The sequence below is a fragment of the Sulfitobacter sp. PS-8MA genome (assembly GCF_040933935.1).
Taxonomy (GTDB): domain Bacteria; phylum Pseudomonadota; class Alphaproteobacteria; order Rhodobacterales; family Rhodobacteraceae; genus Sulfitobacter.
This window is the reverse complement of the sequence record NZ_JBFQYJ010000006.1, coordinates 587501-698806: the sequence shown is the minus strand read 5'-3', so window position 1 is coordinate 698806 and position 111306 is coordinate 587501. Positions and strand designations below refer to the sequence as shown.

105 protein-coding genes, 3 tRNA genes, 2 rRNA genes and 1 other RNA gene (2 of these 111 only partly in view) are annotated in these 111306 nt (G+C 62.6%); 53 read left to right on the top strand and 58 right to left on the bottom strand.

What is annotated here, in order from left to right; translation table 11 throughout:
- Together AB4M76_RS07340 and AB4M76_RS07335 are read right to left on the bottom strand one after the other, a co-directional pair.
- On the bottom strand, positions 1-2779 hold the 5' portion of the coding sequence (locus tag AB4M76_RS07340; protein WP_368441140.1) for a helicase-related protein. 203 nt of this gene lie to the left of the window's left edge; 2779 of the gene's 2982 nt are visible here — the first part of the coding sequence; the start codon lies at positions 2777-2779; the stop codon falls past the left edge of the window.
- A gap of 15 nt (positions 2780-2794) precedes the next feature.
- Positions 2795-3352, bottom strand: coding sequence for a hypothetical protein (locus tag AB4M76_RS07335; RefSeq protein WP_368441139.1), 558 nt, complete (start codon positions 3350-3352; stop codon positions 2795-2797).
- Positions 3353-3426: 74 nt separating this feature from the next.
- Here AB4M76_RS07335 and AB4M76_RS07330 point away from each other — a divergent pair, with 74 nt between their 5' ends.
- The 7 genes from AB4M76_RS07330 to AB4M76_RS07300 are packed head-to-tail and all read left to right on the top strand — an operon-like array spanning position 3427 to position 11429.
- Positions 3427-3717 carry an SCP2 sterol-binding domain-containing protein gene (locus AB4M76_RS07330; RefSeq protein WP_368441137.1) on the top strand — a complete coding sequence of 97 codons (291 nt, stop codon included), beginning with the start codon at positions 3427-3429 and terminating at the stop codon, positions 3715-3717.
- The gene (locus AB4M76_RS07325) at positions 3717-4664 is read left to right on the top strand and encodes an alpha/beta fold hydrolase (protein WP_368441136.1); all 948 of its coding nucleotides are present in this window, start codon (positions 3717-3719) and stop codon (positions 4662-4664) included. Before AB4M76_RS07330 ends, AB4M76_RS07325 begins: the two co-directional genes overlap by 1 nt.
- A 48-nt stretch (positions 4665-4712) precedes the next feature.
- Positions 4713-5717 carry a ligase-associated DNA damage response exonuclease gene (locus AB4M76_RS07320; RefSeq protein ID WP_368441135.1) on the top strand — a complete coding sequence of 335 codons (1005 nt, stop codon included), beginning with the start codon at positions 4713-4715 and terminating at the stop codon, positions 5715-5717.
- On the top strand, positions 5714-7312 hold the full coding sequence (locus AB4M76_RS07315; protein WP_368441133.1) for an ATP-dependent DNA ligase: 1599 nt from the start codon (positions 5714-5716) through the stop codon (positions 7310-7312). The genes AB4M76_RS07320 and AB4M76_RS07315 overlap by 4 nt, the downstream gene beginning before the upstream one ends.
- 56 nt (positions 7313-7368) lie before the next feature.
- Positions 7369-9186, top strand: coding sequence for a M3 family oligoendopeptidase (locus AB4M76_RS07310; protein ID WP_368441132.1), 1818 nt, complete (start codon positions 7369-7371; stop codon positions 9184-9186).
- A gap of 47 nt (positions 9187-9233) precedes the next feature.
- On the top strand, positions 9234-10034 hold the full coding sequence (locus tag AB4M76_RS07305) for an alpha/beta fold hydrolase (RefSeq protein WP_368441131.1): 801 nt from the start codon (positions 9234-9236) through the stop codon (positions 10032-10034).
- Between the two features lie 3 nt (positions 10035-10037).
- Entirely contained in the window at positions 10038-11429 is a 1392-nt protein-coding gene (locus tag AB4M76_RS07300) for a PAS domain-containing protein (RefSeq protein WP_368441130.1), read from the top strand.
- Between the two features lie 27 nt (positions 11430-11456).
- Here AB4M76_RS07300 and AB4M76_RS07295 read toward each other — a convergent pair whose 3' ends face one another.
- The 3 genes from AB4M76_RS07295 to AB4M76_RS07285 form a co-directional block, all read right to left on the bottom strand.
- Positions 11457-11726: a DksA/TraR family C4-type zinc finger protein gene (locus AB4M76_RS07295; protein WP_368441129.1), complete on the bottom strand. Its 270-nt coding sequence runs from the start codon at positions 11724-11726 to the stop codon at positions 11457-11459.
- Between the two features lie 215 nt (positions 11727-11941).
- Positions 11942-12316, bottom strand: a complete 375-nt coding sequence (locus tag AB4M76_RS07290) for a hypothetical protein (protein ID WP_368441128.1) — start codon at positions 12314-12316, stop codon at positions 11942-11944.
- Positions 12317-12517: 201 nt separating this feature from the next.
- A complete protein-coding gene (locus tag AB4M76_RS07285; protein WP_368441127.1) occupies positions 12518-12991 on the bottom strand; it encodes a hypothetical protein in 474 nt (157 codons plus the stop codon).
- Positions 12992-13176: 185 nt separating this feature from the next.
- Between AB4M76_RS07285 and AB4M76_RS07280 the strand changes: the two genes are divergently transcribed.
- The gene (locus tag AB4M76_RS07280; protein ID WP_368441126.1) at positions 13177-13803 is read left to right on the top strand and encodes a GntR family transcriptional regulator; all 627 of its coding nucleotides are present in this window, start codon (positions 13177-13179) and stop codon (positions 13801-13803) included.
- A gap of 53 nt (positions 13804-13856) precedes the next feature.
- Here AB4M76_RS07280 and rpoH read toward each other — a convergent pair whose 3' ends face one another.
- Together rpoH and AB4M76_RS07270 are read right to left on the bottom strand one after the other, a co-directional pair.
- Entirely contained in the window at positions 13857-14753 is an 897-nt protein-coding gene (gene rpoH / locus AB4M76_RS07275) for an RNA polymerase sigma factor RpoH (RefSeq protein WP_368441125.1), read from the bottom strand.
- Between the two features lie 173 nt (positions 14754-14926).
- Positions 14927-15970: an RluA family pseudouridine synthase gene (locus AB4M76_RS07270; protein ID WP_368441124.1), complete on the bottom strand. Its 1044-nt coding sequence runs from the start codon at positions 15968-15970 to the stop codon at positions 14927-14929.
- Between AB4M76_RS07270 and AB4M76_RS07265 the strand changes: the two genes are divergently transcribed.
- On the top strand, positions 15969-16259 hold the full coding sequence (locus tag AB4M76_RS07265; RefSeq protein WP_368441123.1) for a DUF6476 family protein: 291 nt from the start codon (positions 15969-15971) through the stop codon (positions 16257-16259). The genes AB4M76_RS07270 and AB4M76_RS07265 overlap by 2 nt on opposite strands.
- Here AB4M76_RS07265 and AB4M76_RS07260 read toward each other — a convergent pair whose 3' ends face one another.
- Positions 16260-17045, bottom strand: coding sequence for an inositol monophosphatase family protein (locus AB4M76_RS07260; RefSeq protein ID WP_368441122.1), 786 nt, complete (start codon positions 17043-17045; stop codon positions 16260-16262).
- Between the two features lie 164 nt (positions 17046-17209).
- Between AB4M76_RS07260 and AB4M76_RS07255 the strand changes: the two genes are divergently transcribed.
- A complete protein-coding gene (locus AB4M76_RS07255; RefSeq protein WP_368441121.1) occupies positions 17210-18250 on the top strand; it encodes an NADP-dependent oxidoreductase in 1041 nt (346 codons plus the stop codon).
- A gap of 96 nt (positions 18251-18346) precedes the next feature.
- Here the strand turns inward: AB4M76_RS07255 and AB4M76_RS07250 are convergent, their stop codons facing one another.
- Positions 18347-19252, bottom strand: a complete 906-nt coding sequence (locus AB4M76_RS07250) for a LysR family transcriptional regulator (RefSeq protein WP_368441120.1) — start codon at positions 19250-19252, stop codon at positions 18347-18349.
- A 94-nt stretch (positions 19253-19346) separates the two neighbouring features.
- On the opposite strand from AB4M76_RS07250, the gene AB4M76_RS07245 reads away from it, so the two are divergent.
- The gene (locus AB4M76_RS07245; protein ID WP_368441119.1) at positions 19347-20213 is read left to right on the top strand and encodes a methylenetetrahydrofolate reductase; all 867 of its coding nucleotides are present in this window, start codon (positions 19347-19349) and stop codon (positions 20211-20213) included.
- A gap of 81 nt (positions 20214-20294) precedes the next feature.
- The gene (locus AB4M76_RS07240; RefSeq protein WP_368441118.1) at positions 20295-20777 is read left to right on the top strand and encodes a PaaI family thioesterase; all 483 of its coding nucleotides are present in this window, start codon (positions 20295-20297) and stop codon (positions 20775-20777) included.
- Between the two features lie 23 nt (positions 20778-20800).
- On the opposite strand, the gene AB4M76_RS07235 is transcribed toward AB4M76_RS07240, so the two are convergent.
- Positions 20801-20877 (bottom strand) — tRNA-His (locus tag AB4M76_RS07235).
- A 65-nt stretch (positions 20878-20942) separates the two neighbouring features.
- Complete coding sequence (locus tag AB4M76_RS07230; RefSeq protein ID WP_368442397.1) at positions 20943-21425, bottom strand: GNAT family N-acetyltransferase; 483 nt, start codon at positions 21423-21425, stop codon at positions 20943-20945.
- Between the two features lie 79 nt (positions 21426-21504).
- Between AB4M76_RS07230 and AB4M76_RS07225 the strand changes: the two genes are divergently transcribed.
- A complete protein-coding gene (locus tag AB4M76_RS07225) occupies positions 21505-21693 on the top strand; it encodes a DUF6324 family protein (protein ID WP_368441117.1) in 189 nt (62 codons plus the stop codon).
- A gap of 6 nt (positions 21694-21699) precedes the next feature.
- On the opposite strand, the gene AB4M76_RS07220 is transcribed toward AB4M76_RS07225, so the two are convergent.
- The gene (locus AB4M76_RS07220; RefSeq protein ID WP_368442396.1) at positions 21700-22158 is read right to left on the bottom strand and encodes an MmcB family DNA repair protein; all 459 of its coding nucleotides are present in this window, start codon (positions 22156-22158) and stop codon (positions 21700-21702) included.
- A gap of 108 nt (positions 22159-22266) precedes the next feature.
- Here AB4M76_RS07220 and AB4M76_RS07215 point away from each other — a divergent pair, with 108 nt between their 5' ends.
- The 3 genes from AB4M76_RS07215 to ssrS all read left to right on the top strand — a co-directional run bounded on the left by AB4M76_RS07215 (position 22267) and on the right by ssrS (position 24584).
- The gene (locus AB4M76_RS07215) at positions 22267-23580 is read left to right on the top strand and encodes a hypothetical protein (protein WP_368441116.1); all 1314 of its coding nucleotides are present in this window, start codon (positions 22267-22269) and stop codon (positions 23578-23580) included.
- Positions 23577-24353: an ATP-dependent Clp protease proteolytic subunit gene (locus tag AB4M76_RS07210; RefSeq protein WP_368441115.1), complete on the top strand. Its 777-nt coding sequence runs from the start codon at positions 23577-23579 to the stop codon at positions 24351-24353. Before AB4M76_RS07215 ends, AB4M76_RS07210 begins: the two co-directional genes overlap by 4 nt.
- Before the next feature lie 77 nt (positions 24354-24430).
- Positions 24431-24584, top strand: a non-coding RNA gene (gene ssrS / locus AB4M76_RS07205) — 6S RNA.
- A gap of 58 nt (positions 24585-24642) precedes the next feature.
- Here the strand turns inward: ssrS and nusB are convergent.
- The 4 genes from nusB to AB4M76_RS07185 all read right to left on the bottom strand — a co-directional run bounded on the left by nusB (position 24643) and on the right by AB4M76_RS07185 (position 27466).
- Complete coding sequence (nusB, locus tag AB4M76_RS07200; protein ID WP_368441114.1) at positions 24643-25119, bottom strand: transcription antitermination factor NusB; 477 nt, start codon at positions 25117-25119, stop codon at positions 24643-24645.
- Positions 25116-25667: a 6,7-dimethyl-8-ribityllumazine synthase gene (locus AB4M76_RS07195; RefSeq protein ID WP_368441113.1), complete on the bottom strand. Its 552-nt coding sequence runs from the start codon at positions 25665-25667 to the stop codon at positions 25116-25118. Before AB4M76_RS07195 ends, nusB begins: the two co-directional genes overlap by 4 nt.
- 5 nt (positions 25668-25672) lie before the next feature.
- A complete protein-coding gene (gene ribB / locus AB4M76_RS07190) occupies positions 25673-26797 on the bottom strand; it encodes a 3,4-dihydroxy-2-butanone-4-phosphate synthase (RefSeq protein WP_368441112.1) in 1125 nt (374 codons plus the stop codon).
- Between the two features lie 81 nt (positions 26798-26878).
- Positions 26879-27466 (bottom strand): riboflavin synthase, encoded by a 588-nt coding sequence (locus AB4M76_RS07185; protein ID WP_368441111.1) that lies wholly within the window; start codon positions 27464-27466, stop codon positions 26879-26881.
- A 130-nt stretch (positions 27467-27596) separates the two neighbouring features.
- Here AB4M76_RS07185 and AB4M76_RS07180 point away from each other — a divergent pair, with 130 nt between their 5' ends.
- From AB4M76_RS07180 to AB4M76_RS07170, 3 genes are all read left to right on the top strand, one after another.
- Positions 27597-28889 carry a capsule biosynthesis protein gene (locus AB4M76_RS07180; RefSeq protein ID WP_368441110.1) on the top strand — a complete coding sequence of 431 codons (1293 nt, stop codon included), beginning with the start codon at positions 27597-27599 and terminating at the stop codon, positions 28887-28889.
- Positions 28890-29003: 114 nt separating this feature from the next.
- Complete coding sequence (locus tag AB4M76_RS07175; RefSeq protein ID WP_368441109.1) at positions 29004-30134, top strand: polysaccharide biosynthesis/export family protein; 1131 nt, start codon at positions 29004-29006, stop codon at positions 30132-30134.
- A gap of 9 nt (positions 30135-30143) precedes the next feature.
- Positions 30144-32174: a capsular polysaccharide biosynthesis protein gene (locus AB4M76_RS07170; protein ID WP_368441108.1), complete on the top strand. Its 2031-nt coding sequence runs from the start codon at positions 30144-30146 to the stop codon at positions 32172-32174.
- Here the strand turns inward: AB4M76_RS07170 and ribD are convergent.
- Positions 32171-33250 carry a bifunctional diaminohydroxyphosphoribosylaminopyrimidine deaminase/5-amino-6-(5-phosphoribosylamino)uracil reductase RibD gene (gene ribD, locus AB4M76_RS07165; RefSeq protein ID WP_368442395.1) on the bottom strand — a complete coding sequence of 360 codons (1080 nt, stop codon included), beginning with the start codon at positions 33248-33250 and terminating at the stop codon, positions 32171-32173. The two genes, AB4M76_RS07170 and ribD, sit on opposite strands and share 4 nt — an antisense overlap.
- Positions 33251-33279: 29 nt before the next feature.
- Complete coding sequence (nrdR, locus tag AB4M76_RS07160; RefSeq protein WP_368441107.1) at positions 33280-33747, bottom strand: transcriptional regulator NrdR; 468 nt, start codon at positions 33745-33747, stop codon at positions 33280-33282.
- Between the two features lie 185 nt (positions 33748-33932).
- Between nrdR and AB4M76_RS07155 the strand changes: the two genes are divergently transcribed.
- The gene (locus tag AB4M76_RS07155) at positions 33933-34604 is read left to right on the top strand and encodes an SDR family oxidoreductase (RefSeq protein WP_368441106.1); all 672 of its coding nucleotides are present in this window, start codon (positions 33933-33935) and stop codon (positions 34602-34604) included.
- An 18-nt stretch (positions 34605-34622) separates the two neighbouring features.
- Here the strand turns inward: AB4M76_RS07155 and AB4M76_RS07150 are convergent, their stop codons facing one another.
- From AB4M76_RS07150 to AB4M76_RS07120, 7 genes are all read right to left on the bottom strand, one after another.
- Positions 34623-35039, bottom strand: a complete 417-nt coding sequence (locus AB4M76_RS07150) for a secondary thiamine-phosphate synthase enzyme YjbQ (protein ID WP_368441105.1) — start codon at positions 35037-35039, stop codon at positions 34623-34625.
- Positions 35040-35426, bottom strand: coding sequence for a hypothetical protein (locus tag AB4M76_RS07145; protein ID WP_368441104.1), 387 nt, complete (start codon positions 35424-35426; stop codon positions 35040-35042).
- Between the two features lies 1 nt (position 35427).
- Positions 35428-35838: a hypothetical protein gene (locus AB4M76_RS07140; RefSeq protein ID WP_368441103.1), complete on the bottom strand. Its 411-nt coding sequence runs from the start codon at positions 35836-35838 to the stop codon at positions 35428-35430.
- 107 nt (positions 35839-35945) lie between these two features.
- Complete coding sequence (rpoD, locus tag AB4M76_RS07135; RefSeq protein WP_368441102.1) at positions 35946-37928, bottom strand: RNA polymerase sigma factor RpoD; 1983 nt, start codon at positions 37926-37928, stop codon at positions 35946-35948.
- 135 nt (positions 37929-38063) lie between these two features.
- Positions 38064-40055: a DNA primase gene (gene dnaG, locus AB4M76_RS07130; RefSeq protein ID WP_368441101.1), complete on the bottom strand. Its 1992-nt coding sequence runs from the start codon at positions 40053-40055 to the stop codon at positions 38064-38066.
- Positions 40056-40167: 112 nt separating this feature from the next.
- Complete coding sequence (locus AB4M76_RS07125; RefSeq protein WP_368441100.1) at positions 40168-40476, bottom strand: hypothetical protein; 309 nt, start codon at positions 40474-40476, stop codon at positions 40168-40170.
- A 193-nt stretch (positions 40477-40669) separates the two neighbouring features.
- Complete coding sequence (locus AB4M76_RS07120) at positions 40670-42100, bottom strand: Glu/Leu/Phe/Val dehydrogenase (RefSeq protein ID WP_368441099.1); 1431 nt, start codon at positions 42098-42100, stop codon at positions 40670-40672.
- Positions 42101-42456: 356 nt separating this feature from the next.
- On the opposite strand from AB4M76_RS07120, the gene AB4M76_RS07115 reads away from it, so the two are divergent.
- From AB4M76_RS07115 to AB4M76_RS07105, 3 genes are read left to right on the top strand one after another with little or no spacing between them, the layout of a single operon-like run.
- On the top strand, positions 42457-43887 hold the full coding sequence (locus AB4M76_RS07115; protein WP_368441098.1) for a TadE/TadG family type IV pilus assembly protein: 1431 nt from the start codon (positions 42457-42459) through the stop codon (positions 43885-43887).
- Entirely contained in the window at positions 43884-44423 is a 540-nt protein-coding gene (locus tag AB4M76_RS07110; protein WP_368441097.1) for a TadE/TadG family type IV pilus assembly protein, read from the top strand. The genes AB4M76_RS07115 and AB4M76_RS07110 overlap by 4 nt, the downstream gene beginning before the upstream one ends.
- On the top strand, positions 44423-44971 hold the full coding sequence (locus AB4M76_RS07105) for a TadE/TadG family type IV pilus assembly protein (RefSeq protein WP_368441096.1): 549 nt from the start codon (positions 44423-44425) through the stop codon (positions 44969-44971). Before AB4M76_RS07110 ends, AB4M76_RS07105 begins: the two co-directional genes overlap by 1 nt.
- A gap of 12 nt (positions 44972-44983) precedes the next feature.
- Here the strand turns inward: AB4M76_RS07105 and AB4M76_RS07100 are convergent, their stop codons facing one another.
- From AB4M76_RS07100 to AB4M76_RS07080, 5 genes are all read right to left on the bottom strand, one after another.
- On the bottom strand, positions 44984-45478 hold the full coding sequence (locus tag AB4M76_RS07100) for a hypothetical protein (RefSeq protein ID WP_368441095.1): 495 nt from the start codon (positions 45476-45478) through the stop codon (positions 44984-44986).
- 100 nt (positions 45479-45578) lie between these two features.
- Positions 45579-46088: a periplasmic heavy metal sensor gene (locus AB4M76_RS07095; protein ID WP_368441094.1), complete on the bottom strand. Its 510-nt coding sequence runs from the start codon at positions 46086-46088 to the stop codon at positions 45579-45581.
- A gap of 1 nt (position 46089) precedes the next feature.
- Positions 46090-46443: a hypothetical protein gene (locus tag AB4M76_RS07090; protein ID WP_368441092.1), complete on the bottom strand. Its 354-nt coding sequence runs from the start codon at positions 46441-46443 to the stop codon at positions 46090-46092.
- On the bottom strand, positions 46430-47029 hold the full coding sequence (locus AB4M76_RS07085) for an RNA polymerase sigma factor (RefSeq protein WP_368441091.1): 600 nt from the start codon (positions 47027-47029) through the stop codon (positions 46430-46432). Before AB4M76_RS07085 ends, AB4M76_RS07090 begins: the two co-directional genes overlap by 14 nt.
- 68 nt (positions 47030-47097) lie before the next feature.
- Entirely contained in the window at positions 47098-47673 is a 576-nt protein-coding gene (locus AB4M76_RS07080; RefSeq protein WP_368441090.1) for an EF-hand domain-containing protein, read from the bottom strand.
- A 213-nt stretch (positions 47674-47886) separates the two neighbouring features.
- On the opposite strand from AB4M76_RS07080, the gene AB4M76_RS07075 reads away from it, so the two are divergent.
- Both AB4M76_RS07075 and AB4M76_RS07070 read left to right on the top strand, forming a co-directional pair.
- The gene (locus tag AB4M76_RS07075; protein WP_368441089.1) at positions 47887-48303 is read left to right on the top strand and encodes a DUF983 domain-containing protein; all 417 of its coding nucleotides are present in this window, start codon (positions 47887-47889) and stop codon (positions 48301-48303) included.
- A 41-nt stretch (positions 48304-48344) separates the two neighbouring features.
- A complete protein-coding gene (locus tag AB4M76_RS07070) occupies positions 48345-49040 on the top strand; it encodes a DNA mismatch repair protein MutT (protein WP_368441088.1) in 696 nt (231 codons plus the stop codon).
- Here AB4M76_RS07070 and AB4M76_RS07065 read toward each other — a convergent pair.
- The 3 genes from AB4M76_RS07065 to AB4M76_RS07055 are packed head-to-tail and all read right to left on the bottom strand — an operon-like array spanning position 49037 to position 51588.
- Positions 49037-49957 carry an EamA family transporter gene (locus AB4M76_RS07065; RefSeq protein ID WP_368441087.1) on the bottom strand — a complete coding sequence of 307 codons (921 nt, stop codon included), beginning with the start codon at positions 49955-49957 and terminating at the stop codon, positions 49037-49039. The two genes, AB4M76_RS07070 and AB4M76_RS07065, sit on opposite strands and share 4 nt — an antisense overlap.
- Positions 49958-50005: 48 nt before the next feature.
- Positions 50006-50545, bottom strand: a complete 540-nt coding sequence (locus AB4M76_RS07060; protein ID WP_368441086.1) for a lipocalin family protein — start codon at positions 50543-50545, stop codon at positions 50006-50008.
- On the bottom strand, positions 50545-51588 hold the full coding sequence (locus tag AB4M76_RS07055) for an aldo/keto reductase (RefSeq protein ID WP_368441085.1): 1044 nt from the start codon (positions 51586-51588) through the stop codon (positions 50545-50547). Before AB4M76_RS07055 ends, AB4M76_RS07060 begins: the two co-directional genes overlap by 1 nt.
- Before the next feature lie 156 nt (positions 51589-51744).
- Here AB4M76_RS07055 and AB4M76_RS07050 point away from each other — a divergent pair, with 156 nt between their 5' ends.
- Both AB4M76_RS07050 and metG read left to right on the top strand, forming a co-directional pair.
- Positions 51745-52968 carry an MFS transporter gene (locus tag AB4M76_RS07050; protein ID WP_368441084.1) on the top strand — a complete coding sequence of 408 codons (1224 nt, stop codon included), beginning with the start codon at positions 51745-51747 and terminating at the stop codon, positions 52966-52968.
- A gap of 72 nt (positions 52969-53040) precedes the next feature.
- Positions 53041-54753, top strand: a complete 1713-nt coding sequence (gene metG / locus AB4M76_RS07045; RefSeq protein ID WP_368441083.1) for a methionine--tRNA ligase — start codon at positions 53041-53043, stop codon at positions 54751-54753.
- A 117-nt stretch (positions 54754-54870) separates the two neighbouring features.
- Here the strand turns inward: metG and AB4M76_RS07040 are convergent, their stop codons facing one another.
- Entirely contained in the window at positions 54871-55455 is a 585-nt protein-coding gene (locus AB4M76_RS07040; RefSeq protein ID WP_368441082.1) for a PAS domain-containing protein, read from the bottom strand.
- A 354-nt stretch (positions 55456-55809) separates the two neighbouring features.
- Here AB4M76_RS07040 and AB4M76_RS07035 point away from each other — a divergent pair, with 354 nt between their 5' ends.
- From AB4M76_RS07035 to AB4M76_RS07010, 6 genes are all read left to right on the top strand, one after another.
- Positions 55810-57351 carry an MHYT domain-containing protein gene (locus tag AB4M76_RS07035; RefSeq protein WP_368441080.1) on the top strand — a complete coding sequence of 514 codons (1542 nt, stop codon included), beginning with the start codon at positions 55810-55812 and terminating at the stop codon, positions 57349-57351.
- A 311-nt stretch (positions 57352-57662) separates the two neighbouring features.
- Positions 57663-58460: a DUF1837 domain-containing protein gene (locus AB4M76_RS07030; protein WP_368441079.1), complete on the top strand. Its 798-nt coding sequence runs from the start codon at positions 57663-57665 to the stop codon at positions 58458-58460.
- A gap of 163 nt (positions 58461-58623) precedes the next feature.
- Positions 58624-60582, top strand: a complete 1959-nt coding sequence (locus AB4M76_RS07025) for a DEAD/DEAH box helicase (protein WP_368441078.1) — start codon at positions 58624-58626, stop codon at positions 60580-60582.
- A 452-nt stretch (positions 60583-61034) separates the two neighbouring features.
- Positions 61035-61319 (top strand): hypothetical protein, encoded by a 285-nt coding sequence (locus tag AB4M76_RS07020; protein ID WP_368441077.1) that lies wholly within the window; start codon positions 61035-61037, stop codon positions 61317-61319.
- Between the two features lie 73 nt (positions 61320-61392).
- Positions 61393-62058: a recombinase family protein gene (locus AB4M76_RS07015; RefSeq protein ID WP_368441076.1), complete on the top strand. Its 666-nt coding sequence runs from the start codon at positions 61393-61395 to the stop codon at positions 62056-62058.
- Positions 61946-62554 carry a zinc ribbon domain-containing protein gene (locus AB4M76_RS07010; RefSeq protein WP_368441075.1) on the top strand — a complete coding sequence of 203 codons (609 nt, stop codon included), beginning with the start codon at positions 61946-61948 and terminating at the stop codon, positions 62552-62554. The genes AB4M76_RS07015 and AB4M76_RS07010 overlap by 113 nt, the downstream gene beginning before the upstream one ends.
- Positions 62555-62664: 110 nt before the next feature.
- On the opposite strand, the gene istB is transcribed toward AB4M76_RS07010, so the two are convergent.
- The 4 genes from istB to AB4M76_RS06990 form a co-directional block, all read right to left on the bottom strand.
- Positions 62665-63396: an IS21-like element helper ATPase IstB gene (gene istB / locus AB4M76_RS07005; RefSeq protein WP_108485421.1), complete on the bottom strand. Its 732-nt coding sequence runs from the start codon at positions 63394-63396 to the stop codon at positions 62665-62667.
- The gene (gene istA, locus AB4M76_RS07000) at positions 63393-64892 is read right to left on the bottom strand and encodes an IS21 family transposase (RefSeq protein WP_368440290.1); all 1500 of its coding nucleotides are present in this window, start codon (positions 64890-64892) and stop codon (positions 63393-63395) included. The genes istB and istA overlap by 4 nt, the downstream gene beginning before the upstream one ends.
- A 522-nt stretch (positions 64893-65414) precedes the next feature.
- Positions 65415-65501 (bottom strand) — tRNA-Leu (locus AB4M76_RS06995).
- A 73-nt stretch (positions 65502-65574) separates the two neighbouring features.
- Positions 65575-66051: an Lrp/AsnC family transcriptional regulator gene (locus AB4M76_RS06990; RefSeq protein ID WP_368441074.1), complete on the bottom strand. Its 477-nt coding sequence runs from the start codon at positions 66049-66051 to the stop codon at positions 65575-65577.
- A 106-nt stretch (positions 66052-66157) separates the two neighbouring features.
- On the opposite strand from AB4M76_RS06990, the gene putA reads away from it, so the two are divergent.
- From putA to AB4M76_RS06970, 4 genes are all read left to right on the top strand, one after another.
- Entirely contained in the window at positions 66158-69574 is a 3417-nt protein-coding gene (gene putA / locus AB4M76_RS06985; RefSeq protein WP_368441073.1) for a bifunctional proline dehydrogenase/L-glutamate gamma-semialdehyde dehydrogenase PutA, read from the top strand.
- Positions 69575-69602: 28 nt separating this feature from the next.
- On the top strand, positions 69603-70754 hold the full coding sequence (locus AB4M76_RS06980) for an amidohydrolase (RefSeq protein ID WP_368441072.1): 1152 nt from the start codon (positions 69603-69605) through the stop codon (positions 70752-70754).
- 81 nt (positions 70755-70835) lie between these two features.
- Positions 70836-71579, top strand: a complete 744-nt coding sequence (locus AB4M76_RS06975; RefSeq protein WP_368441071.1) for a rhomboid family intramembrane serine protease — start codon at positions 70836-70838, stop codon at positions 71577-71579.
- Positions 71576-71956, top strand: coding sequence for a GFA family protein (locus AB4M76_RS06970; RefSeq protein ID WP_368441069.1), 381 nt, complete (start codon positions 71576-71578; stop codon positions 71954-71956). Before AB4M76_RS06975 ends, AB4M76_RS06970 begins: the two co-directional genes overlap by 4 nt.
- A 3-nt stretch (positions 71957-71959) precedes the next feature.
- On the opposite strand, the gene AB4M76_RS06965 is transcribed toward AB4M76_RS06970, so the two are convergent.
- The 3 genes from AB4M76_RS06965 to AB4M76_RS06955 form a co-directional block, all read right to left on the bottom strand.
- A complete protein-coding gene (locus tag AB4M76_RS06965) occupies positions 71960-73009 on the bottom strand; it encodes a DUF2235 domain-containing protein (RefSeq protein WP_368442393.1) in 1050 nt (349 codons plus the stop codon).
- A gap of 16 nt (positions 73010-73025) precedes the next feature.
- Positions 73026-75323, bottom strand: coding sequence for a xanthine dehydrogenase family protein molybdopterin-binding subunit (locus AB4M76_RS06960; RefSeq protein WP_368441067.1), 2298 nt, complete (start codon positions 75321-75323; stop codon positions 73026-73028).
- A gap of 99 nt (positions 75324-75422) precedes the next feature.
- Complete coding sequence (locus tag AB4M76_RS06955; RefSeq protein WP_368441066.1) at positions 75423-76556, bottom strand: type III PLP-dependent enzyme; 1134 nt, start codon at positions 76554-76556, stop codon at positions 75423-75425.
- Positions 76557-76658: 102 nt separating this feature from the next.
- Here AB4M76_RS06955 and AB4M76_RS06950 point away from each other — a divergent pair, with 102 nt between their 5' ends.
- Together AB4M76_RS06950 and AB4M76_RS06945 are read left to right on the top strand one after the other, a co-directional pair.
- Positions 76659-77099, top strand: coding sequence for an Lrp/AsnC family transcriptional regulator (locus AB4M76_RS06950; protein ID WP_368442392.1), 441 nt, complete (start codon positions 76659-76661; stop codon positions 77097-77099).
- A gap of 79 nt (positions 77100-77178) precedes the next feature.
- Complete coding sequence (locus AB4M76_RS06945) at positions 77179-80112, top strand: valine--tRNA ligase (protein ID WP_368441065.1); 2934 nt, start codon at positions 77179-77181, stop codon at positions 80110-80112.
- 214 nt (positions 80113-80326) lie between these two features.
- Here AB4M76_RS06945 and AB4M76_RS06940 read toward each other — a convergent pair whose 3' ends face one another.
- A complete protein-coding gene (locus AB4M76_RS06940) occupies positions 80327-81118 on the bottom strand; it encodes a crotonase/enoyl-CoA hydratase family protein (protein WP_368441064.1) in 792 nt (263 codons plus the stop codon).
- A gap of 117 nt (positions 81119-81235) precedes the next feature.
- On the opposite strand from AB4M76_RS06940, the gene AB4M76_RS06935 reads away from it, so the two are divergent.
- Positions 81236-82339: a pyridoxal phosphate-dependent aminotransferase gene (locus AB4M76_RS06935; RefSeq protein WP_368441063.1), complete on the top strand. Its 1104-nt coding sequence runs from the start codon at positions 81236-81238 to the stop codon at positions 82337-82339.
- Here the strand turns inward: AB4M76_RS06935 and AB4M76_RS06930 are convergent.
- The gene (locus tag AB4M76_RS06930; protein ID WP_368441062.1) at positions 82336-83544 is read right to left on the bottom strand and encodes an alanine--glyoxylate aminotransferase family protein; all 1209 of its coding nucleotides are present in this window, start codon (positions 83542-83544) and stop codon (positions 82336-82338) included. The two genes, AB4M76_RS06935 and AB4M76_RS06930, sit on opposite strands and share 4 nt — an antisense overlap.
- A 228-nt stretch (positions 83545-83772) precedes the next feature.
- Between AB4M76_RS06930 and AB4M76_RS06925 the strand changes: the two genes are divergently transcribed.
- A complete protein-coding gene (locus AB4M76_RS06925) occupies positions 83773-85629 on the top strand; it encodes an ABC transporter ATP-binding protein (protein WP_368441061.1) in 1857 nt (618 codons plus the stop codon).
- A gap of 62 nt (positions 85630-85691) precedes the next feature.
- Here the strand turns inward: AB4M76_RS06925 and AB4M76_RS06920 are convergent, their stop codons facing one another.
- Positions 85692-86375, bottom strand: coding sequence for a TIGR04283 family arsenosugar biosynthesis glycosyltransferase (locus AB4M76_RS06920; RefSeq protein WP_368441060.1), 684 nt, complete (start codon positions 86373-86375; stop codon positions 85692-85694).
- A gap of 64 nt (positions 86376-86439) precedes the next feature.
- Between AB4M76_RS06920 and AB4M76_RS06915 the strand changes: the two genes are divergently transcribed.
- Complete coding sequence (locus tag AB4M76_RS06915; RefSeq protein WP_368441058.1) at positions 86440-87186, top strand: folate-binding protein YgfZ; 747 nt, start codon at positions 86440-86442, stop codon at positions 87184-87186.
- A 67-nt stretch (positions 87187-87253) separates the two neighbouring features.
- Here the strand turns inward: AB4M76_RS06915 and efp are convergent, their stop codons facing one another.
- A complete protein-coding gene (gene efp / locus AB4M76_RS06910) occupies positions 87254-87817 on the bottom strand; it encodes an elongation factor P (RefSeq protein WP_368441057.1) in 564 nt (187 codons plus the stop codon).
- A 222-nt stretch (positions 87818-88039) separates the two neighbouring features.
- Between efp and AB4M76_RS06905 the strand changes: the two genes are divergently transcribed.
- Positions 88040-88360, top strand: a complete 321-nt coding sequence (locus AB4M76_RS06905) for a DUF6280 family protein (RefSeq protein ID WP_007120494.1) — start codon at positions 88040-88042, stop codon at positions 88358-88360.
- A 129-nt stretch (positions 88361-88489) separates the two neighbouring features.
- Positions 88490-89983, top strand: coding sequence for a cobyric acid synthase (locus AB4M76_RS06900; protein WP_368441056.1), 1494 nt, complete (start codon positions 88490-88492; stop codon positions 89981-89983).
- Here the strand turns inward: AB4M76_RS06900 and AB4M76_RS06895 are convergent.
- Both AB4M76_RS06895 and AB4M76_RS06890 read right to left on the bottom strand, forming a co-directional pair.
- Positions 89980-91092, bottom strand: coding sequence for an S-(hydroxymethyl)glutathione dehydrogenase/class III alcohol dehydrogenase (locus AB4M76_RS06895; RefSeq protein WP_368442390.1), 1113 nt, complete (start codon positions 91090-91092; stop codon positions 89980-89982). The two genes, AB4M76_RS06900 and AB4M76_RS06895, sit on opposite strands and share 4 nt — an antisense overlap.
- A 103-nt stretch (positions 91093-91195) precedes the next feature.
- Positions 91196-91657: an Lrp/AsnC family transcriptional regulator gene (locus tag AB4M76_RS06890; protein WP_368441055.1), complete on the bottom strand. Its 462-nt coding sequence runs from the start codon at positions 91655-91657 to the stop codon at positions 91196-91198.
- A 125-nt stretch (positions 91658-91782) separates the two neighbouring features.
- On the opposite strand from AB4M76_RS06890, the gene AB4M76_RS06885 reads away from it, so the two are divergent.
- Together AB4M76_RS06885 and AB4M76_RS06880 are read left to right on the top strand one after the other, a co-directional pair.
- Positions 91783-95184: an indolepyruvate ferredoxin oxidoreductase family protein gene (locus AB4M76_RS06885; RefSeq protein WP_368441054.1), complete on the top strand. Its 3402-nt coding sequence runs from the start codon at positions 91783-91785 to the stop codon at positions 95182-95184.
- Positions 95185-95605: 421 nt separating this feature from the next.
- The gene (locus AB4M76_RS06880) at positions 95606-96583 is read left to right on the top strand and encodes a PleD family two-component system response regulator (RefSeq protein WP_368441053.1); all 978 of its coding nucleotides are present in this window, start codon (positions 95606-95608) and stop codon (positions 96581-96583) included.
- Positions 96584-96614: 31 nt separating this feature from the next.
- Here the strand turns inward: AB4M76_RS06880 and AB4M76_RS06875 are convergent, their stop codons facing one another.
- Positions 96615-96959, bottom strand: coding sequence for a hypothetical protein (locus tag AB4M76_RS06875; protein ID WP_368441052.1), 345 nt, complete (start codon positions 96957-96959; stop codon positions 96615-96617).
- Position 96960: 1 nt separating this feature from the next.
- Positions 96961-97200: an Lrp/AsnC ligand binding domain-containing protein gene (locus AB4M76_RS06870; protein ID WP_368441051.1), complete on the bottom strand. Its 240-nt coding sequence runs from the start codon at positions 97198-97200 to the stop codon at positions 96961-96963.
- Positions 97201-97358: 158 nt separating this feature from the next.
- Here AB4M76_RS06870 and hisB point away from each other — a divergent pair, with 158 nt between their 5' ends.
- Together hisB and hisH are read left to right on the top strand one after the other, a co-directional pair.
- The gene (gene hisB / locus AB4M76_RS06865; protein ID WP_368441050.1) at positions 97359-97946 is read left to right on the top strand and encodes an imidazoleglycerol-phosphate dehydratase HisB; all 588 of its coding nucleotides are present in this window, start codon (positions 97359-97361) and stop codon (positions 97944-97946) included.
- Positions 97947-97950: 4 nt separating this feature from the next.
- Entirely contained in the window at positions 97951-98589 is a 639-nt protein-coding gene (gene hisH, locus AB4M76_RS06860; RefSeq protein ID WP_368441048.1) for an imidazole glycerol phosphate synthase subunit HisH, read from the top strand.
- Between the two features lie 157 nt (positions 98590-98746).
- On the opposite strand, the gene AB4M76_RS06855 is transcribed toward hisH, so the two are convergent.
- Positions 98747-99136 (bottom strand): DUF2147 domain-containing protein, encoded by a 390-nt coding sequence (locus tag AB4M76_RS06855; protein ID WP_368441047.1) that lies wholly within the window; start codon positions 99134-99136, stop codon positions 98747-98749.
- 129 nt (positions 99137-99265) lie between these two features.
- Here AB4M76_RS06855 and hisA point away from each other — a divergent pair, with 129 nt between their 5' ends.
- From hisA to AB4M76_RS06840, 3 genes are read left to right on the top strand one after another with little or no spacing between them, the layout of a single operon-like run.
- Positions 99266-99985, top strand: coding sequence for a 1-(5-phosphoribosyl)-5-[(5-phosphoribosylamino)methylideneamino]imidazole-4-carboxamide isomerase (gene hisA / locus AB4M76_RS06850; RefSeq protein WP_368441046.1), 720 nt, complete (start codon positions 99266-99268; stop codon positions 99983-99985).
- Positions 99986-99987: 2 nt separating this feature from the next.
- A complete protein-coding gene (gene hisF / locus AB4M76_RS06845; protein WP_368441045.1) occupies positions 99988-100749 on the top strand; it encodes an imidazole glycerol phosphate synthase subunit HisF in 762 nt (253 codons plus the stop codon).
- Positions 100746-101054 (top strand): phosphoribosyl-ATP diphosphatase, encoded by a 309-nt coding sequence (locus AB4M76_RS06840; RefSeq protein WP_368441044.1) that lies wholly within the window; start codon positions 100746-100748, stop codon positions 101052-101054. Before hisF ends, AB4M76_RS06840 begins: the two co-directional genes overlap by 4 nt.
- On the opposite strand, the gene AB4M76_RS06835 is transcribed toward AB4M76_RS06840, so the two are convergent.
- Entirely contained in the window at positions 101055-101468 is a 414-nt protein-coding gene (locus AB4M76_RS06835; protein WP_368441043.1) for a CoA-binding protein, read from the bottom strand.
- Between the two features lie 188 nt (positions 101469-101656).
- On the opposite strand from AB4M76_RS06835, the gene AB4M76_RS06830 reads away from it, so the two are divergent.
- Positions 101657-102910, top strand: coding sequence for an acyl-CoA dehydrogenase family protein (locus AB4M76_RS06830; protein ID WP_368442389.1), 1254 nt, complete (start codon positions 101657-101659; stop codon positions 102908-102910).
- A gap of 1 nt (position 102911) precedes the next feature.
- Positions 102912-103688, top strand: coding sequence for an SDR family oxidoreductase (locus AB4M76_RS06825; RefSeq protein ID WP_368441042.1), 777 nt, complete (start codon positions 102912-102914; stop codon positions 103686-103688).
- Positions 103689-103694: 6 nt separating this feature from the next.
- On the opposite strand, the gene AB4M76_RS06820 is transcribed toward AB4M76_RS06825, so the two are convergent.
- From AB4M76_RS06820 to AB4M76_RS06790, 7 genes are all read right to left on the bottom strand, one after another.
- On the bottom strand, positions 103695-104570 hold the full coding sequence (locus AB4M76_RS06820; RefSeq protein ID WP_368441041.1) for an acyl-CoA thioesterase: 876 nt from the start codon (positions 104568-104570) through the stop codon (positions 103695-103697).
- Positions 104571-104651: 81 nt separating this feature from the next.
- A complete protein-coding gene (locus AB4M76_RS06815) occupies positions 104652-105686 on the bottom strand; it encodes a phosphotransferase family protein (RefSeq protein WP_368441040.1) in 1035 nt (344 codons plus the stop codon).
- Complete coding sequence (locus tag AB4M76_RS06810) at positions 105683-106675, bottom strand: NAD(P)H-dependent flavin oxidoreductase (RefSeq protein ID WP_368441039.1); 993 nt, start codon at positions 106673-106675, stop codon at positions 105683-105685. The genes AB4M76_RS06815 and AB4M76_RS06810 overlap by 4 nt, the downstream gene beginning before the upstream one ends.
- Positions 106676-106705: 30 nt before the next feature.
- On the bottom strand, positions 106706-107527 hold the full coding sequence (locus AB4M76_RS06805) for an SDR family oxidoreductase (protein WP_368441038.1): 822 nt from the start codon (positions 107525-107527) through the stop codon (positions 106706-106708).
- 205 nt (positions 107528-107732) lie between these two features.
- Positions 107733-107847, bottom strand: a 5S ribosomal RNA gene (gene rrf, locus AB4M76_RS06800).
- Positions 107848-107933: 86 nt separating this feature from the next.
- Positions 107934-110860, bottom strand: a 23S ribosomal RNA gene (locus tag AB4M76_RS06795).
- A 431-nt stretch (positions 110861-111291) separates the two neighbouring features.
- Positions 111292-111306, bottom strand: a tRNA-Ile gene (locus AB4M76_RS06790) (it continues 62 nt past the right edge of the window).

The window sequence follows — 111306 nt, the reverse complement described above, 5'->3', positions numbered from 1 at the left end:
CATTGCCGCGCGGGCTGCGCGCCCATGTGAACGTATAGAAGACCTCGGTTTCCGGCCCGGCAATATCAGCGTCGGGCGCGGTGCCTTGGGGAATCTCCTCGGCCGGCACCTCGGGAATGGCGGCGTCCACCTCGGGATCTTCGGGGGCGACATCGGCAATGGGGGCAATGCCGTCATCTGGCATCTGCGCCACCTCGGCGGGGCGGTCATCGGGATCGGTCTCTGGCGAGGGGGTCTCGACAATGCCACCTGCCGGCTCTTCTGCCGCGACATCCATGATCGGCTTGTCGGCCGCATCATCAGTCACTGCATCCGGGGTCACCTTTTCGGGCGTTTCGGTATCGGCGGCGGGGTCCATCGCATCATGGCTGCCGTCTTTCGGCATCACCACATCGACGGGTTTGACCTTGGTGCGCTCGTTCTTCTCGGCCTTATAGCCCAGCCCTTCCATCAGATCGGCGAATTGCTCCAGCGTCATGCCGGTGATCGACAGCATGTCGGGCTTGGCCTCAAAGCCGCCCCGGGAATCCTCGGCGCGCAGCATGTCGGCCAGACGCTCCAGCATATCGATGCGGATCGCGCGTTTGCCGGCGTTGCGGTAGCCCGACATCGTATCGGCCCCTTCTGGCGCGCCGGGCTCTACCGGGATGGTGACCAGACCGGGAGGCGGAGATTCGGGGAATTCGTTCAGCCCCTTGCTAAGCGACCAGAGCACCAGACGCAGGCGGGTCGGCGCGGGTTTCAGCATCAAGGGCATGAAGATGGTGAATTGACCAAAGCGAATACCGTGTTTGCGCAGCGCGCCACGGGCCTCCTGATCGAGCGATTTCACGTCATTGGCCACCTGCGCCCGGGGCAGAATGCCGAAATTCTCAACCAGTTGGAATGCAAAGCCACGCGCCAGCCCGGTCAGCGTGTCGTCTTTGCCAAGGCCCAGAAGCGGCTCGAACAGGGCCGCGATCTTGCGGTCGATGAAATGCTGCAACCGGCGCTTCACCTTTTCGGCCACCTCGGGCCCGGCGATATCGTCGACGAAGACCTCGACCTGCGGCTTCAGCGCGTCGGCGCCGGCGGTGAGCTTGCCCACGGCCGCGCTGCCCCACATGAGGCCGCCCTGTTCGGTAAAATCAATCTCGGTATCCGGCGCGTTATAGAACCGGTCCGCGCGCAGATGGAACTGCGGCGCCAGGGCCTGCAAAGCGGCGGTCTTGACCGTCTTGTCCTCGGCCGCGCCCGCGCCCTTGTCTACCCGAAAGCGGAACCCGTCCAGCTTGCCTACAAATTCACCTTCAACGGTGACTTCACCGGTCTCGTTTACATCGGCCACCATGGCTTCCTTCTGTCCAAGCCGGCGCAGCAATACGCTTGTGCGCCGATCTACAAATCTTTGCGTCAAACGCTCGTGCAGAGCGTCCGACAAGCGGTCTTCTACGACACGCGTCGTGTCGCGCCAATGGCTTTCGTCCTTTGTCCAGCCTTTGCGCTGAGCAACGTAAGTCCATGTGCGAATAAACGCGAGTCGTTTGGATAACGCATCAATGTCGCCATCGGTTCGATCAATTCGTTTGATTTGCCGCGCCAGCCAATCGTCGGGGATAGTGCCGCGCTGGTGCAGGTCGTTGAAAATGGTCTCTAAAAGCCCGGCATGTTCGGCATGGCTGATGCCGCGAAAATCCGGAATCCGGCAAACATCCCAGAGCAGGCGGACCGAGGCACCATCGCTGGCGCGGGCGAAAACCTCATCGACCTGCGCCAAGGATTTCAACGCCCGCAGATCGTCGGATTCGCGTGCGCGGACCAGACGTTGATTTTCGGGCGGCATCTCAAGCGATTGAATGAGCCGGTCGATGCTGCCGAATTGCAGTGCGTGGTTGCGCCAGTTGATCTTGTTCTGCGGGGTAAAGCTGTGGTCCATGATGGCGCGGGCCACCCCATCGTCCAGCGCGGGCGCATCCCCGGTGGTGCCAAAGGTGCCGGATTTGAACCCGCGCCCGGCGCGGCCCGCGATCTGCGCCAATTCATTCGGCGCCAAGGGCCGCATCCGCCGCCCGTCAAACTTGCTGAGCGCCGAGAAAGCCACGTGATCGACATCGAGGTTCAGCCCCATGCCAATCGCATCGGTGGCGACAAGATAATCGACCTCGCCATTCTGATACATTGCCACCTGCGCGTTGCGGGTGCGTGGCGACAGCGCGCCCATGACCACCGCCGCACCGCCCTTCTGGCGGCGAATGAGCTCGGCAATGGCATAGACATTCTCGACCGAGAAACCGACGATGGCGCTGCGCGGCTTCATCCGGCTGATCTTTTTCTGACCGGAATAGATCAATTCGCTCATCCGGTCGCGGCGCATGAAATCGACCTCAGGCACCAGCGCCGCGATGGTGCCGCGCATGGTGTCGGCCCCCATGAAGAGCGTTTCATGCAACCCCCGCGCGCGCAGCAGACGGTCGGTAAAGACATGGCCGCGCTCGGGATCGGCGCAGAGCTGGATCTCGTCGATGGCCACGAAATCCGCGCCAATCTCCTGCGGCATCGCCTCGACCGTGCAAACCCAATACTGCGTGCGCGGCGGCACGATCCGCTCCTCGCCCGTGACCAGCGCCACCACCGAGGGGCCGCGCGCCTTGACGATGCGGTCATAGACCTCGCGCGCCAAGAGCCGCAGCGGCAGGCCGATCACGCCGGTGCGATGCGCCAGCATCCGCTCGATTGCATAGGTCGTCTTGCCGGTATTTGTCGGGCCGAGTACGGCCACGACGCGCTTGTTGCCTGCCACCTGTCTATCCTTGAATTAAAGCTCGCGCCCGATGCCGTCGCGGCGCAGCGCGTCAAGCGCGGTGCGGGCGTCTTGGTGATGTGGGTTGAGCGCCAGCGCCTTGCGATAAAGCACCGCCGCGCGGCCCAGATCGCCAAACTCCTGCACCATGACGGCAAGGCCGAAGATCGCGTTGTAATTGTCGGGGTTCAGCGCCAGCGTCCGTTCCAGATCATCCAGCGCAGGACCATAGAGATTGGCGCGAAAATAGGCCTGTGCCCGGGTGTGGAACCCTTCGGCAAATTGCGGCGCATGATCGGTGAGCGCGGTGAGATGCTCGATCGCAAGCTGCGTATCCCCGGCCACCAGCGCCTCCCGCCCCCGGGCAAACAGCAGATCCATCGCAGGCGAGCCTGAACGGGCCCAATGTGCCTCAATCTCACGCGTGATGCGCCCCGCCTCAGCCGCTGGCGCGTCCCGCAGCCTGTCGAAAAGCTCCGCCGGGGCCGGTTCGGCCCCCGCAAGACCCGCAAGCCACAGAAAGCCGCCAACTGCCGCAACGGTATGTTTGAGGTTGACGGGTAGGATGCGCATAACAAGAGTGAATGTAACAGGCTGCCGCCGCAATTCCAGATGTGTCGGGGCCAAATGCCAAAAAAGGGCGAGCGATGAGCGATATTGTGAACGAAGCGGTTGTGGTGCTGAACGAAAAGCTGGCCGGAAGTGATTTTGACGGCACGGCGAAATTCGACATCGAAGGCGAAGGCAGCGTGATGATGGACGAAAACGGCGCCCGCGCCGGCGACGAAGAGGCAGATGTGACGCTGAGCGCGGAGGCGGATACCTTTCAGTCGATCCTTGAGGGTGACACCAACCCCACATCCGCCTTCATGAGCGGCAAGCTCAAGATCGACGGCGATATGGGCATGGCGATGAAACTCGCCGCCGTCCTCGGCTGATGCAGCTCGACCCGGCCCCGCTGTTCACCGATATCGCGCCCGGACCGGAGGGCGGCAGGGCCTATTGGGCCGAAACATCGGATGGCAAGCGGATCAGGCTGGGTCATTGGCCGCTTGAGAATGCCCGTGGCACGGTGCTGCTGTTCCCCGGCCGCACCGAGTATATCGAAAAATACGGGCTCTGCGCCGCCGACCTCGCGCAGCGCGGGCTCGGCACCCTGGCGATCGACTGGCGCGGTCAGGGGCTGGCGGACCGGATGCTGCCCGACCGGCGCATCGGCCATGTGGATGCCTTTGGCGATTATCAAAAAGACGTGGCCGCCATGCTGCGCGCGGCGCGCAGCCTGAACCTGCCGCGCCCCTATTTCCTGCTGGCCCATTCCATGGGCGGCTGCATCGGGCTGCGCGCCGTGATGGAAGGGCTGCCGGTGCAGGCCGCCGCTTTCACCGGGCCGATGTGGGGCATCTATGTCGCACCGCAGCTGCGCGCCGTGGCCTGGTCCATGGCGCAGCTGATGCCGCAGATCGGCCAAGGCCACCGCCTGCCCCCCGGCACCCGGATCGAGCCCTACCCGATCATCACCCCCTTTGAGGACAACCTGCTGACCACGGACCAGCAGATGTATGACATGATGCGCGATCAACTGGCGGCGCATCCTGAGTTGAGCCTCGGCGGCCCCAGTTTCGTCTGGCTGCGCGAGGCTTTGGCGGAGACCAAACATCTGGCGGGCCGCGCGGCGCCCAATATGCCTTGCGTCACCTTTCTTGGCAGCAACGAGCGGATCGTGGCCACGCCGCGCGTTCACCAGCGCATGGCCGATTGGAAAGGCGGGCGGCTTGAGATTGTCGAAGGCGGTGAGCATGAGGTGCTGCTGGAAGTGCCGGAACTGCGCAAGCCGATATTCGACGGTCTGAAAAAGCTCTTTCTGGGCAGCGTCATGGCCTAGGCTGTCATTTTCCTGTGCAATCGCCGCGCGCCAGCTAGATTGCTCAGGATGACACGCGAACCCGTCCTCAGCTTCACCGAAAACGGCATCTACTGCGCTGCCGGGGATTTCTATATCGACCCTTGGCGGCCTGTGCCGCGGGCGCTGATCACCCATGGCCACGCCGACCACGCCCGCGACGGCATGGGCCACTACCTCGCCACCGAGGCCGCCCTGCCCGTCATGCGCCACCGGTTGGGAGAGATCACCGCCGAGGGCATCGCCTATGGCGAGCGGCGGCAGATCGGCGGGGCCACGGTGTCCTTCCACCCGGCGGGCCATGTGCCGGGCAGCGCCCAGATCCGGGTTGAGGTCGGTGGCGAGGTCTGGGTCGCCTCGGGCGATTACAAGGTGATCGACGACGGCATGTCGACGCCTTTCGAGCCGGTCAGATGCCATCATTTCATTACCGAGAGCACCTTTGGTCTGCCGGTCTTTCGCTGGGCGCCGCAGGCGGATGTGGCGGCTGACCTCAACGCCTGGTGGGCGCGCTGTGCGGCGGAAGGCAAGACCGCCTTTCTCGGTGCATACTCTCTGGGCAAAGCGCAGCGCCTGCTGTCGATGCTCGACCCAGAAGTCGGCCCGATCCTGACCCATACGGCGGTGGAGAACACCAACGACGTCCTGCGCGGGCAAGGCATCTCCCTGCCCGAGACCACGCTGGTCACGCCAGAACTCGCGCCCAAAGATCACCCCGGCGCCTTGGTGCTGGCCCCGCCCTCTGCGCTCGGCAGCCAATGGGCGCGGCGCTTTGGCGCGCAGGAAAGCGCCTTTGCCTCGGGTTGGATGGCCCTGCGCGGGGTCCGCCGGCGGCGGGCGGGGGACCGGGGCTTTGTCATCTCGGACCATGCCGATTGGGATGGGCTGCTTTGGGCGATCCGAGAAACGGGGGCGGAAAACATATATGTCACGCATGGTTACACCGATATCTTCACGCGATACTTGAACGATCAGGGCTGGAAGGCTCAAGTGGTGCCGACCCAGTTCGAGGGCGACGGGGGCGACAGCGAATGAAGGATTTTGCCGCGCTCTTTAACGCCATCGACCAGACCACCAAGACCACCATCAAGGTCGCTGCGCTGGCCGAGTATTTCACCACAGCCGAGGAGACCGACCGCCTCTGGACCGTGGCGCTCTTCTCGGGCCGTCGCCCGAAACGCGCCGTGACCACCACCCGCCTGCGCGAATGGGCGTCTGAGGCTTCGGGCGTGCCGCTCTGGCTTTTCGAGGACAGCTACGCCATCGTCGGCGATCTGGCCGAGACCATCGCGCTGGTCCTGCCGCCGGTGGAGAGCGACGACAGCGGCACGCTGACCTCATGGATCAACGCCCTGCGCGGGCTGAAAGATGAGGACGACGCGACCCGCAAGGCTTTCGTGCTCTCGGCGTGGCAGCAGCTTGGCGGCACCGAGCGGTTCCTCTTCAACAAGCTCATCACCGGTGGCTTTCGCATCGGCGTCAGCCAGAAACTGATGACCCGCGCCCTGTCGCGCGCCACCGGGCGGCCCGAGCCGGAAATGGCGCATCGGCTGATGGGCAATTGGCATCCTGATGACGTGACATGGCACAGTCTGATCGAAGCCGAAGACGCCAGCGCCGACGCCTCGCGCCCCTACCCTTTCTACCTTGCCTATGCGCTGGAGGACGGGCCGGACGCCTTGGGCGATCCGACCGACTGGCGGGCGGAGTGGAAATGGGACGGCATCCGCGGCCAGCTCATTCTGCGCGACGGCGATTACTTCGTCTGGTCGCGCGGTGAAGAGCTGATGACCGACCGTTTCCCGGAACTGGCCCGCGCCGCCGACCACATGCCCCCCGGCACGGTGCTGGACGGGGAGTTGCTGGTCTGGCAGCCGGGGGCGGATTACCCCTCGTCCTTCAACGCACTACAGGCCCGTATCGGGCGCAAGACGGTGCCCAAGAAGCTGCTCACCGAAGCGCCGGTGGTGCTGCATGCCTATGACCTGCTCGAATGGCAGGGCGACGACATCCGCGACCGTCCCTTCGCTGAGCGCCGCGCCCTGCTGGAGGAGGCCAGCGCCGACCTGCCCGAAGACGCGCCGATCCGCCTGTCCCCGCAGCACCAGTTCACCGATTGGGCCGAACTGGCCTCCTTACGCGAAACCGCCCGCGAGGCGCAGGCCGAAGGCTTGATGCTGAAACGCGCCGACAGCCCCTATCTTGCGGGCCGCAAGAAGGGGGACTGGTGGAAATGGAAGCTCGACCCGCTGACCATCGACGCGGTGATGATCTATGCGCAATCGGGCTCGGGCCGGCGCGCCAACCTGTTTACCGATTTCACCTTCGCGGTCTGGAACGGCAATGATCTCGTGCCCTTTACCAAAGCCTATTCCGGCCTGACGGACGCCGAGTTCCGCCAGATCACCGCTTGGGTGCGCAAGAACACGCTGCAACGTTTTGGCCCCGTGCGCCAAGTCACCCCGCACCATGTCTTCGAGATCGCCTTTGAGGGTATCCAGCCCAGCCCGCGCCATAAATCCGGCGTCGCGCTGCGGTTTCCGCGCATGCTGCGCTGGCGCAAGGACAAGCCATTGCAAGAGGCAAACACGCTTGATGACCTGAAAGAAATGCTGCGCATCTACGGGTAGCTTGTCCCGGCGCGTCCGGGCGCATAGATGTGACAAAACGCAAAAGAGGTACTCCGATGTTTCAGCTTCCCTTCCCGCTTCGCGACGCCAATGCCACCGCCGGGGGCAAAGACCTTGGCAATCTGCCGGAATGGGATCTGAGCGACCTTTATACCGCTGAAGACGCGCCGGAACTGAAGCGCGATCTGGACTGGCTGGAGGAAGCCTGCGCCCGCTTTGCCGCCGATTACGAAGGCAATCTGGCCACGCTGGATGCCAAGGGGCTGCTCGACTGCGTGCTGCGCAACGAAAAGATCAACCAGGTCGCCGGGCGCATCATGTCCTTTGCGGGGCTGCGCTATTACCAGCAGACGACGGACGCGGGCCGGGCCAAGTTCATGTCCGACTGCCAGGAAAAGATCACCGATTACACCACGCCGCTGGTCTTCTTCACGCTGGAACTGAACAAGCTGCCGGACGATCACCTCGCCAAACTGCTGGACGAGAACCCGGACCTCGCGCGCTACAAGCCCGTCTTCGACCGCATTCGCGCCATGAAGCCCTATCAGCTTTCGGATGAGATGGAGAAGTTCCTGCACGACCTCGGCGTCGTCGGCGACGCCTGGGAGCGGATGTTCGACGAGACCATTGCCGGGCTGGAGTTCGAGGTCGAGGGCGAGACGCTCAACATCGAGGGCACGCTGAACCTGCTGACCGATCCCGACCGCGCCAAACGCGAAGCGGGCGCGCGGGAATTGGCCAATGTGCTGGGCGCGAACACCCGCACCTTTGCCCGCGTCCATAACACTCAGGTGAAAGAGAAAGAGGTCATCGACCGCTGGCGCGGCATGGAGACCCCGCAGACCGGACGCCACCTCAGCAACCATGTGGAACCCGAGGTCGTCGAAGCCCTGCGCAACGCCGTGGTCGAAGCCTATCCGAAACTGAGCCACCGTTACTATGAGCTGAAACGCAAATGGCTCGGCCTCGACGTCATGCAGGTCTGGGACCGCAACGCGCCGCTGCCGATGGAAGACCCCAAGGTGGTCGACTGGGCGCAGGCCGAAGAGACGGTGATGGAGGCCTATACCGCCTTTGATCCGCGCATGGGCGACTTGGCGAAACCCTTCTTCACCAAGGGCTGGATCGACGCCGGCGTGAAACCGGGCAAGGCGCCGGGCGCTTTCGCCCATCCCACCGTCACCAATGTGCACCCCTACGTGATGCTGAACTACCTCGGCAAACCGCGCGACGTGATGACGCTGGCGCATGAGCTGGGCCATGGCGTGCACCAAGTGCTGGCCGCCGATCAGGGCGAGATGCTGTCGTCGACCCCGCTGACGCTGGCCGAAACGGCGAGCGTCTTTGGCGAGATGCTGACCTTCCGCAAGATGCTCGACAAGGCGCAGACCCAGGCCGAGCGCAAGGTGCTGCTGGCGGGCAAGGTCGAGGACATGATCAACACGGTCGTGCGCCAGATCGCCTTTTACGACTTCGAGTGCAAATTGCACGAGGCGCGCCGTGGGGGCGAGTTGACCCCGGACGACATCAACGCGCTGTGGATGTCGGTGCAGGCCGAAAGCCTCGGGCCAGCCTTTGAATATATGGAAGGCTATGAGACCTTCTGGGCCTATATTCCGCATTTCGTCCACTCGCCCTTCTACGTCTATGCCTATGCCTTTGGCGACGGGCTGGTGAACGCGCTCTACGCGGTCTATGCCGAGGGCGAGGAAGGCTTCGAGGACAAATATTTCGAGATGCTGAAAGCCGGCGGATCGAAGCACCACAAGGAACTCCTCGCGCCCTTTGGGCTGGACGCCTCTGACCCGGTCTTCTGGGACAAGGGGCTGAGCATGATTTCCGGTATGATTGACGAGCTAGAAGCGATGGAATAACGGTTGACGGACATCCTTTGCTCTAGCCATCCGGGGATTTGCGCGCAATGTCGGTTCTAAAACGCAACAATGTGAACCTCGTTGGCCAAGGGCAAAAGACGATCGTTTTCGTACATGGCTTTGGCTGTGACCAGACCATGTGGCGCTTTGTGGCGCCGGCCTTGGAAGAGCACTACCGCGTGGTGCTCTATGATCTGACCGGCGCCGGGCAATCCGACCTCTCGGCCTATGACTTCAACCGCTACAGCGATCTGTCGGCCCATGCGGCGGACCTCGTTGAAATCTGCGATGCGCTGGAGCTGGAGGAGCCGATCGTGATCGGCCATTCGGTCGGCGCGATCATCGCGGGCCTCGCGGCGGCGGACCATCCGGGACGTTTTGCGCAGGTGGTGATGGTCTCCCCCTCGCCCTGCTTTGTGAACGACGGTGAGTATATCGGCGGTTTCGACAGGGCCGATCTGCTCGCAGTGATCGACTTCATGCAGGAAAACTACCTTGGCTGGGCCGAACAAATGGCCCCTGCCATCGCAGGCCAAGAGCCCGAGGGCGAAAGCGCGCGGCTGCTGACCAAGAGCTTTTGCCGCACCAACCCCGATATCGCGCGGCATTTCGGCCGGGTGACCTTCTTGTCGGATCGCCGGGCCGATATGACGCGTATCACGACCCCGACCCTGATCCTGCAATGCGACGACGATGCCATCGCCCCCGTGGCGGTGGGCGACTGGATGTATGGCAACATGACCGGTGCGAGCCTGCGGGTCATCGAAGCGATGGGCCATTGCCCGCATATGACCGAGCCCAAGAAGGTGATCCGCGAGATCAACCGCTATCTGAGCGAAAGCGGCTGAGCCTTGGCGACCTCCCCTCGCCTCGCCCCTGAGGACGCGCAGCTTTTGATCGACCAAGCCGACTGCGGCTTTGTCGTGACCGATCACAACGCCAAGATCACCTATTGCAACAGCCGGTTCGCGGGCTGGAGCGGCCGCCAGCCGGACGCGCTTGTCGGCCAGCGCCTGTCGCATCTGCTCGACGTGCCGGGGCGGGTGTTCTTCGAAACCCATATCATGCCGATGATACTGCTGCAGGGGTTTGCCCGCGAAATCCTATGCCGTCTCTCCCCTAAATCGGGCGAAGGTTTCCCGATCCTGCTCAACGCCAGCCGCCATCCGGCGGATGAAGGCCCCGAAGCCCGCATCGTGTTCAACATCTTCGACGCGACCGAGCGGGCCATGTACGAGAGCGACCTGCGCCGTGCCCGCGATGATGCCGAAGAACTGGCCGCCGTGATCCGCTCCGCGCAGATCGCGATCTTTCGCATCGATAGCGAAGGGCGGGTGAAAAATTTCAACCAACGCGCGGCGACGATGTTCGGCTTTGACCCTGCCCGGGGCACCGGCCGCCGGGTGAGCGAATTGGTGCCCCTGCCAAATGACCCCGATTGGTTTGAGCGCATCAGACCGCAGGCGTTGCAGGGCGAAGCGCCAGAGTTTTTCGGGGCGGAAACCTCTGCGGGCATTCACCTGTCGATCTCTCTCACCCCGATTGCCGAACCCGGCGGGCATAGGGCTGACCCCGATTTCTCGCTGCTGATGCGCGATGTGACAGAACGGGTGCGGACCGAGCGGCAGTTGCAGATCACCCTGCAAGAGCTGAACCACCGCGTCAAAAACAACCTCGCCGTCGTCACCGGCATCGCCCGCCAGACCTTCCGCTCCGAAGCCTCAGCCGAGGAATCGGCGCGTTTCATGGCGCGTCTGCAATCCATGGCAAAGGCGCATGACCTGCTGGTGTCGAACAATTGGCGCAGCACCAGCATGCGCGACATGGCCCGGCTCACCGCCGAGGAATCAGGCGTGGCGGCCCAGTTCGACCTTGAGGGGCCAGAGGTTGTTTTTGCCCCGCAAAGCGTGGCGATGCTTGCGCTGGCGCTTTTTGAGTTGATGACAAATGCGATGAAATACGGCGCGCTGAGCAGCAGCGAGGGGCGCGTGGCGCTGCATTGGCGCCTGGACGGCGAAGGCGAGCACCAGCGTTTCCGCCTGACCTGGCGGGAGACGGGCGGCCCGCCTCTGGGGGATGAGACGCGGGAAGTCGGCTTTGGCTCAAGACTGGTCAAACGCCTCGTCGCCGCTGAACTCGGGGGTAGCGCGCAGTTGGACTTTGCCCCAAGCGGTCTGATCTACACCCTCGAAGCGCCCTACAAAGGTGCTGCGGATGCGAAAACCCCGCAGCACCTGCCGTAAAGCGCGCCGCAGCCCACGCGCCTGTCCTTACTTCAACTGACTGTCCTTCGAGCCGCGCCGGTTGATGCCCCCGCGCATCTGTTGCTGCCCATCACGTTCGCGCACACAGTCGATGCAGAGTTTGACCCCGGGCAAGGCAAGGCGCCGCGCTTCGGGGATCGGTTCTTCACATTCGGCACATTCACGCAGGCTTTCGCCCACCGGCGCGCGGCGGGCCTTCAGCCGCGCAAGTTCGTCCGAGATCGACGCTTCGATCTGCTCACTGACCGCCCCATCGCGGGACCAACCACCAGCCATAGTCTCACTCCAGCACAAGAAATCACCCCGCGCAGGCGGTTCAATCTGCAATCTGCGCGGCCTGTTAGGCATAAGATGGGCCTGCGCCGCAGCTTAATCAAGCCGCCCCGCCAAGGGGGGCCTTTGCCCGCGCCACTGGTCACCCCCCCCAAAAAAAGCCGCATCTCGAAAGATGCGGCAGTCTGGGCATTTGGTCTTAAAGCAAAGGCAGTATTTTAAGCGACTTTCAGTGCACCCTCCCGTTCTTGTTGGTCAAACCGTATCGACAGGGCAATCGCCGTCTGGATCAACCGCTTGCGCAGGTCCTGGGGCTGCCCTGCACGGCGGAGGGGAACGCTGGTCAGCAGATAAGCGGTCCGCGGCGGGCTCGACGGATGATGGGCATAGGCCACGGCGACACAGGCTTCGATCCGGCCAAAATCGCGGCAGTAGCGCACTTTGGTGATATTGGCGCGCAGCACCTCATAGCTCACCGGGCGGCTTCGCGCATCGAGCGCGATATCGACCGGGTCATACAAGCGCCGTTTTCGGATCAACTCACCAGGCGTGAGGGGCGTGTAGCTATGGATAACGTCTGAGCGCATGTACATGATCGAACCTCGTCTTTATGTGGTTTTTCGCTTATTTCTCTCCCTTTGGGCAGATGATCCGGCCTGATGCCCTCTCGCCTCCCAACCTGTATACATGTTGTGCTGTCGAATTGTGGCGAGAATGGGGCGACAACTTGCCGGGATTGGGGCGGTAGAGCTTTCCGCTGCATGACCTAACGTCAACTTGCAAAAGCCGGTGGCCTAGGCCGTTTCGCGCGCCCGCAGCCAGCCTTCCTGGGCCCGGTTCTCAATCGCTTCCGAAAAATGCTCGCGTACAAACGGGATCGCTTCAGACGCGGGCCTGCCACATGTCATCAGCAGCCATGCCGCGATCAACCCGCTGCGTCCCGCGCCATATTGACAGCAAAGGGCGATGGTCTCCCCCCGCGCAAATGCGGCAAGGCAACGGTCCTCATGATCCGGCCACCGCGCCATAAACCCTTCGTCTGGCACCGAAAAATCTCGGATCGGGGCAAACCACAGCGCCAGGTCCTGCCGCTTCGCGGCGCGGCGAAGCAGATCAAACGCCCCCTCGGGTAGCTCCTCCTCTTCGGTTAAAACCAAAAGCTGCCGCGCCCCCACATGCGCCAGGCCAGCCAAGGTCTCATCCATCTGCACGGGGTCAAGATAGGCAGAGCCTTCCATATCTGTCGCCAGCCCCGGGAAGCCTGCCATTGCGATCTGCCCTCCCCGGGGCGTCGCGAAAACTGCCCGGATAGAGGTCGCTTCAGCATCGAAGATCGAAGATTGTTCTGCGCACATGGGTAAATTCCTAAAATAATGTGTTGTCCCGCCTGCCTACATGTATACATGTACCGACTTCAAGACGGCATTGCCGCTTGGGAAAAGGAGGTCACGTGATGCTCAAGGGCGGTCAATCCAGCCAGCATATTGCCGAGGCGCTGCGCGCAGACATCTGTCTGGCGCGCTCCAGCGATGATCAGATGTTGCATGAGGGGGCATTGGCGCAGCGCTTTGGCGTCTCGCGCACGCCAGTGCGTCAGGCTTTGCAGCGGCTGTCATATGAGCGCATGATCACGGTCAAATCCGGCGTCGGCTCGGTCATATCGCCGCTCGAAGACCGTCAGCGTGAGGAGGATCTGCGCGCCGCCGAGGCCGTGATCAGAGCCGTGGCCGCCTGCGCACCGCAGACACGCGGCTCGGCGGCACAGGTGATGGATTTTGCCGCGATGCTGGGGATGCTCGCGATCAATGATCTGGGGCGGGCAGAGGATTTCTTTGAACTGCGCGCCCGGCTGCTGGCTTCGCTGTCCGCCTTGATCGAAAACCCGATTTTGAAAGATGCCTTTCACGCGGCCTATTGGCGGCTGATCCGTTGGCGGATTCAGGATTTGCAGACAGATCCCGCAGCCCAGGCCGCCTTGCTGGACAGGCTGGTCAAAAGCATCGTCGAGATCCTGCAACATGTGTCGATTGCCGCGACCTTTGAAAAGGTCGCGGATCTGGAGGGGCAGCCGCACGCCTGATGTGGGGCAAAGAAAAACGCCCCCTGCCTTGGTTTGGCAGGAGGCGTAACACATTAATCAGCGGGCACCATGCCCTTTTCTTTCGCCAGTTCCCGCATGCGCTTTTGCAGTTTCTCAAAGGCGCGCACTTCGATCTGACGGATGCGCTCGCGGCTCACGTCATACTGGGTCGATAGATCCTCCAACGTGACCGTCTCATCCGACAGCCGGCGCTGTGTGAGGATATCTTTCTCGCGGTCGTTGAGAACCTCAAGCGCCTCCGCCAGCATTTCCCGGCGGGCCTGAAGCTCATCGCGTTCCGCGTAATCCCCGGCCTGATCGGCATCCTCGTCTTCGAGCCAATCCTGCCACTGCATCGTGCCTTCGCCTTCGGAGCCGACCGTCGCGTTCAACGAGGCATCCCCGCCTGACATGCGCCGGTTCATCGACACGACCTCATCCTCGGTCACGCCAAGCTGCGTCGCGATTTCGGTCACATTCTCCGGCCGCAGGTCGCCTTCTTCCAGGGCACCGATCTTGTTCTTGGCCTTGCGCAGGTTAAAGAACAGTTTCTTCTGGCCAGAGGTCGTCCCCAGTTTCACCAGGGACCAGGAGCGCAGGATATATTCCTGAATCGAGGCGCGGATCCACCACATCGCATAGGTGGCAAGGCGGAAGCCTTTCTCAGGGTCAAAGCGTTTCACCGCTTGCATCAGACCCACATTCGCCTCCGAGATCACCTCGGCTTGCGGCAAGCCGTAGCCGCGATAGCCCATCGCGATCTTTGCCGCCAAGCGCAGATGCGAGGTGACCATCTTATGCGCCGCCTCGGTGTCCTGTTCTTCGACCCAGCGTTTGGCCAGCATATATTCTTCCTCAGGTTCCAGCAGCGGGAACTTGCGGATTTCTTGCATATAACGGGTTAACCCGCCTTCGGGTGTTGGTGCGGGCAGATTTGCATAATTCGCCATGTCATGTCCCTTTCCCAGTTCATTTCCGGGCCTATGTTATTACAGTTAACATGCAATATGGGCGGCCCGCTCTGTGCTTTCAAGGCGGAAGCATCTGCGCTTCTGTTCACCGTTGCACAACGTCTGTGAACAAAACGTAACCAGCGCGGGGCGGGTTCCGCCGTGCTGCCCGCTCAGCCGGTGGCCGGCGAAGCGTTGCGCAGCAGGTCCAGCAGATCGGCCATATCGGGGGGCAAAGGGGCCTCAAACCGCAGGTTTTCCCCGGAAACAGGGTGTTCAAACCCCAGAACCGCCGCATGGAGCGCTTGCCGGGGGAAGGCGCGGATCGCCTCGGCCGTGGTCTCGTGCAAGGCGGATTTCGCCAGCTTGCGCCGCCCGCCATAGGTCGCATCCCCCACAAGCCCGTGACCGGCATGGGACATATGCACGCGAATTTGATGGGTGCGCCCGGTCTCAAGCCAGCATTCCATCAGCGCCAGAACCGGCGGCGTGCCAAAGCGTTCCACCGTGCGGGCGCGGGTGACGGCATGGCGGCCGCCTTGGAACAGCACCGCCTGGCGTTGACGGTCGGTTTTATGGCGCGCCAGCTGGGTGGTCATGCGCAGGATATTCCCCGCCTCGAAAGACGCGCCCTTGACCCCGCGCAGGCGCGGATCATTGGCATCCGGCACACCGTAAACCAAGGCCTGATAATAGCGCTCGACACTGTGTTTCTCAAACTGCGCCGCCAGCCCGTGATGCGCCGCGTCGGATTTGGCGACGACCAGGAGCCCCGTGGTGTCCTTATCAATCCGGTGCACAATGCCGGGTCGCTTCATGCCGCCCACGCCAGACAGATCCGCGCCGCAATGGGCCAGCAATGCGTTCACCAGCGTGCCGGAGGGTGATCCCGGGGCCGGGTGCACCACCATGCCCGCGGGTTTGTCGATCACGATCAAGTCAGCATCTTCAAACACCACCGACAGCGGGATGTCCTCGGGCAGAATATGGCTCTCGGCCGCCTCTTCGACCGCAATCTGCACCACCTGCCCTTCGGCGACCTTGGCACGCGGGTCTTGCACCACCGCGCCATCCACCGTCACCGCGCCCTGCTCGATCAACCGGCCCAAACGGGTGCGCGACAGGTTCGCTTCCTCTGGCACATCGCGCGCCAGCGCCTTATCAAGACGGGCGGGCGGGCTATCGCCCAGAATGAAATCGATGCGGCGGTGTGACATGGATACGGACAACCCTGATGAACCGGCAAACCTGCGGTTTCTGCGGCGGATGGTGACGGTCTTGACCGTCGTGATGATTGGCGGGGTTCTAGTGCTGATCTTCGTGCTTGTCACCCGTCTGAGCGATCAAGGCCCGAGCCTGCCGCGCAGCATCACCCTGCCCGATGGCAGCAGCGCCCAAGCGTTTACGCAAGGGCGCGGCTGGTATGCGGTGGTGACGGATGCGGACGAAATCCTAATCTTTGACCAGTTGACCGGCGCATTGCGCCAGACGATTGCGATCGAATGATCAGCCGCGGATCGTCTTGGCAAAGGTCGAATAGATCGGCTCGTTCGAACAGATGATCTCGCCATGTTGCAGGATGTGGCGCTCGGGGCGGATCGCCTCGACCAGCCCCCCGGCCTCTTTGACGATCAACATGCCCGCGGCCACGTCCCAAGGCTTCAGGCGGCGCTCCCAGAAGCCGTCGTAACGGCCCGAGGCCACATAGGCGAGGTCAAGCGATGCCACGCCCCAACGGCGCACCCCGGCGCAGACCGGCAGCAGGCGGCCCAAATCTTTCAGCGTCTCGGGCAGATCGGCACGGCCCCCGAACGGCAGGCCGGTGGCAAAAATCGATTCGATCATACGGTGCCGGCCCGACACCCGCAGGCGGCCTTCGTTCATCCAGGCGCCGGTGCCCTTTTCGGCAAAGAACATCTCGTCCTTGGCCGGGTCAAAGACCACACCGGCGACGATCTCGCCCTTATGCTCCAGCGCGATGGAGACCGCCCAATGCGGCAGACCGTGGAGGAAATTCGTGGTGCCATCGAGCGGGTCGACGATCCAGCGGCGGGTCGGGTCTTGGCCCTCTTCCTCGCCGCCCTCTTCGGCCAGCCAGCCATAGGTCGGACGCGCGCCCATCAACTCTTCCTTGAGGATCTTCTCGGCGCCGATGTCGGCCTTGGTCACGAAATCGCCCGCGCCTTTGACCGAGACCTGAAGGTTCTCGACCTCGCGGAAATCCTTGACCAATGCCCGCCCCGCTTTGCGTGCTGCCTTGATCATGATGTTGAGATTCGCACTGCCGACCATTGTTCGCGCCCTTTGATGGATAAGGCGGGACGTATAGGGCGCAAGCGCGCGATTGCCAAGGGGGCAGCGCTTATCCTGCACGCTCCGCCATGACGCAGCGTGTGGGGTTGTTTTCAGCGCATGAGAGCGCAACTTGGACCCATAGCAAGCATAAAGGAAACCCGATGTCCGACCAGATGCAAAGAATCGTCCTCGCCAGCCGCCCCGAGGGTGCGCCGACGCCCGAGAACTTCCGGCTCGAAACCGTCGATATGCCCCAGCCGGGCGACGGCGAAATTCTGGTCGAGGTGCATTACATGTCGCTCGACCCCTATATGCGGGGCCGGATGGATGATGCAGAGTCCTATGCCAAACCGGTGCCGATTGGCGGCTTGATGGAAGGCGGCAGCGTCGGCAAGGTGATCGCCTCTAATGATCCCAGTTTTGCCGAGGGCGATTTTGCCTTCGGAGCCTTCGGTTGGGCCACCCACGGTGTCGCCCCGGCCAAACAGTGCCAAAAGATCGACGCCAATGCCGTCCCCATCACCGCCGCGCTTGGCGTCTTGGGGATGCCCGGGCTGACGGGGTGGTACGGGCTCAATGAAATCGGCCAGCCGAAAGAGGGCGAAACACTCGTCGTCGCGGCGGCCACCGGCCCTGTGGGCTCGGTCGTTGGGCAGCTGGCGAAGGCCAAAGGTCTGCGCACCGTCGGCATCGCGGGCGGGCCCGAGAAATGCGAGATCGCCACGCGTGAATTCGGTTTTGACGTCTGCCTCGACCACCGCGCCTATGAGGACGCGAAATCCCTGCGCGCGGCGTTGAAAGAAGCCGCGCCGGATGGGGTCGATATCTACTTCGAGAACGTCGGCGGCAAGGTTCTGGACGCGGTTCTGCCGCTGATGAACCCCCATGGCCGCATCCCGCTTTGCGGCATGATCGCCTGGTATAACGCGGGCGGTTTGGGCGCCAATGCCGAAGGCGCAGGCCTGACGGGGCCGCGTCTGTGGCGGACGATCTTGGTGAACTTCCTGACCGTGCGCGGCTTCATCATTGCGAACCATTGGGACAGAATGCCGGAATTTCACCGCGAAGTGGGTCCGATGGTGGCCGAAGGGCGTGTGAAGGTGAAAGAGGACATCACCGAAGGGCTGGAGAATGCGCCGCAGGCCTTTATCGACATGCTGACCGGGGGGAACACCGGGAAGGCTATCGTGAAGGTGAATTAGGCCCGCGCGTTACCTCGCCCGGCCCGGCACCACGCCGCAGGCGCCGGGCCATCGCCTGCCCGTCCCCCGGGCAGGCGATGGCTCTCAGCACGCCACTCAAGCGCGCTGCAATTTGCGCGCCTCCTGCCCCGCGAGCTTCAGCAACTCTTCCATAAAGGGCTTGCCCAGATCATCCCGGCGCACCGCCGCATAAAGCCGCCGCGTGATCCCCTGCGCGGTCAAAGGCCGGGTCACGTAATCCGACGAATATTTCACCTCGCGCACCACCCAATCCGGCAGCACCGAGACCCCGCGGTTCGACGCGACAAGCAGCAGGATCACCGCCGTCAACTCGACCTGTCGGATCGCCGCAGGCTCGACCTTGGCCGGGATCAGCAACTGGCTGAAGACATCCAGCCGCGACCGTTCCACCGGATAGGTGATCAGCGTCTCGCCCCGGAAATCCGCCGCCTCGACAAACGGTTTCTCGGCCAGAGGATGGTTCTGCGAGGCCACGAAAACCGGATTGTAATCAAAGAGTTCGACAAATTCGACACCTGGCAGCTCTTCGGGGTCCGACGAGACCACCAAATCCACCTCCTCGCGCAGCAGGGCCGGCAGCGCGTCAAAGGCCAGACCGGGGCGGATATCGACATCCACATCCGGCCAAAGCCGCCGGAACTGCTCCAACACCGGGAAAAGCCATTCAAAACAGGCGTGACATTCGATCGCGATATGCATCCGCCCGGTGCTGCCCGCGCGCAGGCCAGAGAATTCATCCTGCAAGGCTTCGACCTGCGGCAGCACCTGCTGCGCCAGCTTCAGCAACCGCTGCCCGGCCGGGGACAGTTTCAGCGGTTTCGAGCGCCGCACGAACAACTCGACCCCGGCCTGATCCTCCAACCCCTTCACTTGGTGACTTAAAGCCGACTGTGTGATATTCATCTGATCCGCCGCGCGGGCCAGACCGCCCGCCTCGTGGATGGCTTTGATCGTGCGAAGATGGCGGAACTCGATGTGCATGTGAGGCATTACTCATGTTCAAGATGAATGTTATGAATTTGTCTCACAGCGCTCAATGTGAAACAAGGCATGAAACCGTCAAAAGGATCAACCGATGACCACGCCCGCTGTCTCCTTCGAAGTCTTTCCGCCCCGCACCGTCGGCGCGGCGTTCAAACTGTGGGATGCGGCGCAAGCATTGGCGCCTTTGGCCCCGCGTTTCTTCTCGGTCACCTATGGCGCCGGCGGCACCACCCGCGATCTGACCCATGATTCGGCGCATGTTCTGCACCGCACCTCCGGCCTGCCGGTCGCGGGCCATCTGACCTGCGTCGGCGCCAGCCGCGCCGAGACGCTCGACGTGGCCGATAAGTTCGCCGAAGCGGGCATCAAAGACATCGTTGCCCTGCGCGGCGATCCGCAGGCGGGCACCGACAGGTTCGAGCCGCACCCCGACGGTTTCGCCGACAGCTGCGAGCTGATCGAAGCGCTGGCCAAGACCGGGAAATTCACCATCCGCGTCGGCGCCTACCCCGATCCGCACCCCGAAGCGGCGGACCAGCAGGCCAATATCGACTGGCTGAAACGCAAGTTCGACGCGGGCGCGGATGAGGCGCTGACACAGTTCTTTTTCGAGGCCGAGACTTTCCTGCGCTTCCGCGACGCCTGTGTCAAAGCCGGCATCGACAAGCCGATCACGCCGGGCATCCTGCCGGTGGTGAACTGGACCTCGGCCCGTAAATTCGCGGCGAAATGTGGCACGCCGGTCCCGACATGGGTCGATCAGGCCTATGAGGCCGCGATCCGCGATGACCGGCACGATCTGCTGGCCCAGGCGATGTGCACCGAATTATGCAGCGATCTGATCGACGAAGGGGTCGATGCGCTGCATTTCTACACGCTCAACCGCGCCGAACTGACCCGCGATGTCTGCCGCGCCATCGGCGTGACGCCGCAGGTCGATCTTTCCGACGTTGCGTAAGTAAAGCACTGCAGGGGCGGGGGCTTGCCCCTGCCCTGCGCGGGCGTATCCTCTGCGGCGATCAATTTGCCGGAGAACCCTATGCCCCGCGTCGCCCATAGCCCTGCTGACCTTCTGTCTCAATCCGAAGCCCTGAAACTCTCGGGCCTGGAATTCATGCAGGCGATTCTCGACGGCACCAACCCCGGCCCGCCGATCGGCCAGACGATGGGCTATGCGCTCCATGCGGTCGAGGCGGGGCGCGTGGTCTTTCGCGGCGCGCCAAGCTTTGCCATGACCAACCCGATGGGCACGGTCCATGGCGGCTGGTACGGCACCCTGCTCGATTCCGCGATGGCCTGCGCCGTGATGACGAAAATTCCGCGCGGCTCGGTTTATACGACGTTGGAATATAAGATTAACATCCTGCGCGGCCTGCCGCTGGGGATGGAGATCGACTGTATCGGCGTCACCGATCACGTCGGCCGTTCCACCGGTGTGGCGCATGGCGAGATTCGGGGTGTCGAAGACGGCAAGCTCTATGCCACAGGCTCAACCACCTGCATCGTGATGAAGATCGCCTGAGCGTCATCTGCGAATGGGGGGGGTGGTACCACCTCCTGGTCTCGAACCAGGGACCTCTTGATCCACAATCAAGCGCTCTAACCAACTGAGCTAAGGCGGCACTGGGGCGGATTTAGCGCCGGTGGCGACGGATTGCAAGACCAAAGGCGCAGAAGAATCGCTTCATTATAGCAGAATTTCCCATGTCTGCTCCACGTTCGGTTTGCCGAAGGAAATGACCGGACGGCTGTCGGTCAACTGCCAGCCGGTACGGGCATAAAGCGCCCCGGCGGCGCGGTGGGATTCGTGGGTCCAGAGCTGCATCGCTTCAGACCCCTGCGCGCGGGCGAAGCGAATGCAGCTCTGCAACAGCCGGTGCCCCAGCCCCCGCCCCCGCGCCTCGGGCACCAGCAGGAAAAGCCGCAGTTTCGCACGGGTCTCGTCAAGCCGCACGCAGAAGATGGAGCCGAGCCGCGCTTCGCCGCGCCAAGCGATCCAGCCGCGCTCGCAAGTTGGATCGTGGTTTCGAAGGAAATCGTCGAGGATCTGCGCCACCAGCCTGCCGAAACTGGCGTCGAACCCTTCGACACGGGCGTAGTGGTCGCGGTGTTGCGCCAGCAGCCAGTCCCGGTCCGCGGCGGTGAAGTGGCGAATTTCGATCTTGTCCATGCCGCAGCTTGGCAGCAAGATCGCTTGCTTTTCAAGCGGCAGCGCGCTAGCGAGAACGCCCATCAAATTGGAGAGCGCCATGGGCATCGACACCGAACGCGACATCGAAGCAAACCTGCAAATCGGCCCCACCGACAAGGGCATGGTCCGGCTCTTCGTCGAAGGCGGCGGCGTGGAAATCCCGATGGATTTCACCCCGGATGAGGCCCGCGAGATCGCCGAAGAGATCATGGCCGCAGCCAGCCGCGCCGGCAAGGTTAAGCGCTAAGCGGCGTCAAGCCCCGCTCGGCGCCATGTCCGGATCGCGCAGCCGGTGCAGACGCCGTGCGGCATGGGTCGCGAATTTCTGTATCATCACCTTGCGCCGCGCGGGCGCAAGCTTGCTCTCGGGGCCCATGCGGATCGTCTCCGCCCCATAGGCGTCCCCGATGATAAGGCCGCTTTCCTCTGGCAGCAGCTCGACCGGGAAATCGCTATCGACGGCCCAGAAAAACCGGTCTGCCCATTCCAGATAGCCCTCCCATTTTGCGTCGCCCATGAAATCGGCGCGACAGGATTTGCATTCAACGATCCAAACCTCGCCTTTGGGTCCAAGCGCCATCACATCCACGCGCAGCCCGCGCGTCGGCACCAATTCCTCAACACAGGCGAAGCCCAGATCGGCCAGGTGTCGCATCACCCCCCGCGCCAAAAGCTGGCCCGGTTGGAAGCTCTGTAGCTCTGTTTCCATCATAGGGGTAAATATGAACATTTGGTGAACATAGGCAAGAGGCCGGGGCAAAGAGTTTGGTAATTCCCCCACCGCCCCCTATCTTGATAGCCAGTAGAGCGAGGGGGCCCCATGGCAAAACGCGAACCGATGAGTGAAACGCAGGCGCGTGGCGTGCGCTATGCGCGGGAGCTGGAGGGGCATCTGACATGGCTCGACACTTTCTCCGGCACCGCGCTCGGCGTGCTGGCGGTGGCCTCGGGCATCTATACCTACCTTGGCGTGTCCTCTCTGCTTGATGACAATGGCGCGATGTCCGCCTTTGCGGCGATTGCCTATTCGGTGGCGGTCTCTGTGGGGATTTTCGTCTTCTGGTCCTACCTTCTGCGGCTCTTTCCCGCCGTCCGCACCACCCGCGCGCGGATGGGGCTTTTGGGCGCGATGGGCCTCGGCTCCCTGGCGATCATCGCGATGTCGAGCTGGCTCAATGCCGCCGCCCTTGCCGGATCGGCGGCGGTCGAACAGCATCTGGCCGAGACGGTGCAGGACTATCAGGGCGCCCTGGAACGCACCCATGAGATTGCCCTGTCAGCCCAAGGGCTTGAACGCGACGTTGCCCGCGTGCGGCAAAGCTTCGAAGACCTGAGCGAACAGGAGGCGGCAGGCAGTCTTTCCGGCCTTGCCGGGCGCGGGGCGGTGTTTCGGGTGCTGCGTCAGAAATCAGCGGAACTGTCGGCGCTGGAGGCACAGATTGCCACCCAGACCCCTTTGGTGGATGACGCTTTTGCCGAAGGGAACCAGATCCTGAGCCGGATGCGCGCCCTGACGGTGGAACCCGGCCCGGTCGAGGCGCGGTCGGTCGAATTTTCCGAACAGGCCGTGCGGCTGGCCGGGCTGATCACCCGTCTGCGCCAGCTTTCGGTGGCGCCTTTGGTTGAGCGGGCAGCACAGGATCTGGCGGCTTCGGTGGTCCTGCCCGAACTGGATGGCAGCAACCCCGAACAGCGCGGCGCGCAGGGGGCGACGATCACCTCTGTGCTTGAGGTCCTGGCGCAGCGCGCGGCCACTCTGGAACGGGCGGCACAGGATGTGCAGGCGATGCCCCCCGCCGCCGACAGCACCTATACGCCGATTTCCAGCGCCGATGCGGTGATCCTCTATGCCCGCAATTTCGTGCCCTCCTGGGCCGGTGCCATTGCGATTGACCTGCTGCCCGCCGTGCTGGTGCTGATCCTTGCCATCACCCAGGGTGCGATCCGCTCGGGCCGCGAAGGGGCGGCGGTGGAGGATACGCTGACGCTGGCAGAGCTGCGCGCCGCGCTGGCCGCCGTGCGCGATGTGGATGCGGCGATGCAAGACAGCCCGGCCCAGATGCGCCCCAGCGAGGACGCCCCCGCCCCGCGCGAAGAAACGCCCGGCCAAGTCACACCGATCAAAAGCACATGAGCGACAGCGCCCCCTCCGAAGTCGATCAAGCACCGCGCAAACCGGCGGTGGGCCGCGTGCTGATGGGCGTGCTGATCTTTCAACTCGGCCTTGCGGTGCTGCTGTTCTGGGGCGATCTGGGCCAAGGGCTGCGCCTGCCCGGCTTTGGCCCCAAAGCGCCGGAGCTGACCGAACCGATCCGCCCCGGCGACCAGACCCGCCGCTACCGGCCCGATCGCGCGCCAAACCCCGGTCAACCGATGCCGCAGACGGCCCTGCCCGAGCGGTTGATCCTGACGCCGGTCTCGGGCGGTCGCGCGGCCTTGCTGGAGGGGGCGATCACGGCAGGCGATGCCGAGCGTATCGTCAAACAACTGGCGGAGCTCTCGCCCCAGCCCGAAGAAATCTACCTCAACTCCCCCGGCGGCTCGGTCCGGGACGCGATGGAACTGGGCCGCTACCTGCGCGGCGCGGGGATCAACACGGCACTGCGCGACGGGGATGTCTGCTATTCCGCCTGCCCCTATCTGCTGGCCGGTGGCGCAAGCCGTGCGGTGCCCGACAGCGCCTCCGTCGGGGTGCATCAGCATTACTTTGGCCAAAGCACGATCCTGCCCGCTTTCGTCGCCGTGGAAGACATTCAGCGCGGCCAGGGTGAGGTGATGCGCTATCTCGACGACATGGGGATCGACCCTCTGGTGATGCAACATGCGCTGGTGACACCGCCGGGCGAAATCTATGTCTTGCTGCCCGATGAATTGCGGCGCTACGGGTTTATTCCGACCGAAGAATAGGGCCGCGACAGGAAGTCTGGCAAAAGCCCATCTGCCCCCTTGTCCCCCGCCCCTATGCCCCCTACATCGGGGGTCGACGGGTTCTGCCCTGTTCGTGAACGTTACATTCCAGTGGCCTTAAGCAAATCCGAGGGAGCTGGCTCTGTCCGAGCCCTGGTTCGGTTACCTGGCGCCCACCTGTACATACAGGTCCTCGGGAATAAAAACAGCAGCGGCAGGCGCGGTTCCCGTCACTTTTCCCCAAATAATGATGTAGTTGATGGCCCCTCGGGGACACTTTCCCGGGCGTTTAAAAGGCTTCGGGACGCGCCTCGCGCGCCATATGGTCGAGCACGGCGTTGACAAAGCTCGGCTCGCGACCATCGGGGAAGAAGGCATGGGCCACGTCGACATATTCCTTGATCACGACGCGCGGCGGCGTGTCGTCATGGCGGAACTCGGCGCCCGCCGCGCGGAACAGGGCGCGCAGGGTCGGGTCGATCCGGGCGATGGCCCATTTCGCCACGATGGCGCGGTTGGCCATCTGGTCGATCGGCGCCTGATAGTTCACCGCATCTTCAAGCACGCGGGAGAAGTGATCGACATCCCCCTCCTGCATCTCGTCACCCTCATAGACAGCACCGAAACGGTGGTCGATGAATTCGTGGCGCACGACGTCGACCGTCTGCGCGGAATGCTCCATCTGGAACAGCGCCTGCACGGCATAAAGCCGCGAGGCCGATTTCATCTTACGTTTCTGGTTGCCCGAAAGCCCGTTGCTGGTCATGCGATGTTTGATCCATCCGTGTCGCCGGCCATCAAAGTGTCCTGCCCGAATGGCTTGAACCCGATGCCCTTGCTCTGGCGGCCCCATTTACGAGCGAGCGCGATAAGATGCAAGGCCGCAGCGGCCGCGCCGCCGCCTTTGTTTTGCCCCTCGGGGTCGGCACGCACCTCGGCCTGCTTCTTGGTCTCGACCGTCAGGATGCCGTTGCCAATGCAAAGCCCTTGCAGGCCAAGCAGTTGCAGCGCGCGGCTGCTGTCGTTGCAGACGGTCTCGTAATGCGTGGTCTCGCCCCGGATCACGCAACCAAGCGCGACATAGCCGTCGAAATTGCTGCCCCGGTCGGAAATGCCGATGGCGGTGGGAATCTCCAGCGCGCCGGGCATCTCGATCACCTCATAGGTCGCACCCGCCGCCTCAAGCTCGGCCTTGGCGCCGGTCAGCAGGCCGTTCGCGATATCCGAATAATAGGGCGAGACGACGATCAGCAGCTTCACCGGTTCGTCAAAGCTGGGGCGCGGCAGGATGGTATGCTCTTCAGCGGATGCCATGGCGATTACTCCGTGGTGATGGGCCGGGTGCCCACGATTTCAAGCGCATAGGCATCAAGGCCCAGATAGCGCGTGTCGGGATTGTCGGTCAGCAGGACCAGTTCATGCAGCCCCATCGACGACAGGATCTGCGCGCCGAGCCCGGTGCGTTTGATGGTGCGCGGGCGGTCGTCATCCTCGGCATCAAGTCGCAGGCGCGGGTAAGGGTCGCGGAACAGCACCACGGCCCCCCGGCCCTCTTCGGCGATGATCCGCATCGCATGAGGCAGCTCATCCGCCGGGCTGGGGCCAAGGCCGAGGATATCCTCCAGCGCATTGATCGCATGGGTCCGGATCAAGACCGGCTCGGGCGTCGAGATGTCGCCCTTGGTCAGCACCACATGGTCGGTCCCGGTGATCTGGTCGGCGAAGATGCGCATCTGCCAGTCGCCGCCATAGGCCGAGGTCACGGTGCGGCTGTCCCGCTCCACCAGCAGATTGTCATGCTTGTGGCGGTAGGTGATGAGATCGCTGATCGTGCCGATCTTGAGCTTATGTTCGGCGGCAAATTCCACCAGATCGGGCAGACGCGCCATTTCGCCGTCGTCTTTCATGATCTCGCAGATCACGCCCGAAGGATGCAGCCCCGCGAGGCGCGAGATATCGACCGCCGCTTCGGTATGCCCTGCCCGCACCAGCACGCCACCATCGCGGGCGCGCAGGGGGAAGACATGGCCGGGGGTGGCGATATCCGCCGAACCGGACTGTTCAGAGATCGCCACGGCCACGGTCAGCGCCCGGTCGGCGGCGGAGATGCCGGTACTGACACCCTCACGCGCTTCGATGCTGACGGTGAAGGCCGTCTCATGCCGCGAGGAGTTGTTCACCGCCATCATCGGCAGGCCAAGGTGATCGACCCGCTCCGCCGTCATCGGCAGGCAGATCAGCCCGCGCCCATGGGTCGCCATGAAGTTGATCGCCGCGGCATCGGCAAACTGCGCCGGGATCACCAGATCGCCTTCGTTCTCGCGGTCCTCATGGTCCACCAGGATGAACATGCGGCCTTGGCGCGCCTCTTCGATGATCTCTTCGATCGGCGAGATCGCATCGCTCAGCCCTGTCTCGACCGGTCCGGGTTTGTCAAATTGCATCGGCTGTTTCCATCTATCTGTTGCCCGGCTCTTAGCCTGACCCGCGCCGCTTGGCCAGAGCGCGCCCCGCAGGGCGCCGCGTCACATCTCGTTCAGCCGCGCCACATAACGGGCCAGCGTGTCGATTTCGAGGTTCACCGCATCGCCCACGCGTGCATCGCCCCATGTGGTCACTTCCTTGGTATGCGGGATGAAATTGATGCCGAAATCACAGCCATCGACGTCATTCACCGTCAGCGAGGTGCCATTCAGCGCCACCGAGCCCTTGGGCGCGATGAACCGTGCCAGACCCTTGGGCGCGCGCAGGGTCACACGGGTGCTGTCGCCCTCCTCTTTCATCTCGATGATCTCGGCCACGCCATCGACATGGCCCGAGACGATATGCCCGCCCAACTCGTCACCCACCTTCAGCGCGCGTTCGAGGTTCACCCGCCGGCCTACGGCCCAATGCTGGCCAAGGTTGGTCTTCTGCACCGTCTCGGCGCTGATCTGCACCTCATACCAATCATCGCCCAGCCCGACGACCGTCAGGCAGACCCCGTCGCTGGCAATCGACGCGCCCATGTCGATGCTGCTGGTGTCATAGCGGGTCTGGATACGTGCGCGCAGGTCGCCTTCCTGCTCCAACTTGGTCACGGTGCCGACGTCGGTGATAATGCCAGTGAACATGAATAGGCTCCTTTGCGGGTTTCGCGCAGTGGTAAACCCGGTCACCGCCACAGGCAAGAGCGGGTCATGTCACATTTACGCCCTTATTATATGGTGGTTAACCCTTTAAGGACGACAGTAAAGGATGAGCATGACCGCCACAGACGCCCAGACCAGAACCTTCCTGTTTTTACAGGGGCCACATGGGCCCTTTTTCAACAGCCTGGGCAAGATGCTGCGCCGTGCCGGGGCCGCGGTCTGGCGGGTTGGGTTCAATGCAGGCGACCGGGCCTTCTGGTTCCATCCCTCGACCTATATCCCCTATCGCGGCACCGTGGCGGATTGGCCCGAGACCTTTGCCGCGCTACTGGACGAAAAGCAGATCACCGACATCGTGCTTTACGGCGACACCCGCCCGATCCACGCCGAAGCGGTGGCCGAGGCCAAGCGCCGTGGCATCACCGTACATGTCTTTGAAGAAGGCTATATGCGGCCCTATTGGGTCACCTATGAGCGTGGCGGGTCGAACGGCAACTCGCGGCTGATGGAGATGACTATTCCACAGATGCAGGCGGCTTTGGCCCGCTCGGACATGGAAGCGCCCCTGCCCCCCGGCCATTGGGGCGACATGCGGCACCACATCTTTTACGGCGCGCTCTACCATTGGTTCGTGATGTTCAGAAACGGGGATTACCGCAACTTCACCCCGCACCGCAGCATTCCGGTGACCAAGGAGTTTCGCCTCTACCTGAAACGGCTGCTGCTGATGCCGGTGCTGGCGCTCGACCGGCTGCGCGCCACCCTGCGCATCAGGCTGGGCGGCTTTCCCTATCATCTGGCGCTGCTGCAACTGGAGCATGATTCCGCCTTCAAATCCCATTCACCCTTCACCACCATGGCCGATTTTCTGGAACTGGTGATCGAAGGTTTTGCCAAAGGGGCGCCGCAGCATCACCACCTCGTCATCAAGGCCCACCCGCTCGAAGATGGCCGCGTGCCGGTGCGGCGCGACCTGCGGCGTCTGGCACGGGAATATGGCGTCTCGGACCGGGTGCATTTCGTGCGCGGCGGCAAGCTCGCGCAGCTCTTGAACGACAGCCGCAGCGCGGTGACGGTGAATTCCACCGCCGGGCAACAGGTGCTCTGGCGCGGCATCCCGCTCAAGGTCTTTGGCCGCGCGGTCTATTCCCAGCCGGAGTTCGTCTCGGACCAGCCGCTGCCCGAGTTTTTTGCCGCCGCCAGCCGCCCCGACAACCGCGCCTATAAGGACTACCGCCGCTACCTGCTGGAAACCTCGCAGGTGCCGGGGGGGTTTTATGCCGCGCGCGGGCGCCGGCAATTGCTGCGTCAGGTGGTCGATATGATGCTGGCGGAGCATGATCCCTATGACGCGCTGGAACAGGGCACCGCGGCGCCTCGGCAACAGTTGCGGCTCGTCACCTGAGTTAAGCCTTTCGCCCCTGTAGCTTTTTTCGATAACCTGCGCTAGATTGCGAAATAATACGTCATGACAATTGGCGATTTCGAGGCAGAATAATCAGGTCGAGGAGACCGGGCAGTGAAATCCGTAACCATCCGGTGGGCGCGCCCCATCGCCGTTCTGGCGGCATTGGCCGTCGTGTCTTCCTGCGGATTGCCGCAGGTCGGGCCGAACAAACGTCAAATCTATTCCGGCTCCGTGCAGCGCGAAGGCGACGCCTTTGTCGTGGCGGTCAACGACCGCGTGACCCGCGCCACCGCCGTGGCCCCGGCGCTTGGTTTTTCCGAAAGCTTCAAGAACGCAGGCCGGGTTGGCTCTGACACGATCCAACCGGGCGATATCCTTGGCATCACAGTCTATGAAAACGTCGACGACCCGCTCTTGGGGGTTGAAGGCGCGCCGGCCACGATGCTCGAAGAGGTGCAGGTCGATGGCGCGGGCTTCATCTTTATCCCCTATGCGGGCCGCATCCGCGCCGCGGGCAATACGCCCGAAGCGATCCGCCGCATCATCACCCAGAAACTGGGCGAGCAGACCCCCGACCCACAGGTCGAAGTGCGCCGCGCGGCGGGCGATGGCTCGACCGTCTCGCTGATCGGCTCGATCGGCGCGCAGGGTGTCTACCCGATTGAACGCCCGACCCGCACCCTCGGGGCGATGCTGGCGCGCGCAGGCGGCGTGACCATCGTGCCCGAGATCGCCCAGATCACCGTGATCCGGGGCGGTCAACGCGGCAAGATCTGGTTCCAGGACCTCTATGACCACCCCGAACTTGACATCGCCCTGCGGCCAGGCGACCGCATTCTGGTCGAAGAAGACACCCGGTCTTTCACCGCGCTTGGCGCCACTGGTGGGCAGGCCCGCGTGCCGTTTGAATCGCAGAATCTTTCGCTTTTGGAAGGCATCGCGCAAGTGGGCGGCCTCAGCCCGATCTCGGCGGACCCGACCGGCGTCTTCGTCTTCCGCAATGAGCCTGAGGAAGTCGCCGAGCAAGTGCTGGGCCGCAGCGATCTGATCGGCGCGCAGCGCATGGTCTATGTCACCGATCTGACCCAGCCCAACGGCATGTTCATGGCCCGCGACTTTGTGATCCGCGACGGCGACACAATCTATGTGACCGAAGCGCCCTTCACCCAGTGGAGCAAGGTGATCTCGGCGATCACAGGCACCGCTGGCTCCGCCGATAGCATCACCTCGCTGACCGAATGATCCACCCCGGTGGCATTCGCGGCTGATCCATATCCCTACCCCGCCGCCGGTCCCGAAAGGAGCCGGCGGCTTTTCGTATATAACGGCGGGTTTCTGACGCAGCGCCGCTTGCGGCGTATCCTGCATCTGGCGGGCCATGAGCTGCGCATCGGTCTGCCGGGGCCGGGTGATGCCGTGGCGGTTTGGGGCAATTCGCCCACCGCGCACCGGGGCCTGTCCGTGGCCGCGAAACGCGATGCACCGGTGATCCGGGTTGAGGACGCATGGCTGCGCTCGCTGCATCCGGGCCGCGCGGGCGAGCCGCCTTTGGGTCTGCTGATCGACGGCCGGGGCGCGCATTTCGACCCCGCCCAGCCTTCCGACCTCGAAGCGCTGCTGGCGCATCATCCGCTGGACGACACCGCCCTTCTGAACCGCGCCCGCGGTGGCATGGCGCTTATGGCCGAACACCATCTGACGAAATACGCAGGTTTCGACCCCGCCACACCGCCGCCTACGCCCGGCTATGTGCTGGTGATCGACCAGACGCGCGGCGATGCCTCGGTCACCGCCTCTGGCGCAGATCGGGGGCGGTTTCTGGAGATGCTCGTTTTCGCGCAGGAGGAACATCCCGGCGCGCGCGTCATCATCAAGACCCACCCTGAGACCGCGCAGGGTTTTCGCGCCGGGCATTTCGGGCCGGAAGACGAGAATGACCGCATCACCCTGCTGAGCGATCCGGTCAGCCCCTGGGCGCTTTTCGAGGGCGCTGTGGGTGTCTATACCGTATCCTCGCAAATGGGGTTCGAGGCGATCTTTGCCGGTCACCGCCCCCGCGTCTTTGGCCAGCCCTTCTATGCCGGATGGGGGCTGACGGAGGATGAGTTTCCAGTCCAGCGCCGTCAACGCAGCCTCACCCGCGCCCAGCTTTTCGCCGCCGCGATGATCCTCTACCCGACGTGGTACGACCCCTACCGCGACCAGCTTTGCGACCTGGAAACCGCCCTCACCAGCCTCGCCGCACAGGCCCGCGCCTGGCGCGAAGACCATACCGGTTGGGACGCATGGGGCATGCGCCTGTGGAAACGCCGCCCGCTGCAACAATTCTTTGGCCAGCCGACCCCGATCCGCTTTCGCAAGGGCGCGCCCGAGATGCCCAAACCGCCGCGCCGCGCGATGGTCTGGGCCAGCAAGGCCGAGGCGGGGCCGAAAGACGCGCTGCGGGTCGAGGACGGGTTTCTGCGCTCGCGCGGGCTCGGGGCCGAACTGATCTCGCCCCTGTCGCTGGTCTGCGACGATCTGGGCATCTACTACGATCCCCAAAGCCCGAGCCGCCTGGAAAGGTGGATCGAGAAACGCGCCGCGCTGCGGCCCGATCAACAGGCCCGCGCCCGGGCTTTGATCGACGCGCTGGCCGGCGCGGGGCTGAGCAAATACAATCTCGGCGGGGCCGCGCCCGACCTGCCGCCGGGGCGCCGCATCCTCGTGCCGGGACAGGTCGAAGACGACGCCTCGATCCTCACCGGCACCGACCGCGTGCAGACCAACGCCGCTCTCCTCGCCGCTGCCCGCGCGGCCAATCCCGAGGCCGTGATCCTCTACAAACCGCACCCTGATGTCGAAGCGGGCCTGCGCAAAGGCGCGACCGAGGCGGGCGAGGCCGATCTGATCCTGCAGCACGCCGACCCGATGGCCCTTCTGAACCAGGTCGACGCGGTCTGGACCATGACCTCTCTTCTGGGGTTCGAAGCGCTTCTGCGCGGTCTGCTCGTGGTGACCCTGGGCGCGCCTTTCTACGCGGGCTGGGGGCTGACCGAAGACCGCGGCGATGTCCCGCCCCGGCGCCGCGCGCGGGTGACGCTGGAGGGGCTGGTGCACGCCGCGCTGATCGACTACCCGCGCTACCGCGATCCGGTCACCGGTCTGGCTTGCCCGGTCGAGGTTGTGGTCGACCGGCTGGCCAAGGGCCCCCTGCCCCGTGCGGGTCTGGGCAACCGGCTGCTGTCGAAACTCCAAGGGGTGTTTGCCAGTCAAAGCCACCTCTGGCGGCGATCGCGTTAGTCCGCGAGGTTGCGCCGCCAGACATGCAGCAGGTCCGGCCCGATGCGCTGGCTGGACTGCAGGGCGAAACGCGGCGCCTCGGCCAAACGCGACAGACCAAGCGCCCCGATCCCCGGCAGCCCTTCGGCCCCGATCACCAACCCGGCGGTGAATCCCACCAGACGGTCCACCAGATCGGCCTCAATCAGCGAGGCCGCCAAAGCGCTGCCGCCCTCGCAGAAAATCCGCGTCAGCCCGTGGTCTGCCAATTGCCGCAGCACATCCGCGGGGTCCAGCTGCGCGCCGCGCGCCGCACAGGGCAGCAAAGTCGCGCCAAGGTCGGACCATGTGCGGACCAGCGCCGGATCCGCATCCGCACCATGGCATAGGATCACCGGCACATCAGTGGCCGTCCGCGCCAATTGCCCCATCAGCGGCAGGTCGAGCCGGCGCGAGACCACGACGCGGGCCGGTTGATGGGGGGTGCCCAAGCCCCGCACGGTGAGGCTGGGATCATCCTTGCGTGCCGTGCCTGCGCCCACCATCACCGCATCATGGCGCGCGCGCATGGCATGGGTCAGCCGCCGCGCCGGGGCATCGGTGATCCACTGGCTCTCGCCGGTCCCGGTGGCAATGCGCCCGTCAAAAGAGGTCGCCAGTTTCAGCGTCAACATGGGCCGGCCAAGATCGGTGCGGCAGAAGAAGCCGGCGATATCGGCGCGGGCCTCGGCCTCACAGACGCCCACCACCACATCGATCCCCGCCGCGCGCAACATTGCAATGCCGCGCCCATTCACCCGCGCGTCGTCGTCCTGCGTCGCAATCACCACCCGCGCCACGCCCGCGTCGATCAGGGCCTGCGCACAGGGGGGTGTCTTGCCGTGATGGGAACAGGGTTCCAGCGTCACATAGACCGTTGCGCCCCGGGCTGCCGCGCCCGCCTGCGCCAGCGCCTGCGGCTCCGCATGGGGCCGCCCGCCGGGCTGGGTCCAGCCGCGCCCGACGATGCGCCTGCCTTGGGTAATGACGCAGCCCACCGCCGGATTGGGCCAGACATTGCCCTGCCCGCGCCGCCCTAAAGACAGCGCCAGCGCCATGAAGCGCGCGTCGCTCACCCTATCGCCGGTCACTCTTCCGGCAGGGCGCCGGGGCGCAGTTCCTGGACAAATTTGTCGAAATCATCCGCCGCCTGGAAGTTCTTGTAAACGGAGGCGAAACGCACATAGGCCACGGTGTCGATCCGGGCCAGCGCCTCCATCACGATCTCACCGATATGTTTGGAGCTGATGTCGGTCTCGCCCATGCTTTCCAAACGCCGCACGATGCCAGAGATCATCTGGTCGATCCGCTCAGGATCGATCGGGCGTTTCTGCATGGAAATGCGGATCGAGCGTTCCAGCTTGTCGCGGTCGAAATCCTCGCGCTTGCCGGAGGATTTGATCACCACGAGATCGCGTAGCTGCACCCGCTCATAGGTCGTGAAGCGTCCGCCACAGGCCGGGCAGAAGCGTCGCCGCCGGATTGAGACATGGTCCTCGGCCGGGCGGCTGTCTTTCACTTGGGTGTCGATATTTCCGCAAAACGGGCAGCGCATCGGCCGTCCCCCTTCTCATCCTGCCTGACTTGTGGGGCGCGCGGCCCTCTTGGCAAGACTTATAGGGGAGCCGCGAGGTTTTGGGTAGAGAAGATTTCCACAGCTAGATGTTGCGTTCAAATATGTGTCATGGACCCAACGATGCCCGCTCGCGTTGACCCTGCGAACATAGAACGGAGCATCCCATGACGAAAACACTTTTCCTCACCGGCGCGTCCAGCGGGATCGGCGCCGCCACCGCCCGTGCGGCGGCCAAAGCGGGCTGGAACATCGGCCTTTTCGCACGCAGCGCAGACAAGCTGAAAGACCTCGCCGCCGAGATCGGCGATCAGGCGCTGGTGCTGGTAGGCGACGCCACCGACTACGACGCGCAGAAGGCGGCACTGGACAGGTTGGCCGAACATTTCGGACAGGTCGATGCCGCCTTTGCCAACGCCGGCCGCGGCACCAGCCCCGCGGGCACGGAGAACGGCGATCCGCAGGATTGGAAGGCGATGGTCGATCTCAACATCATGGGCGCGCTCTATACCGCCCATGCCGCCATGCCCCATCTGCGCAAGACCACCGGGCAATATGTCGTCACCGGCTCCGCCGCCGGGCGGGTGCATATCCAAGGGTCGATCTATGGCGCGACGAAATGGTTCATCCATGGGTTTGCCGGCAATTTGGCCGATGAAATGGCCGAATGGGGCGGGCGCTGCATGGTGGTCTCGCCGGGGATGGTCGATACGGCATTCTTTGACGAGGCCAAACCGGACAAGCTTCAGCCCGAAGACGTGGCCAGCGCTGTCCTACATGCGCTTGAAGCGCCGCCCCGGGCCGCCGTGCGGGAAATTCATCTGATGCCCACGGGCTGACCGCTGCCGGCCCGGCGCTCAGTCGGGCCGGAAATGCGCCGCCACCTGCCGCTGGTGCGGGGCGTCGCGGTGCTCAAAAAGATAAATGCCCTGCCAAGTGCCGAGCATCATCCGCCCGCCGGTCACCGGAATGCCCAGGCTGACCGGCAAAACCGCAGCCTTGATATGCGCGGGCATGTCGTCCGGGCCCTCCATCACATGGCGCAGATAGGACATTTCCGGACGGTCAGAAGGTGGCACCAGCCGCGCGAAATAGGCGCGTAGGTCGTGTTGCACGTCGCTGTCCGCATTCTCTTGGATCAGCAATGACGCCGAGGTGTGCCGGACCATCAGCGTCAACAGCCCGTCGCCCTGCCCGGACAGCCATGCCGCCACATCGCCGGTGAATTCATAAAGCGCCTGACCAGCGGTGCGGATCGAAAAGCAGGTCTGCATCTAGCGCGCGGCCCCGCGCAGCGCGTGGCAGAGGCTTTGCGCATGTTGCACCGACATCGAAGTGCCAGCCTGCCGAAAGGAGGCGCCAACAAGGAAGGCCGAACGCGGGGACAAACCGCGCGGGTCAAAGGTGAATTTCACCGGCCCACGCTGGCCCAAACCGGGCCTGCGGGCCTCGGCCACATAGATGCGCTGTCCGGGGGCCGTTGCCCCTGTCTCTCGCGCATATTTCCCCGCCGCGCACCACATGCCCCGCGCGCCATGCTCACTGTCATTCTCGACGAAAAAACCGCCCGGGGCCGGGGTGATCTGCAAATCCTGCCCCATCGCGGGCGCTGCGAGAAGCGCCAGCGCCAGAAGGCCGGGACCGAGGGTGCGGTGCGACATATCAGAAATCCTCCAACTCAATCAGTTCGTTGCGGCAGAACTGACGCGCGTGGTGGCTGGGCAGGTTTTCTCCCGCCCGCCTTACGGTCACGGAATAGGAGCGCCCCACGTCAGCCCCGGCGCGCTCGGGGCGCGTCGTAAAGACTACGCCGCGCCGCCCGACGCCGCTGACCGACGGCCCGCGCGGGGCCTTGATATAAAGCCGCTCACCCGGCGGCAGGCCCAGCACGGTCTGCGCAAAATCACTGGCCGCGCACCAGATCCCGCGCGCCCCTTCGCCGCGGTCTTCGATGACTTCGAAATCATCGGCGTTGAGCGGCACGACCAGCAGCCAGTTTTCCGCGCGGTACGCCTGCGCGGCGGCTTGAAGCGGCAGCAGGAGGCAGATGAGCAGGGGGAGAAAGCGGCGCATCACATATCCTTTCGGCGGGGATATACCGGATGTAACCCGCGCCGAGGCGAGGTCAAAGGAACGCAAGCACATGTGAAAAGCGCGGCTCCGAAGAGCCGCGCGATGTCTTATTGATCCAGGAAGCTGCGCAGCTTGCGCGACCGGCTCGGATGTTTGAGCTTGCGCAGCGCCTTGGCTTCGATCTGGCGAATACGTTCGCGGGTGACCGAGAACTGCTGGCCGACTTCCTCAAGCGTGTGGTCGGTGTTCATGCCGATGCCGAAACGCATCCGCAGCACCCGTTCCTCGCGCGGGGTGAGCGAGGAGAGTACGCGCGTGGTGGTTTCCTTCAGGTTTTCCTGAATGGCGGAATCCAGCGGCAGAACGGCGTTCTTATCCTCGATGAAGTCGCCCAGCTGGCTGTCTTCCTCGTCCCCGATGGGTGTCTCAAGGCTGATCGGCTCCTTGGCGATCTTCATCACCTTGCGGACCTTTTCGAGCGGCATTTGCAGCTTCTCGGCCAGCTCCTCCGGCGTCGGCTCGCGGCCGATCTCATGCAGCATCTGGCGACCGGTGCGCACCAGTTTGTTGATCGTCTCGATCATATGCACCGGAATACGGATCGTGCGGGCCTGATCCGCGATGGAGCGGGTGATCGCCTGACGGATCCACCATGTCGCGTAGGTGCTGAATTTATAGCCGCGACGGTACTCGAACTTGTCCACGGCCTTCATCAGGCCGATATTGCCTTCCTGAATGAGATCAAGGAATTGCAGACCGCGGTTGGTGTATTTCTTGGCGATGGAGATCACCAGACGCAGGTTCGCTTCGACCATTTCCTTCTTGGCCTGACGGGCTTCCTTCTCGCCCTTCTGAACCTGCTGCACGATGCGGCGGAACTCGCTGATGTCGAGGCCCACATACTGACCCACCTGCGCCATATCGGCGCGCAGCTCTTCGACCTTGTCGCTGGAGCGTTCGATGAACGCCTGCCAGCCGCGACCGGACTTTTCGGCCATCCGCTCCATCCAGTTGGGATCAAGCTCATAGCCGCGGTAGTTGTCGACGAATTCCTTGCGGTTGATGCGGGCCTGGTCGGCCAGTTTTACCATCGCGCTGTCGATCTGCATGATGCGGCGGTTGATGCCGTAGAGCTGGTCGATCAGGGCTTCGATACGGTTGTTGTGCAGGTGCAGCTCATTGACCAAGAGCACGATCTCGGACCGCAGCTTTTGGTACATCGCTTCCTGATCCTTGGTGAAGGACCCGTCTTCGTTCAGCGTGGCCGAGATGCGGCTGTCCTGCATCGCGCTGAGTTTCTCGTAATCATCCGCGATGATGTCGAGCGCTTCGAGCACCTGCGGTTTCAGCGCCGCTTCCATGGCCGCAAGGCTCATGTTGGCCTGTTCATCCTCATCATCATCGTCGTCCGATGCGATCGGGTTGCCGTCGGCGTCAAGCTCGGTCTTGCTCTCTTCGGATTTGGTCTCTGTCCCGGCGGTCGGCGCGACCACCGGGGTGGTCTCCTCCTCGTCGCCCATCTGGGTGCCAAAGGTCGCCTCAAGGTCGATCACATCGCGCAGCAGAATGTCTTCGGACAGAAGTTCGTCGCGCCAGATGGTGATCGCCTGAAACGTCAGGGGGCTTTCGCAGAGCCCGGCAATCATCGTGTTGCGGCCTGCCTCGATGCGCTTGGCGATGGCAATCTCGCCCTCGCGGCTCAGCAGCTCGACGCTGCCCATCTCGCGCAGATACATGCGCACCGGATCATCGGTGCGGTCGAGCTTTTCCGAGGTGCCGGAAGACAGCGCCACATCGCGGTTGGATTCGGTGGTCGCGATTTCGGTCGAGCCCTTGTTCTCTTCCTCTTCGGCTTCCTCATCCTCGATAATGTTGATGCCCATCTCGGAAAGCATCGACATCACATCTTCGATCTGTTCCGAGCTCACCTGATCGGGCGGCAGCACCGTGTTGAGCTGATCATAGGTGATATAGCCCTTCTCGCGGGCCTCACCGATCATCTTCTTCACCGCAGCTTGGCTCATGTCGAGCGAGTGGCCTGCTTCGGAATCGTTGCTCTTTGCGTCGTCGTTTGTGTCTTTGGCGGCCATCTCATGCTCCTCCAGCGCGTTAGCGCGAATCATCCGCAGGTGATTCGATTTCCGAATCATGCGGGGTTCCCGGTGATTCTTAAACCCGATACCCGGGATTTTCAAAAGGTCCGGCCAAAAGGTTACGCAGATGCATCAACCACGGCCTTTCGACTTGTCATATCTAATCGTTCCCAGCAGCGCGTCGAGGGCGCTGCGTTCTTCGCGGCTCATGGTCATCCCATTGTCGCCAAGATCGAATTCGCCGCTCTCTTCTTGCTTGCTGCGGCTGGCCATATCGGCGGCACGGGCCGCTTCGCTCAGCCGCCATGTCACGCCTTCGTCGGCCGGGCCGCTCAGATCCTCGACCGCCTCGGCGATCTCTTCGTTCAGCCCCCGCGCGGCGTCCAGCTTGGCCAGTTCCTCGGCCACGGTCATGCGGGTCATCTCCAGATCGCCGGGTTTGCGGATGCAGGGGGTGATGGCTACGTGGCGTTGCGCCTTCATGTTTTCAAGAGCCTCCCATCCCAGCGAATAGGAAATCTGCTCGTTCAGCACCTCGGCCCCGGCATGGCCATAGCGCAGCAGCAGATCGCGCAGGCGCGCGTGATCGGGGTCCGCGCAGGGCATGGCCTCCAGCCCGGTCTCAAAGGTTTCCACCAGTTCCGGACAGTTGCAAAGCGCCACAAGGATCACCGCTTCGCGCAGATAGATGCCGACCTGATCATCGCCCATTGCCACCAGAGCCGAGGCTTTGGTGCTGGCCAGCGGCGCCTGCGCGGCACCCCATGCAGGTTTGCCACCCTTTCCGCCCTTGCCCGGCCCCCTGCCCCCAACCGGGGTGAAGGCGGCACGCGGTTTCTGCGGGCGGAACAACTCCCAGCGAAGGTCCTTGATCTCTTGCCCATAGTGGCTGCGGATCGAGGGGTCGCGGATCAATTTGATCTTTTCGCGCAAGGCTTTATCAAGCGCCGCCTTGCGCTCGGGACTGTCGAACACCTTGCCTTCGGTCTCGCGCTGCCAGAGCAGACGCACCATCGGCAGCGCCCCATCCAGCAGTTTTTGCAAGGCCCCGGCCCCTTGGGCGCGCAGCAGATCGTCCGGGTCCTGACCCTCGGGCATCACCGCAAACCGCAGGCTTTGGCCGGCTTCCAGCAGCGGCAGCGCCAGATCGATGAGGCGCAGCGCGGCGCGTTGGCCCGCGGCGTCCCCGTCCAGCGTGATGATGGGCTCGGGTGCGATGCGCCAGAGCATCTGCAGCTGGCTTTCGGTGATCGCGGTGCCCAGCGGCGCCACCGCGCCCTCAAACCCCGCCCCATGCAGGGCGATTACGTCCATATAGCCTTCGGCCACGATCAGCGGCTGGCCCCGTCCCGCCGCGGCGCGGGCGTGTTTGACGTTGTAGAGGCTGCGGCCCTTGTCAAAAAGCTCGGTCTCGGGCGAGTTGAGGTATTTCGCCTTGTCTTCGGGGTCCATCGCGCGGCCGCCAAAGGCAATCGCCCGGCCCCGTGCATCCCGGATCGGGAACATGATGCGCCCGCGAAACGTGTCATAGGGCCGCCCGCCCTTGCTCGACGGTTTGGCCAGCCCGGCGCCAAGGATCAGCTCATCGGCAACGCCTTTGGCCTTGAGCGCATCCCAAAGCCCCTGCCAATTGTTCGGGGCAAAGCCGATCTCCCAATGCGCCTGCGCCTGTTCGGAAAGGCCGCGCTGCGCCAGATAGTCCCGCGCCGCCCCCGCCGCGCCGGTGCGCAGTTGCAGGCGGAACCACTGCACCGCCTGTTCCATGACCTCGGCCAATTGGGTGCGCTTGTCGGCCTTGGCCTGCGCCCGCGGGTCTTGTTTGGGGATCGGCATGCCGACTTCGCGGGCGATGATTTCCACCGCTTCCATAAAGCTCACATTCTCGGTCTCGCGCACGAAGGAGATCGCATCCCCTTTGGCGTGGCAGCCAAAGCAGTAATAGAACCCTTTGCGGTCATCGACGTGGAAGCTGGCGGATTTTTCCTGATGGAAGGGACATGGCGCCCACATGTCGCCCTTGCCCTGATTGGACTTTCGATTGTCCCAAATGACCTTGCGCCCCACCACCTGAGACAGGCTGGCGCGGTCACGCAGTTCTTCCAAAAATCCAGGGGGCAGGCTCATGCCTTCATATACCGGGCGCAGCGGATCAAAGTCCAGTAGCGCCGCGCCGGGCCAGCGTCAAAACGCGCGCTGAGCCGGGCGCGGCGGCAGCCCGGCCCAACGTCTTGCGCTCTCACTGTGCGAGGCACATTTCCTTCCAGGCGGCGGCGAGATCGTTCTTTTTCACGTCGCGCATTTTCATCTGGTACACCCAAGGCGTCACCAGCGGGATCGCGGTGTTGTAATCCTCGGGCCATGTCGCATTGGCCTCGACCGCGGCGGGCACTTGCCGCTCCTTCACCCGGTCCAGCCGCGCCTGTTGCACGGCGGCCACCACGGCGGCCTGATGGGTGCAGCTCACCTCTTTCTTCGAGGCCGCCAGCGCCGGGCCCGAGACCGCCATGCTCATCGCGGCCAGAGCGGCGAAAGTGATCTTGTTCATGTGATTGCTCCGTTGTTTGTCAAACGGGGATTCGGGCCCCTGCCGGGCAACCTAGTGCTGTGTTGCCAGCGCTTCCAGAGTGCGGGGCGATTCATCCGGCACGCTGGCGAGGTTCCAGCGATGGTGAGCACCGCGAAGGCGGCACCCGGCCTCAAATGCAAAACGGGGGGCGCCTGCCCCCCCGTCTGATCTTTTACAGCCCCTTGGCGCGGTAGCTTTCCGCCACCTTCCCGATCGAGACCAGATAGGCCGCGGTGCGCAGGTCATCGACATCATTGCGGCTGTGCCAGACATGGGCCATCGCCTCATAGGCCGTGCTCATCGTGTCATCGAGCCCCGACCGCACCAGTTCCAGCTCCCCGGCGCCGCGCAGGTACTTCTCTTTGAAGTTCGGGCTCAGCGTCCAGCCCAGACCCTTGTCCGCAGAGAGCCGCTCAAGCTCGTCCACCACCAGCTGGTGGCGTGCTTCTTCGGCCCGGCGCTGCATGCGGCCAAAACGGATATGGCTGAGGTTCTTGACCCACTCAAAGTAGGACACCGTCACACCGCCCGCGTTGGCATACATGTCAGGCACGATCACGGTGCCCTTCTTGCGCAGCACCTCATCCGCACCGGCGGTCACCGGGCCATTCGCGGCCTCGATGATCAGCGGCGCCTGAACGCGATCGGCATTGCTCAGGTTGATGACCCCTTCCAAGGCTGCCGGGATCAGAATGTCACATTCTGCTTCCAGCATTTTGGCGCCATCGGCCTCGAAGGTCGCATCGGCATAGCCTTTGATGGTGCCGTGTTTCTCGATCCACTTGTGCACGGATTCGACATTCAGCCCCTCAGCGCTGTGCAGGGCACCGTCGCGTTCGATGATCGTGGTGATCTTGCAGCCGTCCTCTTCGCTCAGGAACTTGGCGGCGTGATAGCCCACATTGCCGAGCCCCTGAATGATGATCCGCTTGCCTGCGAGCGCACCGCTCAGACCGGCCTTTGCCAGCCCCAGTTCATCGCGGAAGAACGCATGCAGCGCATATTGCACACCGCGGCCCGTGGCCTCGGTCCGGCCCTGAATGCCCCCGGCATTGATCGGCTTGCCCGTCACACAGGCGACGCCATTGATGTCGGTGGTGTTCATGCGTTTGTACTGATCCGCGATCCAGGCCATCTCGCGCTCGCTGGTGCCCATGTCGGGCGCGGGCACGTTCTGCGCGGGGTTGATCATGTCGCGTTTGATCAGCTCATAGGCAAAGCGCCGGGTGATCAGTTCCAGCTCATGCTCGTCATAGTCGCGCGGGTCGATACAAAGCCCGCCCTTTGAGCCGCCAAAGGGCGCTTCGACCAGCGCGCATTTATAGGTCATCAGCGCCGCCAGCGCCTCAACCTCGTTCTGGTTCACCGCCATGGAATAGCGAATACCGCCCTTCACAGGCTCCATATGTTCCGAATGGACCGAGCGGTAGCCGGTGAACGTATGGATACGCCCCCGCAGGCGCACGCCAAAACGCACCGTATAGGTCGCGTTGCAGACCCGGATTTTCTCTTCGAGGCCAGGTGGCAAATCCATCAGCGCCACCGCGCGGTTGAACATCAGGTCCACACTATCGCGGAAACTCGGTTCATTGGCTGGATTCATCAGTCTTTCCTCCTTCTCTCGAGTCGCATTGCGCTTTTCTGGCACGACTCACCTGCTGCCTGCGGCATGCCGCGGCACCCTAGGCTGCCTCTATGAAAGGTGCGACCTATTTATTCGTTAATTGGCCAAAGATTCCCTGACCTTCCCCTTTCCATGTGCCCCGGTGCGATAGCCCCCTGCGCGCCCCTTCCAACCAGATCTCACCGCCCCCCCGGTGACATGGCCCACCCCACTCCCGGAATCGCCCCGCCCGCGCCCAATTCTGGACACTTTCTGTGGTGACAAATGTCCCAAGGCGACATCCGCCACAGCCGCTTTGGCCCGATCCGCGGGCCGGGCCAGAAAGGTCAACGAAAATGACAGATGCACATCGCTCAGAGGCAAAGCTCCAGACCGCCCTGCCGGGCTTCTTGTACCGCTTTGCTCACAAAGAAGACGGCTCTATCACGATCTTCGCCGTCTTTCTGGTTCTTATCATGGTGCTGCTTGGCGGTGTCGGGGTCGACCTGATGCGCCATGAGCGCGAACGCTCAAGGGTGCAGGCCGTGGCCGACCGCGCGGTGCTGGCTGCCGCCGATCTGGATCAGACGCTCGACCCCGAAGAGGTGGCGCGCGACTATTTCAACAAGGCGGGCATGTCGGAATATGTTTCCTCTGTCGTGGTGGACGAAGGGCTTAACTACCGCCGGGTCACGGTCGATGCCTCGCGCAATCTCAACACCCTGTTCATGGACAACTTCGGCACGGATAAACTCTACGTGCCCGCGAAATCCACCGCCGAGGAAAAGATCAACAAAGTCGAAATCTCCATGGTGCTCGATATTTCCGGCTCCATGCGTGAGAACAACAAGATCAACAATCTACACAACGCCAGTGCGGTGTTCATCGATACGGTGCTCAAGCCCGAGAACGAAGACCTGATTTCGGTTTCCGTGGTCCCCTATACCGCGCAGGTCAACGTGGGAAAGAAGATCATGAGGAAACTCAACGTGGACCGGCTGCACAATTTTTCTTTCTGCGTCGATTTTGATGACAGCGAGTTTAAAGAGACCGCGATCAGCACCACCCGCAAATATGAGCATATGCAGCATTTCGAAGCGGGCTATAGCTGGAATGGCAAAGAATTTGCCAACCAGGATCGTTACAACAATATCGACAACCCCGGCTGCCCAAAGCGCAAATATGAAACGGTCTACCCGTTCTCGCAGAATGCCACCGCGCTGAAGAATCGCATCGCAAAGTTCCGTCCCCGTGCGAACACGTCGATCCATCTGGGGCTGAAATGGGGCGTGGCGCTGCTCGACCCGTCTTTCCAGGAGATCAACGAAACCGCTGGCGTCGATCCCGCCTTTCAGGGCCGGCCTGCTCCCTACCGCGATATCGACACGCTCAAGACCGTCATCTTGATGACGGATGGCATCAATGTGAGAACCCGTCGCCTTGTTGCCGAGGCCTATTCTCAAAAGGACTACCGCCGCCATTGGAGCGACTTCCCGCTGTACTATTGGCTTAACGAAAACGTTCGCTGGGAAGAGCGGCATAAATACTACTGGACCAAATACACGCCCACCCAGGCCGACAATCTGCTGGAAAACATCTGTGACGCCGCCAAAGCCAAGGGGATCGTGATCTGGTCCATCGGTTTTGAGGTCAACGACCATGGCGCCTCGGTGATGAAAGACTGTGCCTCTTCCGACAGCCATTTCTTTCGGGTCGAAGGGGCCGAGATCGTGGATGCTTTCGAAGCCATCGCCCGCCAGATCAATCAGTTGAGGCTGACCCAATGATACATGCCGCTGTCAAAGCCTGGCGCCGCTTTCGCGGCGATGAGGACGGCTCGACCATGCTGATCGAATTCGTCATCCTGGTGCCGCTGTTGTTCGCCGCGCTGATCATGTCCGTCGAGATGAGCGTCTATGCGATGCGCCATATGTTTCTGGACCGCGGTCTGGACATGACGGTGCGCTTCATCCGGCTCAACACCAATACGCCGATGACCCATGCCCAGATCAAGGACATGATCTGCGAAAGCTCGGGTTTTATCCAGAACTGCGACAGCACCCTGCGGCTTGAGATGATCCGCATCAACCCGCGCAACTTTGCCGCCTTCGATCAGGCCGCCGATTGCGTGGATACCTCCGAAGACCCCAAACCGGTGCGCGGTTGGTCCCTCGGGGTCGAGCATGAGATGATGATGCTGCGCGCCTGCGTCGGTTTCGAGCCGCTCTTTCCCACCACCGGGCTGGGCTATGCGCTGGACAAAGACGGGGCCGGCCGCGTCGCGATGATCTCTACCGCAGCCTTTGTACAGGAGCCGAACTGATGCGCCATCTTATCACCGCCCTGTCAAAATTCTCGCGCCGCGAAGCGGGCAGCATCACGCTGGAAACCGTGATCATCATGCCGGTGATCTTCTTTGCCTATCTGTCGATGTATTCGATCTTTGACGCCTACCGGATGTATAACCTCAACCAAAACGCGACCTATACCATCGGCGACGCCATCTCGCGCGAGACGCAGGCGATTGACCCCGACTACCTGCGCGGCATGCAGGGGTTGTTTGAGTATATGACCCGCGGCCAGGGCAAGACGGCGCTGCGCGTGACCTCGCTCTGGTATGATGAACCAAACAATCGCTATCATGTTGACTGGTCACAGGTGCGTGGCTGGGTGCCGCCGCTGACAAGCCGTAAGGTCCGGAACTGGCACAACAAATTGCCGGTCATGCCGAATAAGGAGCGGGTGACGCTGGTGGAGACTTGGCGCGACTTTGATCCGCTGTTCAAGACCGGGCTGGAACAGCGCGAGATTCACAATTTCGCCTTCACCCGCCCGCGCTATGCCCCGCGTACGGTCTGGTCTGACAGTTAACGGGCCTCAAATTTAACGGGCCTGACGCTCGGCCAACCGGGCCGAAATCATCTCCGCGATATATTTTGTCTCGCGTCCGGGCGTCATGCCCCCCACGCCAACCCGGCGGCCCAGACGCCACCACAGGCCCAAACGCCAGCCGCGTGGCTGGCGGACGCGGCTTTTGAGCAAGAAGCCATTCGAGGGTTTCATCGCGAAATAGCCCATCTCAATGCGCTCGATCTCCTCCAGCCGCAGGATCACCGTGCCATCCGCATCGCGCAGCAGCTCGGGGGTCAGCTCGATTGAACTGCCGGTCGAGCGGCGCATGAGTTCGGCCAGCGCGATAAAGGCCAGACCGAGCAGGATCAGTGCGACGCGCCAGCCTGCATCGACCGGCTGTGTCAGCGCCGCATGCAGCAGGACCGCCCCCAGCCCCACCAAGGAGATCAGCGCGACCACACGGCGCCCGGTCGAGGGTTTCGCCCGGGCGAGCACGTCGCCTGCTATCACTGTCTGGTCTTGCATCGGCGGCGTCCTCATCGCGGGCAGGACGGCGCGAGCGCGCTGCCGTCATTGATGGCCCTGCCCTAGCCTGACACTCTTGCAAGGGCAAGCGTCCTGCGGATCAGGGGCTCTCATGCGGGCGTCTGCCCCGGCCCCACGCCCTATCCTTCAGCTGCGTTTCCAATGCATCCGCATAGGCGCTGCGCTCCGCCGTGGACATCGCCCCCACCTGCGCCAGCCAGGCCGCATGGGCGGCGGTCTGCACGCTGGCAACCGCGTCGCTTTGGCGGGTCAGCACCGCCTGCGCCGCTGCCGGATCAAAAGGCTCCGCCCGCAAGGCCGCCAACATCTGCGCGTAATGCGCGCGCCGGGCCTGCCGGTTCAGATGCGGGGCTTGCTGCCCGGCGTGCATGTCGCGGTGCAAGGCGCGGCGGCGTTCTTGCGGCAGGGCCTGCACATAGGGCGTGGCATAGCTGCGCAGGCCGGGCAGATGGTCCCGCCCCGGCCCCATTCCTCTATGACGCCAAAGCGCGCCGCCGATGGCGCTGAGCACCAGCAGGTTCAGCGCCAGTGACAGGCCAAGCGCCCACCGCAGAAGGCGCCTGTTGCGCGGGGTCTTGCTGGATGTCACCTTAACTTCCCTCCATATCCCAACCATAGACGCCGATCAGCGCCCCGGTCTCATACTCGCTGCTCTCGGCCATGCTGATCTGCCCCGACACGATCTGCCCCGCAAGATCCGGCAGATTTGCTGGCGGCGCGACCCCGAGCCAGACGCCAACCGCCGCCGCCATCGCCAAACCGCCGACCCCGGCGGCCCCGCCCAGCAGCTGCCACAGCGCCCGGTGCCACGGGCGCGGCGCGGCGGGCATATGCGCCGCGGCATCCGCAAGGATACGCGCCTGCAAGCCCGCCGGCAGCGCTGGCGGTGTGGCCCGCGCCGCGGCAAAGAAATCTTCCAACCCGTCTGTGTCAAAATCCGTCATCTTCGAACCCCAATGCCTCCCGCTGCGCCGATAGCTGCGCTGCCAATGCCCTCTTGCCCCGTGCCGTTAGGCTCTCCACCGCCTCGATCCCGACCTCTAGTATCTCTGCAATCTCGGGGTTACCAAGCCCCTCGATATGGCGCAGCACCACCGCCTGGCGCTGCCGGTCGGGCAAGCGTGCCAAAGCGCGCTGCAAGGCATCCGCCCGTGCCGCCTGCTGTATCCTCTCTGCCGCCCCGGGTGCTGGATCGGCAGGCTCGGCCACCGCCTCCAACCCGCCCGGCACCGCGCCCGCATTGCGCCGCCGCAGACGGTCGGTGCAGAGGTTCGCCACCACCCGGTAGAGCCAGGTCGACACTTTGGCCTCGCCCCTGCGCCAGTCGGGGGCCTGACGCCAGAGCCGCAGCATCGCCTCTTGCGCCACATCCTCGGCCTCGGCCCGGTCGCCCAAGACCCGCAGCGCATGGCCGTGCAGCCGCGGCGCCAAACGGGCGGTCAACAACCGCGCGGCGGTGGCATCCCCGTTGGCGTAGCGCTGCAATAGCTCGGCATCCGCATCGCGCTGGTCGTCGGACAAATTCTGCATCCCGCTATGGCTAAGGCCCGGGCGCGCCACGTCAAGCGCGCCCGGACTTCACGCATTCCGATTCAGGATCAATCCTGCGCCGGTTTGTCATGGGCCTTGCCGTGCCGCATGCCATGATGACGGGCTTGCTTGAACTCTTCGGCGCTGAGGCTGCCGTTGCCGTCCTTGTCCAGACGCTCGACCATCTTGGCCGGGTCATGGCGGGCGGTCATTTCTTCCAGCGAGAGCTTGCCATCCTCATTGGCATCCATCCGCTCGATCATCTTCGCGCCGCCCATGCGGGCCTTTTTGCCGGCTTTGCCGTGGTGCTTGCCGCCCATGGCTTCCAACTCCGACGCATCAAGGCTGCCATTGCCGTCCGCGTCAAAGCGCTCCAGCATCTTCGCGGCCCGCTCTGCCCGGCGCGTATCGCCGGCGGCCTTAAGCTCTTCGCCGGTGACAAACCCATCGCCATCGGCGTCAACCTTGGCAAAACGCGCCTCGGCATGGGCCTGCATCTCGGCTTGGGTGATCTCACCGTTGCTGTCGGCGTCGAGGCGCTGGAAAAGCCCCTTGCCATCGCCGGGCTGCGCCGTGGCCGCTACGGCCCCAAAGGCCAGCAGGCCTGACAAAGCGGCGATCTTCATATTGGTACGGATGGTCATCGTGATACTCCACATTTTCTTGACGATCGTTTCACGCCTTGGCGCCGCGATCACAAGGTCAAACGCGGGGCGCGCAAACTTCCGTCGCATAAATTGCAAATTTCTTGGAAGGCGGCAGCCGCCCCTGCGCGACATGGCGCCGCAAGGGGCGCCACAGGGGTTTTCTTTTCGCAGCACCCGCGCCATTTAAGAGCCAACCAGAGGATGCCCCCCATGTCTCAACTGCAGCAAGCCACCCCCGACAGCGCGGATACCGCCGCCATAGACGACCGCCCGCGCCTGCCGGCGATGCTGCGCGGCTGGCGGGGCAAATGCCCCTCCTGCGGCGGCGGACAGCTGCTTTACGGCTATCTCAAGGTCAATGACGACTGCGCGGTCTGCCGGCAGGAATTCCACCACCACCGCGCCGATGACGGGCCCGCCTATCTGACCATTCTCTTTGTCGGCCATCTGCTGGCCCCGGCCCTGCACATCGCCTTTGTCGTCTGGCGGCCTGAGCCTTTGACGCTGTTCACGATTTTTGCGGTTGGCTGCACGGCGCTGTCCCTCTACCTTCTGCCCAGATTGAAGGGAGCCCTGATCGGCTTTCAATGGGCCAAGAAGATGGGCGGCTTCGGACGCGCCAGCTGACCGGCCTGCCCTTCGGCCCCTGACCGCCGGAGCATCGCCCGATGACCATCGACAAGACCAAAGTCCGCAACGCCGCCACGGTGATCGTGCTGCGCGACCGCCATGTCACGCCGCATATCCTGATGGGGCAACGCGGGGCCAAGGCGGCCTTCATGCCCAATAAATTCGTCTTTCCCGGCGGGGCGGTCGATGCCGGGGATGCTGAGGTGCCGCTGGCCGCCCCGGTCAATGACCTGTGCAACGGCAGGCTTTGCGACGATGCCGACCCGGCGCTGGCCCATGCCATTGCCGTCGCCGCCGTGCGCGAACTGTGGGAGGAAACCGGGCTGGTGCTGGGCCGCAAAGGCAGATGGGAAGGCGCGGTGCCGCCCGATTGGCAGACCTTCGCCGCCACCGGCCATCTGCCCGACGCCTCGGCGCTGCAGTTCGTCTTTCGCGCCCTGACGCCCCCCGGCCGCCCGCGGCGTTTCGACGCGCGGTTCTTTCTAGTGGATGCCGATGACCTTGCCAGCGATCCGGATGATTTCAGCGCCGCCTGTGATGAGCTGTCGCATCTGCAATGGGTGCCGCTGAGCCGGGCGCGGTCTTTCGACATGCCTTTCATCACCGAGGTTGTGCTGGCCGAAGTCGCCGCCCGCGCACGCGATACCAACCCGCCCGCCTCGGTGCCGTTTTTCAAGAACAACGACGAAGAGAGCCTGTTTCTGCGCCTGCATGGCCGCCCGATGCCGCGCTAGGTCACCAGGACCAGCATCACGATCGACGCGGCCAGCACCGTCATGCCAACCCATTCGCGGCGCGAGATCCGCTCGCGGAAAAACAGGGTAGCGGCGGCGACGCTCAGAATCAGCTCCACCTGCCCCAGAGCCTTCACATAGGCCGCGTTTTGCAGGGTGAATGCGATGAACCAGCAGAGCGATCCGCCCATGGACGTGAGCCCAATCCAGACCGCCACCCGCCGCGCCGCCCAGACCCGGCGCATCTGCCCCGGTTCGCGCAGGCGCAGCCAGACCGCCATGATCAGCGTCTGCATCAGCACCACCGCCGCCAGTGTCACCCCGGCGCGCAGGAGCGGATCATCCGAGACCACGGCGAGCGACGCGCCCCGGTAGCAGACCGCCGAGATTGCAAAGAGAAACCCCGAGGCAATGCCCAGCCCCGCCGCGCGGTTGCGCAGGTCGGCCAAGCGCAGCCCCTTGGCCTCGGCCCCGCCCGAGAGGAGCAACAGCCCCAGCACCCCAAGGGCGATGGCGGCAAAGCCCAGGGCCGTGACCCCTTCGCCCAACACGATCCAGCCCATCAGCACGGTCTGGATCACCTCGGTTTTCTTGAACGTGATGCCCACCGCGAAATTGCGCTGTTTGAACAAGAGCACCACACAGACCGTCGCCATGATCTGCGCGGTGCCGCCCAGCAGCCCATAGAGCCAAAAGCCCGGCGTCAGCGGCGGCAGCGCCTGCCCGCTGAGGCTCAGGTAGATTGGCAGCAGCAGGGCCACGAAAGGCGCGGAATAGAGAAACCGCGCAAAGGTCGCCCCACCTGCCGACAGCCGATCGGTCGCCAGATGCTTTTGCAGCATGAAACGCCCGGTTTGAAACACGGCGGCGGCAAGGGTGACGAGGATCCACAGATCGGGCGCGAAAAGACTGGTCATACCCGCCTATAGGCCGAAGTCCGGCAGCTTTGCCAGTGCCTTAGCCCCTCAGCGCCGGATTTGCAGCGCGCCTATGTCATAACCGTTGAAGTCCAAAATCTGCTGCGCCGCCGCGATACGGTCCGCGCCGCCGCTTGCCTCGCGGTCCAGAATCCAGCCATAGCGCCCGTCCGGCGCGCCGATCACGGCGGTCCGAAACCCCTCATCGACCCAGAGCACCCAAAGCGCCTTTTCAGCCCCGCCCTGCCTGGCCCGCAGCTTATAGCGCCCCGGCCCCTGCTCGCTCGCCTCCCATAGAACGCGCCGAGGGGCACAAAGACCCGTGGCATCGCAAGATTGCCGATGTTCGACAAAGCTCGGCCCCTGCCGCGCGAAACGCACCGCCTGAAGATCGCCATCGCCCGGAAAGGCCGCGCGGACCTGCCAGTCCCCCGCAAACCGCGCGGCATCATATCGGCTGGTCGCCCCGATCAGCGCCGCCGGATCGCGAAACCCCTCCTGCGGCGGCGCGGTGTTGCAGGCCGCCAGCGTGCCGAGCAGGACCAGGGCAAGCGTCTGACGCGCCCTTTGGGACCAGGGTCGGCCCATCAAAAGGGCATCGGCTGGGCTTTATGCACCCGATCGAGGTCGGCCATGACCTCATCGCTCAACGTCAGATCCGCCCCGCCCAAAGCAATCTCCAACTGCTCAAGGCTCGTCGCCCCAAAGATCACCGACCCCATGAAAGGCCGTGTGTCGCACCAAGCCAGCGCCATCTGTGCGGGGTTCAGCCCATGTTTCTCGGCCACCTCAAGATAGGCCGCCACCGCTTCAAACGCACGCGGGGTCGCGCGGCCGCCAAGGTCTTCGTTGATCGACAGGCGCGAACCCTGCGGCACCGCGCCGCCCTGATATTTGCCGGTCAGCAGCCCCGTGGCCAGCGGCGAAAAGGCCAGCATGTCGATCTGCTCATTCACGCAGGTCTCGGCCACATCGGTATCGGCCAGACGGCACAGCAGCGAATATTCGTTCTGCACCGAGACCGGACGCGGCCCGCCCACGCGCTCGGCCACCGCGGCCCATTGGGTCAGCCCCCAAGCGCTTTCATTGCTCAGGCCAAAGGCCCGGATCGTGCCGCGCTCAACCTCGCGCTGCAGCGCGCCCAGCGCATCCTCCATATGGGCCATGGTCTCGGCCCGGTTCTGACCGGAGGGGTCGTAGTGCCAGTTCTTGCGGAACATATAGCTGCCCCGGTTGGGCCAGTGGAATTGGTAAAGATCGATGTAATCTGTCTGCAACCGCTTCAGCGAGCCTTCGATCGCCTCGGGGATCGTCTTGGAGGTGATCGGCGCCCCGTTCCGCGCGTGCTGCATCCCCTCGCCCGAATGTTTGCTGGCCAGCACCACCTCGGCGCGGCGGTTGTCGCGGGCGAACCACTGGCCGATGATCTCTTCGGTCCGGCCCACAGTCTCGGCGCGTACGGGGTTCACCGGATACATCTCTGCGGTGTCGATAAAGTTGATCCCCGCCTCCAGCGCGCGGTCGATCTGGGCATGGCCCTCTTCGGCCGTGTTCTGGCTGCCCCAGGTCATCGAGCCCAGACAGAAATGCGAGACGTCGATATCGCTGCTGCCAAGTTTCTTCATCTTCATGCCGGGGGTCCTTATCTGTGATTTGCCCGCACCCTAGCCGCCTGCCGCGCCTTCGCAAGGGTCTTTCACTTGGCGCTTTGCGTCGCCCTCCCGCAAAAGCGCAGATCACATGCTTTGGCCCTTCCGTTCGCCCCCCAATCGGCCCAATGTGCGCCCATGCGCCTGCTGATTTCCTTTGCCGCTTTATTTTTCTCGGTCATCCTGCTGCAACTCTCTACCGGAGGTGTGGGGCCGCTCGACGTGCTCTCGGGCCTGCAACTCGACTTCTCGCGGCAAGAGATCGGGATGCTCGGCTCGGCGCATTTCCTCGGCTTCTTCATCGGCTGCTGGTGGGCGCCGCGGCTGATGGGCAGCGTCGGCCACAGCCGCGCCTTTGCCGCTTTCACCGCGGCGGGGGCCATCGGGCTGATGGCGCATATGATGGTGGTTGACCCCTATGCCTGGGCGCTGATGCGCGTGGCTTCGGGGATGTGTGTCGCGGGCTGCTATACGGTGATCGAGGCCTGGATGCAGGCCAAGGTCACCAATGCAACCCGTGGGCGCACGATGGGGGTCTACCGGGTGGTCGACATGAGCGGCTCGCTCGCCGCGCAGTTGATCGTCGGCGTGCTGGCCCCGGCGTCTTATGTCTCCTACAACCTGCTCGCCATCGGCTGCTGCGCGGCACTGCTGCCGCTGACCCTCACCAAAGTCCGCCCGCCCGAAACCCCAAGCCAGCCGCGCCTGCGCCCGCGTCTGGCCTTTGACCGCTCGCCCCTTGCCGCCGCAGGCGTCGTGGTGGCGGCGGTCTCCAGCGCGTCTTTCCGCATGGTCGGCCCGATCTATGGCGAAGAGGTCGGGCTCACCGCTCCGCAGATCGCCTGGTTTCTCGCCGCCTTCGTGCTGGGCGGCGCCTTGGCGCAATATCCGGTGGGGATGCTGGCCGATAAATTCGACCGCCGCTCGGTGTTGATCTGGCTTTCCGTCGCGGCGATGGGCGGCTGTGCCGTCACGGTCATGGCGGCAGGCTATGGCACGGCGGGGATCATGCTCTCGGCGGGGCTCTTTGGGGCCACGACCTTTCCGATCTACTCCGTCTCTGCCGCACATGCGCATGACTTTGCCAATTCCGATGAGCGTGTCGAGCTTTCGGCGGCGCTCATGTTCTTCTTTGCCCTGGGCGCCATCGGCGCGCCCTATCTGGCCTCGGTGCTGATCGAAGCCTTTGGCGCGGCGGCGCTGTTTTCGATGGTCGCCGTGGCGCATGGGGTGCTGGTGATCTTTGGCCTTGCCCGGATGCGCGCCCGCCCGACCCGGACCGAGCGGACACCCTATGTCTATGCCCCGCGCACGACATTCCTGATCGGGCGGCTGCTGGGCCGGGCGCGGGACCGCAAATAGGCGCACCCCGTCTTTTGCTGGCAACGGCCCAGCCCTTGCGATATGGCTGCGCCAAGCACCGGGAATATAGATATGACACGCCACCTCATCACCTCCGCCATCCCCTATATCAACGGGATCAAACATCTGGGCAATCTCGTGGGCAGCCAGCTGCCCGCCGACCTCTACGCGCGCTATCTGCGCGGTCGCGGGCAGGAGGTGCTGTTCCTCTGCGCCACCGACGAGCATGGCACCCCTGCCGAACTGGCCGCGGCCAAGGCGGGCAAGCCGGTCGCGGAATATTGCGCCGAGATGTATGCCGTGCAGGCCCGCATCGCCGAGGGCTTCGGCCTCAGCTTCGACCACTTTGGCCGCTCCTCCAGCCCGCAAAACCACAAGCTGACCCAGCATTTCGCCGGCGCGCTGGCGGATCAGGGGCTGATCGAAGAGGTCTCGCAACGCCAGATCTACTCCCCCACCGACGGGCGCTTTCTGCCGGATCGCTATGTCGAAGGCACCTGCCCCAATTGCGGTTTCGAGGATGCACGCGGCGATCAATGCGACAATTGCACCAAGCAGCTCGACCCCGAAGACCTGATCAACCCGCGCTCGACCATCTCCGGCGCGACCGATCTGGAAATGCGCGAGACCAAGCATCTCTTTCTCAAGCAAAGCCAGCTCAAGGACGAGTTGGACGCTTGGATCGACAGCAAGACCGACTGGCCGGTGCTGACCACCTCCATCGCCAAGAAATGGCTGCATGACGGCGACGGGCTGCAAGACCGCGGCATCACCCGCGACCTGAGCTGGGGCGTGCCGGTGAAACGCGGCGATCAGGACTGGCCGGGCATGGAGGGCAAGGTTTTCTACGTCTGGTTCGACGCGCCGATCGAATATATCGCCTGCGCGCAGGAATGGGTCGACGCGGGCAAAGGCAGCGATTGGGAAAGCTGGTGGCGCATGGACAAGGGCGCCGAGGACGTGCGCTATACCCAGTTCATGGGCAAGGACAACGTGCCCTTCCACACGCTGAGCTTTCCGGCCACGATCAAGGGTTCGGGCGAGCCCTGGAAGCTGGTGGATTACATCAAGTCTTTCAACTACTTGACCTATGACGGCGGGCAATTCTCCACCTCGCGCGGGCGCGGCGTGTTCATGGATCAGGCGCTGGAAATCCTGCCCGCGGACTATTGGCGCTGGTGGCTTCTGAGCCATGCGCCAGAGACCTCGGATGCGGAATTCACCTGGGAAAACTTCCAAGCCTCGGTGAACAAGGATCTGGCCGATGTGCTGGGCAATTTCATCAGCCGGATCACCAAATTCTGCCGCTCCAAATTCGGCGAAGCGGTGCCGGAAGCCGGAGACTATGGCGCGGCCGAAGAGGCGCTGATCGCCGACATCACCGCCCGCGTGGCCCGTTATGAGACCCTGATGGACGCGATGGAAGTGCGCAAATCCGCCGCCGAATTGCGTGGCATCTGGGCGGCGGGCAACGAATATCTGCAAGCGCAGGCCCCTTGGACCACCTTCAAGACCGACCCCGACAAGGCCGCGGCCCAGGTGCGGTTGGCTCTGAACCTGATCCCGCTCTACGCGGTGCTTTCGGCCCCGTTCATCCCCACCGCGGCAGCCTCCATGCTTGACGCGATGAAGGTTTCTGACATGCCTTGGCCGGACGACGTGCCTGCGGCTCTGGGCAAGCTCCCGGCTGGTCATGGCTTTGAAGTCCCCGAGGTGCTTTTTGCCAAGATCAGCGATGACGACCGGGAAACATGGTCCGAACGGTTCGCGGGCAAGCGCGACTAGGCGCTTGATGCGGGCGGTCTGCGCTGTGGGGTCGCGGCCCCGACCGCCCGTTTCATTCGACTTGACGCGGGCGGTCCGGCGCTTTTGTTGGTGAAAACCGCCTCAAACGCCCGCCCCTCAGCCTCCCCTGAAGAGGCCAAGACCGTGCCGCCTATGACAGGCGCGATCACCGGTCCGGGCATCAGAGCCTGCGTCCATGTCGGTCACTTCTGCCCCGAGAAACAGGATGCCTCGAACAGCACCCTCCGGCCCTATCACCGGGGTAAAGCTGCCTTCGATAATCCGTGCGCCCGCCTCATTTGGATGCATTTCAAACCGCCCCTGCACCGACGCCCCATCTTGGAGAGTGCGCAGCACGGCAGCGATGGGCCGCTGGTCGATCAGATTGGCTCCGAAAAGCTGGCCGATCTCCTGCCCAATCAGGCAATCGCCCAGACCATTGGTCACACCACAGGCCATCTCATTCGCTTCGCGGACCCGACCTTCCGCGACAAATTCAACGCGGATTTGAGCGCCCCCGTTGCACAGCCCCGCGTTGCGCTCATCTACCCTCCGGTCGGCCCCAATACCATGACCGCCTGCATCGCCGGCCTGGCTGATCTTAATGCGCAGCCCCCGGCCCCCGCTACGGGCCAGCAGCGACGGCGTCTGACAGGGTGTTTCCAAACGCATCAAAAGATTGCGCCATCGGGTCCATCTCATCCTACCCGTCTCTATGCGCGTTGCGCGCGCCATCCCTGCCCGCCGCGATCCGCCTCGGCCCGCCACGGGCAGCCAGCGCGGTCTGAACAGCCCCCGCCGCGGGTTGATCCGCCCAATCTCCCCCTCTGTCTGCGTCATGACGATCCCTCAACCTTTCCCGCCCCCCGGCAGGGGCGGTCGGCAAGGCTTAGCGCAACAGGTCTTACCGCCCGATTAACAGGCATTGGCCAGCCCCCATTCGCCCCTGCAACCGCCACCGACAAAAACCTGCGCTTTTGTTTCAATTAAACGCCAAATTTTGGCCACATTCCCCGCGCAAAAGGTCATTCTTTATTAACATCATCAGATTACTTCATGCTCCAGATCGCTCATACCATTCATTCGGATCACGATCTGGGGCTTGTCCTGCTCGCCGGTCTGCTTTGCGCCTTTGGCAGTTGGGTGGTCTCCCGGCTTTACCGCCATGCGCTAGACCGCCCGCGGGCGCAGGCTATGTCATGGTATTTCTTGACCGCCATGACGGCGGGGGTGACGATCTGGTGCACCCATTTCATCGCGATCCTCGCCTATCAACTCGACGCCCCGGCGAGCTTTCATCTGTCGCTCACCTTCGCCTCGCTGATCATCGCGATCCTGGGATCAACCCTGGGCATCGTCGTGGCCGGCACCAGCGGCGGAGGGGCGCGCATGGTGCTCGGCGGCGTGATCTTTGGCCTGGCCATCTCTGCCATGCATTACACCGGCATGGTCGCCTACCGGGTGCAGGGGATCATCACCTGGGATATGGTCTATCTCGGCCTGTCGGTGGTCTTTGCCACGACACTCTCCGTCGCCGCACTTTATTTCGCCTGTCGGGGAGGACGGTTCAATGTGCTCAAGATGACGGGCATGTTGACTGCAGCCATTTTGGCCCTGCATTTCACCGGCATGGCCGCCTTTCAGGTCACCCCGCTGGCGGTACATGGGCATTATGACAACCCGGCGGAATATACGCTGATCGCCCTGACCGTCGCCGGCACCGCCTTGATCATCGTATTGGCCGCGCTTTTTAGCCATTTTGTCGAGACCCGAACCCGTAATGAGAGCATCGAAGAACTGCGCAAGGCCCGCGATGCGGCCGAAAGCGCGAGCCGCGCGAAATCGGAGTTTATGAGCGTGTTGAGCCATGAGCTGCGCACGCCCCTGACCATCGTCATCGGCTATGCCGCCTTCATGTCGAAACTGAAGAACCACACCGCGTCCAAGATCGGCCCGGATGAGATGATCACCGCCGCGCATTTCGACAGTATCGGCGATCAGGCCGAACTCTACGGCCAGCGGATCAAATCGGCCAGCGGGCATTTATTGACCATTATCAATGACATCCTCGACTATACCAGCATGGAATTGAACAATCTCGCGCTAAACAAGACCCCCTTCTCTGCCCGGTCGCTGTTGGAAGAGGTGGCGGATCAGTTTCAGGGGATGGCCCGGGAAAAAGGCACCGTGCTGCATGTGCAGTCTGCCGATCTCACCCTGACCGCCGACCGGGGCCGCAGCCTGCAAATTCTGATCAACCTTCTGGGCAACGCGCTGAAATTTTCCAAAGCGACCGAGATTCACCTGCGCGGGCGCCCCGCCCCGGGCGGTTTCTGCTTTGAGGTCGAGGACAATGGCGCCGGCATCGCGCCGCAGAACCTTGCGCGTATCTTTGACGCTTTCACACAGATCGAAGACGCCGAAGACCGCGCCGAAGGCGGCACCGGGCTTGGCCTTGCGATCTGCAAGAAACTGGCGCTTGGGCATGGCGGTGACATCACCGTCGACAGCACGCTTGGACAGGGGACAAGGTTTACCGTCCTGTTCCCCAGCCCCGTCGCAGAGACGCAGGCCCCCGCTTTGCCAGCAGCGGCCTAAAGCGGATCAGGGAACAGATGGTGCACCTAAAAGGAGAAACCTCGAACTTCCTGTTTGCCGTTATGTCTGCATGGGAGGAGGCCCTACAGCGCCACCGTGGATGATAAAAAAGTTAACCGTGTAAGGTCTTTGAGGTTTGGAAGGAGTCCTTCGCTTCGCTATCCTGTGTCAAAGTACCTGTATTAAGACACGATATTGCGAAGCGAACACAATATAGTCATACTGAACCTATGCGGGAGTTTTTCATTAAAAAAATTGGATAGAATTTCACTGGTACTCCGGATAGATTTTTGGAAGTGCGGTGCACCTCATTGATAGCTGAAGAAAGCTCCATTGGTCTGTGCGCCGGGTACGAAGGGAACAAATGGCGCGCAAAAAAGCTTGCTGGACACATCTTCTCTTGGTTGCCTCAAGTTGCCTTGGATCAAACGCGAAAAGACACGCTTGATGCTGCCAACTGGCACGAGCGCGTCGAACTTGCGGCAGCTCATGTCTACAGAACGAAAAAGACTGAAAGCCGAGGAGAGATTGGGGAAATACTTCTCCACATTGCCTGTGTTCAGGAGTTCGGCACACTTCCCGTTCTGTGCAAGCTGATATTGAAAACTAGCCATAATGACACTGTCAAAGGTTTTGATGCCGTTCATGTCGTTTACAACAAAGGCGATATTGAACTTTGGCTTGGAGAGTCGAAATTTTACACTGATCCTAGACGCGCGATCCGAGACGCCTTGGCATCCGTGCGCGAACATCTGCTTCCTGCATTTCTGGATACCGAGAAGGCGATGCTCTACGGACATATACCAGAAGGCATCCCTCAAGCTGACGGCCTTCAAAAGTTGCTGCATCAAAATACAACCAGTGACAAATTACTCAAGCAATCGGTTTTCCCTGTGCTTATTGCTTACGAGAGCACTGCAATCTCAAAACACTCAGATTTGACCGATGAATTTCAGAAAGAAATCGAAGGTGAAATCAGTGCACTTCACCAACTCGTTGCAGATAGTAAAAGTGACATTAAGGTGCGGCTGCAACTCATCTTTGTGCCGATGCATTTGAAAGCTGACCTTGTGGAGTTTTTCGATAAGAAACTAGAGGCTTTTGCATGACTTCTCTTGATACACTCCGGAATCTTGAAGAAGGGCAAACTGTGGCGACGACATCTTCGAGGCGATCTCAAAGGCGAGTAGTATTGTACGCTCTGAACGATATGAAGACAAAGAAGCTCTTGAGATCGCGATCCGTCTGCTTGATGCGAGCGAGAAAGGGCAAGTGCCGTTTGGATCACATGATGCCATCGAACATCTCGCCGAAGCTTGCGGTCTGTTTCCCTATATTTATGCTGACGGCCTGAACCCATTGCGAGCAATGGCAATGGAAGCCTTCGCAGTTCATCTGAACAAAAAAGTCTACCTTCACGCAAAACAGATGGAAGTTCTGTCCCATCTCCTTTCAGGCGATAATGTTGCGCTCAGCGCACCCACCAGTTTCGGAAAGAGCCTTATCGTAGATGCCTTTATTTCTGAAAAGAAGCCGAACTGCGTTTGCGCCATTGTTCCAACAATAGCTTTAATCGATGAAACCCGCCGAAGGTTAGAGAGAACGTTTGGTGAAGAATACCAAGTAATATCAAAACAATCTGACAAGCGTCACCACGACAAAGTGATCTTCGTTTTGACACAAGAGCGATTTCTCAATCGCGATGACTTTGAGGGTATCGACTTCCTCTTCGTGGACGAATTTTATAAGCTTGACCCGCATAGAGAAGACCATCGCTTCCAGACCCTGAACGTCGCACTTTACCGAGCTCTGCGGATGACGACGCAGTTCTTCCTCGCAGGACCAAATATCGCCTTTTTGAACGTTGGGCCCTCGTGGAAGGAACGCTTAGTGTTCTTACGATCCAACTACCAGACGGTTACCGTCAACACAGTCGATCGCACAGCGGAGAAAGAGAAGTTCAAGTGTTTCCTTTCAGATTTGAACGGGGCAAGTGATCAGCAATCTCTGGTGTATTCTAAGTCGCCCCCGGCTATGCGGCGTTTGGTGCAAGAACTTCTTAATGAGAAATTCAAGGCTGGGTCAGAATTCGCTGACGAACTCAGCGCTTGGGTGCGCGAGAACTACCATGATCAATGGATATTGGCAGAGGCATGCGAAGCTGGCATCGGAATGCATCATGGGAAAATCCCTCGTGCGGTTGCGCAGCTCTTTGTAGAGCTTTTCAATGAAGGGACTCTGCCTATCTTATTGTGCACTTCGACCTTAATTGAGGGAGTAAATACGTCAGCAGAAAACGTTTTTGTCTACGACAAAGAAATTAGCACCAAGCCTTTTGATTTTTTTTCTTTCTCAAATATTAGAGGAAGGGTTGGAAGGATGATGCAACACTTCGTAGGCAACGTATTTCTATACTATTCGCCGCCGCAAGAAGGCGAGTTAACTGTAGACGTTCCAGTTCTTTCCGACCCAGACCAAACTGACGAATATATCTTGATGAACTATGAGCCGTCAGAGCTTGGGCCAGTCGGATTAGAGCGACAACAAAGCCTTCCTTTAAAATATGATCTTTCACCAGAAACACTTAAAAAATTTGGACATTTCGGTGCGGAAGTACTAAATGGCGCGAAAGACGATTTGAAAAAGCACCTGGAAGCTAAGCGTCATAGGTTCGAATGGTCCGGTCACCCGGGTTACAACCAAAGGCTTATGCTCGCTGAGGTTATCCGCCCCCTTCTTCAATCCAAAAACGACAAAACGACGCGACTGTCTGTGAAGCAAATGGCTTGGGCGTGGGATATGCTATTGAAAAAGCCCACGCTCGCGGATTTTCTAACTTGGTTCCAAGAGTGTTTTTCGAAAGATGAGATACAAGAAGGCATTGAACGCTCATTCGAATTTCTTGGCGCATGTGAGTTCAATCACGCTACTGCGGTCGCTGCTATAAACCAACTCCTCCGAGAAATCGATCCGAGCATCGACGCAGATTACGCCTTTTTTGTAGTAGAGCTAGAGTCGTGGTTTCGTCCCCGTTGGATGAAGGAGATTGATGAGGTGGGAATACCCGTACCTCTTTCGGAGCGTTTGCTTCCAATGCTTGGACACCCCAACCACTATACAGAAGCGCTCGAAAGAATTGCCGACCTGCCAGAAAAAGAATTGTTGGCTTTTTCAGAAATAGACAGGCGTCTGATCAAACGTGCAACGGAGTCACTTCAGTATCGCATGTAATGCTTCAACATTTGATGAAGTGGTAGCGTTTGGTCGCAAACGGTTTGATAAGTGATATTCCGACACCAATTGCGGGAACAGGTCAATATGCGCTGCACATTTGGAACTGAATTGCAGTGCGCGACAACAACACGAAGACTATTCGCAGTAGCTGATTCGCTCATTTTGGATGTCAGTTAAACTAACACGCCCTTCAAATTGTACCGTTGATGTATGATTTTGTAGGTTGCAGGATGTGCGGTTTCCCAAGTACCCAATCATGACTCGGCTGCGGCCGTTGATCTTGCACTCTCAAAATGTGCGATTTTCCGAATAGGTTCATGTGCGATTTTCCATTGAATAGTGTCATTTAGACTATCCTTTTCAAGGACTTGAAAGTCGTTCTAGCTTGTTGTCACGCCTCGAGTTTCCCTCGAGTGCAAACCCAGAAAACAAGTAAGGAGAGTTCGAACATGTCCAACCCTATCGCCACTAGCAACGTGGTCCCGTTCATTCGGCCGACAAACCTTAATCACGATGATGGTCGCCCCGACTTCAGGGTTTATGAACCGGACCTTGAGAGGTTCGGCCTGACTCCGGCTCAGCGCGAGGAGTTCGTCAAGGTACTCTGGACCATTCTCGTGGGATTCGTCGACCTCGGATACGGCATTCATCCTACGCAGCATTCGAGCGTACCCGACGACTTGGATGATGCGATCTTTCGGACGGTGGATGAGTACTTCAAGGATGCCGCTTAGGCGTTGTCTGTTCACATTCAAATGGTTCATGCAGCGAGCATAGCTCGCTGCAAACAAGCTGCCCGGAGGTATTATGGATAAAGAGAATCTTCCAAGTTCGCCCCAGAAATGCGTCATCTATGTCCGCGTTTCTTCGAGGAAACAGGTTGGTGAAGGTGCCGGCCTTTCTAGTCAAGAAAAGAGCTGCAGAAGATATGCAGCAGAAAAGGGGTATGAAGTTGTTGAAGTATTCAGCGACGTTATCTCCGGTACGTTAGGAGAACGGGCTGGGACAAAAGCGCTCGTCCAGTATCTACGAAAGCACCGATCCAAAAACCTAAGGGTTATTGTAGATGATGTCGACCGGTTTGCACGAGACGTGTCCGTGTACGGCGATCTCTATAAGAAACTTCAAGCAGTAGACGCACGACTTGAGAGTCCAAATTTTACACTATCTGAAGATGCGCACTCTAGCTTCGAAATAAAGCTCCGGGTTCTTTTGGGTGAACTGGAGGTCGGAAAGAACAAGGAACGGTCGCGTCAACGCGTCATCGCGCGCCTCTCTTCGGGATACTGGACTTTCGCGGCTCCCGTTGGCTACCAGTACGAGAACAGGCGCAGTCCAGAGGGCAAGGTTCTGGTTCGGCATGAACCGGTTGCATCAATCCTCGCAGAGGCTTTGGAAGGCTTTGGAAGGCTTTGCGACGGGGCGCTTTCAGTCTCAGTCCGAGGTGAAGCGCTTCTTGGACGCAAGGCCTGAGTTTCCAAAGGATTATAGAGGAACCGAGGTCAGATTTGATCGCGTAAAACAATTTTTGACCAACCTTTTGTACGCAGGATACTTGGAACGGCCAGAGCGAGATATCCCACTGACTAAAGCAGTTCACGAGCCACTTATTTCTTATGACACATACCTTATTATCCAAGATCGCCTGCAGTCCTCGGCGGTCGCACCGGCACGACAAGACATCGATACGGAGTTCCCGCTACGGGGCTTTCTTGTTTGCTCCAAATGTGGTCGCAAGATCACTTCTTGTTGGTCACGAAGCGGAACTGGGCGGCGGTATCCATACTACCTGTGTCAGTACCGATCCTGCTCAGAAAAGGGCAAGTCGGTTCAGCGTGATAAAGTTGAGAAGCAGTTCGAAGCGCTGCTGCGGTCACTCGAACCAGACGAAGCAACATTCGCGGTTGCAGACAAAATGTTTCGGGATGCGTGGGATCGAAGAGGTACTTGGGTGTCAATGAGCGTTTAAAAGTGACCCGGTTTCAGCGTTTAATTTTGACCCGCCTATTGGGTGACAAAGCCCCCAGGCGGACCGCCCTCATATAGCGAGTCCGTCTGGGGGCTTTGCTTGCGACGTGGCTATTTTTCTCTGCGACTTTTGCTCTGAGCGAAGCGATATGACGTGTTGCCCGTTTCGATGATGGCACAGTGGTGCGTGACGCGATCCAAGAGCGCAGTTGTCATCTTGGCATCACCGAAGACAGCGACCCATTCCCCGAACTCCAAGTTGGTGGTGATGATGACGCTGGTTTTCTCGTAGAGCTTGCTGATCAGGTGGAACAGCAACGCGCCGCCGGATTTCGGGAACGGGATGTAGCCTAACTCGTCGATGATGACGCAATCCAGGGCAGACAGCTGCCGGATGATCTTCCCGGCATTGCCGTCGGCCTGTTCCTTGATCAGGGCATTGATCAGATCGACCGCGTTGAAGAAGCGGACCTTCTTGCCGTTGTTAATCAATGTGGTTCCAAGCGCGATGGCGATGTGAGTTTTGCCTGTCCCGGTTCCGCCGACCAGGATGAGGTTGTGCGCCTCTTCGGTGAACTGACCCGAGCAGAAGGGTTCGATCTGGGCCTTACTCACCGCGGCCGCGCCGTAATCGAAGGTGGCGAAGTCCTTATGATGGGGGAACTTCGCGATGCGCATTTGATACTGGATGGAACGCACTCGCCGCTCTACAGTTTCCGCGTCGATCAGTTGCTTTATCGCTGTGGTCAGACTTGGTGGCTTGCGCGCGGACAGCAAATCATGGGCGCAAGCTGCCATTCCATGCAGCCTCAAGGCGGTGAGTTGGTCGATGAGAGCGTTCATGCGGCAGCCTCCTCGGCCGAGCAGAGCGCCTCATAGCGCTTGCAGTCGGCCTCGGGCCGCACGGTCAGCTGCGGATAGACATTACCCTCATTCAACGGCGTGATGATTGGCTCCACCAACTGGTTGATCAAATTGGTGATGGCAGGAAGGCGCAACGTGTTTTGTTCAACTGCCAGTTCGCAGGCCGTCTCCACCACCTCGATTCCGTGGTCCTGGGCCAGCAGAAGCAGATCGACGAACTCCCGGTCCCCGCCTTTGCCAGCCATGTAATGCTCCCTGATCCGATGCATGGCCTCAGGCAGTTGCCAGTCCACAAAAGGGGCGCCGTCGCGCAGAGCGCCGGGCTTGCGATCCAGTAGAGGAACATAATGCCAAGGCTCAAAGTAGCTGACGTTGCGGGTGAAGCGACGCTTGTGCTCGGCAATAACGTCCTGGCCTGACACCAGCACGATCCGGCTCGCATAGGCGCGCAAGGAGACATGCTGGCCTGCAAACCGGGAAGGCACGCTATAGCGATTGCTGGCATATTGAACCAGGCAGGTGGAACGGACCCGCACCGTCTTTTCCACATAACCATCAAAAGCCCGCCCCAGGGGGCGCAGCTCGGCGCGCTCATCTTCAAAAACCTCCGCAATCGTGCGGGACGATTGATCAGGATGGGCGCGGCTTGCCAATTCCTCGCAGCGCAGACGCAACCAGTTGTTCAGCCCATCCAGATCATCAAAAGCTGGCATGGGAACAAACAATCGGCCTCGTAAAAAATGGACCTGGTTCTCCACCTGACCTTTCTCCCAACCCGACGCGGGGGTGCAGGCAACCGGCTCCATCACATAATGGTTCATCAACGCCAAGAACCGCGGATGGAACACCCGGTCCTTCGAGCGGGAGACATAGGTCACCATCGTTTTGGGATTGTCGATGATCACCCGTCGCGGAACCCCGCCGTAGAAGGACAGCGCCCGTACAAAAGCATCCAACACCATCTCTTGGCTCTCGCCGGGATAGGCTACGATAAGAGGTTTGCGACTATGGCACAGGCGGAAGTGAGCAACCTTTACCTTCTGCTCGACACCACCGAGAATAACGCGCTCTTCGCTCCAGTCAAACTGGAGCGCATCACCGGCAGCAAAATGCAGGGGGATAAACGCCTCTCCCGATCCAGCATCGGCACGTTTGAGGTCTCGGATAAATCGCTGAACCGGAGAATAGGACCCAGTATACCCTTCCGAGACGAGCTGTTCGTAAAGCTTCGTGGCCGTCCGCCGCTCCCGGCGCGGGCGCTTGTGATCCTGCTCGAAAAGCTCTTGCAGCCGCGCGTCAAATCCATCGCACAGCTTATGCCGGGTCGGTGGCGCTTGCCGTTGATAGCTCGGTGGACTGTCGTCCTTCAGATACTTCTTCACCGTGTTCCGCGACAAACCGGTTGCCCGCGCCACAGATCGGATGCTGCGACCCTCAACCAATATCCAACGACGGATCTTCGATACACTTTCCATCAATATCACCTGCTCATTCCTCCGCGCTATTCAGCGCGGATGCTAACGTGGCAGGTGGGTCAATTTTGCACGCTCATAACCCACCCAAGTGGGTCAATTTCGCACGCCGATTCACAACTTGGGCAAAAAAGGAAATTACCAGACTACGGAAGCGTATGACACAGATCGATACGGAGAGTTCGAACCTGCTGAATCGGTCCGCTCGAACTCAGAATGAGATCGTAGCGGAAGCTTACGAAGCCAAGGTTAGCGATCTGCAGTCAGAAAAGGCCAAGATCGAGGCCGAAGTAGAGCGAATGACCTTTCCTGCACGCTCATTTGACGAAATGTTCGAACTCGCCATGCGTTTTCTCTCAAGCCCTTACCACATATGGGAAAAATCAAGCTACACTCTCAAGAGAATGGTCCTGCGTCTTGTATTTTGCCACCCATTGGAATTCGACAGAAATGAAGGCGTTCGAACCGGAGAAACCACCTTACCCTTCAAGGCCTTAAGGTACTTGAAGAGTACGGATTTAAAAATGGTGCGGGCGGTGGGACTCGAACCCACACGGGGCTACGCCCCAACAGATTTTAAGTCTGGTATGTCTACCATTCCATCACGCCCGCAGTGTGGCGCACAATACCCATCACGCGGGCGGTGTAAATGGGCGATCGCCGGGGGATTTCCCCGGCCGGGTGCTCAGGTGGTCTCGGCCAGCATGGTCTCTTTCACCGCCTCCATCGCCACATAGGTCGAGGTGCTGGCCACATGCGGCAGGGAGGAGATCGTCTCCCCCAGAAAGCGGCGATACTCGGACATATTGCGGGTGCGCACCTTGAGCAGATAGTCGAAATGGCTGGCGATCATATGGGCCTGTTCGATCTCAGGCACTTTGGCGACCGCGCGGTTAAAGGCCCGCAGTGCAGCCTCGCGCGTGTCGTTCAACCGCACTTCGACAAAGGCGACATGGTCCAGCCCCAGACGGATCGGGTCCAGCAGGGCGCGGTAGCCCAGGATCACGCCGCCCTCTTCAAGCCGCCGCAGCCGGGCTTGCGTGGGCGATTTCGACAGGCCGATGCGCCGGGCAAGGTCGGTGATGCTGATGCGCCCGTCCTCGGCCAAGACGGACAGAATCGCGCGGTCAAAACGGTCCAGCTCCAAAAGGTCATTCGACATGTTTTCCTGCAAACTCCGGTACAATTGACTTCACGCACCCAGATCATCGGGCGATCTTCCCGCTGACAATGGTATATCATAGGCCAAACATCAACTGGAGCTTGATATGCCTCTCGATCACGCCAAAGCCCTGCGTCACACTATTGACGCCCGTACCTATGCCGACCCCGACCCGCTGCTGGCCGAATTGATCGAGACCGCAGATCTGTCTCCCGAAGACCGCGCCGCGATCACGGCGGATGCGGCGGGCCTCGTGCGCGACATTCGCGGCACTTCGGCGCCGGGCATGATGGAGGTCTTCCTCGCCGAATACGGGCTCAGCACCGAAGAGGGCGTGGCGCTCATGTGTCTGGCCGAGGCGCTCTTGCGGGTGCCGGATGCCGAGACCATCGATGCGCTGATCGAAGACAAGATCGCCCCTTCGGACTGGGGCCGCCACATGGGGCATTCGACGTCGAGCCTCGTCAATGCCTCGACATGGGCGCTGATGCTGACGGGCCGGGTGCTGGATGATGACCAGCCCGGTCCGGTGCGCCATCTGCGCGCGGCGATCAAACGGCTGGGCGAGCCGGTGATCCGCACCGCCGTCAGCCGTGCGATGCGCGAGATGGGGCGGCAATTCGTGCTGGGCGAGGACATTCAGGCGGCGATGAAACGCGCCCGCGGGATGGAGAAAAAGGGCTTTACCTATAGCTACGATATGCTGGGCGAAGCGGCGCGGACCGAGGCGGATGCGAAACGCTATCACCTCAGCTACTCCCGCGCGATCTCGGCCATTGCCGATGCCTGCACCCATGATGATATCCGCAAAAACCCCGGCATTTCGGTGAAGCTTTCGGCCCTGCACCCGCGCTATGAGTTGGCGCAAGAAGCGGCGGTGATGCGCGATCTGGTGCCGCGTCTGCGGGCGCTGGCGCTGTTGGCGAAATCCGCGGGCATGGGGCTCAACATCGACGCCGAGGAAGCCGACCGGCTCGCGCTCTCGCTTGAGGTCATCGACACGGTGATGGGCGAGCCCGCGCTGGCCGGCTGGGACGGTTTCGGCATCGTGGTGCAAGCCTACGGCCCCCGCGCGGGCACGGTGATCGACACGCTCTATGACATGGCGCAGCGCCACGACCGCCGCATCATGGTGCGTCTGGTCAAAGGCGCCTATTGGGATACCGAAATCAAACAGGCGCAGGTCGAAGGCATCGACGGTTTCCCGGTCTTCACCCGCAAGGCCGCGACCGATGTGAGCTATATTGCCAACGCCCGCAAACTGCTGAACATGACCGACCGCATCTATCCGCAGTTCGCCACCCATAACGCCCATACCGTCGCCGCCGTGCTGCATATGGCCGACGATCCCGAGGTCTATGAGTTCCAGCGCCTGCACGGCATGGGCGAGACCCTGCATGACATCGTGATGCAGAAACACGGCACCCGCTGCCGCATCTATGCCCCCGTGGGCGCGCACCGCGATCTGCTGGCCTATCTGGTGCGCCGTCTGCTGGAAAATGGCGCGAACTCCAGCTTCGTGAACCAGATCGTTGACGAAGACGTGCCGCCAGAGGTCGTGGCCGCCGATCCTTTTGACCAGTTGCAGGACAAAGCGCCGACAATCCCGAAAGGCCCGGAGGTCTTCCAGCCGCAGCGCGCCAATGCCAAGGGCTTTGACCTTGCCCATAGCCCCACCCTTGCCGCCATTGAAGAGGCCCGCGCGCCCTTTGCCGAGGCCAAATGGGAAGCCGCCCCGATCCTTGCCGGGGACGCAGCGCCCGAAGCGGCGGTGGAGGTGATCAACCCCATCGGCGGCACCTCCCCCGGCACGGTGCAACCCGCGTCGGAGGCCGATGTCGCCACGGCGCTTGACAAGGCCGCCCCTTGGGAGGCCCCGCTCGACAGCCGCCGCGCCACCCTGCTGCGCGCCGCCGATATGTTGGAAGACCGCTATGGCGAGATTTTCGCCATCCTCGCCCGTGAGGCGGGCAAGCAGCTGCCCGACTGCGTGGGCGAGCTGCGCGAAGCGGTCGACTTCCTGCGCTACTATGCGGGCCAAGCCACCAACACCCCGCCCGCGGGTATCTTCACCTGTATTTCGCCGTGGAACTTCCCGCTGGCGATCTTCTGCGGGCAGGTCACTGCGGCGCTGGCGGCGGGCAATGCGGTGCTGGCCAAACCGGCAGAGCAGACCCCGCTGATCGCCAAACTCGCCGTCGACGTGCTGCATGAGGCGGGCGTGCCCCGCGCGGCCCTGCAACTGCTGCCCGGCGGCGGCAAGGTCGGCGCGGCGCTGACCGGCGACGCCCGCGTGAACGGCGTGGCCTTCACCGGCTCCACCGCCACCGCCCTGCGCATCCGCGCCAATATGGCCGAACACTGCGCCCCCGGCACCCCGCTGATTGCCGAGACCGGTGGCCTCAACGGGATGATCGTCGATAGCACGGCGCTGCCCGAACAGGCGGTGCAGGCCATCGTCGAAAGCGCCTTTCAATCTGCGGGCCAGCGCTGCTCGGCGGTGCGCTGCCTCTATGTGCAAGAGGACATCGCCGACGACCTGATCCGCATGCTGACGGGGGCGATGCAGGCGCTGAGCATCGGCGATCCCTGGCATCTGTCCACGGATGTCGGCCCGGTGATCGACGAAGCCGCGCGCAAAACCATCGTGGACCACATCGAGACCGCCCGCACCCAGGGCCGTGTCATCGCAGAACTGAAAGCGCCCGAAGGCGGCACCTTTGTCGGCCCCGCGATCCTGCGGGTGGACAGCATTGCCGATATGAAGCGCGAGATTTTCGGCCCCGTGCTGCATGTCGCGACCTTCAAGAGCCATGAACTCGACGCGGTGATCGACGCCATCAACGCCACCGGCTATGGCCTGACCTTTGGCCTGCACACCCGCATCGACGACCGGGTGCAACATGTCTCGGAGCGGATCGAGGCGGGCAATATCTACGTCAACCGCAACCAGATCGGCGCCATCGTCGGCAGCCAGCCCTTTGGCGGCGAAGGGCTTTCCGGCACCGGGCCCAAGGCCGGCGGGCCGAACTACCTGCCCCGCTTCAGCGCGCCGGATCATCAGGAAAGCGCTGGCAAATGGGAGGCCGCGCAGAGCCAGCTTCCCGCCCTGCCCGCGCATCAGCCGACCGTGCTGGAGACCCAGTCGATGCCCGGGCCCACGGGTGAGAGCAACCGTCTCTCGACCCTGCCCCGCCCGGCGCTTCTCTGCATGGGCCCGGGGGCCGAGACCGCAGCGGCGCAGGCCAAAGCGGTGCGCGCCCTTGGCGGTGTTGCGGTCGAAGCCAGCGGTCAGATCAACCCCGATCTGCTCACAAGCGGCCCGGCCTATGGCGGTGTGCTCTGGTGGGGGGATGACGCCACGGCGCGCGAGATCGACCGCGCGCTGGCCCAGCGTGACGGCGCGATCATTCCGCTGCTGCGCGGCCTGCCCGACACCGCGCGGGTCCGGGCGGAACGGCATGTCTGTGTTGACACCACGGCCTCTGGCGGCAATGCCCAACTCTTGGGAATGATGGCCTAAAACGGTCACAGCAATCAGGAGAAGCGCCATGCTGACGAACAGCGACATCGAAGATCTGACGCAGTTTCGCAGAGCGCTTCACCAATACCCCGAGGTTTCGGGCGAAGAGGCCGAGACCGCGCGGCGCATCGTGGCGGCGCTCGAAAAACTGAGCCCCAGCCGCATCCTGACCGGCCTCGGCGGCCATGGTGTCGCGGCGGTCTTTGACAGCGGCAGCCCCGGCCCCACGGTGCTTTTCCGCGCCGAGTTGGACGGGCTGCCGATCCCCGAGGAACACGACATTCCCTGGGCCTCCAAGGTGGCGGGCAAGAGCCATGTCTGCGGCCATGACGGGCATATGACCATGCTGCTGGCCCTTGGCCGCATGATCGCGCGGCGCCCGGTCGCCAAGGGGCGCGTCGTGTTGATGTTCCAGCCGGCCGAGGAAGACGGCAGCGGGGCAAAGGCCGTGGTGGCCGACCCGGCCTATGCCGAGATCGCCGCCGATTGGGCCTTTGCCATTCATGTGGAGCCGGGCCAACCCTTTGGCCATGTCTCTTCCGGGCCGGGGCTGATCAACTGCGCCTCGCAGGGCATGGCCATCACGCTCACGGGCAAGACCGCCCATGCAGCCGACCCCGAAGACGGCACCTCCCCCGCCTTGGCGGTGGCGCAATTGCTGCCGGCGATCGACGCGCTTGGCGCAGGCGGCCCGCTGGATGAGCATTTCCGGCTGGTCACCCTCACCCATACCCGCATTGGCGAGCCGAGCTTTGGCATCGCCCCCGGCGAAGCGGTGATCTATGCCACCCTGCGCAGCGCCCACGACGCAGGGCTGGCGGAGATCGAAGCGGATCTGCGCGCGCTGGTGGCGGATGTGGCCGCCGCGCATGGGCTGCAACACAGGCTCGAAACCTTCGACCATTTCGCAGCCTCGATCAACGCGCCGGAGGCCTATGAGGTCGCCCGCGCCGCGATGGCGGCCTTGGGTGTCTCCCACGGCGACGAGGGCGTGCCGATGCGCGCTTCCGAGGATTTCGGCGTCTTCGGCCATGGCGCGAAAGCGGCGATGCTCTGCCTTGGGCCGGGCAAGGACTACGCCGCGCTGCACAACCCCGATTATGATTTCCCCGATGACCTCCTCCCCATCGGCGCGGGTATTTTCGAGCGCATCGCGCGGGATTTGCTCGGCGCGGCTTGACATGCGCCGCCCCAGGCGCAGCTAAGATCCATGCAACCGCGCCGCTTGACCGGGCGCGGGACTTGGCAAAAGGTGGCCGGCATGTTCCCGATCCGCGATCACAACCCTTCGGGCCGCAGGCCCTATGTCACCTATGCGCTGATGGCGCTGAACATTGGCGTGTTTCTCTCCTATGTCGGGCTGATGGCGGATGGGCCGGCGCTTGGGGCTTTTTACTACAGCTACGCCCTGCTGCCTGCGCGGCTCAGCGCGGGCGAAGGCTATGCCGGGCTGCTGACCTCGATGTTTCTGCATGGCGGCTGGATGCATCTGGCAGGCAACATGCTGTTTTTATGGATCTTTGGTGACAATGTCGAAGATGAGATGGGCCATATCCCCTATCTGCTCTTCTACCTTGCCTGCGGCGTGGCGGCGGGGCTCGGTCAGGTGATGACCGAGCCGCTCTCCTGGGTGCCGATGGTGGGTGCCTCGGGCGCGATTGCCGGGGTGATGGGCGGCTATCTGCTGCTGTTTCCCCGCGCCAAGGTCGATGTTCTGGTGATCTTCATCGTGTTTTTCCGCATCTTTCCGATCCCGGCCTGGGTCATGCTGGGGCTGTGGTTCGGCCTGCAATTCATCGGCGGCATCGGCGCCACGCCGGGCAGTGGCGGGGTGGCCTATTGGGCGCATGCCGGGGGGTTCATCGCGGGGCTGGTGCTGACCCTGCCGCTCTGGCTGCGCCGGGGCGGCTTTGCCTTTTGGTCGCGCACCCATGGCCTGCCGCCCCATGCCTCGGCCCAGTATGACGTGATCGAAAGCCGCATTCCGAAAGTGAGACGCAAATGACCGAAACCTCTGAAACCCGCCGCGCCTCCTGCCATTGTGGCGCCGTGGTGATCGAAGCGCTATTGCCGCAGGGCCTGGCCTCGGCCTCGCGCTGCACCTGTTCCTTCTGCCGCCGCCGCGCCGCCGCGACGGTAACGGCCGTGGCCAGCAAGGTGACGGTGCTGAAAGGCGCCGAGAACCTGACCCTCTATACATGGGGGACCCACAGCGCGCAGCATTATTTCTGCAAGACCTGCGGGATCTACACCCATCATCAGCGCCGCTCGAACCCCGAAGAATGCGGCGTGAACCTCGGCGCGCTTGAGGGGGTCCACCCCTGGGAGCATGAACCGCTGCCCTATAGCGATGGGATCAATCACCCCTCCGACCGCGACTGACCGTCAGGAACTCGACAGCGCCCCTTGAATCCGTGCCAGCAAACTGGGCCGCGCCGCCACCGCGGCCTGCGTCGCGACGCTTTCATGCAGCCGTTCCGACGGGTCCGCCCCCACCACCCGCCGCCGGCGCGACATGAGGATACGCCCATGCCCGCGCCACTGCCCGACAGAGGGCGCCGTCGGGTCTTGCGGAAAGCGATGCGCCCAGCCCAGCGGCAGCGGCAGCCCGCTTTCATGCATCCGCGACAGCAGCCAGACCAGCGGAATGTTGGACAGGGGCCGCGCCGCCTGATGGCCGCTGAGATGCCCGCCCACATCCCCATGGGTGCCGGTAAACCACACCTGTTCCAGCCGCCCGCCATAGTTTTTGGGCGTGGTCCAGAGCACCGGGCGATAGGCGACACGGTTTTCGTTCAAGGCCAGCGCCTGAAAGCCGTTTTTGACGATCAGGGCAAGGTCATGGTTGTGAAAGGCATGGCGCGGATAGGACAGCCGCCAGAGCAAGGGCGCGTTGATGCCCAGCGATTTCACCGTGTCCCACACGCCGATCGCCTCGATCTCAACCTCCGGATGGCAATTCGCCTCGGCAAAGGCGCGGCCCGCCTCGCTCAGCTGCTGCGCCTCATAATGGCGGTAGACATCGCGGATGTTGCGTTCGGTCGCCGCCTCGGCGCGCAGCAGGCCGACCCGGTCGATCACCCCCGCGAGCGAGCGCACCGCATAGGCGCCGCGCGAATAGCCCATCAGGAAAATCCGGTCGCCGGGCCGGTAGCGCGAGGCAAGATAGCCATAGGCGCGGCGGATCTGGCGGTTGATCCCGCGCCCCATGATCACATCGCGCGCACTGCGCCAATCGCGCCACTGAAGCCCGGGCTCATAATAGATCGAGAGCGCGCTGCCCATCTCGCGGCAGAGCCCATAGGCGAGCCCCGCGTTGGTCTCCTCGCCCGGGTCCAGTGACGACATGGTGCCATCGAGGATGATCACATGGGTGACCGCCCCCCGGCGCGGGCCGAAATCCGTTTCCGGCCGCCGCCAAAGCCGCCCGAACAGGCGCCGAAACAGGCTCTCACTCCGCCGCGATTGCGTCACCTTGCAGCATCTCCCAAACCCGGTGCGGCGTGAAGGGCATATCGGCCTGCCGCACGCCATGGTCCCACAGCGCATCCTGCACCGCATTCGATACCGCCGCCAGTGCGCCCACGGTTCCCGCCTCGCCACAGCCTTTCATCCCCATCGGATTGGCGGTCGAGGGCACCGGCTCGGAGGTGAAGGAGATCATCGGCAGGTCCGCCGCGCGCGGCATCGCGTAATCCATGAAGGTGGCGGTCAAAAGCTGGCCGTCTTCGTCATAGACCACCCGCTCCTGCACCGCCTGCCCGATGCCCTGCGCCACCCCGCCATGCACCTGCCCTTCGGCCAGCATCGGGTTGATCAGATTGCCGAAATCATCCACCACCGTATAGCGGTCCAGCGTCACCACGCCGGTTTCGGGGTCGATCACCACCTCGGCCACATGCGCGCCATTGGGATAGCTGCGCCCCGGCAGGCTGGCGCGTTCATGGTGGCTCAGCAGATCGTCACGCCCCTTGGCGCGGGCCATCTCCGCCACCTCCAGCATGGTGGGCGTGAGGTTCGAGCCTTCGGCGCGGAAGCGTTCACCGTCAAAGGTAACCTCGGACCCATCGACGCCCATTTCCCCGGCCAGAAAGGCCACGAAGACCTCAGTGATCTTGGCCACCGTGGCCAGCGTGGCGTTGTTCTGCGTGGTGACCGAGCGTGACCCGCCCGTGCCGCCGCCCTTTTGGATCAGATCACTGTCGCCCTGCACGACGCGGATGCGCCCGGCCGGGATGCCGGTCTGGTCCGACAGAAACTGCGCATAGACCGTCTCATGCCCCTGCCCGTTGCTTTGGGTGCCGACATAGATCGTCACGCTGCCGTCCTCCTCAAAAACCACTTTGGCGCCTTCCGCAGGGTCGCCCAAAATGCTTTCGATATAGTAACACAGCCCCTGCCCGCGCAGCAGGCCGCGCGCGGCATCGGCATCGCGCCGGGCAGTAAAACCTGCGCGATCCGCCGCATCCGCCGCCCGGGTCAACAGCCGCGAGAAATCGCCCACGTCGTAAAGCTCCCCCGTCGCGGTTCGATAGGGAAACTGATCCGGCTTGATAAAGTTGATCCGCCGCAGCTCCCAAGGGTCGACCCCCAACTCCCGCGCGGCGCGGTCCATCAGCCGTTCGAGCACATAGATCGCCTCGGGCCGCCCGGCACCGCGATAGGCGTCGACCTGCACCGTGTTGGTGTAAAAACCTTCGACATGCAGATAGGTGGCCTGCACGTCATAGACCCCCATCAAGACCTTGGAGAACAGCTGCGACTGGATCGGCTGGCCGAACTGGCTGTTATAGGCCCCCAGATTGCAACGCGTGTCGACCCGGTAGGCGGTGATCTTGTGGTTTTCGTCAAAGGCGAACTCGGCCCAAGACACCAGATCGCGCCCGCCGTTGTCGGTGAGCATGGCTTCCGTGCGCTCCGACATCCAGCGCACCGGACGGCCCAGGGCCCGCGCCGCTTGGGCCACGCAGAAATACTCCGGATAGGTCATCGCCTTCATGCCGAAACCGCCGCCCACATCGGGGTTGGTCACGCGCACCGCCTCCGCGCTGAGCCCAAAGGCTTTGACAAAGAAGCCTTTATGCGCCCAGACCCCTTGCCCGCCTAGGGCGACATGCAGCCGCCCATCGGCCCATTCCGCATAGCAGCCGCGCGGCTCCATCGAATTGACGATGATCCGATTGTCGCCCACCTCCAGCTTGACGCGATGCGCGGCCTTGGCAAAGGCAGCCTCGACCGCCGCTTCATCGCCCATATGCCAGTCGAAAGCGCGGTTGTCGGGCGCCTCGGGGTGAAGCGTCTCGCCGCCCGGGGCGAGGTCCATCTTGGCGGGCAGATCATCGGCGTCGAAAAGGATCAGCTCCGCCGCGTCACGGGCCTGTTGCAGCGTTTCGGCCACCACCAGCGCCACCGGCTCACCCACATAGCGCACCCGGTCCTTGGCCAGCATCGGGCGCAGCGGTTTGGCACCCGCGCTGCCATCGCGGTTTTCGACCACCGTCCCGGGCAGCGCAATATCCAGCCCCGCAGCTTCCAGATCGGCGCAGGTCAGCACCGCCTGCACCCCCTCCGCCGCGCGGGCCTCGCTGACGTCGAGCTCGGTGATCACCCCATGCGCGACGGGGGCGCGAAAGAAGAAACCCTGTAGCGCGCCTGGCGGAGCGATGTCATCGACATAGCGCCCCTGCCCGGTCAGAAACCGCTGGTCCTCCACCCGTTTGACCGGCTGGCTCTTGCCGAACTTCTCCATCTGTTGCTGCCCCTGCTGCCTGCACTGCTTTCAGGCAACAGTAGCGAGCCGCGTGTCAGTGTCCAGAGGCGCACCCGCTTAGAGGGTGGAACTGTCGCGTCAGAGCCCCGAGACCAGTTCGACCCGCGCCACCCCATAGCCGTTGAAAGCCGTCGACATGGCGATCGAATAGGCCCCCATGCCACCGAACAGAAGGTAATCGCCGGTCTGCGTGTCTTCGGGCAGCGGCAGCCCGTCGGGCAGGCGATCAAGCGAGTCGCAGGTGGGGCCAAAGACGATGCGCGGGGTCCGGGTTTGATGGCGCAACGCCCCCTCGGGGCCAACCACGTCGATCAGGCCGGAGAGGCCCATATCGCGCAGATCGGCCAGACCGCCATAGATCCCGTCGTTAAGAAACACCGTCTCGCCCGCGCCCCGCATCCCCTTGATCCGCGCCGCCAAGACGGCGGCATCCGCCACCATCGCGCGCCCCGGCTCGCAGAGCAACGTCGGGGCGTCATCGCCAAAGCTTTCGGCCAGAGCGACATTCACCGCCGCGAACACTGCCGCATGATCCGGCGCGTCAAAGCCCCGGTCGACGGCAAAGCCGCCGCCGATGTTCAAACGGGTGATCGAGACATCCGCCGCCCGCAGAATACCCGCCGCCGCCCGCACATATTGCGCCCAGGCCTGCGGGTCATTGCACTGGGTGCCGGGATGGAAACAGAGCGAGGGGGTAAAGCCCATCTTGACGACCTCGCGCAGCAGCTCTGCCGCCAGATCGGGCGCCGCGCCGAATTTCGCGCCGAAATCATAGGCCGCGCCCTTTACCGGTAGCGCAAAACGCACCGCCACCTCGGCACTGCGCGGCACCTCCGCCAGCTTCGCCAGTTCCGAGAGGTCATCGACAGACCAGCTCGCCACGCCCGCCGCGATCCCGGCGGCCACCTCATCGGTGGAGCGCATCGGGTTGTTGTAATGCAGCACCGCCTGCGGACAGACCGCCCGCACCGCCGCCATTTCCGCCGGGGAGGCCACATCGAAAGTCGTGATCCCCGCCGCGACGAGGTTCGACAGCACTTCGACCCGGTCATTGGCCTTGACCGCATAGGTCACCAAACCCTCGAAATCCGCCTGAAAGCGCCGCGCCGTGGCTTGCAGCACCGACGGCGCGAGGAAGAGCACCGGGGCGTCAGGGCTGTGTTTGGCCAGAAAGGCGGCGGGCGTGTCGGACAGGGGGGCGGTATGCTGCATCGGAACCTCAGGTTTTTGCTTTTCTCCAGCAAATCATCATTCTTGGTCGATTCATCGTGGCAGTACGCCTATTATGACGGAAACTTTGAGCATATTGACGAAATGATACCACAGATCGACGACACAGATCGCGCACTGATTGCGGCTTTGCAGGGCAATGCCCGCCAGCCCATTGCCGATCTTGCCCGCAAGCTTGGCCTCGCCCGCACGACAGTTCAGGCCCGGTTGGAGCGGTTGGAGCGCAGCGGCGCGATAGCAGGCTATACGCTCCGTCTTGGCGAAGCCGCCCGCGCCCCACTTCACGCCACGGCGCTGGTCAATATCGAACTCCGCGCCGGCCCCGCCGTGCTGGCCCGTCTGCGCAGCTTGCCCGGCGTGCAAGTCGTCCACACCACCTCGGGCCGCTTTGACCTGCTGGTGCAGATCGCCGCCCAGACCACGCATGAGCTGGACGAGACCCTCGACCGCATTGGCGAGACGCGGGGGGTGAAGGGCAGCGAGAGCCTCATTCACCTCAGCACCAAGATCGACCGCCGCGGCTAAGGCCGCGCGCCTTACGCCATGGGTCTTTCCCTCGCCGCGCCAGACCGCTAAACGGGGCGCAACAAAAGGGATCATGACCATGGCACTCGAAAAGACCTTCAACGCCGCTGAGGCCGAAAGCCGCATCTACGCCGATTGGGAAACCAAGGGCGCTTTCAAAGCGGGCGCCAACGCGCAGCGCGACGAGCATTTCTCGGTAATGATCCCGCCGCCAAATGTCACCGGCTCGCTGCACATGGGCCATGCTTTCAACAACACGTTGCAAGACATCCTCGTGCGCTGGCACCGGATGCAGGGGTTCGACACGCTTTGGCAGCCGGGGCAAGACCACGCGGGCATCGCCACGCAGATGGTGGTGGAGCGGGAATTGGCCGCCTCTGGCCAACCCGGCCGCCGCGAGCTGGGGCGTGAGGCTTTCACTGCCAAGGTCTGGGAGCAAAAGCAGAAATCCGGCGGCACGATCATCGACCAGCTGCGCCGCTTGGGCGCCTCTTGCGACTGGTCGCGCAATGCCTTCACCATGTCCGGCGCGCCGGGCGCGCCTGCGGGTGAAGAGGGCAATTTCCACGATGCCGTGATCAAGGTCTTCGTGGATATGTACAACAAGGGTCTGATCTACCGCGGCAAACGGCTGGTCAACTGGGACCCGCATTTCGAGACCGCGATCTCCGACCTTGAGGTCGAGAGCACCGAAGTCGACGGCCACATGTGGCACTTCAAATATCCGCTGGCGGGGGGCGAGACCTATACTTACGTCGAGCGCGACGAGGACGGGAATACGCTCTTCGAGGAAGAGCGCGACTATATCTCCATCGCCACCACGCGGCCCGAAACCATGCTGGGCGACGGCGCGGTGGCGGTTCACCCATCGGATGAACGTTACGCCTCAATCATTGGGAAACTCTGCGAAATCCCCGTTGGCCCGAAAGAGCAGCGCCGCCTCATTCCGATCATCACCGATGAATATCCTGACAAGAACTTCGGCTCCGGCGCGGTGAAGATCACCGGCGCGCATGACTTCAACGACTACGGCGTCGCCAAGCGCAACGGCATCCCGCTCTATGCGCTGATGGACACCCAAGGGAAAATGCGCGCCGATGGGCTCCCCTACGATCAGGCCGCCGCCCGCGCGCAGGCCATTGCCGAGGGATCGGAAGCCGCCCCCGAGGACGCGACCGAGATCAACCTCGTGCCGGAAGCCTACCGCGGCCTGGACCGTTTCGAGGCCCGCGAGCGCGTGGTCGCGGACGTAACCGCCGAGGGTCTCGCCGTGATGACAGAGGCCACCGACCCCCGCCTTGGCCGCGCCGCCAAGAAGGCCCCGGTCGAGCCCGGAGAGGGCGGCGAGATGCGCACCGAGGAAGAGAACCTCGTGCCGCTCATTGAGGCCAAGAAGATCATGCAGCCCTTCGGCGACCGCTCCAAAGTGGTGATCGAGCCGATGCTTACGGACCAGTGGTTCGTTGCCACCGACAAGATCGTGCAGCCTGCTATCGATGCGGTGCGTTCCGGCGAGGTGACGATCCTGCCCGAGCAGGACCGCAAGGTCTATTTCCACTGGCTGGAGAACATCGAGCCCTGGTGCATCTCGCGCCAACTCTGGTGGGGGCACCAGATTCCGGTGTGGTTCGACGACGAGGGCAATGAATATTGCGCGCCGACTGAGGCCGAAGCGCAGGCCATGGCGCCGGGCAAGACCCTGCGCCGCGATCCCGACGTTCTCGACACATGGTTCTCTTCCGGCCTCTGGCCCATCGGCACGCTGGGCTGGCCCGAACAGACCGCGGAGCTGGAGAAATACTTCCCCACCTCCGTGCTGGTCACCGGCTTTGACATCATTTTCTTCTGGGTCGCCCGGATGATGATGATGCAATATGCCGTGGTCGATCAGAAACCCTTCGACACCGTCTATGTCCACGCGCTGGTGCGCGATGAGAAGGGCAAGAAGATGTCGAAGTCCTTGGGCAATGTCCTCGACCCGCTGGAGTTGATCGACGACTACGGCGCCGATGCGGTGCGTTTCACGCTGACCTCAATGGCCGCCATGGGGCGCGACCTGAAGCTCTCGACACAGCGCATCGCGGGTTACCGCAACTTCGGCACCAAGCTCTGGAACGCGCATCGCTTTGCCGAGATGAACAACGTCTTCGACGCCATGCCCGCCGCGATGCCGCAGCCGCAAGCCACGCTGAACAAATGGATCGTGGGTGAGACCGCCCGCATTCGCGAGGAAGTCGACGCGGCCCTCGGCAACTTCCGCTTCAACGATGCGGCCAATGCGCTCTACGCCTTCGTCTGGGGCAAGGTCTGCGACTGGTATGTCGAGCTCTCCAAGCCGCTCCTGCAGGACGACGCGCCCGAGGCCGAGGAGACCCGCGCGACCATGGCTTGGGTGCTTGAGCAATGCCTGATCCTGCTGCATCCGATCATGCCTTTCATCACCGAGGAGCTGTGGCAGACCACCGCCAAGCGCGATGAGCTTTTGGCCCTCACCGATTGGCCCAGCTACACCACCGCCGATCTGCTCGACGCCGATGCGGATCGCGAGTTGAACTGGGTGATCGGCCTCATTGAGAGCATCCGTTCGGCGCGTCAGCAAATGCATGTGCCCGCCGGGCTGAAGGTGCCGATGCTGGTGACCGAGATGGACGACGCCGCCCAAGGGGCGTGGGACCGTAACGAGGTGATGATCAAGCGCCTCGCGCGGGTCGAGAGCCTTGAACGCGCCGAGAGCTTCCCGAAAGGCACCGTGTCGATTGCCGCCCCGGGCGCGCGCTTTGGCCTGCCGCTGGCGGGGCTTATCGACATCGACGCCGAGAAGGCGCGTTTGCAAAAGTCGCTCGACAAGCTGGGCAAGGAGATCGGCGGGCTGAAGGGGCGTTTGAACAACCCCAAATTCGCGGCCTCCGCCCCCGAAGAGGTCGTGGCCGAAGCGCAGGCGAACCTCGCCGCGCGTCAGGAAGAGGCGGACCAGTTGCAGGCAGCGCTGGACCGGTTGGCCGAACTGGGCTGACTAGAGGTAACGGAGCCGGGCAGCGCCAGACCGCGGGATGGCGCTGCCTAGGGGGCAGTTGGGCAGTTTATTCCCGCTGCGCTTAGGCCACGACCACAGGACGGCACTCCAATAGCAAAAGCGCCAGCCCGTCCGGGCGGTCAGGCGCTGCCCGGCGGCCTTACGGCCTTGATTCCGGGCTGTGGAGCGCGACGTTCACGCCGCGCTTGCCGGATCACTTGAACACCGCAGGCCGCTTGCCGAACTCCGCCGCGATCACCTCCATCTGCTCGGGCTTGCCCAAGAGCGCCGCCTGTTCGCGCGTCTCCGCCTCAAGCACATCCGCGTCCGACGCCCCCGATTCCGCATAGCCGATCAACCGTTTCGCCGCCTTCACCGCGTTCGGCCCCTTCCCCGCGATCACCTGCGCCAGTTCCAACGCCGCCGCCTGCGGATCATCGGCCAATTCCGTCACCAGCCCCCAACGCTCCGCCTGCGCGGCATCCACCGGCGCGGCGGTATAGGTCAACCGCCGCAGCACATCCGAGCGCAGCAGCCGCGGCAGCAGAACCATACCGCCCATATCCGGCACGATGCCCCATTTCATCTCCATCACCGCGAGCTTCGTCTCCGGCGCGGCAATGCGAATATCCGCGCCAAGCGCCAGCTGCATCCCGGCGCCATAGACCACCCCATGCAGCGCCGCGATCACCGGAATCTCCAAACGGTGCCAGACCATCGAGACCTCTTGCCATTTGTTCGTCGTGCCCTCGCCATGGGTGCGCGGCATGATCAGCGCCTCGATGTCCTGCCCCAGCATTCCCGACAGCCCGCCAATGTCGATGCCCGCGCAGAACCCTTTGCCCGCGCCCGAGAGCAGCACCACCCGGGCATCCGAGGCTGCCACCTCCTGCCCCGCCGCGATGATCGCCTCGATCATCTCATCATCCACCGCGTTCATCTTATCCGCGCGGGTGAGGGTCACATGGGCGATATGGTCTTCGATCCGAACATCGACGCGGGGCATGGTAATTCTCCTGACTGTTTGGCGCAGTTCACCGCAGATCGGCGCGCCGCGCCAGCAAAACGTCGCGGCAGGGGGCAGGCTCTTGCCCTGCCGACCCGGCGCCCCTAAACCTAGCGCATGACACATATACGCCTGACCCCGCTCGCCGAAAGCCTCCCCGCCAATGTCCCCTTTGTCGGACCCGAAGCACAGGAGCGCGCATCGGGCCGGCCGTTCAAAGCGCGGCTGGGGGCCAATGAGAACATCTTTGGCCCCTCCCCCCGCGCCATCGCGGCGATGGCCGAGACCGAGATGTGGAAATATGGCGATTCCGAAAGCGTGGAGCTGCGCGCCGCACTGGCCGAGTTGCACGGCATCCGCCCCGAGAATATCATCGTCGGCGAAGGCATCGACGGGCTTTTGGGCTATCTCGTGCGGCTGCTGGTCGGCGAAGGCGATGCGGTGGTGACCTCCGAGGGCGCCTATCCGACCTTCAACTACCATGTCGCAGGCTTTGGTGGGGTGCTGCACAAGGTCCCCTACCGCGACGATCACGAAGACCCCGCGGCGCTTTTCGCCAAAGCGGCGGAGGTGGACGCGAAGATCGTTTACCTCGCCAACCCCGACAACCCGATGGGGACATGGTACGAGAGCACCGTGCTGGAGCGCGCGCTGGACGATCTGCCCCAAGGCAGCCTGCTGTTGCTCGATGAAGCCTATCTCGAATGCGCCCCCGAAGGCACCGCACCCGAACTTTCCGCCGATGACCCGCGGGTGATCCGGATGCGGACATTCTCCAAGGCCTACGGCCTCGCCGGGGCGCGGATCGGCTATGCGATTGCGGCGCCGGAGTTGATCACGGCCTTTCACAAGGTCCGCAATCACTTCGGCCTGAACCGCGCGGCACAGGCGGGCGCGCTGGCCGCGGTGCAGGATCAGGACCACCTGCGCCATGTGCAGAGCGAGATCGCCGCGGCCCGCGGCAGGATCACAGAGATCGCGGCCGAGAACGGGTTGAGCGCCCTGCCCTCGGCGGCCAATTTCGTGGCCATTGACTGCGGCCAAGACGGTGCCTTTGCCAAAGCGGTGCTGGAGGCTTTGGTGGCGCGGGGCATCTTTGTCCGCATGCCCTTTGCCGCGCCGCAAAACCGCTGCATCCGGGTGAGCTGCGGCAGGCCGGAGGATCTCGACCATTTCGCCGCCGCATTGCCCGAGGCCCTGGCCGAAGCGCGCGGGGCCTAAGCCCCGCCCATCACCTCTGCCGCGGCGGCCAGCGCGCCGGGGCCGTGGTCAATCTTGAGCGCGGTCATCGCCGCCTCAATGCCCCCCAGCAGCCCCATGACCATATGGCCGTTGACATGGCCCATATGGCCGATCCGGAAAAACCCATGCCAGGCGGGATCGCCCCTATCGGCCATGCCAAGCCCGATGCCCAGGGTCAGGCCAAGCCTGTCCTGCACCCAATCGCGCAACTCGGTGGCATGGGGTGCTTGCAGCCGCAGCGCGGTGACGGCATGGCTGCGCAGGCGGCGCTCTTGCACGTTCAACCGCAGGCTGCCTTCGGCCGCCCAGGCCTCGCTGGCGGCCCAGATCGCGCGGGCCAATGTCGCATGGCGCTGCCAGACCTGTTCGATCCCTTCCTCTGTGATCATGTCCAAAGCGGCGCGCAGCCCATAGAGGTGATGTGTCGGCGCGGTGCCGCCATGATACTGATAAAAATCCTCGGCATGCGCACGCGGGGTCCAATCCCAATAACGGCTGACCCGGGGCAGCCGCGCCCGCGCCGCCTCGGCCCGGTCGTTGAAATAGACAAAGGCCATGCCGGGCGGCACCATCAGCCCCTTTTGCGCGGCGGTGACCATGACATCGACGCCCCAGGCGTCCATCTCGAAGCGCTCGCAGCCCAGTGAAGCGATGCAGTCGACCATCAAGAGCGCGGGGTGGTCGCAATCGGTCATCACGGCGCGCAGGGCGGCAATGTCATTGCGCAGCGAGGTGGACGTGTCCACATGCACCGCCATCACGGCCTTGATTTTATGAACGCCATCGGCGCGCAGACGTTCGCTGACCTGATCCAGATCGATCGAGGCCGCGCGGCCGAAATCCATCACCTCCACCGCGGCCCCAAGCCCCGTCGCCATCTCGCCCCAGCCAATGCCAAACCGCCCGGTGGCCAGCACCAGCACCTGATCCCCGGGGGCCAGAACATTGCTCAAGGCCGCCTCCCAGGCGCCGTGACCGTTGCTGATGTACATCGCGACCTGATGTTTGGTGCGCCCCACCTGTTTCAGATCGGCAATCAGACCCGGCATCATCTCGACCAACTCGCCCTCGTAGATATTGGGGGCCGGACGGTGCATCGCGCTCAGCACCGCTTCGGGGATGACAGAGGGCCCGGGGATCGCGAGATAGGAACGGCCCTGGGCCAGTTTTTGATGCTTTGTCATAGGATTAAAGGCCATTCTTATATTGCGCGACCACGCTGCGGTCGGCGTCACCTTACTGCGCAGGCTTTGCCGGTCAATCCCCGCAGCACGCCCCGCCAAGCGCGCAACAGAGGTCATGAAATTTGCGCGCCGCGCCCGCCGCAGCTCCCGCTTCACCGTGACAGTTGCTTGCCCTGCCCCCCATGCTTCACTACACCTTACCCGATTGCCCAAAAGGACCACGGCGGGATGAATGATGAAAGCTACACCTCCGCGCAACTGATGCGCTGGCTCTGGCGGGACTATCTGAAGAAACACACCGGCCTCATGGCCGTGGCGGTGTTTTTCATGATCGTCGAAGGCTCCACCCTCGGCGTGCTCGCCAAGCTGATGGAGCCGATGTTTGACCGGGTGTTTGTCGGCGGCGACCGGGGTGCGCTCATCTGGGTCGGGCTGGTGCTGGTCGGCATCTTTGCCCTGCGCGCCCTGGCGACGGTGGTGCAAAAGGTGCTGCTGACCCGGGTGGCACAGCGCACGGCGGCGGATATGCGCATCGATCTGCTGGACCGGATGATGCGCCAGGACGGCGCCTTTCACCAAAGCCACCCGCCCGGCTTTCTGGTGCAGCGTGTGCAATCGGATGTGAACGCGGTCAGCGATGTCTGGCGCGCGGTTATCACCGGCGCGGGGCGCGATCTGGTGGGGCTGGTGATCCTGACCGGGGTGGCCGTGGCGATTGATCCCATCTGGGCGCTTTTGGCAATGATCGGCGTGCCGCTGATGATCCTGCCCGCAGCGATTGCCCAGCGGTTCGTCCGCGCCCGCTCGCGCGAGGCACGGGACCTCGGGGCCAGTCTTTCGACCCGGCTTGACGAAGTCTTTCACGGCATCGTGCAGATCAAGCTCAATGCGCTGGAGGCCTATCAGGCGCGGCAGTACCGCGAGTTGACCCGCACCTTCATCCGCACCGAGGTGCGCGCCGCCTTCGGCAATTCCGCGATCCCGGCGATGATCGACATCATGTCCGGCATCGGCTTCATGGCGGTCATCGTCTATGGCGGCTCCGAGATTATCGCGGGCAATAAGACCATCGGTGAATTCATGACCTTCTTCACCGCGCTTGGCTTTATGTTCTCCCCCCTGCGCCGTCTGGGGGCGATCAGCGGGCTGTGGCAGATGGCTGCCGCAGCGCTTGAGCGGATCAAGGAACTGCTCGACGCGCCGTTGCGCCTGCGCAGCCCGGAAAGCCCCGTGGCCCCGCCTGAGGGGCCGCCCGACGTGGTGTTGAAAGATGTGTCGCTGTCCTATGGTGAAGCGAAAGTGCTGGATGGGCTGCATCTGACCGCCAAGGCGGGCGAGACCACGGCGCTGGTCGGGGCGTCGGGGGCCGGCAAATCGACGATCTTCAATCTGCTCACCCGGCTGGTTGATCCGCAGTCCGGACAGGTGCAGATCGGCGGGACGGACACCAATGCCATGGCGCTTGACGATCTGCGCGGCATGTTCTCGGTCGTGACGCAAGAGGCGCTGCTGTTTGACGAAACCCTGCGCGAAAATATCGTACTGGGCCGCAGTGACGTCAGCGATGCGGTCCTGGATCAGGTGCTCAAGGACGCCCATGTGGCCGATTTCCTGCCACAGTTGGAACAGGGGCTCGACACCCGCGTCGGCCCGCGCGGCTCGGCCCTGTCGGGCGGGCAGCGGCAGCGGGTGGTCATCGCCCGGGCCCTGCTGCGCGACACGCCGATCCTGCTGCTGGACGAGGCCACAAGCGCGCTTGATGCACAGTCCGAACAGGTGGTGCAGGATGCGCTGGACCGGCTGGCCAAAGGCCGCACGACCATTGTCATCGCGCATCGGCTGTCGACCATCCGCAGCGCGGATAAGATTGTCGTCATGGACCGGGGTCAGGTGAAGGACGAAGGCACCCATGACGAGCTGATGGCGCGCGGCGGCATCTATGCGGACCTTTACCGTCTGCAATTCCGCGATGGCAAAACAGTGACCGACGCCCGCGGTCTTGGCGCCCGCCGGGCCAAGGCGCGGCGCGCGACAGCGCAACAGCCCAATCTGCTGCAACGGCTCGGCGCGGCGCTCTTTGGCTGATGCGGGGTTCCGAGGCTGGCCCGCCCCCCTTCCAGGTATCTTTGACCGCGATCAGCCTAAGGTCAGGGGCGTCGGTAGGCGGCGGCGAGGGTCTCGGGATCGGTGCCGCGGAGATAGCGGATCAACGTCCAGAGGTTTCGCGCGCCCCGCCGCACCCAGCCTTGCTGCCGGTATTTTTCGGCGCTGGTCACGGCAGAGACATTGAGGGGCCGGAGGCGACCGCGCAGCGCGCGTGCCAGAGCCACATCCTCCATCAAGGGCTGATCGGGGTAGCCGCCGACCGCATCATATAGCGCGCGGGTCAGCAGCAGCCCCTGATCGCCATAGGGCAGGCCAAAGCGGCTGCGCAGATTGGCCCAGCCCCCGACGATCCGGGCCGCGATGCCGCTTTGATCGAACCGCAGGTGACACCAGCCTGCCGCCCCGCTGTGACCCGCCATATGGTCCTGAACCGCCGCCGCCCAGCCCTGCGCCAGCACCGTGTCGGCGTGGAGCACCAGCAGCCATTCGCCTTGGGCCACCGCACAGCCGCGGCGCAACTGCCCGCCGCGTGAGGGCGCCCCGGTGATCAGCCCCGCCCCCCAGCCTTCGGCCAGACGCCCCGTCTCGTCCTGCGAGCCGCCGTCGCTGATGATGACCTCGCGGATCAACCCGGCCTGTAGCCCCTCGACCAATGCCGCGAGACAGGCCGGCAGCGATTTGGTCGCATCGAGCGTGGGAATGACGACAGAGATCGGTGCGCGCATGGTTGCCCCTTTTGAATGGGTTTGGCAGGCTATATGTCATGGCCAGCAATCGAAGGATACCCGCATGACCAAGCGCCGCATTCTGCGCCTGACCGGCCCCGACACCCGCGATTTCCTGCAGGGGATCGTGACCAATGACGTGAGCAAACTGGACCAAGGCCCGGTCTATGCCGCCCTGCTGACGCCGCAGGGGAAATATATGGCGGATTTCTTTCTGATCGCAGATGGCGACGCGGTGCTGCTTGACGTGGACGAAAGCCTTGGCGATATGCTGACCCAGCGGCTGTCGATGTATAAGCTGCGCGCCAAGGTGACGATCGAGCCGACCGACCTGCATCTGCACCGCGGCACCGGGGCTGCGCCCGAAGATGCAGTAGCCGATCCGCGTCATCCCGAAATGGGCTGGCGCGCCTACCGCGACACGCCGCAGACCGAGGACAAGACCGATTGGGACGCCCTGCGCGTGGCGCATCTGATCCCGGAAACGGGCGTGGAACTGACGCCTGATACATTCCTCCTCGAAGTCGGGTTTGACCGGATCAACGGGCTCGATTTCCGCAAAGGGTGCTATGTCGGGCAGGAGGTGACCGCCCGGATGAAGCATAAGACCGAACTGCGCAAAGGGCTCACCCGCGTCGATATCACGGGCGCGGCCGCGCCGGGCACGGCGATCACCGCAGAGGGGAAACCGGCCGGCACGCTTCTCACCCAGTCCGGCGGCCAGGCGCTGGCGCATCTGCGCTTTGACCGTGCGAAAGGCCCGATGCAGGCCGAAGACGCACAGATCACATGGCCCGGCCCTGCCGTTTAAGCCCGCCGGCAAAGAAAAAGCCCCGGCAAAACCGGGGCTGATCGATCCTCCACAGTATGACGTCGCGTCAAGCGCGTTCGACATATTCCATGGTTTCGGTGTTCACCACGATCGCTTCATCCTGCCCCACGAAGGGCGGCACGGTGATCTTCACACCGTTGTCGAGCACCGCAGGCTTGAAAGAATTCGCCGCCGTTTGGCCCTTCACGACCGGCTCGGTCTCGGCCACTTTGCAGGTTACCTTTTGCGGCAGCGAGGCGTTCAGCGCCTCTTCCTCGTGATATTCGACCACGATCATCATGCCGTCCTGCAAGAAGGGGCGACGCTCACCCAAAAGCTCGGCGGGGAGCTGCACCTGCTCATAGGTTTCGGTGTCCATCACCACCAGCATACCGTCGTCTTCATACAGAAATTGCTGGTCTTTTTGCTCCAGCCGCACGCGCTCGACCTTATCGGCAGAGCGGAAGCGTTCGTTCAATTTGGAGCCATTGCGCAGGTTGCGCAGCTCGACCTGGGCAAAGGCACCGCCCTTGCCGGGCTTCACGTGATCGACCTTCACCGCCGCCCAGAGGCCACCGTTGTGTTCAAGGACGTTTCCGGGGCGGATCTCGTTTCCGTTAATCTTGGGCATGTGACAAAACCACGACATAAGGTTGATGATAAGATGTCAGGTTCTATATCGGGAGGGATGGTTCCCTGCAAGCAGGCGATATCCAGAGGTCGCTGCGACAACTAGATATGCGCATGTTGCATGGGTGGTATGCTAAATAGTGGTATCCGAATCGCGCGATATCCGTCATAAGGAGCGCCAAGCCCGAATGACAAGAGCAAGAATAATCGAAAGGACGACGAGATGAAAGATTTCGTTGATGGCACCGCTTTCAACAATGAGCAAGGCAACCGCGCACGCAAGCTCTTTGCTGCTGTGGTACTCGCTGCTTTGGATGACGCTATTGCCGACGACAAGAAATATGGCAACGGCCCGGAACAGATCGCCCGCTGGGCCCGCTCGCGCGATGGCCGCGAAGTGCTGAGCTGTGCCGGGATCGACCCCAATGAGCGGGTTGTCGAAGGTCTGATGGAATTTGTCGGCAAAGGTGTGCGGACCTCCGTCGCCCTGTCGCGCGAAGAATCCGAGCGCCGCAATGCCGCGCTTCAGGCCGAAGCCGCCTAAGACATATCCGCCAAGCGGCGCAATTGACGCAGCCTTCGGGCTGCGTTTTTTTGTGCCTGCTCTTCGGGGATCGCTCTTTCCCCTGCCCTTGATTTGCGCCAATTTGCGCGCAACCAGGGGCAAGCTGACATGACCAAAGCCATCATGATCCAAGGCACCGGCAGCAATGTCGGCAAGTCGATGATCGTCGCCGGGCTGATCCGTGCCTGCTCCCGTCGTGGGTTGCGCGTGCGTCCCTTCAAGCCGCAGAATATGTCGAACAATGCGGCTGTCACCGAAGATGGCGGCGAGATTGGCCGCGCTCAGGCGCTGCAGGCCCGGGCAGCCGGTGTGGCCCCGCATACTGATATGAACCCGGTGCTGCTGAAGCCTCAAAGCGCCACCGGCGCGCAGCTTGTCGTGCAGGGGCGGGTCATCGGCCAGCAAGAAGCGCAGGACTTTGGCCGCCAGAAAGCCAGCCTGATGCCTGCGGTGCTGCACTCCTTTCACCGTCTGGCCGAGGGCTGCGACCTGATCGTGATCGAGGGCGCGGGCTCCCCGGCAGAAACCAACCTGCGCGCGGGTGATATTGCCAATATGGGCTTTGCCCGGGCGGCCCAGGTCCCTGTCGTGTTGATGGGCGACATCGACCGCGGCGGCGTGATCGCTCAGATCATCGGCACGCAAGCGGTGCTATCCCCCGAGGACAACGCCCTGATCCGTGGCTTTGGCGTCAATAAGTTCCGCGGCGACCGCCGCCTCTTTGACGCGGGCCGCGATGACATCGCCCAGCGCAGCGGCTGGCCCTGCCTTGGCGTGATCCCCTGGTTCGACGCCGCCCACCGCTTGCCCGCCGAAGACGTGATGGACCTGCCCGCCCGCGCCCGCTCTGGCGGGTCGGGCTGTGTCATCGCGGTGCCGCGCCTGCCGCGGATCGCGAATTTCGATGACCTCGACCCGCTCGCCGCGGAACCGGGCGTCGACCTGCGCATGATCGCCCCCGGTGCCCCCCTGCCCGCCGAGGCCGATCTGGTGCTGCTGGTCGGCTCCAAATCCACCATCGCCGATCTGGAAGCCTTCCGGGCCGAGGGCTGGGACATCGACCTTGCCGCCCATATCCGGCGGGGCGGCCATGTGCTGGGGCTTTGCGGCGGCTATCAGATGCTGGGCCAAACCATCACCGATGCGCAGGGCATCGAAGGCCCGCCCGCGCGGGTGGCGGGGCTGGGCCATCTGGATGTCGCAACCACCATGGCCCCCCTGAAACATCTGTCGGAAAAGTCCGGCCAGCACCCGGCGAGCGGCACCGCCCTCACCGGCTATGAGATCCATATCGGAGAGACCACTGGCCCCGACTGCGCCCGGGCCTGGCTCACTTTCGACGGCACGCCCGAGGGCGCGGCCTCCCCCTCGGGCCGGGTGCAGGGGTGCTATATGCATGGGATTTTCAGCTCGGACGCCTTCCGCCGCGCCTATCTCGGCGATTTCGGCGTCAGCTCGTCGCTGGACTTCGAAAGCGGCGTGGAAGAGACGCTGGAGGCGCTGGCCGACCATGTCGAGACCTATATGGATGTCGACCTGTTCCTCTCCCTCGCGGCAGAGGTCTCGGCTGGAGAGCGCGCCGCCCTCCAGCCAAACGCTTAAAACTCGACGACCGCGCGGATCGATTCACCCTTGTGCATCAGATCAAAGCCTTCGTTGATCTGATCCAGCGTCAGCTTATGGGTGATCATCGGGTCGATCTCGATCTTGCCGTTCATGTACCAATCGACGATCTTGGGCACATCCGTGCGTCCCTTGGCCCCGCCAAAGGCCGTGCCGCGCCAGACCCGCCCGGTGACCAGTTGGAAGGGCCGGGTCGAAATCTCGGCCCCCGCAGGCGCCACGCCGATGATGATGCTCTCACCCCAGCCCTTATGCGCGCATTCCAGCGCGTCGCGCATGACCTTGGTGTTGCCCGTGGCGTCAAAGGAATAATCCGCGCCGCCCTTGGTCAGCTCGACCAGATGCGCCACCAGATCGCCCTCGACTTTCGAAGGGTTCACGAAATCGGTCATGCCGAAATACTTGCCCGCTTCGGCCTTGTCGTCGTTCAGATCGACACCCACGATCTGATCCGCCCCGGCCAGCCGCAGCCCCTGGATCACGTTCAGCCCGATGCCACCCAGCCCAAAGACCACACAGCGCGCGCCCAGTTCGACCTTGGCAGTGTTGATCACCGCGCCAATGCCGGTGGTGACACCGCAGCCGATGTAGCAGATTTTATCAAAGGGCGCGTCCTTGCGCACTTTGGCCAGCGCGATCTCCGGCACCACGGTATGGTTGGCAAAGGTCGAGCAGCCCATATAGTGATGGATCGGCGTGCCATCGAGCATCGAAAACCGCGTCGTGCCATCGGGCAGCTTGCCCTGGCCCTGGGTCACGCGGATCGCCTGACACAGGTTGGTCTTGCCGCTGAGGCAATATTCACACTCCCGACATTCCGGCGTGTAAAGCGGGATCACATGATCGCCCGGCTCCAGCGTGGTCACGCCCTCGCCCACTTCCAGCACCACGCCCGCGCCCTCATGGCCCAGGATCGCGGGGAAGATGCCTTCGGGATCATCGCCAGAGCGGGTGAACTCATCGGTGTGGCACAGGCCGGTCGCCTTGATCTCGACCAGGACCTCGCCGCGTTTTGGGCCTTCGAGGTTCACCTCCATGATTTCAAGCGGTTTACCGGCTTCAACGGCGACGGCGGCACGGGTTTTCATCATGGGGATTCTCCTATTTGACGTTTGTCACGTCCCTATATGCGCCCCCCTTTGCACAAATGTCCATTTCCGACCAAGGCGGCACGAAAGACGGCCTGAGCGCTCAGCCGGCAATCGGCGCGTTGGATTTGATCTGCCGCAGGATCACATTGGTCGTGGCAGAGTTGACCGCCGGGTGCGGGAAGAGAAAGCTTTCGAGAAAGGCGTTGTAGGCCTCGATATCCCGGCAAAGGATGCGCAGGTGATAGTCGGCCTGCCCGGTGGTGGCGAAACATTCCGTCACCTCCTTGCGGGTCTGGATCGCGCTGATGAAACTGGCCAAAGCCGCCGCATCATGGCGGGTGAGATGGACATGAACCATCGCCTCAAAGCCCAGCCCCATGGCCTTGGGATCGACAATGGCCGCATAGCGTTTGATCACCCCGGCCTGCTCCAGCGCCTTGACCCGCCGCCAGCAGGCGGAGGCCGAGATATTTAGCTTTTCGGCCAGTTGCGCATTGGGCAGGCGGGAATCCTGCTGAAGCAATGTGACAAGCTGACGGTCGGTCGCATCTAGCGCAGACATCGGAAAAATCTTTCACTCATTTCACGTGATGCGAAAATCCTATTCAAATTGACCGCCATCGGCCAGAGAGAAAGGAGCGAAAAACCAGCGCTTTCGCGCTATACTCCCATGTGGAGGAGCCTCAAATGACAGAACAGCCGCGCGAATCTACCACTTATAAACTAGATGACCGCTATGACCGGACCGAAGGCCGTGTCTTTCTGACCGGGACGCAGGCTTTGGTGCGGATCATGCTCGATCAGGCCCGCCGCGACCGCGGCGCGGGGTTGAACACCGCCGGTTTCGTCTCGGGCTATCGCGGCTCACCGCTCGGGGGGCTCGACCTTGAGTATTGGCGCATCAAGGACCGCGTGGCAAAGGCAGGGGTAAAGTTTCTGCCCGCGGTGAACGAAGACCTAGGCGCCACCGCCGTGCTGGGCGCGCAGCAGGCGCATCTTGACCCGCATACGCAGGTCGAGGGCGTGTTTTCGATGTGGTACGGCAAAGGGCCGGGGGTGGACCGGTCCGGCGACGCGCTGAAACATGGCAACGCCTATGGCTCGGCACCTAAGGGCGGTGTGCTTGTGGTGGCGGGCGATGACCACGGCTGCGTGTCCTCCTCCATGCCGCATCAATCCGACGTGGCCTTCATGTCGTGGTTCATGCCGACGTTGAACCCCGCTTCGGTGGCCGAATACCAAGCCTTTGGCGAATACGGCATCGCGCTCTCGCGTTTTTCCGGCACATGGGTCGGCTTCAAAGCGATTTCCGAGACGGTGGAAAGCGGCGCCTCCGTGGACCTGACCCCCGACCGGGTGTTCAACCAGCCGGACTATACCGCCCCGCCCGGCGGGCTGCATGTGCGTCTGGGGGACCTGCCCTCGCCCGAGATCGAGACGCGGCTGCATCACAAGCTCGACGCGGTACAGGCCTTCCTCCGCGCCAACCCGATCGACCGGCATATCTATGACACGCAGGACGCCAATTTCGGCATTGTCACCACCGGCAAAGGCCATCTCGACACGATGGAGGCGCTGCGGCTTCTGGGTCTGGACGAAGCCGCCTGCCGCCGTCTGGGCATCGACATCTACAAGATCGGCATGGTCTGGCCATTGGCCGTGGATGACGCGCTCGACTTTGTGAAGGGCAAGCGCGAAGTGCTTGTGATCGAAGAAAAACGCGGCATCATCGAAAGCCAGTTCAAAGAGGCGTTCTATGACTGGCCCGGCTCGAAACCCGCGCGTATGGTCGGCAAACATGACGAGAACCTGCAAGAGCTGGTGCCCTGGACGGGCGAGCTGTCGCCGCTGAAACTCGCGCCGATCATCGCGGCGCGGCTGCATGCCTTCTTCCCCGAAGAGAACCTCGTCGAAAAAGCCCGCGCGCTGACCGACCAGCCGCCGGTTCTGCTCAACGTCGAAGGGGCGACCCGCACCCCCTATTTCTGCTCGGGCTGCCCGCATAACTCCTCGACCAAACTGCCCGAAGGGTCGAAGGCCAACTCCGGCATTGGCTGCCATGTCATGGCCTCTTGGATGGACCGCGAGACGGCCGGTTTCGCCCAGATGGGCGGCGAAGGCGTGCCCTGGATCGCGACCTCGCTGTTCAACGGCGGCAAACATGTCTTCCAGAACCTGGGCGAAGGCACATGGTATCACTCGGGCTCCCTGGCGATCCGCCAAGCGGTCGCGGCCAAGGCCAATATCACCTATAAAATCCTCTACAATGACGCGGTCGCCATGACCGGCGGCCAGCCGGTGGACGGCCCGGTCTCCGTCGCCGCCATCGCGCAGGCCTGCCGCGCCGAAGGGGTCGCGCGGATCGCGCTGGTCTCGGACCGGCCCGAGTTGCTGCCGAAAGCCGATTTCCCCGCCGAAACCAGTTTCGACCACCGCCGCGACCTGGACCGGGTGCAGCGCGAATTGCGCGAGATCCCCGGCGTCACCGTGCTGATCTATGAGCAGACCTGCGCCACCGAAAAACGCCGCAAGCGCAAGCGCGGGTTGATGGAGGATCCGAAGAAATTCGTGATGATCAATGATCTGGTCTGCGAGGGCTGCGGCGATTGCTCCTTGGAATCCAATTGCTTGAGCGTCGAGCCCAAGAAAACCGAATTCGGCACCAAGCGTCAGATCAACCAATCGACCTGCAATAAGGATTATTCCTGCCTGAACGGCTTCTGCCCCTCCTTCGTGACCGTCGAAGGCGGCAGCCGTCGCAAACGCTCGGGCGCGGGGCTGGATGTGGCGGGGCTCGCAGCGCAGTTGCCGATGCCCGAACTGCCCCGGCTCGACCAGCCTTTCAACCTGCTGGTGACCGGCGTCGGCGGCACCGGGGTGGTGACCGTGGGCGCGCTGATCACCATGGCCGCACATCTCGAAGGGCTGGGCTCCAGCGTGCTCGACTTCACCGGCTTTGCCCAGAAGTTCGGCACCGTGCTCGGCTATGTCCGCCTCGCCCAGCGCCCCGAGGACGTGCATCAGGTGCGCATCGACCAAGCCGCTGCCGACGCGGTGATCGGCTGCGATATGGTGGTCAGCTCCGCGCCCAAAGCCTCGGCCCATTACCGCCGCGGCACGCGCATGGTGTTGAACCGCGCCGAGATGCCGACCGGTGATCTGGTGCTGAACCGCGACGCCGACCTGCGCATTGACGACCGTGAAGCGGTGATCGCGCAGGCCGTGGGCGTCGAGAACCTGAGCGCCTTTGACGCCAACCGCATGGCCGAAGTGCTGATGGGCGATGCGGTCTTTGCCAATGTGATGATGCTGGGCTTCGCCTGGCAAAAGGGGCTGGTGCCGGTCTCGCTCACAGCACTGGAACAGGCGATTGAGCTCAACGGCGTCGTGCCGGACAAGAACCGCGCCGCCTTTGGCTTTGGCCGGGTCATGGCGGGCAACCCTGAGGCGATTGAGAAACATCTCGCCCCAGAGCCCGTGGTCGATGAGACAGTCGAGAGGCTGATCGCGCGGCGGATGGAATTCCTGACCGGCTACCAGAACGCGGCCTATGCCGAGCGCTACAAATCACGGCTCGATCGGCTGGGGGCAGAGCTGCCCGCCGGGTCTGAGGACCTAATACGCGCGGCGGCGAAATCGCTGTTCAAACTCATGGCCTATAAGGATGAATATGAGGTCGCCCGGCTGCACCGCCAAAGCGGGTTCGAAGAGCGTATCGCCGATACGTTCGAAGGCGATTACAAGGTCCATTACCACCTCGCGCCCCCCGCATGGCCCACCGGCAAGGACGGGCGCGGGCGGCCCAACAAGCGCAAGTTCGGCCCCTGGATAAGCCGCGCCTTTGACCTGCTGGCGGCAATGAAACCCCTGCGCGGCACATGGGCCGACCCCTTCAGCTACGGCGCGGACCGCAAGCTCGAAATGGCGCTGATCGACTGGTACGAAGACGTGCTGCAGGCCGCCCCCGCCCTGCCCCATGACGCCGCCCTCGCAGTGCTCAGCGCGCCGATGGAAATCCGCGGCTACGGCCCGGTTAAGGAAGCCGCTGCGGAAAAGGTGCAGGCAGAGGTCGCCGCACGGCTCGCCTAAGGGGCGCCCCCAATCCCCGCAGAACCCGGCTTCGCCCCATGCGAGGCCAGGCTGAAATGTGGCAGAGGTCACCTCTCACCCCGGCGCGGCGTGCCGCCGAGATCGCGCTTCTGCCCTAAATGACACATTAAGCGCACCTTACCGCCCAGATTGAATAATCGTCGGCCAACTGCGATCACGTCACCCCTGGCGCACGCCTATCGAGCAGCCGCCCTCCCCCAAGAAATACAGAACATCCGTGCGAAATGACCCGCCACAAGCGGGTTATCGCCACTTGCACGCAGAAGTCGTAAAATGGCACGCACCGCGACCGAAAGATGCAGTATCGTCACAATTTCGCCGGGTTTATCCGCGTAAATGTAAACAACAAGTAAACACATACCCTGACTGCCCGTCTGCCCCCACGAAACAGGTGCCGAATATGAAAATCCTTGCTGTCGACGACGATCCCTTCATCCGCGAACTGCTCCCGATCGTTTTCCGCGAGGCCGATTATCCCCATCTGACCCTCGCAGACTCCGGGGCTGCGGCCCTTGCCCTGCTGGACGAAAGCAGCGAGCCTTTCGACTGTCTGCTGCTCGACATCGAAATGCCGCAGATGGATGGCATCACCCTCTGCCGCAAAGTGCGCGCCCTGGAGGATTACCAGAACACGCCGATCCTCATGGTGACCCTGCGCTCGGATGCGGCCTCGATCGAACGGGCCTTTGCCGCCGGGGCCAATGACTATGTCACCAAACCCTTTGACGTCAAAGACATCGCCACGCGGGTCCATATCGCCGAACGGATGTTGGAGAACACCGAGAAAGCGCCGCGTCTGGACCTGGCCCGCCTGCCCGAGGACACGCCCCCCGGCGTGCATGATTTCCGCCTCGAAGACCCCCTGCATATCTTTGGCGTCCCGCAGCTGGTTCTGCCCTTCTCCCTGGGCAATTACCTCAGCCAGCTGTCGCGCCAGCACCTCGATATCTGTCAGGTCTTTGCCACCAAGATCGAGGGCATCGAGGATATCTATGCCAATAGCACCAGCAGCGAATACGCCCGCACCCTCGCCGCGGCCGCCGCCAGCATCGCCAAGGTGGTCGACTGCCCGCAACTGCTGATGACCCATAATGGCAGCGGCACGATCCTGAGCATCGTGACCGGCGACAGCCTGCCCGGCTGGCCCGAGATCGAGGGCATGATCCAGGATGAACTGGATGCGCTCGATCTGCGCCATAACGATGGCTGCAGCATGCCGGTCACCCTCTCGGTCGGCGGGCCGATCCAACCCAATGCCAGCCGCACACAGCGGGTGCGCAAGACCTTCGACCGCGCCATTCGCCGCGTGGCCTCCCGCCAAAAGGTCAAGCCCGAAGCGACCCCGCTGCGCAGACCTTCCGTCTCTGCCGCGCATTAAGCCAGGGGGCGCGCGATGGCGCGCCCGGCGCTCAATTGATCGGAAACTGGGCCAGACAGCGCATCGCGTTGCGGCGGTAATCCTCCAGCGTATCTGGCACCGAACGGCGGTCGCGCATCACCTCCATCGCCGCCCGTTTTTGGGCCCATGTGCCCGCCACGTGACGGTCGAGAATGCGCACGGTCACGCCCAGCATCACCTGTTTTTCCGGCTCCCCGATCAACCCCGCGCCCGAGAGCGCCACCGCCGTCAGGGCCAGCGTATTGGCACAGCGCAATGCCGCGGCTTCGGACCCCTCATAGACCCGGCTTTCGGCCGCTGCGGACAGCGGGACCAGCGCCAAAATCAGCGTTCCGCAAAGGGCGGCAACGCGCATCCTAAAAGACCTTGAAGGTCATCGTGGTCAATGAGCGTTCAATGCCTTCAATATCCAACAGATTGTCGTTGATATAGACGCCCACATCCTCCCCCTTGGGGATATAGAGCTTCATCAACAGATCATATTCCCCGGAGGTCGAGTAAAGCTCCGAATGGATCTCGCGCAGCGCGATATCCTCGGCCACGCTATAGGTCGTGCCGGGGCGGCAGCGGATCTGGATGAATACGCAGGTGGACATATCGCGCCTCTTTCTAGGATACGCCACAAGCTGACATATGGACCCCGCGCCCGCAATCCCCGATCTCCGCGCCCCCCGACGGCCTGCGCCCCCGCTTGGGCTTGGCGCGGCGCGCCGCCCTGTTATAAGGGCGCTGCAATAGCCTTCGGAGACGCCCCATGCGCCGCAGCACCCTGACCCGCACCACCGCCGAGACTGATGTTACCGTGGAGATCAATCTCGACGGCAGCGGCAGCTATGACAATGACACCGGCGTGGGCTTTTTCGACCACATGCTCGATCAACTGTCGCGCCACTCGCTGATCGACATCAAAGTGCGCGCCAAGGGCGATCTGCATATCGACGATCACCACACCGTCGAAGACGTGGGCATCACCCTGGGCCAGGCCTTGACCCAAGCGCTCGGCGACAAGCGCGGCATCCGCCGCTACGGCTCTTGCCTGCTGGCCATGGACGACGCGCAGATCCGCTGCGCGCTCGACCTCTCGGCGCGGCCCTTTCTGATCTGGAACGTCGACTTCCCATCGAGCAGCATCGGCAAGTTCGACAGCGAACTGGTGCGCGAATTTTTCCAAGCACTGAGCACCCACGGTGGCATCACCCTGCATGTCGACGCGCTGCACGGGTTCAACAGCCACCATATCGCCGAAGCGGCCTTTAAATCCGTCGCCCGCGCCCTGCGCGAAGCGGTCGAGACCGACCCCCGCAAGGCCGACGCCATCCCCTCGACCAAAGGCGCGCTGTGATCCGATGCTGACCGCAATTATCGACTACGAATCCGGCAATCTGCACTCGGCTCACAAAGCCTTTGAACGTATGGCCCGCGAAAGCGGCGCCGGTGAGGTCATCGTCACCGCCGACGCCGATGCCGTCTCCCGCGCCGACCGACTGGTCCTGCCCGGCGACGGCGCTTTCCCGGCCTGTATGGCCGCGCTTAAGGGCGCGGGCGGTCTCTATGACGCGATGGTCGAAGCCGTCGAAGAAAAGGGCCGCCCCTTCCTCGGCATCTGCGTCGGCATGCAGCTGATGGCGAGCATGGGCCGGGAATACAAAGACACCCCCGGCCTCGGCTGGATCGAAGGCGAAGTGACCGAGATCAGGCCGAAAGACCCGAAACTCAAAGTCCCTCATATGGGCTGGAACGATCTGGTGATCGACCATGACCACGCGGTCTTCGACGGGCTGGAAACCGGCGATCACACCTATTTCGTCCATAGCTACCACATGGCCGTCACCACCCCCGCCGAACGTCTGGCACATGTCGACTATGGCGGCGAGGTCACCGCGATCATCGGGCGCGATACGATGCTGGGGATGCAGTTTCATCCGGAAAAAAGCCAAACCACCGGGCTGCGGCTGATCTCGAACTTTCTGAACTGGAAACCATAAGCGGCAGCGCCCGCGGCAACTGCGGACGGTATTTAAGAAAGGATGAAGATGAAAAGGGGCGCGTCCCTTCTATCTTCATCCTTTTAAAAATACCGCGGCGCAACGATCGCGCCAAATGATAGGTATGAAAGGCGCGAAACCCCGCGCCTTTCCAGGTTTACTGCAACCGCGCCCAAGTCTGCTTGGAGCAGATCAGCCCCCCGGCGACACAGCCCGATAGCTTCAGCGAATTGCCGGACACGTCCATCTTCCCGATGTAGATCTTGCCATTCGAGGGCCGCCAGACCTTGCCGGCGTATTTGCCACCGCCCTGGGGTTTCATGTCGATCACCAAGGTTTTGCCGATGTTGGGGGATTTATACTCGCCGCTGTTGTTGAAGGTGCGCGCGATGGTGCCGCAGATCGCCCCGCCGCAGGGGGCCATTTTGACATGGGCATAGGCGCCGTCATCGACCTGCGTCTGCCATGTGCCGACCGCCGGGTCCGCGGCTTGGGCTGCGCCTGCGAGACCAAGGCCCAGAAGGGCCGCTGCAATAATCTGTTTCATAATCTCTCCTCCCGATCTGGCATCACTGTTATCCATCACCTTCTTTCGGGCAAGACTGACCTAGGGTCGCGTTGCAAAATCCGTGGCGACGTGCAAAAGGGAAGCGACTTTCAAAATAAGGGCCCGGCCATGATCCTCTACCCCGCGATTGATCTTAAAGACGGTCAGGCCGTGCGCCTTGTGCATGGCGATATGGACCGGGCCACGGTGTTCAATGACGACCCGGCAGCACAGGCGCGCAGCTTTGTCGATGCGGGCTGTGAATGGCTGCATCTGGTTGATCTCAATGGCGCTTTTGCCGGGGAGCCGGTCAATGCGGCGCCGGTTGAGGCGATCTTGAAGGCCTGCAAGGTGCCGGCGCAGCTGGGCGGCGGCATTCGTGATATGGCGACGATCGAAAGCTGGCTCGATAAGGGATTGGCACGGGTGATCCTCGGCACCGTCGCGGTCGAAAACCCCGGTCTGGTGCGCGAAGCCGCAGCGGCCTTTCCCGGCCAGGTAGCCGTGGGTATTGACGCGCGGGGTGGGCGGGTCGCGACCAAGGGCTGGGCGACGGAGACCGATGTGATGGCGACCGATCTTGCGAAATCCTTTGAGGATGCGGGCGTGGCGGCGATTATCTACACCGATATCATGCGCGATGGCGCAATGGGCGGGCCTAATCTCGAGGCGACAGCCGATCTGGCGCGCGCCGTGTCGATCCCGGTGATTGCCTCGGGCGGCGTCTCCTCGCTCGACGATCTGGCGGCGCTGCGCGACACAGGCGTGATCGAGGGCGCGATTTCGGGCCGCGCGCTTTATGACGGTGCGATCGATCTGGCCGCTGCCATGCAGATGTTGAAAGGCTGAAAATGCTGAAAACGCGCATCATCCCCTGTCTCGACGTGGCCGATGGGCGCGTCGTGAAGGGCGTGAATTTCGTCGGCCTGCGCGATGCGGGCGATCCGGTGGATGCCGCCATTGCCTATGATGCGGCCGGCGCGGATGAGCTTTGTTTCCTCGACATCCACGCTACCCATGAGAACCGCGGCACGATGTTCGATCTCGTCACCCGCACCGCCGAGCATTGCTATATCCCGCTGACCGTGGGTGGCGGCGTGCGGACCGTGGCGGATGTAAGGGCCTTGCTCTTGGCGGGGGCGGATAAGGTCAGTTTTAACTCCGCCGCAGTGGCGAACCCGGATGTGATTGCCGAGGCGGCGGATCACTTTGGTAGCCAGTGCATTGTCTGCGCGATCGACGCCAAGACCGTCAGCCCCGGCAAATGGGAGATTTTCACCCATGGCGGGCGCAAGCCGACGGGCATCGACGCGGTGGAATTTGCCCGCACCGTGGCGGCCAAAGGCGCGGGGGAGATTCTGCTGACTTCGATGGACCGGGACGGGACGAAACAGGGGTTCAATCTGCCGCTGACCCGCGCCATCTCGGACGCGGTCTCGGTGCCGGTGATCGCTTCGGGCGGGGTCGGCAATCTGGATCACCTCGTCGACGGGGTGATCGAAGGCGGCGCTTCGGCGGTACTGGCCGCGTCGATCTTTCACTTCGGCGAGCATACCGTGCATGAGGCCAAGCAGCATATGGCCAAGGCCGGCATTCCAATGAGGCTGACATGACGCTAGATGATCTTTACGCGACGATCCTGAGCCGCAAAGGTGCTGACCCGTCAAGCAGTTGGACGGCGCAACTCTTAGCCAAGGGACCGGAGAAATGCGCCGAGAAATTTGGCGAGGAAGCGGTTGAGGCGATCATTGAGGCGGTCAAGAATGACCGTGACGGTCTCACCTCGGAAGCCGCCGATGTCCTCTACCACTTGCTGGTGATGCTGGCAGCACGTGACGTGCCGCTGAGCGATGTGCTGGATGAATTGGCGCGGCGGCAGTCGACCTCCGGCATCGCCGAGAAGGCTGCGCGGAAATAATCAGCCCAGAAGACGCGGGATTTCCACCTTGGGGCAGCGGTCTTGGATCACATCCACGCCGCGCGCTTCGGCCTTGGCCGCCGCTTCGGCATTGGTGATCCCCATTTGCATCCAGATCGTTTCAAGGTCGGGGAAGGCCTCCAGCGCCTCGTCGACGACGGGGGGCACATCCTCGGAGCGGCGGAAGATATCAACCATCTGCACCGGCGGGTCGATTTCGGCCAATGACGCGACGACGGTATGGCCGAAAACCTCCTTGCCCGCATGGACGGGGTTCACCGGCACCACCTCATAGCCTTTTTGCGCAAGGTATTCAGCGACATAATGGCTGGGCCGGGCCGGATTGGGGGAAACACCGACCACCGCGATGCGGCGGGTGCGGGTGAGGACGTCTTTGATCAATGCATCTGTCATAGGCCTGATCTAAGCGCCTGCGCGCGGGTTTCAACGCCTTAATGACGCGGCGTAAAGCGCGCTGCCCCCTGCCCGCGATTGGCAAGCCTGCGGCGATTGCATAGGCTCGCCTCAAAGACCGTCGCGCAGAGGGGCGCGGCGCTTACCATCATCACCGGGAGCATAGGATGATCGATCAGACCTTGGACATGAACAATCTCGAAATGTCGGAGAAGGCCAAGCCGCTGCTGGCGGCGGTGACCAAACACATCCGCGAGAATGTCGATCCGATCACCGAAGAGTTCTTTCGCCTTGGCGAAGGCCGCGCCGACCGCTGGTCCTATGCGCCCGGTCAGTTGGAATTGCTCGACGGGGCCAAGCAGAAGGCGCGGGAGGCGGGGCTGTGGAACTTCTTCCTGCCCAATGCCGAAACCGGCGAAGGGCTGGCGAACCTCGATTACGCCTATATCGCCGCCGAGTTGGGCAAGAGCCCGCTGGCGCCGGAGAGCCTGAACTGTTCCGCCCCCGACACCGGCAATATGGAGGTGCTGGAACGCGTCGGCACGCCCGAGCAGAAGGAACGCTGGCTGAAGCCGTTGCTTGCGGGCGAAATCCGCTCGGCCTTCGCCATGACGGAGCCCGATGTCGCCTCCTCGGACGCACGCAACATCTCCACCAGTGCGGTGCTTGATGGCGACGACTGGGTGATCAACGGCGAGAAATTCTATATCTCCGGCGCGGGCGATCCGCGCTGTAAGATCATGATTGTCATGGTAAAAACCTCGCCCGAGGCCGAGACTTTCCGCCAGCAAAGCCAGATCTTGGTGCCGATGGACACGCCGGGGGTGGAGATCCTCGGGCCGATGCATGTCTTTGGCCATGACGACGCGCCGCATGGGCATATGCATATCCGTTTCACCGATGTGCGCGTGCCGCGTGAAAACGTGCTTTGGGGCGAAGGGCGCGGGTTTGAGATTAGTCAGGTGCGCTTGGGGCCGGGGCGGATTCACCACTGCATGCGCTCTATCGGGGCGGCGGAAAAGGCGCTGGACCTGATGATCGAACGCGGGCTCGGGCGCGAGGCATTTGGCAAGAAAATCATCGACCTTGGCAAGAACATGGAGACGATCAGCCGCGCGCGGATCGACATCGAGGCGATGCGGCTGATGGTGTTGAAAGCGGCCAAGGCGATGGATGTCTTGGGCAACAAAGAGGCCCGCATCTGGGTCAGCATGATCAAGGCGCTGGTGCCCGAAAAAGCCTGCGAGATCATCGACGCCTCCATGCAGGTGCATGGCGCCACGGGGATGAGCCAGTGGAGCCCGCTCTCGGGCATGTACACATGGCAGCGCGCGCTGCGCTTTGCAGATGGGCCGGATGAGGTGCACCATCAGGTCATCGCGCGGGCCGAGGTGAAGGCGTTTCAGGCGTCGAACAGGCGCGGCTCGGACGGCGAGAGCTGATATGGATCTGACAGGCCGCGTCATCGTCATCACCGGGGCCGCCAGCGGGATCGGGCGGGCCTTGGCGCTGCGCTTTGCCACGGAAGCGCCTGCGCATATCGTCTGCGTGGATATCGACGGCGCGGGGGCCGAGGCGACAGCGGCTGAGGTGGGTGGCACGGCCTTCCGCGTTGACGTCTCCTCCGACGCCGAGATCGCATCGCTGATCGAAACCGTCGAGCGCGACATCGGGCCGATCGATCTCTTCTGCTCCAACGCCGGTATTTCGGTCGAGGGCGGCGTCGAAGTGCCGGATGCCGATTGGCAGCGCATCTGGGAGATCAACGTGATGAGCCATGTGCGCGCGGCGCGGCATCTCGTGCCGCTGATGCGGGCGCGTGGCGGTGGCTATCTGCTCAACACGGCCTCGGCGGCGGGGCTGCTCAATCAGGTCGGCGCGGCGCCTTACGGCGTGACGAAACACGCCGCCGTTGGCCTCGCCGAATGGTTGGCGATGAGCTACGGCGACGACGGGATCAAGGTCTCCGTGCTCTGCCCGCAGGCGGTGCGAACCGAGATGATGCGCGGGCTGGAGGATCATGTCGCCGCGATTGACGGGATGTTGGAGCCGGAGCCGGTGGCCGAAGCCTGCGTGCAGGCGATCCGCGATGAGGTCTTTCTGGTGCTGCCGCATCCGCAGGTGCGCGATTATATGCGGGGGAAGGCGCAGGATTACGACCGTTGGATCGGCGGCATGCGCAAGCTGAACCGGCGGTTTGGCACGCCGAACGACAGTTAGCGGCCCTTAGCTTTCACCTTTGGGCCGGATCGGGCGCAACAGCCCCTCCTGCGCCACGCTCGCCACCAGCTGCCCGTTCTGATTGTAGATCATCCCGCGGTTGAACCCCCGCGCCCCGCCGGTAAACGGCGCGTCCAGCGCATAGAGGTGCCATTCGTCAAAGCGGATCGGCGCGTGAAACCACATGGCGTGGTCAAGGCTCGCCGTCATCACCTTGCCCTGAAACCAGGTCAGCCCATGAGGCCGCAGAGAGGAGCCGAGCAGATTCATGTCCGAGGCATAGGCCAGCAGCGCGTGCTGCATCACCGGGTTCTGCCCTTCGGCGGCCCCCATGCGGAACCACAGATAGTTGCGGTCGCCGACCTTTTCCGGCGTCATGAAATCGCGCGGCTCGACCTCTCGGATCTCGACGGGGCGTTCGCGCAGAAAGTCCCCGCGGTATTTCTCCGGCAGCTTCTCGGCAAAGGCCGCGCGCAGCTCGGGCCGGTCCGGCCAATTCTCGGGCGCGGAGACCTCCGGCATCTCATGCTGCCAATCGAACCCCGCCTCTTCGACCTGAAAAGACGCCGAGAGGTTCAGGATCTGCTTGCCATGCTGGATCGCGACCACCCGCCGCGTGGTGAAACTGCCGCCATCGCGGGCGCGGTCGACCTGATAGATCACCGGGATTTTGGGGTCTCCGGGCCGGATGAAATAGGCATGCAGCGAATGGCAGGCCCGATCCGGCACCGTGCGGTAGGCCGCCATCAGCGCCTGCGCGATGACATGGCCGCCAAAAATCCGCATCGAGGTCTCGCCCCCCGCCCCGGTGCCGCGAAAAAGATCGACTTCGAGCTGTTCGATATCCAGCAGATCAAGCAGTTGGCGGGCGGCGTCACTCATCTTTGGTCCTTTGGTATCAGGGGGCTTTGCCCCCAGGCATCAGCTTTTGCAGCAAACAGCAAGGCGGTTTAACGCAAAGCCTCAGCGGCCCCCGTCCAGCGCCTCCAGCCCATGCCGCGCAAAGACCGGCACATATTGGCCCAGCCGCTTGCCATGTTCAGGGTTCGAGGCATTGCCATCCAGCGCGCGTTTGAGCACGCCTTGAATGATTGCGGCCATGCGGAAGAAACAGAAGGCAAGGTAATAGCCAAAGTTGTCGATCCCGCTCAGCCCCCGCCGCTGGCAATAGGCGGCGATAAACTCCGCATCAGAGGGCAGACCATGGGCCGCCCGGTCGACCCCGGCAAGCCCCCGGCCCTCGGGCCCCACCGGCATCTGCCATTGCATGATAACGGCCGCGAGATCGGCAAAGGGGTGGCCGATGGTGGACAGCTCCCAATCCAGCACGGCGCGGCATTCGGTCCCTGTCGCGTCAAAGATCATATTGTCGATCCGGTAATCGCCATGCACCAAGCTGCGCTGCCCGTCATCGCGCGGCACATTGTCGGCCAGCCGCTGCATCAGCCGGTCCATATCGGCCAGCGGCTCCGTCTCAGAGGCGCGGTATTGCTTCGACCAGCGCCCCACCTGCCGCTCAAAGTAATTCCCCGGCGGGCCATAGTCTGCAAGGCCCACAGCCTCGATATCGACATCATGCAAGGCCGCCAGAACGCGGTTCATCTCCGCCATGACCGCCGCCCGGTCGGACGGCTCCAATTCCGGCAAGGTCGGATCGCCAAAGTTGCGCCCCGGTACATGGTCCATCACATAGAACATCGAGCCGATAACGCTCTCGTCCTCGCAAAGCAGATGCATCTTGGCCACCGGCACCGCGCTCCCCGCCAGCGCCTTTTGCACGCGATATTCACGATCCACCGCATGGGCCGATTTCAACAGCACACCGGGCGGCTTGCGCCGCAGCACATAGTTATGCCCGGGCGTGGCCAGCAGGAAGGTCGGGTTTGACTGACCGGCCTGGAACTTCGTCACCTCCAACGGGCCGGCAAACCCCGGCAGGTGATCCTCAAGCCACCGGCTCACCGCTGCCACGTCGATGCTTTGCGTGTCAGAGGTCATTGCGAAAACTCCGCTGCCAGTTTCCTGCCCGCTGCGCGGTACTCTGCTTCGATCCGCGCCACCAGATCGGCCACCGTGCCGATCTGTTTCACCGCGCCAATGCCCTGCCCGGCGCCCCAGATCTCTTTCCAGGCCTTGGGTTTCGATGTGCCAGAGCCGAAGTTCATCGAGCTGGCATCGGCAGAAGGCAGGTTATCCGGGTCCAGCCCCGCCGCCGTGATCGAAGGCCGCAGGTAATTGCCAGACACGCCGGTAAAGAGCGAGGAGGTCACGATATCATCGGCGCCCCCCTGTACGATCATGTTCTTATATTCAGACTGCGCATTGGCCTCCTGCGTGGCGATAAAGGCCGAGCCCATATAGCCCAGATCGGCCCCCATGGCGCGGGCGGCCAAGAGCCCCTCGCCCGTGGCCAGAGCGCCCGACAACAAGAGCGGCCCGTCAAACCATTCACGGATTTCACGCACCAAGGCAAAGGGCGACTGCGGCCCGGCATGCCCCCCCGCCCCGGCGGCGACGGCAATCAGCCCATCCGCGCCCTTCTCGATCGCCTTGCGGGCAAAACGGTTGTTGATCACATCATGCAGCGCGATCCCCCCGCAGGAATGCGCCGCCTCATTGACCTCCGCCCGCGCCCCCAGCGAGGTGATCCAGATCGGCACCTTATGTTTCACGCAGATCTCAAGGTCGCGCTCCAACCGGGCGTTGGAGCGGTGCACGATCTGGTTCACCGCAAAGGGCGCCGCCGGGCGGTCCGGGTTCTGCTGGTTGTGGCGGTCCAACTCCTCGGTGATCTGCTGCAACCAGGCATCCAAGAGCGGCGGCTCGCCCTCGGCCTCGCGCGCATTCAGCGCGGGGAAAGAGCCGACGATCCCGGCCTTGCATTGCGCGATGACCATCTCCGGGCCAGAGAGGATAAACATCGGCGAGGCCACCAGCGGCAGGCGCAATCCTCGCAACGCGGGGGGAAGATGGCTGTCGTCACGCATGGGTGGCCTCGTATGGTTTGGTGATCGGTCTCATGACACTGCCCTTTCAAAAATATTCGGCCCCGACATCACATTGATGCCGCCGCTGACCGGGATCACCGCGCCGGTGACATAGGCCCCACCCCTGCCGCAGAGAAACAGCATGGAACCCGCAATGTCCTCATCGCGCCCGACACGTCCCAGCGGGACGTCTTGCCCCACCGCCGCGCGGGTCGCTTCGTCCTGCGTGGCAAAGGCCGTCATGCGCGAGACGAAGGGCCCCGGTGCGAGGGCGTTGACGGTGATCGCATCGCCGGCCAGTTCCTTGGCGAGGATTTTGCTGAGATGAATGACTGCCGCCTTGGAGGCCGCATAGCTATAGGCCCCGTCACCCATTTCACGCTCCCCCATGACGGAAGCAACATTCACCACCCGCGCGGGATCCTCCGCCGTGGCACCGGCCCGCAGCAGCGGCAAGAGCTTCTGCGTCAGGTCAAAGAGCCCCGCCACATTGACGCCCATGACCCTGTCCCAGGCCTTGAAGGGGAAATCCCCCAAAGGCGCGCCCCAGGTGACACCGGCGTTGTTCATCAGGATATGCAACTGGTCGCTGCGCCCTTGCAGCTCGGCCACCAAGGCGTCGACACCGGCCTCGCTGCTCACATCCCCGGCGAAACCTTCCGCAGAGCCCGGGGCGCCAAGCGCGTTCAATTCCTCGGCCACCGCAACACAGGCCTCGCCGGTCCGGCTGGCCAGTAACACCCGCGCCCCGGCCCGCACCAGGGCTTCGGCCGCCATCCGTCCGATGCCGGTGGCCCCGCCGGTGATCAGGGCTGTCTTGCCCTTGAGCCCAAATAGCGTTTCGATGTCCATGATCCGCCTCCCCCCATGTCTTTGCGTCACTTTGACAGGCAAAGGGGCGAGGTCAAGCAACCGGGGCCGACTGCGTGCCGTGACCGGGCGTCACGGAGGGGCGATAAACTTACCTCCAAAGACAAAACCGCCGCAGCATTTCTGCTGCGGCGGTTTTGTTTATGGGTATCGTAATGAGAGATACTGTTTTTCAGGAACTTATTAGGTTTGGCGATGACCTACTCTCCCACGTCTTAAGACGCAGTACCATCGGCGCTACGGCACTTAACGGCTGGGTTCGGGATGGGACCAGGTGTTTTGCTCGCGCTATGATCACCAAACCGAATAAATTCCTGTTCCAAGTCGAGTACGACTGATTGTATGTGTATGCTTTTGATCAGCTTAAGCAGTCTTGCTTCTACTGGATCAAATCAAGCCTATCGAGCAATTAGTACCAGTCAACTGAACGTGTTACCACGCTTACATCTCTGGCCTATCGACGAGATGGTCTATCTCGGCTCTCAGGGATACCTTGTTTTGAGGGGGGCTTCCCGCTTAGATGCCTTCAGCGGTTATCCTGTCCGATCATAGCTACCCAGCACTGCTATTGGCATAACAACTGGTCCACCAGTGGATCGTTCACCCCGGTCCTCTCGTACTAGGGGCAACTCCTCTCAAGTATCCTACACCCACGGAAGATAGGGACCGAACTGTCTCACGACGTTCTAAACCCAGCTCACGTACCTCTTTAAACGGCGAACAGCCGTACCCTTGGGACCTGCTCCAGCCCCAGGATGAGATGAGCCGACATCGAGGTGCCAAACACTGCCGTCGATATGGACTCTTGGGCAGTATCAGCCTGTTATCCCCGGCGTACCTTTTATCCGTTGAGCGATGGCCCTCCCACTTGGGACCACCGGATCACTATGGCCGTCTTTCGACTCTGCTCGACTTGTCAGTCTCGCAGTCAGGCTGGCTTCTGCCATTGCACTCAACGAGCGATTTCCGACCGCTCTGAGCCAACCTTCGCGCGCCTCCGTTACGATTTAGGAGGCGACCGCCCCAGTCAAACTACCCGCCACACAGGGTCCCGGAACCGGATAACGGTCCGCGGTTAGACATCAAGCAGAACAAGGGTGGTATCTCAAGGGAGGCTCCACCGAGACTGGCGTCTCGGTTTCAAAGCCCACCACCTATCCTGCACATGTTCGGCCTAATGCCAGTGTGAAGCTGTAGTAAAGGTGCACGGGGTCTTTCCGTCTAACCGCGGGTAACCGGCATCTTGACCGGTAATTCAATTTCGCTGAGTCTATGTTGGAGACAGCGGGGAAGTCGTTACGCCATTCGTGCAGGTCGGAACTTACCCGACAAGGAATTTCGCTACCTTAGGACCGTTATAGTTACGGCCGCCGTTTACCTGGGCTTCAATTCAGAGCTCTCACTCCTCCTTTTAACCTTCAGGCACCGGGCAGGCGTCAGACCCTATACGTCGTCTTGCGACTTCGCAGAGCCCTGTGTTTTTAATAAACAGTCGCCACCCCCTGGTTTGTGCCCCCAGCCCCTAGTTGCCTAGGAACCGGGCCTCCTTCTCGCGAACTTACGGAGGTATTTTGCCGAGTTCCTTCAACATAGTTCTCTCAAGCGCCTTGGTATTCTCTACCTGTCCACCTGTGTCGGTTTAGGGTACGATCTAGCGATGGAGCTATTTCCAGGGACCGCTCAGCAGCCCATCCAATCCGATAAGGATGAACTACCCCTGCGATCCGTCACTTCCATCTGGCCCAGGAATATTAACCTGGTTCCCATCGACTACGCCTTTCGGCCTCGCCTTAGGGGTCGGCTTACCCTGCTCAGATTAGCTTTAAGCAGGAACCCTTGGACTTTCGGCGAGAGTGTCTCTCACACTCTTTGTCGCTACTCATGTCATCATTCTCACTAGTGATCTCTCCACCGGATCGCTCACGCGCCGGCTTCACAGAAAGCTTCTTGTGTCCAGTACCACGGTCCGGTTGGGGTAAACCAATCGAACTGGGTGGTTAAGGACACATGAAACTATGTCACACTACGCTCTGCTACCATGCAATAAATGCATCCTAAGCTTCGGCTCATGGCTTGAGCCCCGTTACATCTTCGCCGCAAGACAACTTATTTAGACCAGTGAGCTGTTACGCTATCTTTAAAGGATGGCTGCTTCTAAGCCAACCTCCTGGTTGTTTTGGTCGTCTCACCTGCTTTCCCACTTAGCCATGAATTAGGGGCCTTAGCTGTAGGTTAGGGTTGTTTCCCTCTCCACGACGGACGTTAGCATTCGCCGTGTGTCTGCCGACTAGTACTCCTCGGTATTCGGAGTTTGGTTAGGATCAGTAAGCCTGTGGGGCCCCATTACCCATCCAGTGCTCTACCCCCGAGGGTATTCGGTCGACGCTCTACCTAAATAGATTTCGCAGAGAACCAGCTATCTCCGAGTTTGATTGGCCTTTCACCCCTAGGCACAGCTCATCCCGATCTTTTTCAACAGATGTGGGTTCGGTCCTCCAATAAGTGTTACCTTATCTTCAACCTGGCCATGCCTAGATCACTCGGTTTCGGGTCTGATCCCACGAACTCGACGCCCTATTAAGACTCGCTTTCGCTGCGCCTACACCTAACGGCTTAAGCTTGCTCGTGAGACCAAGTCGATGACCCATTATACAAAAGGTACGCTGTCACATCGCAAGGATGCTCCAACTGATTGTAGGCGTTCGGTTTCAGGTACTGTTTCACTCCCCTCGTCGGGGTGCTTTTCACCTTTCCCTCACGGTACTGGTTCACTATCGGTCAGTAAGGAGTACTTAGCCTTCGAAGGTGGTCCTCCGATCTTCAGACAGGATTTCACGTGTCCCGCCCTACTTAATACGTCCAATCATGCTTCTTATACGGGACTATCACCCACTTTGGTTGCGCATTCCAACGCATTCTAATCACAGTCATGGCTCGGCTGGTCCCCGTTCGCTCGCCGCTACTAGGGGAGTATCATATTGATTTCCTTTCCTCCGGGTACTTAGATGTTTCAGTTCCCCGGGTTTGCCTTTTTAAGCCTATATATTCAGCCTAAAAATACCTGTTTTACCTCATTATTAACTGCGCCGCTGCAGGCCCCAGTGCCGATCCGAAGGATCGGTGTACCGACCAAAGGTCGGCGCGGAGCGTACATATTGCGAAGCAATAATAACAAAGTATCAGGTGGGTTGCCCCATTCAGAGATCCATGGATCAAAGCTTATTCTCAGCTCCCCATGGCTTATCGCAGAGTATCACGTCTTTCATCGCCTCTTACTGCCAAGGCATTCACCAAACGCCCTTTTCGCGCTTGATTTGATCCAGAAAAAGCAAGACTTGGCGTCTCGCGCGAAGATCAGAAGCTGGTAAGAAACTGATCCTCTTATTCTGCATCAAAAGCATACTTTACCCGCCCAGACTGTCGTCTGGACAATGAGCGATGCAGATAGCGAACCCTCCGTGCAGGAGGCCGCGTCATCGCTCTGGTTAGTGTACTTGACTTGGACAACATATTCGTTTCAGCCGCGATATGTTTGAATGACCGAGGAAGCAGTCATCAAACACCGGCCCTTGATAGGGCAGCAACTGAGATCATCCCCTCACGCGGGGCGATCAAACATGTTGTTAGTATCTCTCTTTACGATGTCAATTCGTCTGAAGGACGAAGCGATGCTTCATCCGGGAACAGACGTTCAAACACATGCGTATGTGCTTGAAGGTATGTTCCATGCCCCACCCCGGAAAGGATGGTGGGTCGAGGAG

Bases quoted from the DNA above. Each gene is read 5' to 3' on its own strand.
- AB4M76_RS07215 (WP_368441116.1), top strand. From the start codon at position 22,267: ATGGCAAAACGCGAACCGATGAGTGAAACGCAGGCGCGTGGCGTGCGC.
- AB4M76_RS07250 (WP_368441120.1), bottom strand. From the start codon at position 19,252: ATGCACATCGAGTTCCGCCATCTTCGCACGATCAAAGCCATCCACGAG.
- AB4M76_RS06870 (WP_368441051.1), bottom strand. From the start codon at position 97,200: ATGTCCACCTGCGTATTCATCCAGATCCGCTGCCGCCCCGGCACGACC.
- AB4M76_RS06940 (WP_368441064.1), bottom strand. From the start codon at position 81,118: ATGCCCCGCGTCGATGTTCGGATCGAAGACCATATCGCCCATGTGACC.
- AB4M76_RS07320 (WP_368441135.1), top strand. From the start codon at position 4,713: ATGACACGCGAACCCGTCCTCAGCTTCACCGAAAACGGCATCTACTGC.
- AB4M76_RS06805 (WP_368441038.1), bottom strand. From the start codon at position 107,527: ATGGACATCGAAACGCTATTTGGGCTCAAGGGCAAGACAGCCCTGATC.
- AB4M76_RS06930 (WP_368441062.1), bottom strand. From the start codon at position 83,544: ATGACAAAGCATCAAAAACTGGCCCAGGGCCGTTCCTATCTCGCGATC.
- AB4M76_RS07230 (WP_368442397.1), bottom strand. From the start codon at position 21,425: ATGGACAAGATCGAAATTCGCCACTTCACCGCCGCGGACCGGGACTGG.
- AB4M76_RS06820 (WP_368441041.1), bottom strand. From the start codon at position 104,570: ATGAGTGACGCCGCCCGCCAACTGCTTGATCTGCTGGATATCGAACAG.
- AB4M76_RS06900 (WP_368441056.1), top strand. From the start codon at position 88,490: ATGACCAAAGCCATCATGATCCAAGGCACCGGCAGCAATGTCGGCAAG.
- AB4M76_RS07010 (WP_368441075.1), top strand. From the start codon at position 61,946: ATGAACCGGTTGCATCAATCCTCGCAGAGGCTTTGGAAGGCTTTGGAA.
- AB4M76_RS07110 (WP_368441097.1), top strand. From the start codon at position 43,884: ATGATACATGCCGCTGTCAAAGCCTGGCGCCGCTTTCGCGGCGATGAG.
- AB4M76_RS07280 (WP_368441126.1), top strand. From the start codon at position 13,177: ATGCTCAAGGGCGGTCAATCCAGCCAGCATATTGCCGAGGCGCTGCGC.
- AB4M76_RS07335 (WP_368441139.1), bottom strand. From the start codon at position 3,352: ATGCGCATCCTACCCGTCAACCTCAAACATACCGTTGCGGCAGTTGGC.
- AB4M76_RS07295 (WP_368441129.1), bottom strand. From the start codon at position 11,726: ATGGCTGGTGGTTGGTCCCGCGATGGGGCGGTCAGTGAGCAGATCGAA.
- hisA (WP_368441046.1), top strand. From the start codon at position 99,266: ATGATCCTCTACCCCGCGATTGATCTTAAAGACGGTCAGGCCGTGCGC.
- AB4M76_RS07085 (WP_368441091.1), bottom strand. From the start codon at position 47,029: ATGCAGAATTTGTCCGACGACCAGCGCGATGCGGATGCCGAGCTATTG.
- AB4M76_RS07180 (WP_368441110.1), top strand. From the start codon at position 27,597: ATGACCGCCACAGACGCCCAGACCAGAACCTTCCTGTTTTTACAGGGG.
- AB4M76_RS07075 (WP_368441089.1), top strand. From the start codon at position 47,887: ATGTCTCAACTGCAGCAAGCCACCCCCGACAGCGCGGATACCGCCGCC.
- AB4M76_RS07060 (WP_368441086.1), bottom strand. From the start codon at position 50,545: ATGGGCCGACCCTGGTCCCAAAGGGCGCGTCAGACGCTTGCCCTGGTC.
- AB4M76_RS06890 (WP_368441055.1), bottom strand. From the start codon at position 91,657: ATGTCTGCGCTAGATGCGACCGACCGTCAGCTTGTCACATTGCTTCAG.
- AB4M76_RS06905 (WP_007120494.1), top strand. From the start codon at position 88,040: ATGAAAGATTTCGTTGATGGCACCGCTTTCAACAATGAGCAAGGCAAC.
- AB4M76_RS06970 (WP_368441069.1), top strand. From the start codon at position 71,576: ATGACCGAAACCTCTGAAACCCGCCGCGCCTCCTGCCATTGTGGCGCC.
- AB4M76_RS06840 (WP_368441044.1), top strand. From the start codon at position 100,746: ATGACGCTAGATGATCTTTACGCGACGATCCTGAGCCGCAAAGGTGCT.
- AB4M76_RS06825 (WP_368441042.1), top strand. From the start codon at position 102,912: ATGGATCTGACAGGCCGCGTCATCGTCATCACCGGGGCCGCCAGCGGG.
- nusB (WP_368441114.1), bottom strand. From the start codon at position 25,119: ATGACCAGCAACGGGCTTTCGGGCAACCAGAAACGTAAGATGAAATCG.
- AB4M76_RS07120 (WP_368441099.1), bottom strand. From the start codon at position 42,100: ATGAATCCAGCCAATGAACCGAGTTTCCGCGATAGTGTGGACCTGATG.
- rpoD (WP_368441102.1), bottom strand. From the start codon at position 37,928: ATGGCCGCCAAAGACACAAACGACGACGCAAAGAGCAACGATTCCGAA.
- putA (WP_368441073.1), top strand. From the start codon at position 66,158: ATGCCTCTCGATCACGCCAAAGCCCTGCGTCACACTATTGACGCCCGT.
- AB4M76_RS06895 (WP_368442390.1), bottom strand. From the start codon at position 91,092: ATGAAAACCCGTGCCGCCGTCGCCGTTGAAGCCGGTAAACCGCTTGAA.
- AB4M76_RS07285 (WP_368441127.1), bottom strand. From the start codon at position 12,991: ATGGCAGGCTTCCCGGGGCTGGCGACAGATATGGAAGGCTCTGCCTAT.
- AB4M76_RS06945 (WP_368441065.1), top strand. From the start codon at position 77,179: ATGGCACTCGAAAAGACCTTCAACGCCGCTGAGGCCGAAAGCCGCATC.
- AB4M76_RS06875 (WP_368441052.1), bottom strand. From the start codon at position 96,959: ATGCGCGTTGCCGCCCTTTGCGGAACGCTGATTTTGGCGCTGGTCCCG.
- AB4M76_RS07115 (WP_368441098.1), top strand. From the start codon at position 42,457: ATGACAGATGCACATCGCTCAGAGGCAAAGCTCCAGACCGCCCTGCCG.
- AB4M76_RS06815 (WP_368441040.1), bottom strand. From the start codon at position 105,686: ATGACCTCTGACACGCAAAGCATCGACGTGGCAGCGGTGAGCCGGTGG.
- AB4M76_RS07240 (WP_368441118.1), top strand. From the start codon at position 20,295: ATGCCCCGCGTCGCCCATAGCCCTGCTGACCTTCTGTCTCAATCCGAA.
- AB4M76_RS07050 (WP_368441084.1), top strand. From the start codon at position 51,745: ATGCGCCTGCTGATTTCCTTTGCCGCTTTATTTTTCTCGGTCATCCTG.
- AB4M76_RS06935 (WP_368441063.1), top strand. From the start codon at position 81,236: ATGACACATATACGCCTGACCCCGCTCGCCGAAAGCCTCCCCGCCAAT.
- AB4M76_RS07210 (WP_368441115.1), top strand. From the start codon at position 23,577: ATGAGCGACAGCGCCCCCTCCGAAGTCGATCAAGCACCGCGCAAACCG.
- istA (WP_368440290.1), bottom strand. From the start codon at position 64,892: ATGGAAAGTGTATCGAAGATCCGTCGTTGGATATTGGTTGAGGGTCGC.
- AB4M76_RS07265 (WP_368441123.1), top strand. From the start codon at position 15,969: ATGGATACGGACAACCCTGATGAACCGGCAAACCTGCGGTTTCTGCGG.
- AB4M76_RS06885 (WP_368441054.1), top strand. From the start codon at position 91,783: ATGACAGAACAGCCGCGCGAATCTACCACTTATAAACTAGATGACCGC.
- ribB (WP_368441112.1), bottom strand. From the start codon at position 26,797: ATGCAATTTGACAAACCCGGACCGGTCGAGACAGGGCTGAGCGATGCG.
- AB4M76_RS06915 (WP_368441058.1), top strand. From the start codon at position 86,440: ATGACCAAGCGCCGCATTCTGCGCCTGACCGGCCCCGACACCCGCGAT.
- ribD (WP_368442395.1), bottom strand. From the start codon at position 33,250: ATGGCGCTGGCGCTGTCTTTAGGGCGGCGCGGGCAGGGCAATGTCTGG.
- AB4M76_RS07070 (WP_368441088.1), top strand. From the start codon at position 48,345: ATGACCATCGACAAGACCAAAGTCCGCAACGCCGCCACGGTGATCGTG.
- hisB (WP_368441050.1), top strand. From the start codon at position 97,359: ATGCGCCGCAGCACCCTGACCCGCACCACCGCCGAGACTGATGTTACC.
- AB4M76_RS07225 (WP_368441117.1), top strand. From the start codon at position 21,505: ATGGGCATCGACACCGAACGCGACATCGAAGCAAACCTGCAAATCGGC.
- AB4M76_RS06810 (WP_368441039.1), bottom strand. From the start codon at position 106,675: ATGCGTGACGACAGCCATCTTCCCCCCGCGTTGCGAGGATTGCGCCTG.
- AB4M76_RS07055 (WP_368441085.1), bottom strand. From the start codon at position 51,588: ATGAAGATGAAGAAACTTGGCAGCAGCGATATCGACGTCTCGCATTTC.
- AB4M76_RS06920 (WP_368441060.1), bottom strand. From the start codon at position 86,375: ATGCGCGCACCGATCTCTGTCGTCATTCCCACGCTCGATGCGACCAAA.
- AB4M76_RS06880 (WP_368441053.1), top strand. From the start codon at position 95,606: ATGAAAATCCTTGCTGTCGACGACGATCCCTTCATCCGCGAACTGCTC.
- AB4M76_RS07315 (WP_368441133.1), top strand. From the start codon at position 5,714: ATGAAGGATTTTGCCGCGCTCTTTAACGCCATCGACCAGACCACCAAG.
- AB4M76_RS06960 (WP_368441067.1), bottom strand. From the start codon at position 75,323: ATGGAGAAGTTCGGCAAGAGCCAGCCGGTCAAACGGGTGGAGGACCAG.
- AB4M76_RS07305 (WP_368441131.1), top strand. From the start codon at position 9,234: ATGTCGGTTCTAAAACGCAACAATGTGAACCTCGTTGGCCAAGGGCAA.
- AB4M76_RS06925 (WP_368441061.1), top strand. From the start codon at position 83,773: ATGAATGATGAAAGCTACACCTCCGCGCAACTGATGCGCTGGCTCTGG.
- AB4M76_RS07145 (WP_368441104.1), bottom strand. From the start codon at position 35,426: ATGTCGCACCGCACCCTCGGTCCCGGCCTTCTGGCGCTGGCGCTTCTC.
- AB4M76_RS06950 (WP_368442392.1), top strand. From the start codon at position 76,659: ATGATACCACAGATCGACGACACAGATCGCGCACTGATTGCGGCTTTG.
- AB4M76_RS06830 (WP_368442389.1), top strand. From the start codon at position 101,657: ATGAACAATCTCGAAATGTCGGAGAAGGCCAAGCCGCTGCTGGCGGCG.
- AB4M76_RS07020 (WP_368441077.1), top strand. From the start codon at position 61,035: ATGTCCAACCCTATCGCCACTAGCAACGTGGTCCCGTTCATTCGGCCG.
- efp (WP_368441057.1), bottom strand. From the start codon at position 87,817: ATGCCCAAGATTAACGGAAACGAGATCCGCCCCGGAAACGTCCTTGAA.
- AB4M76_RS06980 (WP_368441072.1), top strand. From the start codon at position 69,603: ATGCTGACGAACAGCGACATCGAAGATCTGACGCAGTTTCGCAGAGCG.
- dnaG (WP_368441101.1), bottom strand. From the start codon at position 40,055: ATGAGCCTGCCCCCTGGATTTTTGGAAGAACTGCGTGACCGCGCCAGC.
- AB4M76_RS06990 (WP_368441074.1), bottom strand. From the start codon at position 66,051: ATGTCGAATGACCTTTTGGAGCTGGACCGTTTTGACCGCGCGATTCTG.
- AB4M76_RS07155 (WP_368441106.1), top strand. From the start codon at position 33,933: ATGACGAAAACACTTTTCCTCACCGGCGCGTCCAGCGGGATCGGCGCC.
- AB4M76_RS06975 (WP_368441071.1), top strand. From the start codon at position 70,836: ATGTTCCCGATCCGCGATCACAACCCTTCGGGCCGCAGGCCCTATGTC.
- AB4M76_RS07090 (WP_368441092.1), bottom strand. From the start codon at position 46,443: ATGACGGATTTTGACACAGACGGGTTGGAAGATTTCTTTGCCGCGGCG.
- AB4M76_RS07260 (WP_368441122.1), bottom strand. From the start codon at position 17,045: ATGGTCGGCAGTGCGAATCTCAACATCATGATCAAGGCAGCACGCAAA.
- hisF (WP_368441045.1), top strand. From the start codon at position 99,988: ATGCTGAAAACGCGCATCATCCCCTGTCTCGACGTGGCCGATGGGCGC.
- AB4M76_RS06855 (WP_368441047.1), bottom strand. From the start codon at position 99,136: ATGAAACAGATTATTGCAGCGGCCCTTCTGGGCCTTGGTCTCGCAGGC.
- AB4M76_RS06835 (WP_368441043.1), bottom strand. From the start codon at position 101,468: ATGACAGATGCATTGATCAAAGACGTCCTCACCCGCACCCGCCGCATC.
- AB4M76_RS07125 (WP_368441100.1), bottom strand. From the start codon at position 40,476: ATGAACAAGATCACTTTCGCCGCTCTGGCCGCGATGAGCATGGCGGTC.
- AB4M76_RS06955 (WP_368441066.1), bottom strand. From the start codon at position 76,556: ATGCAGCATACCGCCCCCCTGTCCGACACGCCCGCCGCCTTTCTGGCC.
- AB4M76_RS07270 (WP_368441124.1), bottom strand. From the start codon at position 15,970: ATGTCACACCGCCGCATCGATTTCATTCTGGGCGATAGCCCGCCCGCC.
- AB4M76_RS07040 (WP_368441082.1), bottom strand. From the start codon at position 55,455: ATGAGATGGACCCGATGGCGCAATCTTTTGATGCGTTTGGAAACACCC.
- AB4M76_RS07140 (WP_368441103.1), bottom strand. From the start codon at position 35,838: ATGCGCCGCTTTCTCCCCCTGCTCATCTGCCTCCTGCTGCCGCTTCAA.
- AB4M76_RS07150 (WP_368441105.1), bottom strand. From the start codon at position 35,039: ATGCAGACCTGCTTTTCGATCCGCACCGCTGGTCAGGCGCTTTATGAA.
- AB4M76_RS07080 (WP_368441090.1), bottom strand. From the start codon at position 47,673: ATGACCATCCGTACCAATATGAAGATCGCCGCTTTGTCAGGCCTGCTG.
- AB4M76_RS07035 (WP_368441080.1), top strand. From the start codon at position 55,810: ATGCTCCAGATCGCTCATACCATTCATTCGGATCACGATCTGGGGCTT.
- metG (WP_368441083.1), top strand. From the start codon at position 53,041: ATGACACGCCACCTCATCACCTCCGCCATCCCCTATATCAACGGGATC.
- AB4M76_RS07245 (WP_368441119.1), top strand. From the start codon at position 19,347: ATGACCACGCCCGCTGTCTCCTTCGAAGTCTTTCCGCCCCGCACCGTC.
- istB (WP_108485421.1), bottom strand. From the start codon at position 63,396: ATGAACGCTCTCATCGACCAACTCACCGCCTTGAGGCTGCATGGAATG.
- rpoH (WP_368441125.1), bottom strand. From the start codon at position 14,753: ATGGCGAATTATGCAAATCTGCCCGCACCAACACCCGAAGGCGGGTTA.
- AB4M76_RS07220 (WP_368442396.1), bottom strand. From the start codon at position 22,158: ATGATGGAAACAGAGCTACAGAGCTTCCAACCGGGCCAGCTTTTGGCG.
- AB4M76_RS07105 (WP_368441096.1), top strand. From the start codon at position 44,423: ATGCGCCATCTTATCACCGCCCTGTCAAAATTCTCGCGCCGCGAAGCG.
- nrdR (WP_368441107.1), bottom strand. From the start codon at position 33,747: ATGCGCTGCCCGTTTTGCGGAAATATCGACACCCAAGTGAAAGACAGC.
- AB4M76_RS07065 (WP_368441087.1), bottom strand. From the start codon at position 49,957: ATGACCAGTCTTTTCGCGCCCGATCTGTGGATCCTCGTCACCCTTGCC.
- AB4M76_RS07310 (WP_368441132.1), top strand. From the start codon at position 7,369: ATGTTTCAGCTTCCCTTCCCGCTTCGCGACGCCAATGCCACCGCCGGG.
- AB4M76_RS07015 (WP_368441076.1), top strand. From the start codon at position 61,393: ATGGATAAAGAGAATCTTCCAAGTTCGCCCCAGAAATGCGTCATCTAT.
- AB4M76_RS07255 (WP_368441121.1), top strand. From the start codon at position 17,210: ATGTCCGACCAGATGCAAAGAATCGTCCTCGCCAGCCGCCCCGAGGGT.
- AB4M76_RS07325 (WP_368441136.1), top strand. From the start codon at position 3,717: ATGCAGCTCGACCCGGCCCCGCTGTTCACCGATATCGCGCCCGGACCG.
- AB4M76_RS07100 (WP_368441095.1), bottom strand. From the start codon at position 45,478: ATGCAAGACCAGACAGTGATAGCAGGCGACGTGCTCGCCCGGGCGAAA.
- hisH (WP_368441048.1), top strand. From the start codon at position 97,951: ATGCTGACCGCAATTATCGACTACGAATCCGGCAATCTGCACTCGGCT.
- AB4M76_RS07195 (WP_368441113.1), bottom strand. From the start codon at position 25,667: ATGGCATCCGCTGAAGAGCATACCATCCTGCCGCGCCCCAGCTTTGAC.
- AB4M76_RS07185 (WP_368441111.1), bottom strand. From the start codon at position 27,466: ATGTTCACTGGCATTATCACCGACGTCGGCACCGTGACCAAGTTGGAG.
- AB4M76_RS07330 (WP_368441137.1), top strand. From the start codon at position 3,427: ATGAGCGATATTGTGAACGAAGCGGTTGTGGTGCTGAACGAAAAGCTG.
- AB4M76_RS07290 (WP_368441128.1), bottom strand. From the start codon at position 12,316: ATGTACATGCGCTCAGACGTTATCCATAGCTACACGCCCCTCACGCCT.